This is a genomic window from Labedella phragmitis (genome assembly GCF_004078635.1).
Lineage (GTDB): Bacteria > Actinomycetota > Actinomycetes > Actinomycetales > Microbacteriaceae > Labedella > Labedella phragmitis.
In genome coordinates this window covers 626,322-712,352 of sequence record NZ_RZNB01000002.1, presented here as the reverse complement: position 1 = coordinate 712,352, position 86,031 = coordinate 626,322, and the positions used below count along the sequence as shown (strand labels likewise).

Sequence of the window (86,031 nt, the reverse complement as noted above, 5' to 3'; positions counted from 1 at the left end):
CCGTGGGTTCACGTCCCAGGGGGTGCACGGAACAGCCTCGGAGACTCTCGCCAGTCTTCGGGGCTTTTTCATTTCGTGGGTGGGTGGGTCGGGTCGGGATCGCGGTCCGTGGGTTCACGTCCCCGGTGCTCCGCCCTCAGACGAGGCGCCGGTCGCGTCAGCCGAAGGAGACGGTACCGTCGTCGGCGACGTGCCAACCCGGGTTGTGCGCGATCTCCCACAGCACGTCGTTCGGATCGGTCACGATCGCGTGGAAGATGCCGCCGAACGCCCCGGGCTCCGGAGCGACGACCTCCCGACCGCCGAGCGCGACGAAGCGCTGCGCGATCTCGACGACCTCCGCCTCGCTGCCGACGTTGTGGGCGAGGGTGACGCCGGAAGCGGGCATGGCGGCGTCCGCGCGCACGTCCTGGGCGAACTTCTCCGCGTCGAAGAGTCCCAGCACGAGCCCGGGAGCGACCTGGAAGAAGAGGATCTCGTCGGGCACATCGAGGAGCGCCTCCCAACCCAGCCCGTCGACGTAGAAGCGTCGAGCGGCGTCGAGATCCGGAGTCGACAGGGTCACGAAATGGACGTCTTGGCGCATCGGTGCTGATGATAGGGGCTCATCGTCGATAACGCGAGGCTCCCGCCGAATCCGGTTCCGTCCAGGTGCCGTGGGTAACGTCGCAGACACACCGGAACCAACGCAAAGGAGATCAGCATGCCCCAGGTCATCGAAACGATCGACGTCGACGTTCCCGTCTCCGTCGCCTACAACCAGTGGACCCTCTTCGAGGAGTTCCCGAAGTTCCTCGACGAGGTCGAGTCAATCAAGCAGGTCACCGAGACCCTCACGGTGTGGAAGGTCAAGGTCGGCGGCATCGAGCGCGAGTTCGAGGCGAACATCACCGAGCAGCACCCGGACGAGCGCGTCGCATGGAACAGCACGGGCGGCGAGGTCGACCACGCCGGCGTCGTCACCTTCCACAAGCTGGGCGACCGCGAGACGCGTGTCACGGTCCAGATCGACTGGGAGCCGACCGGCCTGCTCGAGAAGCTCGGCTCGACGCTCGGCGTGGAGAACCACGCCGTGAAGAAGGACCTGAAGAACTTCAAGGAGTTCATCGAGTCCCGCGGTGTGGAAGAAGGCGGCTGGCGCGGCGACGTCCAGGCCTGATCCCGTTTCTCGCCGACGGCCGTCCCACCTCGTGGGGCGGCCGTCGGTGCGTCCCGGCGCGCGTGTCGAGCGACTATCGTTGAGCGGATGATCTCCCGACGTGACGCCGCCATCCGGCTCGACATCCCGCTCGAGATGGCGACGAAGCACGGAATCCCCAAGCTCGTGTCCGACGACGAACTCGCCGCCATCGAGGCGCAGCCGCCCGCATGGCTCGTGCAGTCGCGGTCGAACCGGACGGGGAAACCCGTCTGGGTCGAGCTCACGTGCGCCGTGTGTCGCTTCACGGAGACGGACCGACCCAAGAAATGGTGGCCGGAGTGGACGGTCCTCGCCTGCGACGACCATGAGGCGTCCCAGGTGCCGGCGCCGCGGGACGGCCGGTCGCGCGAGGCCGTGTATGGGATCGGATCGCGCTTCATCGCCTACGTCGACTCGCAGTAGTTCAGCGCGGCGGGAGCCGTTCCAGGCTGACGGAGTCGACCCGGCCATCGTCGAGCACGACGCGCATGAACGTCGCGTACGGCTGCCGGCGTCGGTCGGTCGGCGACCCGGGATTGAGGAGTCTCAAGCCCGCGGTCGAGGTCGTGTTCCACGGGATATGGCTGTGCCCGAACACGAGGAGGTCGGTATCGGGGAATGCGACGTCCATGCGCTTCTCTCGGCCCGTCGCCGACCCCGTCTCATGCACGACGGCGAGGTCGACACCGTCGAGGCGAAGTCGCGCGATCTCGGGGAGCCGGGTACGCAGATCCGGGCCGTCGTTGTTGCCCGCGACGCCGACGAGTCGGCGGGCTCGCGACTCGAGGAGGTCGAGGGTCGCCACATCGACCCAGTCACCGGCGTGGATCACGACGTCCACGTCGTCGATCGCGCGGAGGACGGGGTCGGGTAAGACCTTCGCCCGCTTCGGGAGATGCGTGTCGGCGAGGAGGAGGACGCTCGTCGTCATGTTCTGCGGGAGCGTCAGGAGGCGTCGGCGGGGAGACCGAGAACGGCTCCCGCGCCGCGGCCGCGTGCGGGGGGCGAGACGATCGACGGGTCGATCGCGTCGGGATCGTGCCGTTGCGGATCCGCCCACACCGCGATCGTGCGATGCTCGTGCTGAGCCGCCTCGACGGCCGAGCGGCCGTGTGCTGACGGGTGCGACGCGAGTGTCTCCGTACCGACGATCGACCGGGTGATGGAGAGCGACAGCGAGCGGGCCGCGAGCTGCGAGAAGATCGCGTCGGTGTCGGCGGCGCTGCGAAGGACGAGCGAATACCGCCCGTCCGGGCCGAGGGCGTCGAGGACGCGCTTGTTGACGCGGGCGTACACCTCGTCGGGAGTGAGGGAATCGTGCTGCACCGGGGTCGGAGGATCGACCGGAACCTGTGCGCGTCGGCGGCGACCGAACATGGAGCGTCCCCCGTTCAGAGCTGAAGTGCGCTCATCATCTCGCGGGGGACGGTCCGTGCCCGGTGGACACGCCGAGTCGTCACTTAAGGCGGTCCTGGATCTTCTTGCGCTTCTTCTCCGCGGGGGTGTCGTTCGCCTCGTCGGCGACCGATCCGATCGCGAGCGCGAGAGTGGCGATCCACGAGATCCAGATGAAGACGAGGCGCCAGTCGCGCGGCCCCTTGCGGGTCGCCTGCAGCGTCTGGAAGCCGCCGAACACCGCGCCGATGATGGCCGAGTTCATGATGTATTTCCGCATGAGGGGTCCTTTCGCTCGCCGCCAACGCTAGTGGATCGCACTCGCGCCGATCGGGGTTTGCACGACGCGTTCGGTCACGGTAGGGGAGTGTTCAAGGCAGGGGCCGACCAGTGCTAGCACAGTCGTCCACCCCTTCGGGGCCGATACGGGCCGCTGATAGCCTGAGAGCCCGTCAGGGCGGAAGGACATCATCATCGCCAGCCACACCGAGACAGAGCACGACGACGACGCGGTGACTCTCGAAGCGGAGAGCTACGACTTCGTCGTCGTCGCCAACAGGCTTCCCGTCGACAGCGTCACGGAACCGGACGGCACGCAGGGCTGGAAGCTCTCGCCCGGCGGCCTCGTGACGGCGCTCGAGCCCGTCATGCGCTCGGCGGACGGAGCATGGATCGGTTGGCCGGGCGCTCCGGACACCCACATCGACCCGTTCGAGCACGACGGCATCACGATGGTTCCCGTCGCCCTCGACGAGACCGAGGTCGAGCGCTACTACGAAGGCTTCTCGAACGACACCCTCTGGCCGCTCTACCACGACGTGATCGCGCAGCCGAGCTATCACCGCGAGTGGTGGGACGCCTACGTCTCGGTCAACCGGCGGTTCGCCGAACGGGCAGCGGCCCTCGCGTCGCACGGGGGAGTCGTGTGGGTCCACGACTACCAGCTGCAGCTCGTCCCCGGCATGCTCCGTGAGTCGCGTCCCGACCTGACGATCGGCTTCTTCAACCACATCCCGTTCCCCGCCTACGGCCTCTACTCGCAGCTGCCGTGGCGTCGGCAGATCCTCGCGGGGCTGCTCGGTGCCGACGTGATCGGCTTCCAGCGCACGGCCGACGCCGGGAACTTCCAGCGCGCCGTGCGTCGTCTGTTCGGTTACGAGACGAAGGGGTCGTCGATCCGCGTGCCGCTCGAGGAGACGGGGGAGCGGCGACCCGAGAAGTCGCGGACCGTCGTCGCGCGGGCCTTCCCGATCTCGATCGACTCCGCGTCGTTCGCCGAGCTCGCCCAGGACCCCGACGTCATCGAGCGCGCGCGTCAGATCCGCGAGGACCTCGGCAACCCGAAGACCGTGCTGTTCGGCGTCGACAGGCTCGACTACACGAAGGGCATCCGACACCGGCTCAAGGCCTTCGCCGAGTTGCTCCAGGACGGGCGCCTGGACGCGGAGGAGACGACCCTCATCCAGGTCGCGAGCCCGTCGCGCGAGCGAGTCGCCGCCTACATGGAGTTGCGCGACGACATCGAGCTGACGGTCGGCCGCATCAACGGGGACTACGGCTCGATCGGCCGGGCCCCCGTCCACTACCTGCACCACGGCTACCCGCGCGAGGAAATGGTCGCGTTGTATCTCGCGGCCGACGTCATGCTCGTGACCGCTCTCAGAGACGGGATGAACCTCGTCGCGAAGGAGTACGTCGCCTCGCGCATCGACGGCGACGGCGTGCTCATCTTGAGCGAGTTCGCGGGAGCATCCGACGACCTGCGCCAGGCCCTCCTCATCAACCCCCACGACATCCAGGGGGTCAAGGAGGCCATCATGACGGCCGTCGACATGGACCCGCGCGAACGGAAGAGGCGCATGCGTGCGCTCCGCCGGCGTGTCCTTGAGAACGACGTCGCGAAGTGGTCGAAGACCTTCCTCGACGAGTTGCGGAGGGCGTCCCACGCCGATGCGGGGAAGGCGGCTGCCGTCGTCGAGACCGCCGCCGACGGCGACACCGACCGCGACGGCGACACCGACAGCGAGGACGCCGAATGACCCTCGAGCGGCCGCTCGACACGGCACTCTCCCGGCTCGCCGGGACGGGCGTCCTCCTCGTCGCCCTCGACTTCGACGGGAACGTCTCGCCGCACGTCGACGATCCGGCGGGTGCACGACCGCTGCCCGAGGCCGCTCGGGCCATCGAGCAGCTCGCGTCGCTCGCCCGCACGTCCGTCGCCCTCGTGTCGGGGCGCGCGATCGACTCGCTCGTCGAGGTGTCGGGGGTCGGTGACGACGTCCTCCTCTCCGGCTCGCATGGTGGCGAGTACCGCATGGAGGTCGGTGCTCCGCCCCTGTCCTTGAGCGATGAGGAGCTCGAGGTCGTCGCCCGGCTCGGCGACATCCTTCGTGAGGTCGCGGCGCAGCATCCGGGCACCGAGGTCGAGTCGAAGCCCGCCGGTCACGCGCTGCATCTTCGGAACGCCGACGCCGAGACGGCCATCGACGCCCAGCACGTCGTGCGGCGACGCGTCCTCAACGAGCTCTCGGGCATCACGGCGCGACCGGGCAAGGACGTCGAGGAATTCTCCGTGCTGGCGGCGACCAAGGGCGACGCGATCGCCCGACTGCGCGACCACGTCGGTGCCACCGGCGTGTTCTACTCCGGTGACGATCTGACGGACGAGGACGCCTTCCGCGTCCTGCTCGACGGGGACGTCGGGGTCAAGGTCGGCGCCGGCGACACGCTCGCTCCGTTCCGCGTCCCGTCTCCCGACGCGATCGCCGCTGTGCTGACCCGACTCGTCGAGCTGCGGGGAGCGGTCGTCGGCGGGGAGTGAGGCAGAGCCGGGCGTCGTCCGAGCGAGTGCCGACGCGTCCGCGGGGAATGGCCGAGCCGGCATCGCGCGCGTTCTAGACTCGACACATGCCAGAAATCGATGTGAAACCGCGGTCGCGCGCGGTCACCGACGGGATTGAAGCCACGACGAGCCGCGGGATGCTCCGCGCCGTCGGCATGGGTGACGAGGACTGGGACAAACCCCAGATCGGGATCGCGAGCTCGTGGAACGAGATCACCCCGTGCAACCTGTCGCTCGACCGTCTCGCCCAGGGCGCCAAGGAAGGCGTCCACTCCGGCGGCGGGTACCCGCTGCAGTTCGGCACCATCTCCGTCTCCGACGGCATCTCGATGGGCCACGAGGGGATGCACTTCTCCCTCGTCTCCCGTGAGGTCATCGCCGACTCCGTCGAGACCGTCGTCATGGCCGAGCGCCTCGACGGCACCGTGCTCCTCGCCGGATGCGACAAGTCGCTGCCCGGCATGCTGATGGCCGCCGCGCGTCTCGACCTCGCGTCCGTCTTCCTCTACGCGGGATCGATCGCTCCCGGCTGGGTCAAGCTCACCGACGGCACGGAGAAGGAAGTCACGATCATCGACTCCTTCGAGGCCGTCGGCGCGTGCAAGGCGGGCACGATGAGCGAAGAGGACCTCAAGCGGATCGAGTGCGCGATCGCTCCGGGCGAAGGCGCGTGCGGCGGCATGTACACCGCGAACACGATGGCTTCCGTCGCCGAGGCGCTCGGCATGAGCCTCCCCGGATCGGCATCGCCGCCCTCGGCCGACCGTCGTCGCGACTACTACGCGCACCGCTCTGGCGAGGCCGTCGTGAACATGCTCAAGAAGGGCATCACGGCGCGGCAGATCCTCACGCGGGAGGCGTTCGAGAACGCGATCGCCGTCGCCATGGCCTTCGGCGGGTCGACGAACGTCGTGCTGCACCTCCTCGCCATCGCGCGCGAGGCCGAGGTCGATCTCACCCTCGACGACTTCAACCGCATCGGCGACAAGGTGCCCCACATCGGTGATCTCAAGCCCTTCGGCAAGTACGTCATGAACGACGTCGACCGTCACGGCGGCGTCCCCGTCGTGATGAAGGCGCTGCTCGACGCCGGGCTGCTTCACGGCGACTGCCTCACGGTGACGGGCAAGACGGTCGCCGAGAACCTCGCCGACATCAATCCCGACCCGCTCGACGGCACGGTCCTCCGCACTCTCGACAACCCCATCCACGCGACTGGCGGGCTCACGATCCTCAAGGGGTCGTTCGCGCCGGAGGGCGCCGTCGTGAAGACGGCCGGTTTCGACGCGCAGGTGTTCGAGGGACCCGCTCGCGTCTTCGAACGTGAACGTGCCGCGATGGACGCGCTCACGGAGGGCAAGATCGCCGCGGGCGATGTCGTCATCATCCGATACGAGGGTCCGAAGGGCGGGCCCGGCATGCGCGAGATGCTCGCGATCACCGCCGCCATCAAGGGCGCGGGCCTCGGCAAAGATGTATTACTATTGACAGACGGACGATTCTCAGGCGGCACAACCGGCCTGTGCATCGGCCACATAGCACCCGAAGCGGTGGACGCTGGTCCCATCGCCTTCGTGCGCGATGGTGATCTGATACGGGTCGATATCGCTGCTCGCTCCCTCGACCTACTTGTCGACGACGCTGAGCTGGCTGCCCGCCGAGAAGGCTGGGCCCCTCTTCCTCCGCGCTATACCCGCGGCGTCCTCGCGAAGTACTCCAAGCTCGTGCACTCCGCCGCGGAAGGCGCGATCACGGGGTAGTCGTGCGTCGGCTGGTCTGCCGGAACACCCGATCTCAATCGTCAAGGAAACGTTCATGTCTTCCGATCCCATCCCCACTCCGCTGCCGCGGAGGCCGCATGCTGCCGGCGCGCAGCCCGAGGAGATCACGGGAGCCGCCGCCGTCGTGCGTACGCTCGAACTCCTCGGCGTCGACGACATCTTCGGACTCCCGGGCGGGGCGATTCTTCCCGTCTACGACCCCCTCATGGACTCCACCGAGGTTCGCCACATCCTCGTCCGTCACGAGCAGGGCGCCGGCCACGCCGCCGAGGGCTACGCGGCCTCGAGCGGTCGCCTCGGCGTCTGCATCGCGACGTCGGGCCCCGGTGCGACCAACCTCGTGACGGCGATCGCCGACGCGTACATGGATTCCGTACCGCTCCTCGCGATCACGGGCCAGGTGTTCTCGACCCTCATGGGCACGGACGCCTTCCAGGAGGCGGACATCGTCGGCATCACGATGCCGGTCACGAAGCACTCCTTCCTCGTGAAGGACGCGAAGGACATCCCGTCGACGATCGCCGCTGCAGCGCACATCGCGACGACCGGACGCCCCGGCCCCGTGCTCGTCGACATCACGAAGGACGCGCAGCAGGCGACGGCGCCCTTCATCTGGCCGCCCAAGATCGATCTCCCGGGCTACCGTCCCGTCACCAAGGCGCACGGCAAGCAGGTGCAGGCTGCCGCACAGTTGTTCGTCGAGGCCAAGAAGCCCGTGCTGTACGTCGGAGGCGGAGTCATCCGTGCGAAGGCATCGGACGAGCTGCTCGAACTCGCCGAGCGCACGGGCGCCCCCGTCGTCACGACGCTCATGGCGCGCGGCGCGTTCCCCGACTCGCACCGGCAGCAGCTCGGAATGCCGGGCATGCACGGCACGGTTCCCGCGGTGCTCGCGCTGCAGGAGTCCGACCTCATCGTGGCTCTCGGCGCGCGTTTCGACGATCGGGTCACGGGCAAGGCCGAACTCTTCGCCCCGAACGCCAAGGTCGTGCACGTGGACGTCGACCCCGCCGAGATCTCCAAGATCCGCCTCGCCGACGTCCCCATCGTGGGCGACGCGAAGGACGTCATCGTCGACCTCACGGCCGCGTACCTCTCGGCCGCTACGGAGACGACACCAGACATCGCCGACTGGTGGACCTACCTGAACGGCCTCCGCGAGGAGTTCCCGCTCGGATACGCCCCGACGACCGACGGGCTGCTCGCTCCGCAGTACGTCATCCAGCGCATCGGCGAGATCACGGGGCCGGAGGGCGTCTACGCCTCCGGTGTCGGCCAGCACCAGATGTGGGCGGCGCAGTTCATCAATTACGAGCGACCGAACTCGTGGCTCAACTCCGGTGGTGCCGGCACGATGGGTTACTCGGTCCCCGCGGCCATGGGCGCCAAGGTGGCCGAGCCCGATCGGGACGTATGGGCGATCGACGGCGACGGCTGCTTCCAGATGACGAACCAGGAACTCGCGACCTGCGCCATCAACAACATCCCGATCAAGGTCGCCGTCATCAACAACTCGTCGCTCGGCATGGTTCGTCAGTGGCAGACGCTCTTCTACGACGGCCGCTACTCGAACACCGACCTCAACACGGGACACGACACGATCCGGGTGCCGGACTTCGTGAAGCTCGCCGAGGCCTACGGCTGCCTCGGCATCCGCGTCACGAAGGAGGAGGAGGTCGACGCCGCGATCAAGCTCGCGCTCGAGACGAACGACCGCCCCGTCGTGATCGACTTCGTCGTGAGCGCCGACGCGATGGTGTGGCCGATGGTGCCGCAGGGCGTCAGCAACAGCTACGTCCAGTACGCGCGAGACCACAGCCCCGCGTTCGAGGAGGAGATCTGACATGTCGACCCACGTGCTGAGCCTCCTCGTCGAGGACAAACCGGGTCTGCTGACCCGCGTCGCCGGTCTTTTCGCCCGCCGCGGCTTCAACATCGAGTCGCTCGCCGTCGGTGTGAGTGAGATCGACGGACTCTCGCGCATCACCGTCGTCGTCGACGTCGACACCCTCCCGCTCGAGCAGGTCACGAAGCAGCTCAACAAGCTCGTGAACGTCATCAAGATCGTGGAGCTCGACCCCGCGCAGTCGGTCCAGCGCGAGCACCTGCTCATCAAGGTGCGCGTCGACAACACGACGCGCTCCCAGGTGCTCGAGGCCGTCAACCTCTTCAGGGCCCGCGTCGTCGACGTCTCGACCGACGCCCTCGTGATCGAGGTCACGGGCGACTCCGGAAAGACCACGGCCTTCCTGCGTGTCCTCGAGCCCTACGGCATCAAGGAGATCGCCCAGTCGGGCCTGCTCGCCATCGGACGCGGATCGAAGTCGATCTCCGAGCGCGTCTTCAAGAACTGATCGACGAACCTCAACAACAAGGAGAAACAAGCAGTGACTGAAATCGCTTACGACCGGGACGCCGACCTCTCGCTCATCCAGGGCAAGAAGGTGGCCGTCGTCGGCTACGGGTCGCAGGGTCACGCCCACGCGCTCAACCTCCGCGACTCCGGTGTCGAGGTCGTCATCGGGCTCAAGGACGGCTCGACGTCGATCCCGAAGGCTCAAGAGGCCGGCTTCGAGGTCAAGAACGTCGCCGACGCGTCCGCGTGGGCCGACGTCATCGTCATCCTCGCTCCCGACCAGTACCAGCGCACGATCTTCGCCGAGTCCATCAAGGACCAGCTCACCGACGGCAAGGCGATCGTCTTCGGCCACGGCTTCAACATCCGCTTCGGCTACATCGAGGCCCCCGAGGGCGTCGACGTGTTCATGGTGGCCCCGAAGGGACCGGGCCACACGGTGCGCCGCGAGTTCGAGGCCGGCCGTGGCGTCCCCGTCATCGTCGCCGTCGAGAAGGACGCGTCCGGCTCGGCGTGGGATCTCGCCTGGTCCTACGCGAAGGCGATCGGCGGCCTGCGTGCCGGTGGCATCAAGACGACCTTCACCGAGGAGACCGAGACGGACCTCTTCGGCGAGCAGGCGGTGCTGTGCGGCGGCGTCTCGCAGCTCGTCCAGTACGGCTTCGAGACCCTCACCGAAGCGGGCTACCAGCCGCAGATCGCCTACTTCGAGGTGCTTCACGAGCTCAAGCTCATCGTCGACCTCATGTGGGAGGGCGGCATCGCCAAGCAGCGCTGGAGCGTCTCCGACACCGCGGAGTACGGCGACTACGTCTCCGGTCCCCGCGTCATCGACCCGCACGTGAAGGAGAACATGCAGGCCGTTCTCGCCGACATCCAGTCGGGTGCGTTCGCGAAGCGCTTCATCGACGACCAGGACGCCGGAGCCCCCGAGTTCAAGGAGCTGCGCGCCAAGGCCGAGGCCCACCCGATCGAGGCGACGGGCAAGGAGCTCCGCGCCCTCTTCGCGTGGAAGCAGCAGGACGACGACTACACCGACGGCAGCGCAGCGCGCTGATCTCCGTCGACTGACGACGAAGGGCCGTCCGGGCGACCGGGCGGCCCTTCGTCGTCGCGGTACCCTGAGGGAATGATTTCGGACGACGACGAGGCCCTCTCGTGGGCCGGTGACGATTCCGATCCCACCGCGTCCTCCGCCCCCGTGACCAGTCGTCGGTCCCGCTCCGCGCGAGAGACAGGGAAGGACGACGAGGGGGAGTCGACCGATACCGGCGACGGCGTCGAGACGGTCCGGCAGACCGGTCCCGTCGCCCTCGTCGTCATGAGCCTGCTCGGCGGTCTCCTCGTCCTCTCCAGTATCGGCTGGGCACTCTCGATCGGCCCGCTGCAAGCGGCGTTCCGACCGATCGACCTGCTCGGGACCACGATGTTCTCGCTCGGACTCGTGTTCGCCGTCGCGTCTCCCTTCGTGTGGCTCGGCGCGAGCATCTGGCTCACGCGCTCCCGTCCCGCATGGCACCGCGTCGCGGCCCTCGCGATCGGGACCGTCCTGCTCGTGCCGTGGCCGTACCTCGTGGGGTTGCGGTGACGGCGCGCGAGGACGTCGAGACGCGTCGCCCCGTCGCACGCCCGGTCGCCCGGGCCGTCATCGTCGTCGTCTTCGGTCTCCTGCTCGCCTGGGACGCTTGGGAGGCCGTGGGGAACCTCCTCGGGGTGACGGGAACCGCCGTCGCCCTCGGGACGAGCGTCTCTCCGACGGGGTGGATCGTCCTGTGCTTCGGGGTCGCGCTTCCGATCGCGGGCTTCGTCGGCGTGCTCTGGTTCGGACGGCACGCTCGCCCCGCCACGCTCCTCATCGCGTTCGCGACGGTCACGACGGTGGTCGCGGCCCTCTCCCTCGACCTCCTCGCGATCTACGGGATCGGCACGCTCATCGTCTGAGTGCTGACGTCTGCGGACGGCTCGCCGGAGCCACGAGGCTCACGGGCGGACGGCCGCGGTTCTCAGGCTCGGACGGCCGCGAGCAGGCACAGCACGATGAGCACGATCTGAGCGATCAGGCGCGGCCAGAACGGCACCGTGATGCTGCCGAAGCGCTCCGGACGGGCGGCGGCGTAGGCGTTCGCGGGGAAGACCGCCACGAGGAAGACGGCCAGCAGGATCCCCGCGAGCGGCTGCGTCGCGGGCACGAGCAGGCCGAGGCCCCCGGCGATCTCGCAGACGCCCGTGAACGTGACGAGCCGACGAGCCGTCGTCCGGTCGGCCCCGCCCCATCGCGGCGGGATCATCGACGCCATCCCCGTCGCGATCCGGGGGACGAAATGCAGCACGCCCATCGCGACGAAGGCGACGGCGAGGACGGCGCGCAGCACCAGGGAGGCGACCTCGAAACTCATGGCGACTCACACTACGTCACACGGACGGGGTCGCCTGGAGCCCTGCACTAAGCTGGTCGCGTCCGCGCCCAGCTGTCCGTGGCGCACCGTGTCGACTCCCAGCGCCTCCCGAAGGAACCACTCTCGTGCCTCAACCGGTCGTCCTGATCGCAGAAGAACTCTCCCCCGCAACCGTCGACGCCCTCGGGCCCGACTTCGACGTCCGCTCCGTCGACGGGACCGATCGCCCCGCCCTGCTCGCCGCACTCGCCGACGCGAGCGCCGTGCTCGTCCGCTCGGCGACGAAGGTGGATGCCGAGGCCATCGCCGCTGCGCCGAACCTCAAGGTCGTCGCTCGTGCGGGTGTCGGCCTCGACAACGTCGACATCAAGGCCGCGACGGCGGCGGGCGTCATGGTCGTCAACGCGCCGACGTCGAACATCATCTCGGCCGCCGAACTCACCGTCGGTCACATCCTCTCCCTCGCCCGCCACATCCCGGCTGCGCACAACGCGCTCGCGCAGGGCAAGTGGAAGCGCTCCGCCTACACGGGCGTCGAGCTCTACGAGAAGACGGTCGGGATCATCGGACTCGGCCGCATCGGCGCCCTCATCACGGCGCGTCTGCAGGCCTTCGGCACGAACGTCGTCGCGTACGACCCCTACGTCACGAGCGCGCGGGCCCAGCAACTCGGCGTCCAGCTCCTCTCGCTCGACGAACTCCTCGCGCAGTCCGACTTCATCACGATCCACATGCCGAAGACCCCCGAGACCACGGGGATGATCGGCACGGAGCAGCTCGCGCTCATGAAGCCGAGCGCATTCATCGTCAACGTCGCGCGCGGCGGGCTCATCGACGAGGAGGCGCTGCACGACGCCCTCGTCGCGAAGTCGATCGCGGGAGCCGGGCTCGATGTCTTCGTGTCGGAGCCTCCGACGGATTCGCCGCTCCTCGCCCTCGACAACGTCATCGTCACGCCGCACCTCGGCGCCTCGACGGACGAAGCGCAGGAGAAGGCCGGCGTGTCGGTCGCGAAGTCGGTCCGCCTCGCCCTCGGCGGGGAACTCGTGCCCGATGCCGTGAACGTCGCAGGCGGTGTCATCGACCCGTACGTGCGTCCCGGGATCCCGCTCGTCGAGAAGCTCGGACAGGTCTTCTCCGGCCTCACACACTCTCCGCTCACGAGCGTCGACGTCGAGGTGCACGGCGACCTGAGCGACTACGACGTGAGCGTCTTCCGCCTCGCGGCTCTCAAGGGCATCTTCAGCAACGTCGTCAGCGAGACCGTGTCCTACGTGAACGCCCCGCTCCTCGCGGAGCAGCGCGGTATCGAGGTGCGCCTCATCGTCGACGCGACGAGCGAGGAGTACCGCAACGTCATCACACTGCGGGGCGCGCTGAGCGACGGCTCGCAGATCTCGGTCTCCGGCACGCTCACGGGCACGAAGCAGATCGAGAAGATCGTGGAGATCAACGGTTACGACGTCGAGGTGCCGATCGCCGAGCACCACATCGTCATGCTCTACCGCGACCGCCCGGGCATCGTGGCCGTCTACGGCCAGCGGTTCGGACGCGCCGACATCAACATCGCCGGCATGCAGATCGCCCGTCGCGAGGCCGGGGGAGAGGCGCTCAGCGTCCTCACGGTCGACTCCCGCGTGTCGGACGATCTGCTCGATGAGATCTCCCGCGAGATCGAAGCCCGCGTCCTCCGTTCGATCGACATCACCAACTAGTCCGGCTCACCCGTCGCGCTCCTCGAGCGCGGCGGGCAGCCGATCGAGGCAGTCGTTCCACCCCTGGCGCAGATCGGTTGCGGCCTGATCGGTCGGGATGCCGGAGTGGGTGACCTCGAGGAGCGTTGATCGCTCGCGCGCCCGTACCAAACGGATCTCGACACGTGATTCGTCGCTCTCGCCGTGCCAGCGCCACGAGAACACGAGGAGCTCGCGCGGCGACACGATGGAGAAGTCGCCGCCTACCGCCATCGAGGCGACGGACGATTCCACGCGCCACGTGCCGCCGACGCGCGCCTCGAGGTCGTAACGGGGCTCGAGGCGTCGGGGCCAGAACCAGTCGGAGAACGCGTCGAGGTCGGTGAACGCCTGCCACACGGAATCGACGGGGGCGTCCAGGCGACGCGTCAGGATGACGTCGGTCATGCGTCGAGCATGCCGGTGGCGGCTCCGGGAGGCAAGAGGTGCGTCAGGACGCGGCGGCCGGTCCGGGGGAGGCCGTGGGAGTGAGCCGCGCGAGCACGGCGAGGAGCTCGTCCATCGCGCCGTCGCGGCTGTCCGTCGTTCCGAACGCGCCGAGGAGTGTCGAGTTGTAGTAGAGGCCGTCGCTCACGAGCATGATGGCGCGCGCCACGGCCGGGTCGCCGACGTCGGCCGCTATCGCGGTCTCCCAGCGTGCTCGGACCGCGGCGAGAGTCGTTCGCGCCTTCTCGTGCGAGCCCTGTGCGAGTCGCGAAACCGCGATGAGCGCCTCGTCGAAGGGTGTGCCTTCCTCGACGGAGGTCCGGATGACGTAGTCGACGGTGCCCTCTGGCGCCGCACGCATGCGTTCGTCGTCCGCCGCGGCGAAGGCTTCCAGCCGCTCGATCAGTCCGTCCACGAGCGCATCCTTCGACGCGAAGTGATAGAGCAGCCCGCCCTTCGAGACGCCGGCGGCCGCAGCGACGGCATCGAGCGTCGCAGCGCGTTCGCCGCTCGCGATGAGGAGCCCCTGGAAGGCGTCGAGGATCCTGTCGCGTGCGGAATCGGGTCTCGGCATGCGGCCATCGTAGCCGCGCCGAGGTGGGGCGGGGCGCACTGTACCGACCGGACGGTATAGTGTTCCGGTGGCACAGGATGGAATGACGACGGACACGGCGACCGACGAGCGCACGAGGGTCGACGGCGCGCGCCGTCGCGCGGGCGCACGCGAGTGGATCGCGCTCGTGGTGCTCATGCTGCCCGTCCTCCTGGTGTCGGTCGACAACACGGTGCTGAATTTCGCGCTCCCCGCCATCTCCGAAGCGCTCCGCCCGAGCGGGGTGCAGCTGTTGTGGACGATCGACGTGTACCCGCTCGTGCTCGCGGGCCTGCTCGTCCCGATGGGCAGCCTCGGCGACCGGTACGGGCGGCGACGACTCCTCCTCATGGGTGCCATCGGCTTCGCGATCGTGTCGGCCGGGGCGGCGTTCGCGCCATCGGCCGAGCTGCTCATCGCCGCTCGCGCGCTGCTCGGCGTGTTCGGCGCGATGCTCATGCCGTCGACGCTCTCTCTCCTGCGCAGCATCTTCATCGACCGGGAGCAGCGTCGGCTCGCCATCGCGGTCTGGGCCTCGGGCTTCGCCGGCGGGAGCGCACTCGGACCGCTCGTCGGCGGCATCCTGCTCGAGCACTTCTGGTGGGGATCGGTCTTCCTGCTCGCCGTGCCGGTGCTCCTTCCGCTCGTCGTCCTGCTCCCGCTCCTCGTGCCCGAATCGCGCGACCCGGCGCCCGGCCGCGTCGACCCCGTGAGCATCGTCCTCTCGCTCACGACGACGCTCCCCATCGTCTACGCGATCAAGAGCGTCGCGAGTCACGGCTTCGGGATCGACACGGCCGTGGGGATCGTGATCGGCGTGGCGAGCGGGATCGCCTTCGTGCGCCGGCAGCGGCGGAGCGCGACCCCGATGCTCGACATGGCGCTTTTCGAGAGAGGGACGTTCAGCGGGGCCGTCGGCGTGAATCTCCTGAGCGTCACGGCCTATGTCGGCGGCCTCCTCTTCGTATCGCAGCACCTCCAGCTCGTCCTCGGCATGTCGCCGCTCGAGGCGGGACTCGTGCTCGTGCCCGGCCTCGTGGTCATGATCGCCTCTGGACTCGTCATCGTCCCGATCGCGAAGCGCGTCCGGCCGTCGATCGTCATCCCCGTCGGTCTCAGCGTCTCGGCGATCGCGTACGCCGTCGTCGCGATGTCCGGCGGGCGGCTGTCGGCCCTCGAGCTCGCGCTCATCTTCGTGGGGCTGGGTCTCGGGATCGGCGCCGCCGAGACGGTGTCGAACGAACTCATCATCGCGACGGCGCCGGCGGACAAGGCGGGAGCAGCTTCGGCCGTGTCGGAGACCGCCTACGAGCTCGGCGCGGTCCTCGGAACGACGGTCCTCGGGACGATCCTGACCGCGTCGTACCGGGCGAACGTCGTGCTCCCGGAGTCGCTTTCCGCCGCTCAACGAGCGGCGGCGGGGGAGACCCTCGGTGGTGCCGTCTCCGTGGCCGAGCAGGTGCCCGGGGACGTCGGGGAGACACTCCTCGACTCCGCCAGGGTCGCGTTCGACAGTGGCGTGGAGACGGCCGCCGGCATCGGAGCGGCGCTCATCATCGGTGCGATGGTCGTCGCGCGCTTCGCCCTCCGCAACGCGCGCTGACGAGTGGGTACGGTGCCGGGGTACCGACGGCGGTCGCAGTAGGCTGGGACGACCCGCATCGCCTACAGGAGTCCCATGTCGCGCACCGTCAAACTCGCCGTCATCCCCGGGGATGGAATCGGACCGGAGGTCGTCTCGGAAGCCGTCAAGGTGCTCGAGGCCGTCACAGCGGGCACGGACGTGTCGTTCGAGCGCACCACGTTCAGTCTGGGCGCCCAGCGGTACCTCGAAACGGGCGACGTGCTGACGGAGGAGGACCTCGAGGCGATCGCGTCGCACGATGCGATCCTGCTCGGCGCCGTGGGTGGTGCGCCAGGGGACCCCCGCCTCGCGGGAGCGAACATCGAGCGCGGGTTGCTGTTGAAGCTGCGTTTCAGCCTCGACCACTACGTGAACCTGCGGCCGACGCGCATCTACCCCGGCGTGCCGAGTCCTTTGGCCGACGCTGGCGATGTCGATTTCGTCGTCGTGCGCGAGGGCACCGAGGGCCCGTACGTCGGCAACGGCGGCAGCATCCGAACGGGTACTCCGCACGAGGTCGCCAACGAGGTGTCCGTCAACACGGCCTACGGCGTCGAACGTGTCGTGCGCTACGCATTCGCCGCCGCGCGGTCCCGTCACGGCCGGCTCACGCTCGTGCACAAGACGAACGTGCTGACGTTCGCCGGCTCGCTCTGGAAGCGGATCGTCGACGAGGTCGCGATAGAATTCCCCGATGTCACGGTCGACTACCTCCACGTCGACGCGGCGACGATCTTCTTCGTCACGAATCCTGGTAGATTCGACGTCCTGGTCACCGACAACCTGTTCGGTGACATCCTGACCGATTTGGCCGGCGCGATCAGCGGCGGCATCGGTCTGGCGGCCTCCGGCAACATCAACCCGGACGGCACGTCTCCGAGCATGTTCGAGCCGGTACACGGTTCCGCTCCGGACATCGCGGGCACCCAGAAGGCGGACCCCACAGCGGCGATCCTCTCGGTCGCCCTCCTCCTCGACCACCTCGGGCTCGCGGACGCCGCCGCGTCCGTCACTCGAGCCGTCACCGAGGACATCGCGACCCGCACGGGGACACCGCGCCGCACCGCGGAGATCGGCGACGCGATCGTCGCGGCGCTCTCCCTTCCCTCAGCTCATGCACCCAAGGACCTCTCATGACCATCACGACTCCCGCAGCCGACCGACTCACGTTCTCCCGCACCGACGCACCGTCGCCGCGCAGTGACGCCGAGCGCGCCGAGATCCTCGCGGACCCCGGCTTCGGCAAGCACTTCACCGACCACATGGTCGCGATCGACTGGACGATCGACGGCGGCTGGCACGACGCGCGCGTTCAGCCGTACGGTCCGCTCCTGCTCGACCCGGCGGCCTCCGTCCTGCACTATGCGCAGGAGATCTTCGAAGGCCTCAAGGCGTACCGTCACGCCGACGGATCGATCTGGACGTTCCGCCCGGAGAAGAACGCCGAGCGGCTTCAGCGCTCCGCCCGCCGTCTGGCGCTGCCCGAACTGCCGACGCCCGTGTTCCTCGACTCGATCCGCGAGATCATCGCTGCCGATGGAGCGTGGGTCCCGTCGGGTGAGGATCAGAGCCTGTACCTCCGCCCCTTCATGATCGCGAACGAGTCGTTCCTCGGTGTGCGAGCCGCCCAGCGCGTCGGGTACTACGTCATCGCGAGTCCGGCCGGCGCGTACTTCACGGGCGGAGTGAAGCCCGTCTCCATCTGGCTGTCTACGGAGTTCTCCCGCGCCGGAAAGGGTGGGACGGGAGCCGCGAAGACGGGCGGCAACTACGCCGCGTCGCTTCTTCCGCAGAACGAGGCGGCCGCGAACGGCTGCGCTCAGGTGTTGTTCCTCGATGCGGCGACCGGGACGCGCGTCGACGAGCTCGGCGGCATGAACGTGTTCCTCGTCTACCGCGACGGCCGCGTCGTGACGCCCGAGCTGTCCGGCACGATCCTCGAGGGGGTGACGCGCGAGAGCGTGATCCAGCTCGTGCGTGACCGCGGGCTCGAGGTGGAGGAGCGCGAGGTTTTCATCGACGAGTGGCGAGAAGGCGTCGCGTCCGGCGAGATCTCCGAGGTGTTCGCATGCGGAACGGCCGCCGTGATCACCCCGATCGGCGAGCTCAAGGGCGCAGGCTTCTCGGTCGGAGACCCCGGCGCGCCGGCCGGCGAACTCACGATGTCGATCCGCGGCGAGTTGACCGACATCCAGTACGGGCGGGTCGCCGACCGGCACGGATGGCTGACGCGCCTCGACGCCTAGGCTTGACGGCATGAAGATCGCACGATTCAGCTCAGCGGGAGCCATCCACTTCGGCGTCCTCGACGGCGAGGAGCTCGTCGTCCTGTCCGGAGACCCGATGTTCCAGGGGTTCGACACCACGGGGGAGCGTGTCCCGCTCGCGGAGGCGGCGCTGCTCGCGCCGTCGATCCCGCGATCGAAGGTCGTCGCCGTCGGCAAGAACTACGTCGACCACGTGACGGAGATGGGCGGAGACACGCCTCCGGCGGAGCCGCTGCTCTTCCTCAAGCCCAACACATCGGTGATCGGGCCGGGCGACCGGATCATCACGCCGCCGCAATCGTCGCAGGTCGAGTTCGAGGGCGAGCTCGCCGTCGTGATCGGGAGCATCGCGAAGAACGTCGCTCCCGAACGCGCCGCCGAAGTCGTCTTCGGCTACACGGTCGCGAACGACGTGACCGCTCGTGACCTCCAGCGCTCGGACGGCCAGTGGACGCGCGCCAAGGGCTTCGACACCTTCTGCCCGGTCGGACCGGTCGTCGAGACGGAATTCGACGCGTCGAGCGCGACGCTCACGACCACCGTCAACGGCGAGGTGAAGCAATCGGCGCCCCTCAGCGACATGGTGCACGGCGTCGCGGACATCGTCGCGTACGCGTCGTCGGTCTTCACGCTGCTTCCGGGCGACGTCATCCTCACCGGCACCCCGGCGGGCGTCGGGCCGATCGTCGCGGGAGACGTCGTCGAGGTGTCGATCTCGGGGATCGGGTCGCTCTCGAATCCCGTCGCCGCCGCACGGTCGTGAGAGCGGGAGACGGGTCCCGCGACGGGGCGCGTCTCCGCACGATCGCCGTGCTCGTCGCCGGGCAGGTGCTCGGCGGAGTGTCGGCGGGAGCGACGATCTCGCTCGGCGCTCTCCTCGCCTCCGATGTGACGGGCGACGAGGCGCTGTCTGGCCTCGCCTCCACGTTCCTCACCCTCGGTGCCGCGATCGCCGCTGTCCCCCTCTCACGGCTCGCCGTCCGATCCGGCCGCCGTATCGCCCTCGCCTCCGGCGTGCTCGTGAGCGCCATCGGGGCCGCCGCGACGATCGGCGCGGTCGCGGTGTCGTCGGCGGTGCTCCTGTTCGTGTCGTTCCTCCTCGTGGGCGTCGGTTCGGCCGTCGGGCTCCAGGCGCGCTTCGCGGCGACCGACCTCTCCGGTCCGTCGTCGCGCGCGCGCGACCTCGCCGTCGTCGTCTGGGCGACGACGATCGGTGCGGTACTCGGTCCGAACCTCGTCGGGCCCGGGGCGATCGTCGGCGGGGCATTCGGTCTTCCGGACCGCACGGGTCCGTTCCTCTTCAGCATCGCGAGCGGCTTGCTCGCCGCGATCGTGTACCTGGTCGGGCTCCGCCCCGATCCGCTCCTCGAGAGCCGTCGGCGGGGGACGTCCCGTGTCGTCGTCGGCGGTGCGGAGGAGAAGCCGTCGGCGAGTCGACGGCGGTTCGCGGTCTTCGCGGTCACGGCGAGCCACGCCGTCATGGTGGCCGTGATGGCGATGACTCCCGTGCAGCTCCACCACCACGGCAACGCCGACGCCGTCGTCGGCTTCACGCTGAGTCTCCACATCGCCGGGATGTACGCCTTGTCGCCCGTCTTCGGCTGGCTCGCGGACCGGTCGGGCAGGATCGTCGTCGTCCTCGGCGGTCAGGCGACTCTCGCCGCGGCGCTCGTCGTCGCCGCGCTGGGTGCCCATGACACGGCTGCGGTGAGCGTCGGCCTCGTGCTGCTCGGTCTCGGATGGAGCGCTTCGACCATCGCGGGTTCCGCCCTCGTGACCGAATCCACGGCGCGCGTCGACCGGCCGCGGACGCAGGGCCGCTCCGATCTGTTCATGAACCTCGGGGGAGCGGCGGCCGGAGCGCTGGCCGGGGTCGTCCTGTCGCAATTCGGCTATGCGGGGCTCGCGCTCACGGCACTCGCGGTCGTCGTCGCCGTCGTCGTCGCCGCCGCCCTCACCGCGCGGTCGGGGCGGCCCGAAGCGACGATCGCGTCCGCCCAGGGCTCGGTCGACCGTCCCTGATCGGGCGGAGCCGCGCCGGTAGGATGGAGCCGATGTCAGCCCTCACGCCTCCTCCCTTCTCCACCGCGACCGGCTCCGATGTTCGCGTCCGCTTCTGCCCGTCCCCCACGGGGACGCCTCACGTCGGACTCGTGCGCACGGCCCTCTTCAACTGGGCGTACGCCCGTCACACGGGCGGCACGTTCGTGTTCCGCATCGAGGACACCGACGCCGCGCGCGACAGCGAGGAGAGCTATCAGCAGATCCTCGAGGCGCTGCGGTGGCTCGGACTCGATTGGGACGAGGGCATCGACGTCGGCGGGCCCCACGGTCCCTACCGGCAGTCGCAGCGCTCCGAGGTCTACCGAGACGTCATCGATCGACTCGTCGCCGCCGGCCACGTGTACGAGAGCTTCTCCGACGCGGCCGAGATCGACGCGCGCAACGAGGCCGCCGGTCGGCCCAAGCAGCTCGGCTACGACAACTTCGATCGGGATCTCACCGACGAGCAGCGCGCCGCGTTCCGCGCGGAGGGTCGGGAGCCCGCCCTCCGCCTCCGTGTGCCGGACGCCGACCTCTCCTTCGACGACCTCGTCCGCGGTGAGATCACGTTCCCCGCCGGCTCCTTCACGGACTTCGTCGTCGTCCGTCCCAACGGTCAGCCGCTCTACACTCTCGTGAACCCGGTGGACGACGCCATCATGGGCATCACCCACGTCTTGCGCGGCGAGGACCTGCTGTCGTCGACCCCGCGTCAGATCGCGCTCTACCACGCCCTCGTCGACATCGGACTCACGGACGTCGTCCCGCGGTTCGGTCACCTCCCGTACGTCATGGGCGAGGGGAACAAGAAGCTCTCCAAGCGCGACCCCGAGTCGAACCTCTTCCACCACAAGGACCGCGGTTTCATCCCCGAGGGCCTCGTCAACTATCTCGCGCTCCTCGGGTGGGGCCTCGCCGCCGACCGCGACGTGTTCTCCCTCGACGAGATGGTCGCGGCCTTCGACGTCGTGAACGTGAACCCGAACCCGGCACGATTCGATCTCAAGAAGGCCGAGTCGATCAACGGCGACCACATCCGTCTGCTCGCACCGGAGGACTTCGCCGAGCGTACGATCCCGTACCTGACGGCGGCGGGCGTCTTCGACGGAGAACCCACCGAGGAGCAGCGCGCCGTGCTCGCTGCGGCGACGCCGCTCGTGCAGGAGCGCGTCGGGCTTCTCGGGGAGACCCCCGGCATGCTCGGGTTCCTCTTCACGACGGCCGATCGACTCGAGTACGCGGACGACGCCGTCGCGGGACTCCCCGTCAACGCCCCGGACGTGCTCGCGGCCGCGAGAGACGCGCTCGAGGGACTGTCCGAGGAGGAATGGGCGACGGAGCACATCCAGTCGTCACTCGCCGAACGGCTCGTCGAGGGCCTCGGGCTCAAGCCCCGTGTCGCATACGGCCCCGTCCGCGTGGCCGTGTCGGGCCGCCGCGTATCCCCGCCGCTCTTCGAGTCGCTCGAATTGCTCGGCCGGGCCGAATCGCTCGCCCGCATCGAGCGTTTGCAGGCTCGGGCGACGGCATGACCGAATGGGACGTGGTCGTCGTCGGCGGGGGGCCGGCCGGCCTCTCCGCTGCGCTCAACCTCGTGAGGGCACGGCTCCGTGTGCTCGTTCTCGACAGCAACCGGCCCCGGCACTCGGCGACGCTCGTGTCGCACGGCTTCCTGACGAGGGACGGCGTCTCGCCACTCGACCTGCGGGCACTCGGCCGGGAGGAGGTCGACGGCTACGAGGGCGCGGAGGTCGCCTTCGCCCTCGTCACGTCGGTCGAACGGACCGATGACGGGTTCCGTGTCCGCGCGACGGGCGTCCGCGGGGCTCCCGACCGCGACGTGACGACGGAGCGCATCCTCGTCACGTCGGGCCTCACGGAGACGCTTCCCGGCGTGCCAGCGCTCCGCGCCTACTACGGCACGAGCCTCCACAGCTGCCTCACGTGCGACGGCTATGACAAGAGCGGCCAGCCCCTCGCCGTGATCGGCGAGACCGACGACGTCGCGGACATCGCATGGCGGACGCTGCAATGGAGCGACGACGTCGTCGTCTTCACCAACGGGATCTCAGCCGTCTCCGGAGCGGACCGCGCAGAACTCGAGGGCGCAGGTGTGCGCGTCGTCGAGGAGAGGATCACGGCCCTCGAGGGTGACCGCTCCGGTCTCACGGGCGTGACCCTGGAGTCGGGTGAGACGATCCAGCGGTCTGGAGGGTTCGTCCGCCCGGTGTGGGCTGCAGCGCTCGGCTACCTCGCCGGCGTGGACGACGCCCTCGACCGAGACGAGCTCGGACTCATCCGCACGGACGAGCTCGGGCGCTCGAGCGTCGCCGGGCTCTACGCGGCGGGGGATGTCACGCCGCCGGGGCCTCAGCAGCTCGTGGTCGCCGCCGGTCACGCCGCCGTCGTCGTGGGAGGCATCCTCGCCGACATAACGGACGAGCGACGCCGGTCGGCGTCCGCCGCGACGAGGCCGTCCGAGAGCGAGATCGTCTGACATGTCGGACCGCGCCTTCTCCCGCAGACGGCCGCGGTGGCTCGTGTGGCTGCCGTCCATGGTCATCCTCGTCCTGATCGCCGCGGCCGGCGTGCTCGCATGGCAGGTGTCGAGCGGGTCGATCGGTCGCGCTGCACCGCCGGAGGTGTCGGAGGCCGTGACCACCGATGGCTTCTCCCGGTTCTCCGATGACGGCATCGCCTACATCCGGGACTCCCTCCAGGCGCGCATCGATCTCTCGGAGACCGAGCCCGACGCCGCCGAACTCGGTCTGCCGGCGGACGGCGACACCGTCGTGGAGAGCAACGACTTCTCCATGAGCGTCGGACTGTACGTGGGGGAGGAGTCGATCCGGATCCCGTCGGCCACGATCACGCTCACGACGGAGGACGGACGACTCGTGGCCCTCGACCTGGCCGTCTCGGCCCAGGGCTACCAGGAACAGAGCGCGCTCCTGGCCCAGGTCGCCGAGCGGTTCGGGATGGACCCGGCGTCCCTCGTCGACCTCGACGAGAACGTGGCGCAGGACGTCCGCGACGAAGCGGCGACGGAGTACGCGGTCGGCCCCGGCGCGGGATTCGGACGTCCGGCGACGGCGACCGTCGCCGTCCTCGGCGGCGACGGCACGGCCTTGAGCCTCCGCATCGACTTCTCGTCGTGAGAGCCCGTCCGCCGGTTTGGACGGAGCTCCCTCGGTGAGCTAGGGTTGGATGTCGGTCGGGGCTTCGGGTCCGAAACCGGTGGGGTATGGTGTAATTGGCAACACGGCTGATTCTGGTTCAGTTGTTCTTGGTTCGAGTCCAGGTACCCCAGCAACATCGCTCCTCCGATTCCAGGGAATCGGGGGAGTTCTTGCGTTGACGCGAAGTCCTCGGCGACGTGGTCGCGCTGGACCGCCAGCTGGCGGACTCAGATGCCGACCACGCCGCTCCGGAGTCGCCGACGAGCACGTCGGCGGCGAACGGCACGCCGGAGACCGCGAGGCTCACGGCCAGTGTCCCCGTCGTCACGACGACGAGCACGATCGCGACCTGAGCCGATACCGCCTCCGTCGCCGCGGCGTCGAGGACCGCGCCGGTGAAACCGATGCGTCCACGGAACGACTTCCGGAGGTGGACCGCCTCGAGGGCGGGGGATGGATTCGTGTTCATGTCTCCAGCGTCGCGGCGGACCGCCGTGCGCGCCCCGGCCGCGAGGACGGTCGACCCTGTCCTAAAGGACGGGACGGAGATTCCGACGATTTCTTCGGTGAATCGGTCTGAAAGGTGGAACGCCCGGGTACTGGGGGAAGGACGCGGGTCAGGCCGCGTCCCGACTTCTCCAGGAGAACATGATGGGAACGCTCAAGTACGGAACGGCGGACTACGAGATCGACGATCGGGTCCTCGCGCACTTGCGAGTCGTCATCGTTCAGAAGCTCCGTCGGCGGGAGAGCTTCCTGCTCTCGTGGGACCATCACGCCGTGAACGGCGGTGGCCGCACCTCGCTCTGGGTGACGGACGGCGTACTGCTCGCCTTCACGTTCTTCGGCAGCCGTCAGGCCAATCTCGACCGCGACTGGCTCGACCGCATGATGTCGGCGAGCCATTCGGTCATGGGGCTCAACCTCGAGGAGGTGCCCGAAGTGCCGCCGGGTGAGGACGCCGCGCCGCGATCATCGCGACGGAGTGGCTCGGGGCGCGGTCGTGCGGCATCATGAGGGACATGAGTGAACCCGGCGCGGAGTACTTCGCGAGACTCGCCTACGACCTGCAGGCGGAACCCGACACGGAGGCGACCGTCGACGTCGTCGTGGAGTACGCGCGCGATGCCGTCAAGTGCGACGGCGCGGGCGTGCATCTCCTCGAGGGAAAACGGATCCGGACCGCGGCGTCGACGGGCGAGCTCGTGCGTCAGGCCGACGACCTTCAGAACGAACTCGGCGAGGGGCCGTGCCTCTCCTCGATCGAGTCCCTCGGCAGCTACGTCGTCCCCGACTCCGCGAACGATCCGCGCTGGCCGGTCTACGGCCCGCGTCTCGCACGTCTCGGCTACCGATCGATGGTGAGCGTTCCGCTCGTGACGAAGGACAGCGTGATCGGGTCGCTCAACCTCTTCTCCGTCGCGCCGCATTCACTCGACGCCACCGATGAGGCCGTCGCACGCATCTTCGCCCGGCACGCGTCCATCGCTCTCGCGAACGCCCGCTCAGAGGACAACCTGGAGAAGGCCCTCGATGGTCGCAAGGCGATCGGGCAGGCTCAAGGCATCCTCATGGAGCGCTTCAGGATCGACGAGGGTCGAGCGTTCTCGCTCCTCCGACGCTACTCGCAGCACCACAACACGAAGCTCGTCGTCGTGGCGCAGGACGTCATCAGCGGTGGACTGTTCCCTGCGCTTCCCGATGCTGGTGAGGCCGATCGAGCTCCCGTCGAAGAGCTCGGAGCGAGCCGTCGAGCGAACGGGAGACGGCCTTCTGCGTCGAGCCCGTCCGACGAGCGATCTCGGCTTGCGTGAGGTCCTCGAAATACCGCAAGTAGACGACGAGTCTCGCGTCGTCCGGAAGCGTGCGGAGGGCCTGGACCAGGGGGATGCGTGAGTCCGCCTCGTCGAGTCGCCTGTCGAAGTCCCCGACCGTGCTCGACAGCGGAACCACGTCGTCGGCGGTGACGACGGCGGCGTCGAGCGAGAGCGGGGCGGCGAGCGATCCCGCCGAGGTGTCCCCGGTGCCGACGAATGCCCGGGGGATCCGCACGATGCGCGCGCTGTCGCGGAGGTAGTGGAGCAGTTCGCCGCGGATGTACGCCGCCGCGAAGGCCGCGAACGCCGATCCGGCTTGGCGGTCGAACCGCCTCGACGCCTTCACGAGGGCGAGATAGGCCACCTGTCGGAGGTCGAGGCGGTCGCTTCCGCGCCCCGACCAGCGTTCCGCGAGGGCCTCGGCGAGCGCGAGATGCGCGTGCACGAGATCGTTCGAGACGTCGGACCGTCCGGTGGTGCGCGTAAATGTCGCGGAAGCGCCGAGTGAGGACAGCGGCGCGCTCGGCGCCAGAGCTTCCGACGGCGCGGCGACCCAAGAGACCTGGGCGGAACGCACGGCGATGAGAGTGGGGGAATACACGGATGGCCTCGTCGTGGATCGAGAAGGCGATGGCGCACTGTTTGACCATCGGTGTGGACATCAGATTAGCACCGGTTGACACGGTGGGGACCGGTGTGGATCGTTGGCAGCGTGAACAGTTCATCCGAGCGCACCACAGGGGACGGCCCCGACGTCCGTCCGGACGGGCGGGACGAATCGGCCAACGAGCGCCTCGACCGGCACTGGAACGAGATCCTCCAGGAACTGCGCGTCGCTCAGACGGGAACGCAGATCCTGACCGGATTCCTGCTCGCCCTCGCCTTCCAGCCGACGTTCAAGGACCTCGACACGCTCCAGACGACGGTGTACCTCGTGCTCGTGTCTCTCGCAGCCCTCGCGACGGTCTCCGGGCTCGCACCCGTGAGCTCACATCGCATCCTGTTCGGCCGCCTCATGAAGGAGAAGGTCGTCGGCTACGGGGATGTCCTCCTCCGCGTGACGCTCGCGATGATCTCGTTGCTCCTGACCGGAGTGGTCTTCTTCCTCTTCGACGTCGTCGTGAGTCGTCGCGCGGCGATCGTCGCCGGCGCCGTCGTCGTGGCCGTCGTCGTGAGCCTCTGGCTCGTCGCGCCGATTGTCCTCCGGAGCCGATCGGACGGTGACGGGACGCGGACCTGACGGTCTGTCACGCCGTTGTCAATCCGGTGTGCGCGACGCTGTGCCCGACGCACACTGACGACCGGAGCCGTCCGACCACCCGTGGTGCGTCGGGTGGTCGGACGGTCTCCGTCCATCGACGCGGAGTCGTGCCGTTCAGTCGAACACGCCGCCGCGAGCGCGCTGTTGTGGTCTCACGTCGACGTCTTCACGACGCATCACTTCTCCGCGACGGTCGTACCAGGTGATCCGGCGCTCCGCTGCGGCTGTGCGGATGCACTCCTCGACGATCCGTCCATCCGAGGAGATGTCGTGGTTGCTCCAGCGTGCGGCTGCATTGTCGTTCATCATCGCCGGCCTCCTCATCGAGGGATCCAGGCTAAGCGCGCACCACGGAGCGGCCCACACCTTGACGAATGGGCGGCTCTGGGGCAGACGGGAGTCAGATCGACAGTGTGTCGCCGGGCTCCAGAGGGTGATAGGTGCCGCCGCCCTGCTCGGTGGCCCACGCGAGGCGCTGGTTGGACATGTCCTTCCCGGCCCGCGACAACACCATCTCGTGCGTCGGGAACGCATGACGCGGCTTCACGGCGAGGACGTAGTCGATCGACTCGGAGATCTTGAGCCAGGGCGCCCCTGCGGGAGCGGCGAGGACGTCGACCGCGACGCCGTCGGGGATCGTGTAGGCGTCTCCCGCGTAGTAGAGCTTCTCGTTGACGAGGACGCCGACGTTGTCGACGACCGGGATCGACTCGTGGATCACGGCGTGCTTCCGGCCGAAGAACCGCAACCGGAACGAACCGACCTCGGCCGAGTCACCGTGGGCGACGACCGTGACGGGGCCGTCCCCGATCGCCGCCGCGACCCCCGCCGGTGCGAATATCCGGACGTCGGGGCTCGCCTGGATGATGCGGTCGAGCTGCTCCCGCGTCCAATGGTCCGGGTGCTCGTGTGTGATGACGATGGCGTCGGCCCTCGTACCGTCGGTGATCGCCGTGGTGAAGGCACCCGGGTCGATGAAGAGACGACGACCGGCCTCCTCGAGGATGAGGGCGGCATGTTCGAGCTTCGTGAGTTCCATGGGTGCAAGCCAATACGCGCGGAGGGTCTTCGGCAAGGGGTACGCGCGACGATGACTGAAATCGCCTGTCTCGCCGTCGGCTTCGCGGCCCTCGCCGTCCTCGCGAGAGTCGATTTGGCGGACTCCACGGCGTGTGCAATACTCGAACTCGTTGTTTTCCGGCCCCATCGTTTAGCGGCCTAGGACACCGCCCTCTCACGGCGGCAGCGCGGGTTCAAATCCCGCTGGGGTCACGTAGCGGCAAGGATTCATCTCCTCGCCGTGGAGACATGAAGAACAGCACGAGAGAAGCCCTCTGGACTCATGCGTCCAGGGGGCTTCTCTCGTTTCCGGGAGGCCGCACCCTCCTGCGTACAGGGCCGCCACTCTGGGCGCAGGCGGCACCGGGGGAGTCGTTTCGTTGCGATCCGATTAAATAGCGCGATCGCGGGACGCCACAGGGAATCCGGGTGATCGATGTGTGTTAGGACTGGAACATCACAGCGGCGTCCGCCGCGGCTCAGCCGCGCGTTCACGCCATCCCCCACCAGGAAGGAATGACGGATCGATGACATCCGCATCCAGGCGTCGAGTGCGCCTCCTCACCATCACGGCCGGCGCCACGGGCGCCGCCCTCATCCTCGCGGGCTGCGCCGCCGGAGGATCTGACAACGGCGACTCGGGCGGCTCGAGCGCCATCACGGTCGGAACGACCGACAAGGTCACGGTCCTCGACCCGGCCGGCTCGTACGACAACGGCTCCTTCGCCGTCATGAACCAGGTCTTCCCGTTCCTCATGAACACCCCGTACGGAAGCCCCGACGTCGAGCCCGACATCGCCGAGTCCGCCGAGTTCACCGCGCCGACCCAGTACACGGTCACCCTCAAGGAGGGCCTGACCTTCGCGAACGGCAACGAACTCACCTCGTCCGACGTCAAGTTCACGTTCGACCGTCAGCTCGCCATCGCGGACGAGAACGGCCCGTCGTCGCTCCTCTACAACCTCGACAGCGTCGAGACCCCTGACGAACTCACCGCGGTCTTCAACCTCAAGAGCGAGAACGACCAGATCTTCCCGCAGATCCTGTCGAGCCCGGCCGGACCCATCGTCGACGAGGACGTCTTCTCGGCGACCGAGCTCACGAGCGACGACGAGATCGTCGAGGGCAAGGCCTTCGCCGGCCAGTACTCGATCGAGAGCTACGACTTCAACAACCTGATCTCGTTCACCGCGAACCCCGACTACCAGGGCGTGCTCGGTGCGGCCGAGAACGAGCAGGTCGTGCTGCAGTACTTCGCCGACTCCTCGAACCTCAAGCTCGCCATCCAGGAGGGCGAGATCGACGTCGCCCACCGCAGCCTCTCCGCGACAGACATCGCCGACCTCGAGGGCAACGACGACGTGAGCGTCGAGACGGGCCCCGGTGGCGAGATCCGCTACATCGTCTTCAACTTCGACACGCAGCCGTTCGGCGCGCAGACGCCGGAGGCCGACGAGGCCAAGGCCCTCGCCGTCCGCCAGGCCGTTGCCGACCTGATCGACCGCGACGCGCTCTCCGACGACACCTACAAGGGCACCTACACGCCCCTGTACTCCTTCGTCCCCGAGGGACTGACCGGAGCGATCGAGCCCCTCAAGGAGCTCTACGGCGACGGGGAGGGCGGACCCTCGACCGAGGCCGCGGAGAAGCGCCTCTCGGACGCCGGGATCGACGCTCCCGTCGAACTCAACCTGCAGTACTCGAACGACCACTACGGTCCGACGTCGGGTGACGAATACGCGGCCATCAAGTCGCAGCTCGAGGAGTCCGGTCTCTTCACGGTCAACCTGCAGACCACCGAGTGGGTCCAGTACTCGAAGGACCGCACGTCCGACGTGTACCCGCTCTACCAGCTCGGTTGGTTCCCGGACTACTCGGACGCAGACAACTACCTGACGCCGTTCTTCCTCACGGACAACTTCCTCGCCAACCACTACGACAACGCCGAGGTCAACGACAAGATCCTCGAGCAGGCGTCGATCGTCGATCCCGCTGAGCGCCAGGCCGCACTCGAGGAGATCCAGACGATGGTCGCGTCCGACCTCTCCACCATCCCGTACCTCCAGGGTGCTCAGGTCGCCGTCGTCGGCTCCGACGTCAGCGGCGTCACGCTCGACGCGTCGTTCAAGTTCCGTTTCGCGCCGATCACCAAGGGCTGACGCCCCTTCGGGCCGAACGACCCCCGCGTCGCGACGCTCAGAAGTGAACTAAAGTGCCGGGGTGACCTCCACAGGTCACCCCGGCATTTTCACCGCTCCCACCTCGGAGGTCCCCCTGAACGCCCCTGCCCGCACCGACGACCCGGCGACAGCGCCGGCGACGGCGGCCACTCCGCGGAAGGCACGACAGTCCGGCTCCAGTCTCTGGCGCTACATGCTCGTGCGATTCCTCCTCATCTTCCCGACGATCTTCATCCTCGTCACCCTCGTGTTCCTGCTCATGCGCACGACGGGCGACCCCATCACGGCGGCCCTCGGTGGCCGGCTCACAGCAGACCAGCTCGCTGAGCGCGTCGCGGCCGCCGGCTACGACCGGCCGCTCTTCGTGCAGTACGTCGAGTACATCGGCCAGATCTTCACGGGTGACTTCGGCACGACGCTCTCGGACAACCGACCCGTGCTCGAGGTCCTCGTCGTCTACGGTGCCGCGACCGCCGAGCTCGCCTTCTACGCACTCATCGTCGCGTTCATCGTCGGCATCCCGCTCGGAATGGTCGCGGCGTACTTCCGCGACAAGGCGCCGGACGCGATCCTGCGCATCCTCGCGATCCTGTTCTACGCGACGCCCGTCTTCTTCGCCGGTCTCCTCCTCAAGCTCGTCTTCGCGGTCACCCTCAAGTGGCTCCCCGTGTCGGGGCGTGCGTCGACGAGCACGGAACTGCAATTCGCACTCCTCGACGGTCGCTCCGGTCTTTACATCGTGGATGCGTTCCGGACGGGCGACCCCGAGGTCATCGGCGACGTGCTCTCGCACGCCGTGCTCCCGGGACTCGCTCTCGGCCTCCTCACCGCCGGGGTGTTCCTCCGCCTCGTCAGGGCGAACATGATCGGCACGCTCGGCACCGACTACGTCGACGCGGCACGTTCCCGCGGGGTGAGCGAATTCCGACTCGTCCGCACGCACGCGTACCGACCGGCGCTCATCCCGATCATCACGGTCATCGGACTCCAGGTCGCGATGCTCCTCGGCGGTGCCGTGCTCACGGAGACGACGTTCGAGTGGAAGGGGCTGGGGTTCCAGCTCTCCGAGTACCTGCAGGCGCGCGACTTCGTGGCGGTGCAGGGCATCGTCGTCCTCCTCGCGGTGATCGTCGCCGTCACCAACTTCATCGTCGACATCGTCGCGGCGCTCATCGACCCGAGGGTGAGGTACTGACATGACCACGACAGCAACGCGCGCCCCGCGCCGACGCCTCGTCGACCGTCTCCCCGTGCTGAAGCAGCTCCGTCAGAGCGTCGGCATCCAGCGCGGCATGCTCGTGACGGGACTCGTGCTCACGGCCGTCTTCGTGCTCTCCGCGTTCCTCGCGCCCCTCATCGCACCCTACGGCTTCAGCCAGATCCGCGACGAGAGCGGCACGTTCGGGACTCAGCAGGCCCCGAGCCCCCAGCACATCCTCGGTACGACGGTGAGCGGTTTCGACGTCTTCTCGCGAGTGGTGTGGGGAGCCCAGACGGCTCTCGGCGTCGTCGTGATCGCGGTCGCGCTCTCGATCGTGGCGGGCGTCCTGCTCGGTCTCGTCTCCGGATACTTCGGCGGATGGCTCGACCGGGTCCTCGTCGTCGTGTGCGACGCGATCTACGCCTTCCCCTCCCTCCTGCTCGCGATCGTCATGTCGATCGTGATCTCGGGCGGACAGTCGAGCCTCTGGGGCGGCATCTTCGCCGCGGCCATCTCGATCACGGTCGTGTTCATCCCGCAGTACTTCCGGGTGATCAGGGCCGAGACGGTCCGCATCAAGGCCGAGGCCTTCGTCGAGTCGGCTCGCGTCATCGGCGCGAGCAACCGCCGCATCATGTTCCGCCACGTCCTGCGGAACGCGACCCGCACTCTGCCGCTCATCTTCACGCTCAACGCTTCGGAGGCGATCCTGACGCTCGCGGGACTCGGGTTCCTCGGCTTCGGCATCGAGCCGACGGCCGCCGCCGAGTGGGGCTTCGACCTCAACAGGGCGATCGCCGACGTCTCGAGCGGTATCTGGTGGACGGCGGTGCCCCCCGGCCTCGCGATCGTCCTGACGGTCCTCGGAGTCACCCTCGTCGGCGAGAGCCTCAACGACCTGTCGGACCCGCGCCTGCGTGGCCGACGCGCCGTTGCGGCCGACGCCGGCGCCGTCGCCGAGACCTCCGTGGTACCCGGTGGCAGCATCGACCCCTCGATCATCGATGGAACGGACGGACGAGCATGACCGATGTACTGACGATCTCCGACCTCGACGTCTCCTTCTCGACCGACGCCGGAGCGGTCAAGGCCGTCGACGGCGTGACGCTCCGCGTCGGCGAGCGCGAGGTCCTCGCCATCGTGGGGGAGTCGGGGTCCGGGAAGACGGTCACGGCCAAGACCATCCTCGGCCTCCTCCCCGACACGGCGACGTCCTCGGGCGCGGTGGTCCTGCGCAGCAAGGACGGCGCGAGCGAGAACGACGTCATCTCGGTGTCCGGATCGACGCTGCGTCGGCTTCGCGGCTCCGATGTCTCGATGGTCTTCCAGGAGCCCTCGACGGCGCTCAACCCCGTCTTCACGGTGGGGTGGCAGATCGCCGAGGGGCTCAGAGCACACGACTCCCGGCTCGGCCGGAAGGCGGCGCGCGCCCAGGCGATCGACATCCTGCGCCGCGTCGGTATCCCGGAGCCCGAGTCCCGCGTGGACTACTACCCCCACCAGTTCTCCGGCGGACAGAAGCAGCGCGTCGTCATCGCCATGGCGCTCGTGCTCGACCCGGGGCTCATCGTGGCCGACGAGCCCACCACGGCGCTCGACGTGACCGTTCAGGCCGAGATCCTCGATCTCCTGCGGCGCTGCCGCGACGAGTTCGGGGCGTCGATCGTCCTCATCACGCACAACATGGGTGTCGTCGCCGACCTGGCGGACCGCGTCGCCGTCATGTACCAGGGTGAGCTCGTCGAGGAGGCGGACGTCAAGACGCTCTTCTCGGCGCCGACGGCCGAGTACACGAAGCGACTGCTCGCGGCCGTTCCGCGCATCGGGCAGAAGCTCGAGGCGGCGGAACGCCGTGCCCCCGTCGCCTCGGCGGCCGAGCCGATCGTCGTCGCGAGCGACTTGCGTATCCAGTACCCCGGCCGCTTCGGGCGCCCCGGATTCGTCGCGGTCGACGGCGTCGACCTCACGATCGGTGCCGGCGAGGTCGTCGGCCTGGTGGGGGAGTCGGGCTCCGGCAAGACGACGATCGGTCGCGCGATCGCGGGCCTCACGCCCGTGACGGGCGGCTCCCTCTCGGTGCTGGGCGTGGAGATGCGTGGCGTCAAGGAGCGCACGTTCGGCCCTGTCCGCAAGGACATCGGTTTCGTCTTCCAGGATCCGGCGTCGAGCTTCAATCCCCTCCTCACGATCGCCGAGGCGGTCTCCGAGCCGCTCGCGGTGCACCGCTCGGACCTCGACGAGACGGCGGCGCGCAAGCGCGTGGACGAGCTCCTCGAAGCCGTGCAGCTGCCTCGATCGTACGGCGATCGCTTCCCGCACGAACTCTCGGGCGGTCAGCGTCAGCGCGCGAGCCTCGCGCGCGCTCTCGCCCTCGAGCCGAAGCTCCTCATCGCCGACGAGCCCACGAGCGCGCTCGACGTGTCGGTGCAGGCGCGCGTCCTCGAGCTCTTCGCGGAGCTCCAGGCCGAGCTCGGGTTCGCCGCGCTGTTCATCAGTCACGATCTCGCCGTCGTCGACATCCTCTCCGACCGGATCGCGGTGCTCTACCGCGGTCGCCTGATCGAGGAGGGCACGGGCGACGAGGTGCTCGGCGCGCCGACGGACGACTATACGCGGCGGTTGCTCGCGTCGTTGCCCGTCCCGGACCCCGACGCCCAGCGCCGACGCCGCGAGGAACTCGCGCTCATCGTCGCTGCGGAGCGCGCGCAGTCCGTCTGACGCCGACCGGGTGCTCAGCGTTGCTGGGCACCCGGTCCCCTCGGCGACGGCGCGACGCCGCGTCGAGAAGCGTCGCCTCGCGTACGGCAAGCGGTCGTCGAGAGAATGCTCGACGGCTGTACACTTGACCAGCCGAAGGGGAGTATCCCTCAATCGCCACGGTCGTCAGTACGGGTCACGAAGACGAGATCCCGGTCGTGGCAGCGCGACTCGAGCGCGGGAGAGACTTTCGTGATTCCGCCGTACCCCGGCACCCTCGTTCACGAAAGGCACGCCGTGCACCCCGAGCTTCCCCTGGTCTTCGAAATCGGCTCCTACGTCGGTCTCGGGCTCATCCTGCTCTTCGACCTGCTCTACGTCGTCAAGCGCCCCCACATCCCCTCGTTCCGCGAATCGACGCTGTGGGTCGTCTTCTACGTCACGCTGGCCCTCGCGTTCGCGGGGCTCATGTGGGCGTTCACCGACGGTGAGTTCGCGGGGCAGTTCCTCGCCGGCTGGCTCACCGAGTACAGCCTGTCGATCGACAACCTGTTCGTGTTCGTCATCATCATGGCTCGCTTCTCGGTCCCCCGGAAGTACCAGCAGGAAGTGCTCATGGTGGGCATCGTCATCGCGCTCGTTCTCCGCGGCATCTTCATCCTCCTCGGCGCCCAGATCATCGCGAACTTCTCGTTCGTGTTCTACATCTTCGGCCTCTTCCTCCTCGTCACCGCCTACCGCCAGGCCTTCGCGAACAACGAGGACGCCGACGACGGCGAGACGCGCTTCACGCTCTTCCTCCGTCGGAAGCTCGGCGTACACGACGAGTTCGACGGCTCGAAGCTCCGCACGACGGTCAACGGCAAGCGCATGTTCACTCCCATGATCATCGTCTTCATCGCGATCGGAACGACCGACTTCATCTTCGCCATCGACTCGATCCCCGCGATCTTCGGCATCACGCAGAGCCCGTTCATCGTGTTCACGGCCAACGTCTTCGCGCTCATGGGTCTCCGCCAGCTCTACTTCCTCCTCGGCGGACTGCTCGACCGGCTGCGCTACCTCCACTACGGCATCGCGTTCATCCTCGCCTTCATCGGCGTGAAGCTCTTCCTCCACGCCATGCACGAGAACGAGCTCCCCTTCATCAACAACGGTGAGCACATCGAGTGGGCGCCCGAGATCAGCACGTGGATGTCGCTCGCCGTCATCGTCGTCGCGATGACCGTCGCGACCGTCGCGAGCCTCGTCCATTCCGCGCACGAGCGCCGCAACGGCGTCGCGACCGATGCGGGGGAGAAGGACCGCGTCGAGTCCGCCGTCGACGCGTCCGCGTCCGAGCAGACGCCGCCGGCGCCTGGCACGCGGGGCGAGGGCGACGTCCGCTGACGCGGTGCTATTCTGTGGGGATGCTGCTCGATCGGTCCCTCCTTCTTCGTCGCCGCGACGAGGCTTGACTACCTGGCCTCCCTCGTCGCGGAGGTTGCTATGGCCGGACCCGATCGAAGAAGGACCGAAACCATGAGTACATCCACCACGGGCGCTGCATTCGTGTCGGACACGGCGGAACGACCCGCCGTTCCGGCCGAGACTACGACGGGCCCGCTCACGCTCGCCGAGAAGATCTGGCGCGACCACCTCGTCGTCAAGGGCGAGGACGGTACCCCCGACCTCATCTACATCGACCTGCACCTCGTGCACGAGGTCACGAGCCCGCAAGCGTTCGACGGCCTGCGCCTCGCGGATCGGCCCGTGCGTCGCCTCGACCTCACGATCGCGACCGAGGACCACAACACGCCGACGCTCGCGATCGACAAGCCCATCGCCGACCTCACGAGTCGCACGCAGATCGAGACCCTGCGTCGCAACGCCGAGGAGTTCGGCGTGCGCCTGCATTCGCTCGGAGACGTCGAGCAGGGCATCGTCCACGTCGTCGGTCCGCAGCTCGGTCTCACGATGCCGGGGATCACGGTCGTGTGCGGCGATTCGCACACCTCGACGCACGGCGCATTCGGCGCGATGGCGTTCGGTATCGGGACGAGCGAGGTCGAGCACGTCCTCGCCACCCAGACGCTGCCGCTCAAGCCGTTCAAGACGATGGCGATCAACGTCGACGGGACCCTGAAGCCCGGCGTCACCGCGAAGGACATCATCCTCGCGGTCATCGCGAAGATCGGCACCGGCGGCGGCCAGGGCTACGTGCTCGAGTACCGCGGTTCGGCCATCCGTCAGCTCTCCATGGAGGGCAGGATGACCATCTGCAACATGTCGATCGAGGCGGGTGCGCGCGCCGGAATGGTGGCGCCGGACGAGACCACGTTCGCGTACCTCGAGGGCCGCCCCCACGCCCCGCGGGGCGAGGATTGGGACGAGGCGGTCGCGTACTGGCGCACGCTCCCCACCGACGATGGCGCGGTCTTCGACGCCGAGGTGTTCCTCGACGCCGACGAACTCGAGCCCTTCGTCACGTGGGGGACGAACCCCGGCCAGGGTGTGTCCCTCAGCCAGAACGTCCCGGACCCGGAGGCGATCGTCGACCTCAACGAGCGCGCCGCCGCGGAGCGTGCCCTCGAGTACATGGACCTCCAGGCGGGAACGCCGATGAAGGAGATCCCGGTCGACGCCGTCTTCATGGGGTCGTGCACAAACAGCCGGATCGAAGACCTCCGTGCCTTCGCCTCCATCATCCAGGGGCGCCGTAAGGCCGAGAACGTGCGCGTCATGGTCGTCCCCGGATCGGCTCGAGTGCGACTCGAGGCGGAAGCCGAGGGCCTCGACAAGGTCTTCCTCGACTTCGGCGCCGAGTGGCGTTTCGCGGGGTGCTCGATGTGCCTCGGCATGAACCCCGACCAGCTCGCCCCCGGTGAGCGCTGCGCCTCGACGAGCAACCGGAACTTCGAGGGTCGGCAGGGCAAGGGTGGCCGTACGCACCTCGTCTCGCCCCTCGTCGCTGCGGCGACGGCCGTCCGGGGAACGCTGTCGAGCCCGTCGGACCTGGAGGACTGAGCCATGGACAAGTTCGAGACCGTCACCGGAGTCGCGATGCCGCTCAAGCGGTCGAACGTCGACACCGATCAGATCATCCCCGCCGTCTATCTCAAGCGGGTCACGAAGACCGGCTTCGAGGATGCGCTCTTCGCCGGGTGGCGCCAGGATCCGGAATTCGTGCTCAACCAGCCGCAGTACGCGGGAGCGCAGATCCTCGTGGCCGGACCGGACTTCGGCACCGGATCGAGCCGCGAGCACGCCGTCTGGGCGCTGCGCGACTACGGTTTCAAGGTCGTCGTGAGCGCCCGTTTCGCCGACATCTTCCGCGGGAACAGCGGCAAGCAGGGGCTGCTGGCCGCCCAGGTCGAGGAGGCGGAGGTCGAGCGGATCTGGGCGATCATGGACGCCGAGCCCGGTATCGCGGCGACCGTCGACCTCGTCGCGCGCACCGTCGTCGTCGGTGACGAGAGCTTCGCGTTCCAGGTGGACGACTACACGCGGTGGCGCCTGCTCGAGGGGCTCGACGACATCGGCCTGACGCTGCGCGACGAAGAGGCGATCACGCGGTTCGAGCAGTCGCGGGCCGGGTGGCGTCCGAAGACGATCCCCGCTCGCAGCCTGTGAGATCCGAACGGCCGGCCCGGCCGCTGTGCGGACACGGGCCGGTCGTCTCGGGCTCCGCTGGAGTCCGTCGGATAATGGTCTCGTGCCTCTGAGTCCATCGAGCGGTCGACCGCGTCGCTCCAATCCTGAGAAGTCGAGACCGTCGTTCTTCTGGTTCCTCGCGGGCGTCGCGCTGCCGCTGAGTCGGATGATGATGGTGATCCGGATCGAGAACGGCGAGAAGCTGCCGCGGTTCGGCCCTGTCATCCTCGCCCCGAACCACTACTCGGAGATCGATCCCGTCGTCATCGGTCTGGCCGCATGGAAGCTCGGCCGGGCACCGCGGTTCCTCGCGAAGGCCTCGCTTTTCGACGTCGCGGGCCTCGGCTGGCTGTTGCGCTCGTCTGGCCAGATCCCGGTGGAGCGCGCCGGGTCGACCCGCGACAAGGACCCCATGGCGGCGGCGGCCCGGGTCGCCGAGCGCGAGCAGGTGCTCGTCGTGTATCCCGAAGGAACGCTCACGCGCGATCCCGCGATCTGGCCGATGCGAGGCAAGACGGGGGCCGTCCGACTGGCACTCCAGCACGGGATCCCGGTCGTGCCTGTCGCGCACTGGGGTACGCAGCAGGTCATGGCGCGCTACTCGAAGAAGATCTCCTTCTTCCCGCCGAAGAAGGTCCGGGTACGATTCGGTGACCCGGTCGACCTCTCCGCGTTCGAGGGCAAGCCGCTCGACGGCTCGACCCTCGCCGCAGCCACCGATGTCGTCATGACCGCCATCACCCGCGAGCTCGAGGAGCTCAGGGGTGAGAAGGCCCCAGAGACGCGGTGGGACCCGTCGAAGCGCGGGCAGAGTGAAACGGGTCGTTTTGAGTCGTAGACAACAGGCCAAGGTCGCCGTCCTCGGCACCGGCAGCTGGGGGACCACGTTCGGCAAGATCCTCGCCGACGGAGGCGCCTCGGTCACGATGTGGGCGCGTCGCGAGGAAGTCGCTCGCGAGATCTCCCGGTCGCACCGCAACAGCGACTACCTCCCGGGCATCACGCTCCCGCCGAACCTCTCGGCGACCTCCGATCTCCGTGCCGCGCTCTCGGGGGCCACGCAGGTCTTCGTGGCGGTCCCGAGCCAGACCCTGCGGGAGAACCTCCTCGCGATCCGCCCCCTCCTCGCTCCCGACGCCATCGTCGTCTCGCTCATGAAGGGCGTCGAGAAGGGCACTGGTCTCCGGATGAGCGAGGTCATCGTCGAGACCCTCGCGATCGATCCTGGTCTCGTCGCCGTAGCCTCCGGACCCAACCTCGCTCTCGAGATCGCGCGGGAGCAGCCGACGGCCGCGGTCGTCTCCTCGAGCCGGCTCGAGACGGCTCAAGCCGTCGCGACGCTCGCTCGGAACACGTACTTCCGCACCTTCGTGAACACCGATGTCATCGGGACCGAGTTCGGCGGAGTGCTCAAGAACCTCATCGCCGTGGCGATCGGTATCGTCGACGGCGTCGGATACGGTGAGAACACGAAGGCGTCGATCATCACGCGCGGGCTCGTCGAGATGACGGACTTCGCGGTGGCGCGAGGGGCGAAGGCCGAGACCCTCGCGGGGCTCGCGGGTCTCGGTGACCTCATCGCGACGTGCCAGTCACCGCTCTCCCGCAACAACACGGCAGGGCGACTACTCGGCCAGGGCTACAGCTTCGGTGCCGTCGTCAAGCAGATGCAGCAGACGGCGGAAGGGCTCGCGTCGGTTGCTCCCGTTCTCGAACTCGCGCGCGAGATCGGTGTCGAGATGCCCATCGTGCAACAGGTCAAGCAGGTCCTCGATGGCACGCTCGACCCGAAGGACATCGCGCCGCATTTGACCACCGACAGTGACGAGCCGCAAGGCGAGAGGACAGGGGATGACAGTGAAGCGACGAGTGGTGGTCCTCTTCGGCGGGCGTTCAAGCGAGCATTCGATCAGTTGCGCAACGGCCGGGGGAGTGCTGTCGGCGATCGATCGTGAGCTCTTCGAGGTCGTCCCCGTCGGGATTACCCGCGAGGGCGTGTTCGTGCTCGAGGACGACGATCCGACGAAGTTCGGTCTCGACCCCGAGCACCTGCCGGAGGTCCTCGACAACGGATCGCGCGTGCGGTGGCCGGAGGACTCGACGAGCCGCGAGCTCTCGGTGACCCACGCCGACGGCAGCATCGCCTCCCTCGGAGTCGTCGACGTCGTGTTCCCGATCCTGCACGGCCGGTACGGCGAGGACGGCACCGTCCAGGGGCTCTTCGAGCTCGTCGGCCTTCCCTACGTGGGTTCGGGTGTCCTCGCCTCCTCGGTCTCCATGGACAAGCACTTCACCAAGACCGTGCTGCAGCACGCGGGAATCGCCGTGGCCCCGTGGGCGACCGTGTCGGCGGCGGGCTTCCGCGCCGATCCCGAGGCGGCGCTGCGAAGCGCGGAGGAGCTCGGTTTCCCCGTCTTCGTGAAGCCGGCTCGCGCGGGCTCGAGCGTTGGCGTCTCGAAGGTCGAGGCACCGGAGGGTCTCGACGGTGCGATCCGTGACGCGCTCGAGCACGACGACCGCGTCCTCATCGAGTCGACCGTCATCGGTCGCGAGGTCGAGATCGCGGTGCTCGAGGGACGCGCCGGGGCACAACCGCGGACGTCGGTGGCGGGGGAGATCGTCGTCTCCGGACGGGGCTTCTACGACTTCGACGCCAAGTACCTCGACGCGCCGGGAATCGACCTCGTCTGCCCGGCATCGCTCACGGACGAGGAGCTCGCGGAGATGGGCCGCATCGCGCAGGAGGTCTTCACGGCCGTCGGCGCCGAGGGCCTCGCTCGCGTCGACTTCTTCCTCACCGAGGACGGCTTCGTCGTCAACGAGCTCAACACTCTTCCCGGTTTCACGCCCATCTCGATGTTCCCGAAGTGCTGGCTCGCGTCCGGACTGGCCTATCCGGACCTCATCACGGAGCTGCTCGAGATCGGCGCTGCACGCGGCGCACGCTGATGCCGTCGTCGGATGGGCGGACGGTCGTCGCCGACATCGGCGAGGCCGAGCTTCTGTCGCGCATCCTGCCGCTCCTCCCCGCTGCCGCTGCCGCGAGCATCGGTCCGGGCGACGACGCCGCGGTCGTCGGCACGACCGACGGCCGTTTCGTGGTGACGACCGATCTCATGGTGCACGGGCCGGACTTCCGCCTCGCGTGGTCGTCGCCGTGGGAGCTCGGCTGGAAGGCGGCCGCGACGAACCTGTCGGACGTCGCAGCGATGGGTGCCAGGCCGACGGCGCTCGTGATCGCGATCGCCGCTCCACCGTCTCTGCCCGTGAGCTCTCTCGAGCGGTTCGCGGAGGGGGTACGTGACGCGTGCGCCGAGCTGGCGCCCGGGTGCGGCGTGGTCGGAGGGGACCTTTCCGTATCGGAGACCTTCACGATCGCCGTCACGGCGTTCGGCGACCTCGGCGGTCGGGCTCCCGTCCTCCGATCGGGTGCGCGCCCCGGCGATGTCGTGGCGGTCTCGGGAGAACTCGGCCGCGCGGGAGCCGGTCTCCGGCTGCTCTTCACGGAAGCGGTCGACGATGCGGGAGTCCCCGATCCGGACAGGGCGGTCTCTCTTCGCGAGCGGTCGGGTGACGTCCTGTCGGCCCAATTCGCGCCGCGGCCGCCGATCGCCGACGGCGTCCTCGCGGCCGTCGCCGGTGCCACGGCGATGCTCGACCTCTCGGACGGCCTCGCGATCGATGCGGCGCGGCTCGCGACGGCGAGCGGTGTCGGCATCGATTTCGACGGCGCGTCTCTCGGACCCGACCGGGCGATGGCGCTCGGAGGGGGAGAGGACCACTCGCTGCTCGCGACCTTCCCTCCGACAACGTCGCTCCCCGGCGGCTTCCGCGCCATCGGTGTCGTCGTCCGAGAGCCGGTCGGCCTCGTCCTCGCGGACGGGCGGCCGGTGGAACGGAGCGGGTGGGACCCGTACGCGGGGTGGGACGGCGCCAGGGGCTGACGGGGACATCATCGTTGTCGGTCGCGTCCACGTCTGCGCGGTGGCCGGCGTCGTCACCTGCGCTGTCGTCTGCGTCGTCGTCCGGAGGATCAGACGGCGGGTCGCGCCGGGCCGCCGCCCGACGTAGCCGCGTCGTCGTCGCCCGTGTCGGCACCGGCGAACCACACGCGCGTCTCGCCGTAGTCGCGACTGCGCAACAACCGGATCCCGTCGGGCCACCGCGGCTCGGGCGAGCGGGAACTGCGCTCCACGACGAGGACGCCGTCGTCCGCGAGATTGCGGGCGATCGCGTCGAGGTCGTGCTCGAGGTCGTCCTCGCCGAGGTCGTACGGCGGGTCGACGAGCACGAGGTCGACGGGAGACGCGAGCGACGACAGGTAGGAGCGCACGGCGTGCGGCGCGACCGCGATGGTCGCTTCCCCGCCGATGGCGCGCTGCACGGCGGCGGCGTTCGCGCGACAGAGCGCAGCGGCCTTCGGGTTCCGCTCGACGAGGACGACGGACGACGCTCCGCGCGATGCGGCTTCCAGGCCGAGGGCACCGGAACCCGCGTAGAGGTCGAGGACGCGCGCTCCGGCGATCGCGTCCCACGAATCCAGGGAGGAGAAGATCGCCTCGCGGACGCGTTCGCTCGTCGGTCGCGTGCCCGATCGCGGCACCGAGAGTCGAACGGACCGAGCACGTCCCGCGATGATCCTCGTCACCCGTCGAGCGTAGCGGGCCCGCGGATGACGAGGAGCGGACGGCGGAGGAGTGTCGGGGGTCGCCCGTAGAATCGGGGCATGAACGCGCTCGGACTCGACGATCGGCTCGATCGTGTCCTCGGCGCCAAGACGGCGGGCGTCTTCGCCCGTGCGTTCGGGTTCCGCACCGTCGGAGACCTGCTCGCGCACTACCCGCGTCGGTACGCACGGCGAGGAGACCTGACCGTCCTCTCGGAACTACCGATGGACGAGAACGTCACGATCGTCGCCCAGGTGGTCCAGGTCAACGAGCGGTCGATGCGCGCGCGTCGCGGCTCCATCCTCGAGGTGCTCATCTCGGACGGGAACGGCGCGCTCACACTCACGTTCTTCAATCAGTCGTGGCGCGCGAACGAGCTCACTCCCGGTCGAGCCGGCGTGTTCGCGGGCAAGATCAGCTCGTACAAGGGTCACAACCAGCTCGCGCACCCGACGTACGAGCTCTTCGAACCCGACGCGCCGAGGGGGATCTCGCCGAAGGTCTGGGCGGAGACGCCCATCCCGATCTACCCCGCGACCTCGGCGGTGACGAGCTGGGTCATTCAGAAGTCGATCGCTCTCGTCCTCGACGGGCTCGGCGACCTCGAGGATCCGGTGCCCGCCGCCGTCGCGGAGGCCGAAGAACTCATCGGGCTCCGCGAGGCCCTCGAATGGATCCACCGTCCCATCGACGACGCGCACTGGCGACGGGCCCGCGACACCCTGCGTTTCCACGAGGCCTTCGTCCTGCAGGCCGGTCTGCTCGAGCGACGGTTATCCGAGCGCGCCGAGCACGCGACGGAGCGCTCGGCGGCCCCCGGCGGGCTCCTCGAACGGCTCGACGCATCGCTGCCGTTCTCACTCACGGACGACCAGCGTGCCGTCGGTGAGGAGATCGCGGTCGAGCTCGCCTCCGGGACGCCGATGAACCGACTGGTGCAGGGCGAGGTCGGCTCGGGCAAGACCCTCGTGGCCCTCCGGGCGATGCTCGCGGTCGCGGAGTCCGGCGGCCAATCGGCGTTGCTCGCGCCCACCGAGGTACTCGCGGCCCAGCACGTGCGGTCGATCGTCGCGGCACTCGGCCCCGACCTCTCGGCCGAACTCGCACCCGTGCTCCTCACGGGGCAGCTCTCCACGGCGGAGCGCCGCCGCGCACTCCTGCGGATCGTGAGCGGGCAGGCCCGCATCGTCGTCGGCACCCACGCGCTGCTGTCGAGCGGCGTCGAGTTCTACGACCTGGGGCTCGTCGTCGTGGACGAGCAGCACCGCTTCGGCGTAGAACAGCGCGAGGCCCTTCGGCGGAAGGGAACGGTGCCGCCGCACGTCCTCGTCCTCACGGCGACGCCGATCCCTCGCACCGTCGCGATGACGGTCTTCGGCGACCTCGACGTGAGCGCGTTGCGCCAGCTCCCCGCCGGTCGGCAGCCCATCGAGTCCTTCGTCGTGCCACTCGCCGAGAAGCCGTTGTGGATCCGACGCGCGTGGGAACGCCTGTCGGAGGAGCTCGAGGCCGGTCGGCAGGCCTTCGTGGTCTGCCCCGCGATCGAGCCGGGCGAGCAACCGGCCGCGGAGGACGGCGTCGAGACGGCATCGGGCGACGGTGACGACGAGAGCGAGACGGCGCAGAGGCCGCCGATCGCGACGGTCAGCGAGGTGCTCGCCGAGCTTCGAACTCATCCCGCCCTCGCAGGCCGGGTGATCGAACCGCTCCACGGTCGCATGACGTCGGAGGAGAAGGACACGGTCATGCGGGGCTTCGCCGCGGGAGAGATCGACGTGCTCGTGGCCACGACGGTCATCGAGGTCGGGGTCGACGTCCCGGGAGCATCCATGATGGTCGTGCTCGACGCCGACCGCTTCGGGGTGTCCCAGCTCCATCAGCTTCGCGGCCGGGTGGGACGTGGAGGCCTCCCGGGGCTGTGTCTCCTCGTGACGCACGCGCAGGAGCAGACGCTCGCGCGCGATCGGGTCGAGGCCGTCGCCGCGACCCTCGACGGGTTCGAACTCGCCCAGGTGGATCTCGAGCTCCGCCGGGAAGGCGACGTCCTCGGCAGCGCCCAGTCGGGCGGCCGGTCCTCGCTCAAGTTGCTGCGCGTCGTCTCCGACTCCGACGTGATCGAACGCGCTCGCGACGCCGCCCTCGACCTGCTGAGAGGCGACCCGCGACTCGAGGGTCACCCCGCGCTGCGATCGGCACTCGATCGCCGGCTCGACGACGACACGCGAGCAGCCCTGGCGAAGAACTGAGAGAGTGTCGTCGACCCGACCGCTCGCGTTGGCCCGCCGGATAAGCTGGCCCCATGGTTGACAGGATCGCCGTCATTCCCGGGTCCTTCGACCCGGTGACCCTCGGACACCTCGACGTGATCGAGCGTGCTGCAGGACTCTGGGACGAACTGCACGTCGTCGTCGTCCACAATCCCGACAAGGAGGCGATGCTCCCCATCGCCCAACGGGTCGCGCTGCTCGAACAGTCGATCGCCGACGCGGGCTTCGACGGGAACATCGTCGTCGCGTCGTGGAGCATGGGACTGCTCGTCGACTACTGCACGGACGTGGGCGCGCAGGTCCTCGTCAAGGGCATCCGGTCGCAGGTCGACGTCGCGTACGAGACCCCGATGGCGATCGTGAACCGCAATCTCGCCGGCGTCGAGACCGTGTTCCTCCTGCCGGACCCTGCGCACGGTCACGTGTCGAGCTCACTCGTGCGCCAGGTCGCCGCACTCGGCGGCGACGTCTCGCCGTACGTGCCCGCCGCCGTCGCGGAGCGGATCCAACGCTCATGACCGAGACGAGCACGCAGGCGCCGCAGCCCCAGGCCGACGGCGCTCGTTCGCTCTCCTTCGCCGAGGTCCACGATCTCGCCGCTCGTATCATCCGGAACGTCGAGAGTGTCATCTCGGGGAAGCCCGACGCCGTCCGGATGGCACTGACGGTCGTCCTCGCCGGGGGCCACCTCCTCCTCGAAGACGTTCCGGGCGTCGGCAAGACGATGCTCGCTCGCGCACTCGGGACGACGGTCGGCAGCCGCGTCAACCGCATCCAGTTCACGCCGGACCTGCTCCCGTCCGACGTCACCGGGGTGTCCGTCTACGACCAGGTCGAGCGCCGCTTCCAGTTCTCGCCGGGGCCGATCTTCGCCAACATCGTCATCGGCGACGAGATCAACAGGGCGTCGCCGAAGACCCAGTCGGCCCTCCTCGAGAGCATGGAGGAGCGTCAGGTCACCGTCGACGGCACGACCTACCCGCTCTCCACGCCGTTCACGGTCGTCGCGACGCAGAATCCCATCGAGATGGAGGGCACATACGCCCTTCCCGAGGCCCAGCGCGACCGTTTCATGGTGCGCATCTCCATGGGCTATCCGTCCGCCGCCGCCGAGGTCTCGATGCTGACGCGTCGCGAGTCCGCCAACCCGCTCGACACCCTCGGCGCCGTCGTCTCGAACGACGAGCTCGTCGCCATGATGGACACGGTCGCCTCGGTGTACGTGTCGCCCGCGGTCACGCACTATGCCGTCGAGATCGCGCGGGCCACCCGGGTGCATCCGGACCTCCGACTCGGCGCGAGCCCGCGATCGACGCTGCAGCTCGTGCGCGCCGCCCGTGCCCTCGCCGTCATCGACGGTTATGAGTTCGTGCTCCCGGATCACGTGGACAGGCTCGTCGTGCCCGTCTTCGGGCACCGTCTCGTGGCCACGAGCCGCGCTCTCGGTCACACCGGTGATTCTGCCGCGCTCATGTCCGGTCTCCTCGAGGAGATCGTCGCCGCGACCCCCGTCCCCGCGATCGCCCCATCCCCGCGCTGACCATGCTCCGGCATCCCCTGCTCGCTCGATCGCGGTGGTTCCGCCTCACTCGGAGGGGGTGGGGGGTGCTCGTCGTCGCCGTCCTCGTCGCCGCGGCGGCCGTCGTGACGGATCGACGGGAGGGCTTCGTCGTCGCCGTGTTCCTCGTGACCCTGCTCGTCGTCGCGGCAGTGTCCGTGCAGGTCCGCCGCGCGCGGCTCTCGGTCGCGCGGCGGACCCCGTCTGATCTTCTGGCCGTGGGCGAGCGGACCGATGTGGTCCTCGACGTCCGCACGGAGTCGTGGGACCCGTCGATCACGCGATGGCGCGATCGCGTCCCGGCGAGTTTCGGCGAACCGCCGGAGGGCCTCGCGGACGAACTCGCGGAGGCGAGCGTCGCCGGCGTCGTACGCGCGACCTATTCGATCCGTCCGGAGCGGCGCGGGGAATTCCCTCTCGGGCCTCTCGTCGTGACGCGGGAGGATCCCTTCGGTCTCGTGGAGGCCGAGCGCTCCTCCGACGCCCGGAACGCGGTCATCGTCACTCCGAGCGTCTTCCCCCTCGTCCGCTCGGACCTCGTGCAGGCGAGCGGAGAGGGAGCCCGTCACGAGCACCGCATGTCCAACCATCCGCGCGTCGATGAGCTCATCGCGCGCGAGTACCGGTCCGGAGACCCGATGCGCCGCATCCATTGGCGCGCGACGGCGCGTCGTGGAGAGCTCATGGTGCGCCAGGAGGAGCAGGAAATCGACCCGGCGGTCGTCCTCCTGTTCGACACCGCGACGGCGTCGGACGGCTCCCGCACGGCGTCCGACGCCGTCTTCGAGCACCTGGTCGACCTCGCCGCGTCGATCTCGACGCACGTGCTCGCCGGCGGGTTCCGGTTGACGCTCGTCGAATCGGTACCGCGCGGTACGGCGCTGAGCGAACGTTTCGAACCGGCTCAAGCCGCGGACGTCCTCCGACGACTCGCACTCGTCACGCCGACGCGGCCATCGACGGACGCCCCGGACGTGGCCGTCGTCAGTCGGGAGGTGCTCGACCGGGTCGGAGCGCCGGTGCCCTTCGTTGTCCTGCTCGCGGAGATCGGCGTCGCGACGGCCCGTCGCCTGGCTCCCCTCGTGCGACTCGCCGATCCCGCGATCGCCTTCGTCCCCCCGGGCGACGGATCCGTCGAGGGTGCGGGGCTGCTGCGGGCAGCCGGCTGGATCGTCGGCGTGGCCGACCCGAGGCAGGCCGTACCCGACATCTGGAACGCCACGGTGCTCGTCGATCGTGGCGAGGCGGGGGTGCGCTGAGTGAGCGCCGACAGTCGGGGTACGGCACGTGACGACGACGTCGACGGCGTCCCTCCGGGCGCCCGATGGGGCACGTCTCTCGCGCTCTCGATGCTGCTGCTCGTGTCGCTCCTCCCGCTCGCTTCCGTCATCCAGGGGGCGGATTGGTGGGTAACGGCCGTCGTCGCCATCGCGAGCGTCGTCGTCCCTGCGGGTGTCGTCCGTTCGCTCGGCGGGGCCGCGTGGGTCGGCTCGGTCGTCGGTGCCGCCGCGTGGGTCGTGGTGCTCGTCGTCCTCTTCGTCCCGCAATCCGCGATCCTCGGCATCGTGCCGACGCCGGACACGATCGCGGCTGTCCAGGACCTCGCCGTCGCGGCCGGTCAGTCCATCTACGTGCAGAGCGTCCCGGTCGACCCCATCACGCCGCTGCTCTTCCTCCTCGCCGTCGGGATCGGGGCCGTCACGGTCCTCGTCGACGTCATCGGTGTGACGTTGCGCTCGCCCGCGATCACGGGCGTCTTCGCCCTCGGTCTTCTCGTGCCGCCGTCCATCTTCACGGGGTCGCTCGACCTCGTGGCCTACCTGGCGGCGGGGGCCGCCTACCTGTTCGTCCTCCGATCGAACCGAAGGATGCCGCTGTCGGTCGGCGCACGCGCCTTCGTCCGGACGGGCGCGCTGGTGATCGGGGCCGCCGTTGTCGCCGTCACGATCGCCGCGGGGACGCTCGTCCCCGGTTTCTCCACCCGGAGCGTCGTCCAGCCCGACGGTCCGTCGTCGTTCGGCTCGGGCGTGAGCGCTCTCGCCGACCTGGGCCGCGATCTGCAGCGCCCCGGCAACACGCCGCACTTCTCCTACCGGACGACGTCGACGTCCTCCCAGTACCTCCGGATGCTCACTCTCGATCGGTTCGAGGGGACGCAGTGGACGTCGAGCGGTGAGCATCCCGTCGTCGAGCAGTCCGACGGTGAGAGGCTCGCCGTCCCGGGACTCACGAGCGGTGTCACGGTCGAAGAGGCGACGGTCGACGTCGAGATCACCGGGCTCGTGGGCGAACTCCTGCCCGTCCCGTTCCCCGCCGTCGCCGTGTCGGGTCTGCGCGGCCAGTGGGAATGGGACACCGACGGGCTGACGGTGTCGAGCCGGTCGTCGTCCGTCGAGGGCCAGGAGTATTCGGTCACGTCCCTCGTGATCGAGCCGACAGCCGATCAGTTGCGGGACGCTCCCGAGGACGTGCCCGGGGGAGTGGCGCCCTACCTCGAGCTGCCCGACGAGATCCCGGATGGGATCCGTGACGTCTTCGAGGCGGTCACGGCCGACACCGACACGCGGTACGACGCCGCCTACGCGATTCAGCAGTACTTGCGCACAGACTTCGCGTACTCGGTCGCGACACCCGTGAACGACGGCTACGACGGCGACGGCTTCGAGGCGATCGCGCAGTTCCTCGAGGCCGAGAGCGGCTACTGCGTCCACTTCGCCTCGGCGATGGCGATCCTCTCTCGGATGGCCGGTATTCCCGCTCGTGTCTCGCTCGGCTATCTTCCCGGTGATCGCGTCGGATCGGACGACGATGGTTTCCTCGCGTATCGGGTGGGGAGCGATGACCTGCACTCCTGGCCCGAGTTGTACTTCGCCGGCGTCGGCTGGGTGCCTTTCGAGCCCACCCCCGGCCGCGGAACGGTCCCGTCCTACGCCTTCGAGCCATCGACGACTCCCGACACCGGCGACGTCCCCGACCCGACCGTCAGTCGGGCCCCGACCGCCACGCCGAGCCCGACGGCATCGGAGGATCCGGCCGCCGCCCGGTCGGCCGCGCGCGGGGAGGAGACGGGACGGCAGACGGCGGCCGTCGGGAGCGTTCTCCTGCTCCTCGTCGTCCTCAGCCTCCTGACGCCCGCGGCCATGCGCGTGCTCCGGCGTCGGCGACGATGGTCACGTATCGAGGGACCCTCCGGTGCCGAGGACGCGTGGGACGAGATCGTCGACTCGGCGACGGATCTCGGGTTCGTCGTGAGCGAGGGGGACTCGGAACGCGACCTCGCGGGCCGCCTCCGCGATACGGGTCGTCTCGACGGGGGAGCGTCGGCCGCGCTCGATCGGGTGCTCGATTCTCGTGAGCGGAGCCGGTACTCCGACGGTGCGAGCGGTCCCGGCTTCACGCTCCGGACGGATGTCGAGGTCGTGGTCGCGTCGCTCGCGGCATCGGTGCCGACCTCGCGCCGCGTGCGCGGAGCGCTCGTCCCGGCGTCCGTCCTCTCACGGCGGAGTGCCGGTCCCGTTCGCCCTGCGCGCACGTCCTAGCGGACCTCGCTCGAGACCCCCACGGTAGAATCGAGGGGTGACTGGACTGCAGAGGACTCCGTACACCGTCGGAGTCAGAGATCTCATCAACCGCCCGGGAGAGATGCGCGAGCACTCCTACGACTTCGACGTCCCCGCGCGCCTCGGCGAGGGTCTCCTGGCCGTGAAGGAGGGCGCACCGATGCACGCCGAGGTGCGTCTCGAGTCCGTCCACGAGGGTATCCTCGTGACCGCGGAGGTCGAGACGACTGCGGACGGGGAGTGCGGGCGATGCCTCCGTGACATCTCTCAGCCTGTCGAAGTCGAGATTCAAGAGCTTTTCGCGTACGCTGGTTCGGAAGCGTCTGAGTACGAGGTTCGCTACGATCACGTCGATCTTGAATCTCCCGTCAGAGATGCAGTGGTGTTGTCACTGCCGTTTCAGCCGGTGTGCACTCCGGATTGCCCCGGTCTCGACCCCGAGACCGGAGAGCGCCTGGAGAGACGACCGGAACCGGAATCCCGTGAAGCATCCGATCCTCGGTGGGCTGCGCTCGCGGGTTTCGCCCCCAGGCCAGGCACCGGAACCTCGGATGCTGCAGACAAAGAAGAAGGTTGAATCATGGCTGTTCCCAAGCGGAAGCAATCCCGAGCGAACACGCACGCCCGTCGTTCGCAGTGGAAGGCTGAGGTCCCCACGCTCGTGAAGACGGTCGAGAACGGCAAGGTCACCTACAGCCTCCCCCACCGTGCCAAGGTCGTCGAGGACTCCGCGGGCACCCCGCTCTTCCTCGAGTACAAGGGCCGCAAGGTCGCCGACGTCTGATTCCGGTCTCCAGCCGATCAGTACTTCCGTCATGAGCCACGATGAGCGCGCTTCGCTCGTCGTGGCTCTTGGCGTGCCCGTGAGTGCCGAGCTTCTCGAGCTCGCGCTGACCCACCGCTCGTTCGCGTACGAGAACGGCGGAGTGCCTCACAACGAGCGCCTCGAATTCCTCGGCGACTCGGTGCTCGGGCTCGCGGTCACCGAGAAGCTCTTCCGAGAGAATCCCGATCTGCCGGAGGGATCGCTCGCGAAGATGCGCGCGAGCGTCGTGTCGACGGTTGCGCTGGCGGTCGTCGCTCGCGGTATCGAGCTCGGGCGTTACCTGCGGCTGGGCCGCGGCGAGGAGCTCACGGGCGGCCGCGACAAGTCGTCGATCCTCGCGGACACCATGGAGGCCATCTTCGGGGCCGTCTTCCTCGACTCGGGTCCCGAGGTCGCGAAGGACCTCGTCCTGCGTCTGCTCACACCGCTCATCGGCGAGATCGATCGCTTCGGAGCCACCATGGATCCGAAGACGAGCCTGCAGGAGGCGGCTGCGGCGCTCGGCGGTCCCGCCCCGCACTACGTGATCTCGAGTTCCGGCCCCGACCATGCGCGAACCTTCGTCGCCCGGGTCTCCGTCGGCGACCTCGTCTCTGCGGAGGGCACAGGGTCCAGCAAGAAGCACGCCGAGATGGCGGCGGCCCTCGCGGCGTGGAACGAACTCGATGCCCGAACTCCCTGAGGTCGAGGTCGTCAGGGCCGGGCTCGCTCCCGCCGTGACCGGCGCGACCGTCACGGGAATCGACGTCCTCGACCGCCGGTCGTTGCGGAGACACACCGACGGTCGGTTCGAGGACGAGCTAACAGGACGGACGATCCTCTCCGCGGTGCGCCGGGGAAAGTTCCTGTGGTTCCCGCTCGACGACGGCCGGGCTCTCGTCGCGCACTTGGGGATGAGCGGCCAGATGCTGTTGCGTCGCCCCGGTGATGTCGACCGCTTCACGCGCGTCGCCGTCGGCATCGAACATCCCGAGCACGGCGAGTTGCTCGTGAATTTCGCGGACCAGCGCATCTTCGGCGGGCTCGCGATCGATCCCCTCGTCACGACGGTCGACGCCCGGCCGGGCGGCTTCGCCGGTGACGCAGTGGCCGACCCCCTCGTGCCCGACCGTGTCTCGCACATCGCGCGCGACGCACTGGACCCGCATCTCGACGCCGAGGCGCTCGACCGGCGGGTCCGGTCGAGCCGGAGTGGGATCAAGCGGATCCTCCTCGACCAGACCGCGATCTCGGGCATCGGCAACATCTATGCCGACGAGTCGCTGTGGGCGGCCATGATCGCACCGGAGCAGCCGGGGGACTCGCTCTCGAGCGCGCAGCTGACGCTGCTCCTCGAGGAGGTGCGGGCCGTCCTCAGCCGCGCTCTCGCGGGAGGCGGGACGAGTTTCGACGCGCAGTACGTCAACGTGAACGGTCAGGCCGGTTATTTCGCCCACAGCCTGAACGCGTACGGCCGTCAGGGCGAGCCCTGCCGCCGGTGCGGCGCCCCGATCGTCCGCGTCGCCTTCGCCAATCGCTCGTCGCACTACTGCGCGGTATGCCAACCACTCCGGTGACGGCACCGGACGGCGCGCTCGGTCTCAGAGGTCCTTCCGCCATGCGCCCTCCGCGCCGACGGCGTGGAAACCGAGGGCCTCGTTCACGTCGAGCATTGGCCGGTTCTCCTCGGCGTTGAACGTCGTCACGGCCCGCGAGGCGGGAGAGACGTCGTGCAGGAACACCAGGTTCGCGGCCTTCACGAGCATGCCGAGGCGGTGCCCCCGGTGCTCGGAGAGCACGAGTGTGGAGTCCTGCACGACGGCGCGCTCAGGGTCGCTCGGAACGAGGAGTTCGCTGAAGGCGACGATGCGTCCGTCGGCGGTGTCGCGGGCGACGGCCGTGAGCGCCGTGCGGCCGCCCTCCTCACGGTCCGTCGCGGTTCTGAGGACGCGGTCGGCATCCCAGTCCTGTTCGTCCAGCTCGAGCCCCGCAGCGGGGGCATCAGTCGACATCCGCCGCTGCAGGAGAGCGAGGTCCTCCCACCACTCCTGCGGGGGAATACCGGCTGCGGTCTCGACGACGTATCCGGCCGCGTGCGCCGCGGCGGCGTCGAGGACGTCCCTGATCGTCGGGAGCACGTCGTCGACGTCGAGCATGGACATCCGCGCGACCTGTTCGAGACGGTAGCCGCGGCCGAGCGCGAAACGGACCTCCGGCGAATCGGCGGGCACCGCGCCGAATCCGGTCGGCGGTGCGAGCTCGGGGCCGCCGCGAAGCGGGCCGTGGGTCACGAACGATTCGAGGATCGACCGTCCGGCGGCCGTCGCCCACGATTCGATCGCCTCGAGCATGGCCGTCCCGATGCCCGCTTCGCGGTAGTCGGGGAGGACCTCGACGGAGACGAAAGCCGTCGTCGACCCCTCTTCCGTCGGGAGTTCGAGCACGCCGCGGCCCACGATGACTCCGTCGACCCGGGCGATGAGCAGACGTTTCGGTTCGTCGACCGTGTTCCTCCACAGGGGGAGGAGCTCTTCGGCCGTGGGGGCGAAATCGTCGGAGCCCATGGCGGCAGACTCGATCGTGTTGCGCACCCCGACCATCTCGCGGAAGGCAGCGCCTCCGGCGCCGTCCAGCGTCTCGGGGATCGCCAGTTCCTCGAGCGTCACTCGCTCCGTCATCTCGTCATCCTCCCGCTGCCGGAGGTCGACAGCCCGCCAGGATACGACGGGCTGGTGGCCCGCGTCGAGAGCGGGGAGGACGAGGGCGGGCGGCCGACCGCGTGGGAGCGGGGCGGCCGCGCCGCGTTCCGCTACCGTAGAGCCGAACGATCGCCCGACCCGATCGGCCGAAGGGACCCGTCCGTGTACTTGAAGAGCCTCACTCTCAAGGGCTTCAAGTCGTTCGCGTCCCCGACGACCTTCGCGTTCGAGCAAGGTGTCACGTGTGTCGTTGGGCCGAACGGTTCCGGCAAGTCGAACGTCGTCGACGCTCTCGCCTGGGTCATGGGGGAGCAAGGAGCCAAGACCCTCCGCGGCGGCAAGATGGAGGACGTCATCTTCGCGGGCACGTCGACGCGCGGACCGCTCGGCCGCGCCGAGGTGACCCTGACGATCGACAATTCCGACGGCGCCCTTCCCATCGAGTACACCGAGGTGACGATCAGCCGTACGCTCTTCCGCAACGGCGGCAGTGAGTATGCGATCAACGGCGAGAGCTGTCGACTCCTCGACGTCCAGGAACTGCTGTCCGACTCCGGCCTCGGCCGCGAGATGCACGTCATCGTCGGTCAGGGCCAGTTGGACGCCGTCCTGCACGCAAGCCCCGAGGAGCGAAGGGGCTTCATCGAGGAAGCCGCCGGCATCCTCAAGCACCGGCGTCGCAAAGAGAAGACCGTACGCAAGCTCGATGCCATGCAGACGAACCTCACCCGGTTGAGCGACCTCGCCGGGGAGATCCGGCGCCAGCTCAAGCCGCTCGGACGTCAGGCCGAAGTCGCGCGGGAGGCTCAGACCATCGCCGCCGTCGTCCGGGATGCGCGAGCACGCCTCCTCGCCGATGACGTCGTCGCCTTGCGGAGAGAGCTCGACGACTTCTCCCGCAGCGAGTCGGAGCGTCACACCGAGCGCATCGTGCTTCAGGAGCAGCTGGAGCAGAAGGGTCTTCGCATCGCGCGCATCGAGCGCGAGCAGCAGGGCGACGCCGTAGACGGTGCGAGGCGGACGAGCTTCGCACTCGAGTCGGTGCAGGAGCGGGCGCGCAGTCTCTACACGCTCGCCACGCAGAAGCTCGCGCTGCTCGGAGCCGAGGCGGAACCGAGTGAGCTCACCGACGGAGTGAGCGCCGAGACCATCGCCGAGGCGGCCGCTCTCGTCCGCGAACTGCAGTCGACCCTCGCCGACGCCGAGGCCGGCTTCGAGCGCGCCCGTGCCGTGACCGCAGCTGCTCGGGAGCGACTCGACGCCATCGACGTCGAGATCGCCGCGCAGAGCGCACTCGTCTCGCGACACGACCTCGAGATCTCGAAACTGACGGGCCAGGCCGAAGCGGCGGCGAGCCGCCTCGCCGCCGTCCGCGGCGAGCGGTTGCGCCAGCAGAACGCCATCGACCAGGCGGAGGCCCGCCGCGACGAAGCCGCCATGGTGTTCTCGCGCATCGAGGACGAATCGCCGTTGCGAGACCTGGGCGACAGCGGGCTCGACGAGGCCTACGAGATCGCCCAGGGCGAGGTCTTCGAGGCCGAGTCGTTCATCGAGGGTCTCCGTGAGCGCTTGCACGGACACGAGCGTGAGCGTGATGCGCTGACCGCGCAGGTCCGTGCGCTCACTCGTGCCCTCGACGTCAAGGACGGCGCGTCGGATCTCATCCGCTCCTCGCTTCCGGGCATCCGCGGCATCGTGGGCGATTCGGTGCAGGTCTCGGCGGGTTTCGAGGCCGCTGTCGCCGCCGCCCTCGGTTCGACCGCCGACTCGGTCCTCGCGGAGGATCTCGACGCGGCCATCGCCGCCGTTGGGCGAGCCACGAGCGACGACCTCGGTCGAGTCGAGGTCGTGATCGCGGATTCCCGCGCTCCGCGCCCCGAGTGGCCGTCGGTGCAGGGCGTCACGGCGGCCACGAGCGTCGTGTCGGCGCCCGACGGCGTGATGGGTCTGCTCGCGTTCGTCGCGATCGCTGACGACCTCGAAGCCGCTCGCGAGGCGGCTCCCGTCCTGCGGGGTGCGGATCTCGGTGGGCCCGTCACGCTCGTGACCCGCGGGGGAGAGGTGCTCACCGACCACCTCCTGCGCGGCGGATCCGGCGGGGAGCAGGGTCGCATCGAGCTCGTCGCGGAACGCGATTCCGCGGCCGAGCGTCTCACCGAGGTGGAGCGTCTCATCGACGACGAACGCTTCGAGCTCGCCGAGCAGCGCGCAGCGGTCGCTGCGGCGAAGGAACGCTCCCAGCTCGCCCTCTCGGCGCTCCGCGAGTACGACGCGCAGCTCGCCGCCGAGACCGAGAAGGTCAATCGAGCACGTGTGCAGGCCGAGGCCTCCGCCGCAGAGTTCGACAGGCTCGTCGTGGCGTTCGACCAGTCCGCCGGTCAACTCGCTGCTGCCGAGGCGGCGGCCGACAAGGCGAAGGCTGAGCTCGAGACCGCCCGCTCGCGCCCTCGACCGATCCTCGACGTCTCGGCTCGCGACTCGCTCGCCGCGGAGATGGAGCAGGCGCGCGAACGCGAGGTCGAGGCGCGACTCGCGGTCGAGACCGCTCGGGAACGCATCCGCGCCGAGCAGGAGCGCGTCGTCGCGCTCGAACGGCGACGCGAGGCGGAGCGGCAGGCGGCGGAACAGGCAGCTCGGCGCGCGGTCATCCGCCGTCGTCAGATGGAGACGGCCCAGCGCGTCGTCGACGCTCTCCCCGCTGTCCTCGCGTCGCTCGACCGGTCCGTCTCGGAGTCCCGCGTCGTGCTCGCGACGGCCGAGGCGGAACGCTCGAGCCAGAACGAGGAGCTCGGCCGGCTGCGTCGTGAGGAGCAAGCGCTCCGGGAGCGACTGCAAGCGATCACCGAGAGCGTGCACGGGCTCGAACTGCAGATTTACGAGAAGAAGCTGCACTTGTCCGGACTCCTCGAACGATCGGGTTCCGAGCTCGGCCTCGTCGAGGACGTCCTCATCGCCGAGTACGGCCCCGACGTGCCGATCCCGGACGCCGACGCCGAGCCGGGTGAGGGGGGAGGACGACCGACCGTCGCATTCGATCGAGCCGAACAGCAGCGCCGCTTCGAGCGTGCCGAACGCAAACTGGCTCAGCTCGGCCGCGTGAACCCGCTCGCCCTCGAGGAGTTCGCGGCGCTCGAGCAGCGCCACACCTTCCTCACGGAGCAGCTCTCCGACCTCGCGAAGACGCGATCGGACCTCGTGACGATCATCGAGGAGCTCGACGAGAAGATGCAGGTCATCTTCGAGTCGGCGTTCGAGGACACGCGTGCAGCCTTCACAGAGGTCTTCCCCGTGCTCTTCCCCGGCGGAACGGGCAGCATCCGGCTGACCGATCCCGACAACCTCCTCACGACGGGTATCGAGGTGAGCGTGAAGCCCGCCGGCAAGAAGATCGAGCGGCTCTCCCTGTTGTCGGGCGGCGAGCGTTCACTCGCGGCCGTGGCGCTCCTCATAGCGATCTTCAAGGCGCGGCCGAGCCCGTTCTACATCATGGACGAGGTCGAGGCCGCTCTCGACGATGCGAACCTCGGCCGACTTCTCGCGATCTTCGAGGATCTGCGGCAGTCGAGCCAGCTCATCGTCATCACCCACCAGAAGCGCACGATGGAGATCGCGGACGCTCTCTACGGTGTCTCGATGCGCCAGGACGGGGTCTCGGCCGTCGTCGGTCAGCGGGTCGTGGAGGAACGCGCATCCTGATCCGCCCGGCGATCGGGCGGTGCCCTCGCCGGTAGGCTGGGGGGATGGCAGAACGCACTCCGTGGTCCCTGAGCGGGGCCTTGCGCGGCATGTTCCAACGACCCACGATCACCGAGGACACGTGGGACGACCTCGAGACGGCTCTCGTCGGAGCCGACTTCGGCCCCGACGTCACCGAGGCCGTGATCGACGAGCTGCGCGCCAACGTCGAGCGGTACCGCACGACGGATCCGCGCGACCTCCAGCGCATGCTCCGCGAGACGATCGAGGAGCGCCTGTCGAAGTACGACACGACACTCCGACTCACGGAGCGACCGGCCGTCGTCCTCGTCGTCGGCGTCAACGGCGTCGGGAAGACGACGACGATCGGCAAGTTCGCCCGTTTCCTCGGGACCTACGGCCGCTCGGTCGTCGTCGGGGCGGCCGACACGTTCCGCGCCGCGGCGGTCGACCAGCTCGCGACCTGGGCAGAGCGCGGGGGAGCGCAGATCGTCCGGCCGCAGCAGCAGGGTCAGGATCCGGCGTCCGTCGCCTTCCAGACGGTCGAGTTCGCGAAGCGCACGGGCACCGAGATCGTCATCATCGACACCGCGGGCAGGCTTCACACGAAGGGCGGGCTCATGGACGAGTTGACGAAGATCCGCCGCGTCGTCGAGAAGCAGGCGCCGGTGTCCGAGGTCCTGCTCGTCCTCGACGCCACGACGGGGCAGAACGGTCTCGCTCAGGCGCAGGCCTTCATCGAGCACGCCGGGGTCACCGGCCTCGTCGTGACGAAGCTCGACGGTTCGGCGAAGGGCGGCTTCGTCCTCGCGGTCCAGGAGCAGACGGGCATCCCGATCAAGCTCGTGGGCCAGGGCGAGGGGATCGGCGATCTCACCGGATTCACGCCGCACGTCTTCGCACAGAAGCTGGTGGGCTGACATGGCGATCGAACACGACTTCTTCGGCGTCGTCGAGGCGTCGGGCGACGGCAGCGCGTACTGGTCCGAGAACGTGGAGCTCGGCGACCGCTCGGTCGACGTCTCCCTTCTGGCTGACGACGCGGAGGAGCTCCGCGAGGACGACCTCGACCTCGTCCAGGCCATGATCGTCACGCTCGAAGGCATCGACCGCCAGACCCGCGAGTCGATGGTCGTCGAGTTGGGCGATCGGTCCTCCGTCACGGTCGCCTACGTCGATGCCCTCGTGGAGGAACTCGGGGAGTCGATCCACGACATCCTCGCCGTCTCGTCCGGCGACCTGCCGATCGACATCCTCCGTTCGCTGCTCGTCACGCGCATCGAATTCCGGCCGCTCTCGCGGGGAGACGACGACGTCTTCGCGGTCTTCGAATACACCCTCGGCGAGGACCTGAGCGACGACTACCTCGTCGCCTCGCTGAATCGCAGCGGTGAAATGGTCGACACGGAGATCCAGGGCGACGGGAACGGTTAAACTGGAGGTCTCATGGCTACCTTTGGAAATCTCTCCGACCGCCTCGCGGATACATTCAAGAACCTCCGCAAGAAGGGCTCGCTCTCGGCGTCCGACGTCGACGGCACGGTCCGCGAGATCCGGAGGGCGCTCCTCGAGGCCGACGTCGCCTTCGAGGTCGTCAAGGACTTCACCTCGCGCGTGCGGGAGCGGGCGCTCGGCGATGAGGTCAACAAGGCGCTCAACCCGGCGCAGCAGGTCGTGCAGATCGTCAACGAGGAACTCGTCGGCATCCTCGGCGGGCAGCAGCGTCGGCTCGAGTTCGCGAAGACGCCGCCGACGGTCATCATGCTCGCCGGTCTCCAGGGTGCGGGTAAGACGACGCTCGCCGGCAAGCTCGCGAAGTGGCTCGCGAAGGACGGTCACACGCCACTCCTCGTCGCTGCCGACCTCCAGCGCCCGAACGCCGTCACGCAGCTCTCGGTGGTCGCGGAGCAGGCCGGCGTCGCCGTCTTCGCTCCTGAGCCGGGCAACGGTGTCGGCAACCCGGTCAAGGTCGCGAAGGACGGCGTCGCGTATGCGCGCTCGCGCCAGTACGACACCGTCATCGTCGACACCGCCGGTCGGCTGGGCGTGGATGCCGAGCTCATGAAGCAGGCCGCGAACATCCGGAAGGCCGTCGATCCCGACGAGGTCCTCTTCGTCATCGACGCGATGATCGGCCAGGACGCGGTCAACACGGCGAAGGCCTTCCAGGACGGAGTGGACTTCACGGGCGTCGTGCTGTCGAAGCTCGACGGCGACGCCCGCGGTGGTGCCGCCCTCTCGGTCGCCTCCGTCACGGGTCGTCCCATCATCTTCGCCTCCACGGGGGAGGGCCTCGACGACTTCGAGCCCTTCCATCCGGACCGCATGGCGTCGCGCATCCTCGACCTCGGCGACATCCTCACGCTCATCGAGCAGGCGCAGCAGGCCTTCGACGAGGAGGAGGCGCGCAAGGTCGCGGAGAAGTTCGCGACCGACTCGTTCACGCTCGAGGACTTCCTCAAGCAGATGCAGCAGCTGCGCAACATGGGCTCGATCAAGAAGATGATCGGCATGCTGCCGGGCGCCGGCGCGATGCGCGAACAGCTCGACTCGTTCGACGAGCGGGAGATCGTCCGCACCGAGGCGATCATCCAGTCGATGACCCCGGCCGAGCGCCGCAACGCCAAACTCCTCAACGGCTCGCGGCGACTCCGCATCGCTCGAGGCGCCGGCACGACTGTGACCGAGGTCAATCAGCTCGTGCAGCGGTTCGAACAGGCCGCCAAGATGATGAAGACCGTCGCTCGCGGTGGCGTTCCTCAGATGCCGGGCATGGGACCGATCCCCGGCGCTCACGGCGGTGCCTCGCGCAAGCAAGCGGCCAAGTCGAAGAAGAAGAGCGGGTCGCGCTCGGGCAACCCGGCGAAGCGTGCAGCCGAGAACTCCGGCGCCGCGACGTCGGGCGCCGCGGTGCCTGCGGGCTCGGGATTCGGACTCGGCCTCGGAGGAGGGGCGGCACGCTCGGTCGACGCGCCCTCCGAGGACGAACTCGCCGCGCTGCAGAAGTTCCTCGGTCGAGGCTGAGACTGCCGAGGTTGTCGAGTCGCTCCCTCGGGCGACTCTCCAGTCGTCAGCCGGCGGCGATGCCGTGTCGCAGCTCGTGGGCGAGTGATCGAACCACGGCCGTCAGGTCGCCGTTGTTCGCCTCGGCGACGCGCAGTTGACGCTGGTAGCTCGCGCCGTTGTCGAGGATGTCGCCGATCGAGGCGAGTTCCGCCGAACAGCCGAGGCGTTCCGCCGTCGGCTCGAGCCTGACCATGAGGCGGCGGAGATCGTCGGTGACGAGCGACTCCGCGCCGTCGGCTCCCACGATGAGCTCCGCGTCGAGCCCGTAGCGCGCCGCGCGCCACTTGTTCTCGCGGACGTACCAGGGTGCGAGCGTCGTGGGACTCCCCCCGCGATCGATCGCGCTCGAGAGGTGTTCCGTCAGACAGTGGATGAGAGCGGCGACAGCACCGAATTCCGTCGTGGTCGAGGCACTGTCGCACGCCCGGAACTCGAGAGTGCCCCAGCGCGGTGCCGGACGGATGTCCCAGCGCACCTCGGTCACGTCCTCGACGACGCCCGTGCGCGTCATGTCGGAGACGTACCGTTCGAACGCCTCCCAGTCCTCCAGCTGGTAGGGGAGCCCCGCCGTCGGGAGCTGTTGGAACATGAGCGCACGGTTCGACGGGTAACCGGTGTCGACGCCCGCCCAGAACGGGCTCGATGACGAGAGCGCCTGGACATGAGGAGACCAGGTGAGAAGACCGTCGAGCAACGGGATGACCTTGGCACGGTCCTCCACACCCACGTGCGTGTGTACGCCCCAGATCATCATGTTCCGCCCCCACCACTGGGTGCGGTCGATGAGCTTGTGATAGCGAGCCTTGTCCGTGACCGGCTGGTCGAACCACTGACCGAATGGATGCGAGCCGCTCGCGATGAGTTCGACTCCGAGCGGATCGATGATCTCGCGCACCTCCGCGATCTGATCCTCGAGGTCACGGATCGCCGACGGCACGTCGTGATGCACTCCGCTCACGAGTTCGACCGTGTTGAGAAGGAGCTCGCCCGTGATCTTCGGATGCTCCGATCCGTCGGGGCCCTTGAGCTCCTCGAGCACCTCGTGCGCGATCGAGCGCAGTTCTCCGCTCTGCGCGTCCACGAGGGCGAGTTCCCACTCGAGACCGATCGTCGAGCGTTCTGACGGCGAGAAGTCGATCTGCACGTCGTGCCCCTTCCGTTCCGTGGGCTGGCGTCCTCGCCATCCTTCCACGCACCCCGGGAGCGTGCGGCCTGATCGCACGGGTGTGACGTCGTGCGTCGCCCCGTGCTGCGGAGATTAGGAGGAGCGCGCGGCTCATGACAGAATAGAGAGTTGGATGCGTCGCGCCCGACCCTCTATCAGGTCCGACTGCGTCCCCTCGAGCTCATGCCGAGTGTGCCCCCACGCTCACGGCGGCAGTTCATTCGACAAAACCCATACACATCAGGAGCATTGTGTCCGTCAAGATCCGTCTCAAGCGCCTCGGCAAGATCCGCGCGCCCTACTACCGCATCGTCGTCGCCGACTCGCGCACCAAGCGTGACGGCCGCGTCATCGAGGAGATCGGCAAGTACCACCCCACCGAGGAGCCCTCGCTCATCGAGGTCGACTCCGAGCGCGCGCAGTACTGGCTCTCCGTCGGCGCCCAGCCGACCGAGCAGGTCGCCGCGATCCTCAAGCTCACGGGCGACTGGGGCAAGCACAAGGGTGACAAGGACGCCGTCTCGACCGTGAAGACGCGCGAGGCCAAGGTCGCGTTCGTCGCCGACGAGAAGAAGAAGCCCGTTCTCAAGCCGAAGTCCGAGCCGAAGGCCCCTCCGGTCGAGGCTCCCGCAGAGGCTGAGGCGTCCGACGCCGGCGCCGCTGACGCAGACAAGGCCTGACGTTGCTCGGACCCGCGCTCGAACACCTCGTGAAGGGGATCGTCGATAACCCCGACGACGTCCGCGTGGTCGAACAGAACACCGCTCGCGGCGAGGTCCTCGAGGTTCATGTGAACCCCGAGGACCTCGGTCGCGTGATCGGTCGTTCCGGTCGCACGGCGAAGGCACTTCGCACCCTCATCACCGCCCTCGCCGACGGCCGACGCGTGCGCGTCGACGTCGTCGACACCGACGCCTGACGTGGCGGCGTCGAACAGGAAGACCGAACTGCGCGTCGGTCGGCTCACGAAGGCGCACGGCCTCAAGGGCGCCCTGAAGGTCGAACTCTATACCGACGATCCCGCATCGCGATTCGTGCCGGGAGCCGTCTTCACCCTGCAGGTCCCCGAGGACTCCCCGTGGGCGGGGAAGACGGTGGAGCTCGCGGAGCTGCGCTGGTACAACCAGCAGCCCGTGGCCTTCTTCGTCGGTATCGAGGACCGCACAGCCGCCGAGACCCTCGTCAAGGCGATCCTCTGGGTCTCCCTCGATCCCGATGCGCTTCCGGAGGAGGAGAACGCCTGGTACGACCACCAGCTCGTCGGTCTCCGCGTCGTCCGTGACGGGCAGGACGTGGGTCGCGTTGCTCGCGTCGACCACTTCCCGGCTCAGGATCTCCTCATCGTCTCGACGGCCAGCGGCGAGGTCATGGTTCCATTCGTCTCGGCGATCGTGCCGTCGGTCGACGTCGTCGCGGGAGTCGTGACCATCACCCCGCCGGAGGGCTTGTTCGAGCTCGGCGACGACGCACGAACCGATACGGACTCGCCGGCCGATGACGTGCCTGCGGAGGAGACCGCGCCGGACGAGGTCGTGGCGGACGTCGGCGCCTCGGAGGTCTCTGCGGAGAGCGACGGCGTCGCTGCCCGAGAGCCCCACGACGAGGCCTGAGGTCCGCCGTGCGATTCGACGTCGTCACGATCTTCCCCGAGTTCTTCGACACCCTCGACATCTCGCTCCTCGGCCGAGCCCGCCGGGGCGGAACGGTCTCGTGGGCGATCCACGACCTCCGGGATCACACGCACGACCGCCATCGCACGGTCGACGACACGCCGTACGGGGGCGGCGCGGGGATGGTCATGCGGCCGGAGCCCTGGGGCGAAGCGCTCGACGCGATCCTCGACGATCCCGTGGACGATCCGCTCGTCATCTTCCCCTCGCCCGCCGGTGAGGTGTTCACTCAAGCGATGGCGCGCGAACTGAGTGCGGAGTCGCATCTCGTTTTCGGCTGCGGACGGTACGAAGGCATCGATCAGCGCGTCGTCGACCACACCGCTGCGCGTGCCCGCACTCGGCTCGTGAGCATCGGTGACTACGTCCTCAACGGGGGAGAGGTGGCCGTCGTCGCGATGCTCGAGGCGATCGTGCGGCTCGTCCCCGGGGTCGTCGGCAACCCCGAGAGCCTCGTCGAGGAATCGCACGAAGCGGGACTCCTCGAGTACCCGTCGTATACGAAGCCGCAGGAATGGCGGGGGCTCCCGGTACCCGAGGTGCTCTTGAGCGGCAACCACCGTGCGATCGCGGAGTGGCGTCACCGCGCGAGTCTCGAACGCACGAAGCGCGTACGCCCCGACCTGCTGCCGCCGGACGAGACGCCCCACGCCTGACCGGATCGTCCGGACGGATCAGTCGCGAGCCGTGAGGATGATGGGCCCGTCGTCGGTGATCGCGATCGTGTGCTCCATGTGGGCGCCGCGTGAGCCATCGGCACTGCGCAGGGTCCAGCCGTCCTTGTCCGTCACGATCTCGTCCGTCGACTGCAGGAACCACGGCTCGATCGCGATGACGAGACCCGGACGCAGCGGGTAGCCGCGGCCGGCGCGGCCGTCGTTCGGGACGTGAGGATCGCCGTGCATGGTGCGGCCGACACCATGGCCCCCGAAATCGGTGTTGATGGAATAGCCGGCCGCCGTCGCGACGGCGGCGATCGCCGCGGAGATGTCGCCGACCTTGGACCCGGCCCTCGCCGCCGCGACCCCGGCGTCGAGTGCCTGCGTCGCGACGTCGATGAGTCGGACGTCCTCTGGGCGCTTGCGCCCGACGATCACGCTCACCGCGGAGTCGGCGACCCAGCCGTCTACCGCCGCGGCGAAGTCGAGGCTCACGAGGTCGCCGTCGCGCAAGCGGTAGTTGTAGGGGAGTCCGTGGAGCACGGCGTCGTTGACCGACGTGCAGAGCACCTTGCCGAAGGGCATCGCCCCGAACGACGGGTGGTAGTCGATGTAGCTCGACACGGCACCGCGTTCGCGGATCATCTCGTGAGCGAGGGCATCGAGTTCGAGCAGGTTCACCCCGACGGCGGCTTCCGACGCCACACGGGTGAGGACGTCGGCGACGAAGCGACCGGCGGGCCGCATCTCCTCGATTTCGGCCGGTGTGCGCAGTTCGATCATGGTTCCTCCCTGTCCATTCTCGCAGGCCTGAGCGGGTCGACGGCGCACAGCCCTCGCCCTGAGAACTCCCAGCGGCCGATCGTAGGATCGACGCATGCTGTTGCGCCGCGCGTTCTACTACTGGCAGTTCATCGCCGCGCTCGTGCTGCCGATCTGGCTGTTCGTCGGGTGGAGCTTCTCGAGCGGCAGCGGGTGGTCCTTCGTGGGGTTGCTCGTCCTCGCGCCCGTTCTGTTCGTGTTCATGCTCGTTGTGAGCGTCGTCGTCTACATGCGGTCGAGCGTGCGCCGGAACAATGCCATCTCGTGGTGGGACGTCGCGTTCATCGGAGCCTGGCACGCCACGATCGTCGCGTTCGGCTTCTTCACGGAGGCGAGTTCGGCCATCGCCGTCCTCGGCGTCCTGCTCGCGCTCGGATCGTTCTGGGCCGCCGTCTGGCAGCTCGTGACCGAGACCCGGGCGCAAGCGAAGGCCGCGTTCCGTGAGTTCGAGCAGATGGCGGCGCGACCCGACGCCTCCCGACGTCCTCCTGTCGTCGATGGTGGCGTGTATGTCGTCACCGAAGCGAGCGACGAGCGCAACCGCTGACCCTTTTGCGGTCGGGCGTGTCGGCGTGCCACAATAGACGATTGTGCCGCGCACGGGTTCTGCCCCTGGGGAATCCGCGTTCTGATGCGGCGCACCTCATCGTTGACAACCGAACGCGCGATCGACCAGAGGCGGTCGCAGAGAGTGAATCATCATGCACATCCTCGACTCCGTCGATGCAGCATCCCTGAAGTCGGACATCCCCGACTTCCGCGCCGGCGACACCGTCAAGGTGCACGTGAACATCATCGAGGGCAACCGCTCCCGAATCCAGGTCTTCCAGGGCGTCGTCATCGGCCGCTCGGGCGAAGGCGTTCGCGAGACCTTCACGGTCCGCAAGGTCAGCTTCCAGGTCGGTGTCGAGCGTACGTTCCCCGTGCACTCCCCGAACATCGACCACATCGAGGTCGTCACCCGCGGTGACGTGCGTCGCGCGAAGCTGTACTACCTGCGCGACCTGCGCGGTAAGAAGGCGAAGATCAAGGAGAAGCGCGACGCCTGATCGCGTCCACCGACGCCTCGCGCGTCATCTCCACGGAGCTCCCCCCGGTTATGCTGGTGGGGAGCTCCGGGCGGTTAAATGACAGACAACACTCTCTCGGTGGACGACGCGTCCACCCGGCCGAGACGTACCCAGAACCGCAAGCGCGGCGCGTTGTACTTTCTGCGCGATCTGCTCGTGATCTTCGTCGTCGCGCTGCTCGTCTCCTTCCTGGTGAAGACGTTCCTGATCCGTTCGTTCTACATCCCGTCGGGGTCGATGCAGAACACGCTGCAGATCGACGACCGCATCATCGTGAATCAGCTCGTGCCCGAGGTGGTCCCGCTGTCACGGGGTGACGTCATCGTGTTCCGCGATCCGGGCGGCTGGCTCGACGGCGCGCCGAAGCCCGAGCAGCCGGTGATCGTCGAGGCGATCGACTGGACGCTCAGCCTCGTGGGGCTCACGTCGCCCGACAGCGATGAGCATCTCATCAAGCGGGTCATCGGCCTCCCAGGGGACCACGTCGTCTGCTGCAACTCGCTCGGGCAGCTGAGCGTGAACGGCGTGCCCCTCGATGAGCCGTACGTCGTCAAGCCGGACCCGTCCTCGCCCGTCTCCGCCGACGATTTCGATGTCGTGGTGCCCGAGGACTCGCTCTGGGTGATGGGCGACAACCGCTACAACTCGAAGGACTCCCGCTACAACACGGAGACCCCGGGAGGCGGCTACGTGCCCGTTGACGACGTCGTGGGCCGCGCGTTCGTCGTGAGCTGGCCGTTCGCGCACTGGTCCTGGCTCGACGCCTACCCGACCGTCTTCGACGCCGTCCCCTCCCCGGCAGAGGAACGATGACGATCGTCCTGCCACACCTCGATGTCGAGCGCGAACTGCTCGCCGCCGGGTCGCACGTCATCATCGGGATCGACGAGGTGGGTCGCGGGGCGATCGCCGGTCCCGTCGCGGTCGGCGTCGCGGCCATCGACGTGTCCTGCAGCACGCTCCCCGACGGTGTGCGCGACTCGAAGCTCTTGAGTGAGAAGCGCCGCGAGCAACTCGAACCGATCGTCATCGAGTGGGCGGTGGCCACTGCCGTCGGTTTCGCCGAGGCTCACGAGATCGATGAACTCGGGATCATGAGGTGCCTCGGTCTCGCAGGCAAGCGCGCTCTCACGTCGCTTCACGAGAAGGGCGTCGATGTCCGATCGAGCACTCTCCTGCTCGACGGCAACCATGATTATCTGAGCGCGTCATTGGCGACCCCGCTCCACGTCGTCACGCGCGTGAAGGCCGACCGCGACTGCGGTTCCGTGGCGGCGGCCTCGGTCGTCGCGAAGGTCGCGCGTGACCGCGTCATGATCGCCCGTCACGCCGAGCACCCCGACTACGGGTGGGCGGGCAACAAGGGCTATGGCAGCTCCGCTCATCTCGAGGCGATCGGTACGGCCGGCGCGACCGTGCATCACCGTCGTACCTGGCTGCACGCGACCGCTTAGGATGGGATCGATGGACGACGAAGAGATCGAAGACTACGACAGGGAAGTCGAACTCGCGCTGTACCGCGAGTACCGGGACATCGTCGGGCAGTTCGCCTACGTGATCGAGACGGAGCGCCGCTTCTACCTCGCGAACGAGGTGGAGTTCGTGCGACGCGACACCGAGCACGACTTCTACTTCGAGATCACCATGCGCGACGTCTGGGTCTGGGACGTCTACCGATCCGACCGTTTCGTGAAGTCGGTGCGAGTCCTCACGTTTAAGGACGTCAACATCGAAGAGCTGTCGAGCCGCGACTTCGAACTGCCGAAGGAACTCGCGCTCGACGAATAGCGCGACCGTCGTCCACAAGCGGCGATGAGCCACGCGATCCCCGATCGGGCGGAAGGCACGGCCACCGCCGTCGACCGCCGCGCATGCTCGTGTGCGGAGGTCGCACATGGCAACGAAGGACGAACTGGGTAGGCGCGGGGAAGACCTCGCCGTCGGATTCCTCGAGCGAGCGGGATACGAGATCCTCGACCGCAATTGGCGGAGCCCGACGGGTGAGATCGACATCGTCGCTCGCGGCACGGGCGTCATCGCGATCGTCGAGGTGAAGACGCGCTCCGGCGTGGGCTCAGGTCATCCGTTCGAGGCGATCACCTATTCGAAACTGCGTCGACTGCGTTCGCTCGCCGCCGAGTGGTGTGCTGCAGCAGAACGCCCGAGTCGCGTGGTCCGCATCGACGTCGTCGGGGTCGTGGCCCCGCCCGGGGCGCCGGCCGTCATCGAGCACCTCACGGGCGTGCTCTGATGGCGGTCGCGCGGACATGGGCCGTGAGCCTCCTCGGACTGGAGGGCGCCCTCGTCGAGGTCGAGACGGACGTCTCCTCCGGCCTGCCACGGTTCATCATCATCGGCCTCGCGGACCGTGCCATCTCCGAAGCGGAAGGGCGGGTGCGGCAAGCCATCACGAACTCGGACTGCCTCATTCCGCCGCACCGCATCACGGTGAACCTGTCTCCGGCCGGACTGCCGAAGAACGGCACAGCATTCGATCTCGCGATCGCGCTCTCGTGCCTCGCGGCGATCGGCGACGTCGAGGCCGCGTCGATCGCCCGTGTCGTCCACGCGGGTGAGTTGGGTCTCGACGGGAGGCTCCGTCCCACTCCGGGGATACTCCCGATCGTGAGAGCGGCGCGGCGAGCGGGGCGCGAGACCATCATGGTGCCGTCGGCCAACGCGGCGGAGGCGTCCCTGGTCCCCGGTATCCGTGTGGTCGCAGTCGACTCCCTTCGCGCCGCGGCCATCTGGCACGGGGCGGAGCTCGAGATGGCAGACCCGGTCGTCGAGACTCCGGACCCACCGGCCCTCGGAACGTCTCCGCCGCTCGAACTCGCCGACGTGCTCGGGCAGGACGACGCCGTCGAAGCGCTCGTCACGGCTGCGGCGGGCGGCCATCACCTCTTCCTGCTGGGTCCGCCAGGCTCGGGCAAGACGATGCTCGCGGAGCGATTGCCCGGGATCCTTCCACCCCTCTCGACGGAGGCGGCGCTCGATGTGTCGTCCGTGCGGTCCCTCGGCGGGCAGCGGGTCGGCGATTCCCTCGACACCGTGCCTCCGTTCGAGAGCCCGCACCATACGGCTACGGCCGCCGCCGTCGTGGGCGGTGGGAGCGGAGTCATCCGTCCGGGCGCCGTGGCCCGAGCGAGTCACGGCGTCCTGTTCCTCGACGAGGCCCCGGAATTCGCCCGCGTCGTGCTCGACTGTCTCCGTCAGCCCCTCGAGACGGGCTGGATCACGATTCATCGGGCGAACGCGGTCGCTCGTTTCCCCGCCCGGGTGCAACTCATCCTGGCGGCGAACCCCTGCCCGTGCGGGCAGTACGGCGCGCCGGAGTCGTCGTGTCAGTGCGCGCCCTCCGCGATCCGGCGGTACTTCTCCCGCATCTCGGGCCCTCTGCTCGACCGGATCGACCTGCAAGTGACGGTCCGCCGCGTGTCGAGCGCAGCGAACCGGATCGCGGGGGAGCGAACGGTGTCGACCTCGGAGGCCGCCCGTTCGCGAGTCCTCGAGGCGCGGTCCCGCGCCGAGCGTCGTCTCCGCGAGACACCGTGGGCGGTGAATGCGGAGGTGCCCGGTGCCTTCCTCCGATCGTCTCCCATCGCACTCGATCCGCAGGCCGTACGCCCACTCGATCGCGGTCTCGAGCGAGGAGCGCTCACCATGCGCGGCTACGACCGCGTTCTCAGGGTCGCGTGGACGCTCGCCGACCTCCGGGGTACCGCCTCGCCCGATCACGACGACGTCTGCCGCGCGCTGTTCCTGCGCAAGGGGATCGCCGCATGAGGCTGCTCGGTTTGTCGGAGGCGCAGATGGTCGATCGTGCTCGTCGGGTGTCGGACGCCGAGACGGTACCGGATCTCGTGTCGGTCTTCGCTCGCGGTGCGTGGACCACCGTGGCGGAACCGGGCGACGGTGCCGCAGGGGGAGTAGTGGCTGCACTCGGTCCGGCCGTTGCGCTGCGGGCCATCACCGAGAGGTGGTCGGCCGAGCGGGTCAGGGCACGGTGCGAGTCGAGGAATATCGCGGAGGTCGCCGAGGCTGTCGCGGCGGCATGGTCGTCCGGAGCGACCCGGTGGCGTTCCCGCCTCGATGGGGCGAACGTCGCTGCTGCTTTCGATCTCGCGTCCAGGACGGGAGTACGGCTCGTCGTGCCGGGCGGCGCGCGATGGCCCGAGCGTGTCGTCGACCTCGGAGTGCACGCACCCGTAGCGCTCTGGATGCGCTCGCGAGTGGATGAGCAGGACGCTGCCTTCGGGCGATCGATCGCGCTCGTCGGTGCACGGGCGGCGACGGGCTACGGGGAGCACGTCACGCTCGACGCCGCGAGCGGGCTCGTCGACCGAGGATTCACGATCATCTCCGGCGCCGCCTACGGCATCGACGGCATGGCCCACCGAGCGGCTCTCGCCGGTCGTGGCCGCACGATCGCCTTCCTGGCCGGAGGACTCGACCGGCCGTACCCGAGCGGACACGCCTCGCTCATCGACCGGATCGCGACGACCGGGGCGGTGTACTCGGAGGTGCCGTGCGGTGCCGCGCCCACGAAGTGGCGATTCCTCCAGCGCAATCGATTGATCGCCGCGTCGTCGGCGGCAACGGTCGTGCTCGAGGCCGGTCGCCGGAGCGGATCCCTCAATACCGCCGGTCATGCTGCATCGCTCGGGCGCCCCCTCGGCGCCGTCCCCGGTCCCGTGACCTCCGCCGCGTCCGCCGGTTGCCACCGGTTGCTTCGCGAATACGACGCGACGTGCGTCACGACGGCGGCCGAGATGGCGGAACTCGTCGAACCGGTTTCAGCGTCGGAGGCGGAATCCGCTGGAGGAAGCGCCTCGACAGGTGATGCGGCACGGTCCGTCCTAGCGGTTCTCAACCGTCGTTCGGCGACGACCGTCGGTCAGATCGCCGACCGGACGGGGCTCACATCGAGCGAAGTGCAGTCGACCCTCGGGCTGCTCGACCTGGAGGGGGCGGTCGTCGAGACCGCGTCGGGGTGGAGCAGGCCGTGACGTCGGATCGGGCGGCCGCGGGTCACTCGCCGTCGCCGCGGTCGCCGTCCTCCTGCCCGTCGCCCGCGAAGGATCGGTCCTCGTCCACCACACGACGGGCGGCTCTCGCCTCGGCCTCGGCGCGCTTCCAATCCAGTTCGCGTGCGCGGATGTCAGCGGTTCGAGCGTCCACCGCATCGTCAGCGTCATCCAAGCGACGTTCGAGGCCGCGCAGAACGTCTCGCTGCCGCGCCGCCTCGGCGGCGAGCTCGTCGCGGCGACTCGCGAGGGCGTCTCGTTCCCGCTCACGTCGTTCGCGGTCGGCTCGTGCCGCTTCCGCACGCGACTCGGCGGCGCGGAGGTCGCGTTCGTGGCGTCGCCTCTCCGCGGGCGACGGCCCGTCGGGAGTCGCACGACGCTCGCGCGCGACCGAGCGCTGCGAGGTCCGGGTCGTCGTCGATCGTGCTGCGCGCAATTGTCTCGACGCTGTCGAGCCGTCGTCGGACCCGTCGGGGTCGGACCCGTCGTCGTCGGCGTCGGCGGTGGTGAGCTCGTCCGGGGGCAGCTCGACGATGGCCGTCAGATCGCCGCGGGACATGCCACCCGGCTCGGGTGCGCGGATCAGGCGCCCGGTCGACATCGCCGTGGCCACGAGCCTGTCCGCGAGAGCGGCGCTCAGGGCCTCGGACAACTCGTCAGCGGCCGCCGCGCTCAGCGGCCGTCCGGCGGCCTCGGCGAGGGAGCGAGCCTCGTCTACGAGGTCGCCGATTAGCGAATGCCGCAGGCCTGCGAACTTCTTGAGAGCGTCCCGGTCACCGGCGGTCGTCGCAGCCGAGATGTCCTCGCGGAGTCGATCGAGGTCACGGGCCACGTCGTCGGAGGAGCGGAACAACAGATTGCTCGCCCAGGCAGCCGCCGACGGCTTCCGGAGCGCTGCGACGGCGGCACCGAGTTCGCGCTCGCCCGACTTCTTCGCGGCCGAGGCCCGTGCATTGCGGACCGATGTGAAGTCGTCGAGGGGCACGGTGTACAACTCGTCGGCGGCGGCCGTGAGTCCATCCGGTTGCACCATGAGTCGATTCCAGCACAGCCCGCGGTGGTTGGGCAGCTCAGGCGGCCAGCGGTTCTCCGCGAGGCTGCGGCGGGCACCGGGCACCGGGCTCCGGTGAGGGACGTTTTCGAGCGAGCCAGGGGCGCCGAGATCGTGACGAGGGGCGTGCCGGGCCGCCCGCGACCACGATCGGGGGCATGCTGGAAGCATGCACCTCGAGGCCGCTGTCGGACAGTTCCTCGAGCACCTCCGCGTCGACCGCCACTTCTCCGCCGAGACCGTCAGGGCGTACCGATCCGATCTCACGACGTTCGCGGTGTGGGCGGCGCGCCGGAGCGTGACGACCGTCGACGACGTGGACCTCGCGCTCCTCCGGGACTGGTTGTGGTCGTCGGCGAACGATGGTCTCGCGACACGCACGATCGCGCGCCGCTCGGCCGCGATCAAGAGCTTCTGCCGCTGGCTCGCCTCGTCTGGGCTCACGGAGCACGACGTCGCCGGCCGCCTCCGATCGCCCAAGAGCGGATCCCATCTCCCCGCCGTGGTTCAGAGGGGACAGATCGACGAGCTCCTCGGGGCGCTCGCTGAGGAGGCGGCAGACGGCGACCCGATCGCGCGTCGTGACAGCGCCGTCGTCGAACTGCTCTACGCGTCCGGCATGCGTGTCTCGGAACTGTGCGGCCTCGACCTCGACGACATCGACCTCGATCGACTCACCGCGCGCGTGCTCGGCAAGGGCTCCAAGGAACGAGTCGTGCCATTCGGTGTGCCCGCCCGCGACGCGATCGTCGACTACGTGACGGCGGCCCGCCCGGGCCTCCTCGCTCGGTCCTCCCGTGGGAAGCCCGGCGGAGGCGTCGAAACGGCCGTGTTCCTGGGCGCCCGGGGGAGTCGGCTCGGGACGCGGACGGCGTATGCGATCGTCGATCGGGTCCTGTCGCGGGTCGACGGAATCACGGCGAAAGGGCCCCACAGTCTGCGCCACTCGGCGGCGACCCATCTCCTCGACGGCGGCGCCGACCTCCGGAGCGTGCAGGAGTTGCTCGGTCACGCGAGTCTCGGGACGACGCAGATCTACACGCACGTCTCGACCGAGCGACTCACCGAGAGCTATCGTCGGGCGCATCCTCGCGCCTGACCGTGGTTCCGGACGCCCGTGGAATCGCTCCGACGGCGGCTCGCGCGGTGCAGCGCCGCCCGGCTCGCGCCCTTCGCTCACCCGTCGAGCGGGAGGAGGACGGACCGCCGGGGAGGGCGGAAGAACGGGGCCGGATCGACGTATGCGCCCTCGAACCGAACGCCGAGGTGCACACACCCCGATCGGCAATGCATCGCATGCCCGGGGCCGAGCGTGCCGAGCACGTGTCCGGCGCTGACGGGAGCGCCCGAGCGGACATTCGGCACGATGGGATCGTAGCTCGACACGAGACCTCCTCCGTGATCGACCGTGATCACGGAGCGTCCGGCGACGGGCCCGGAGAAGATCACCGTCCCGTTCGCAGAGGCCGTGATCGTCTCACCGACGGCAGCAGCGATGTCGATACCGCGATGCCCGGCGCCGAATCGGTGCTCGGGGGCGTCGAACGCGTCGACGATGTGGCGTCGACCTGCCGTCGGCCAGCTCCAGTCCGCTCGTGCCGCGGCGACCGCGGTGGACGCGCGGTCCGTCACCGGCGAGGCGGCGGAAGACGTCGAGCGGCCCCCCGCGGCCGCGGTGGGGGCGGCGGCGCCGAACGAGATCACGAGCGCCAGAGCTGCGGCGCGGAGGCGTGGTCGGCGAAGGAGCGACGGTCCTCGGTGAGTGGGCCGGTGGCACGGGCGAGGGGCGGTCGGCGTCCGACGTCGGGGGAGCGGGTGCATCGTTCGAGGGAACACCGCCGAGGCTGCGGCCGCGGAGGCGACGCTCGGCCCGGGGACGCGGGGCGCCGACACCCGGTTGTGGACGGCGGTGGTGTATCCTGACGGGAGCACCTCGCTCCGCGGGGTGACTACGCGTGCCCACTCGCGGCAGGACATCCACCGGTCCACTCTCTCGCGTTCCCTCGCGAATTCAGGAGTGGCGGACGTGCGCCAGGGCACCAGGAGATCCGATCGACCGATCGGAGCGAACCGAATGGCGCTCGCGCGCCGGAAAAGGAGAACGGCTCATGGCCGTCGTCACCATTCGCCAGCTGCTCGACAGCGGCGTGCACTTCGGGCACCAGACCCGCCGCTGGAACCCGAAGATGAAGCGATTCATCTTCACCGAGCGTTCCGGCATCTACATCATCGACCTGCAGCAGTCGCTCGCCTTCATCGACAAGGCGTACGACTTCGTCAAGGAGACGGTCGCCCACGGCGGCACCATCCTCTTCGTCGGAACGAAGAAGCAGGCTCAGGAGTCCATCGCCGAGCAGGCGACGCGCGTCGGCCAGCCCTACGTCAACCAGCGCTGGCTCGGTGGCCTCCTCACCAACTTCCAGACGGTCTCCAAGCGACTCGCTCGCATGAAGGAGCTCGAGGAGCTCGACTTCGAGGACGGCTCGAAGTCCGGCTTCACCAAGAAGGAACTCCTCATCAAGAAGCGCGAGTTGGACAAGCTCCACAAGTCGCTCGGTGGAATCCGTAACCTCACGAAGACGCCCTCGGCGCTGTGGGTCGTGGACACCAAGAAGGAGCACCTCGCGATCGACGAGGCCAAGAAGCTCGGCATCCCCGTCATCGGCATCCTCGACACGAACTGCGACCCCGACGAGGTCCAGTACCCGATCCCGGGTAACGATGACGCCATCCGCTCGGTGAGCCTCCTCACCCGCATCGTCGCCGACGCCGCAGCCGAGGGCCTCATCCAGCGCCACCAGAAGCCCGAGGAGGGCTCTGAGCCCGCCGAGCCGATGGCCGAGTGGGAGCAGGAGCTTCTCCAGGCAGGCCAGGCCGACGCCGCTGCAGCAGCCGAGCTCCCGACCGAGGAGAACGACGCTGACGCCGCCGTCGCCGCCAAGAACGCGGAGATCGGCGACGACGCTCCCGTCGAGGACCCCAAGGCTCCGGAGACCGACGCCGAGACCGAAGCGCGACTTGAAGCAGAGGCGACCGAGGACGAGAAGGTCCCCGCCGCTGACGCCGACAACAACTGACGACCAGAGGAGTAACCGCCGCATGGCAAACTTCAACATCGCCGACCTGAAAGCGCTGCGCGAGCAGCTCGGAACGGGCATGAGCGACACCAAGAACGCACTCGTCGAGGCCGACGGCGACGTCGAGAAGGCGACCGAGATCCTTCGTCTCAAGGGTGCGAAGGGCAACGCGAAGCGTGCCGACCGCTCCACGAGCGAGGGCCTCGTCGCCTCCGTCCAGAGCGACGCCGGCGTCACGATCATCGAACTCGCGTGCGAGACCGACTTCGTCGCGAAGAACGAGAAGTTCATCGCCCTGTCCGAGAAGGTCGTCGCGGCGGTCTCGGCCGCCGGCGCCAGGACCCTCGAGGAGGCCCTCGCGGCCCCCGTCGACGGCGGCACCGTCGCTCAGGCGATCGACGACCAGGCCGCCGTCATCGGCGAGAAGGTCGAACTCCGCCGCGTCGCGCTCGTGACGGGCGACCAGTTCGCCGTCTACCTGCACCGCACGTCGAAGGACCTTCCCCCGCAGATCGGTGTCGTCGTCGCCTACACCGGCTCCGACGCCGAGACCGCTCGCGGTGTCGCCCAGCACATCGCCATGTTCGCGCCGCAGTACCTCACGCGCGGCGACGTCCCCACGGACGCCGTCGACAAGGAGCGCGACATCGTCACGGAGATCTCCCGCGGCGAGGGCAAGCCGGAGGCGGCGCTGCCGAAGATCGTCGAGGGGCGACTGACGGCCTTCTTCAAGCAGGTCGCTCTCCTCGAGCAGGACTACGCTCGCGACAACAAGCAGCAGGTCGGCAAGATCCTCGAGGCCACGGGCCTGACGGTCACCGACTTCGTGCGGTTCAAGGTCGGCGCGTAACCGATGTATGAAGAGTCCGGATCGCTCATGGCGATCCGGACTCTTTCATGTGTACGGCGGGCATCGCCGACCACTAGTTTTATGCAAGACCCTCGGGAAGGAACGGGCACCTCATGACAGCACCGGAAAAACGACGCGTACTCCTGAAGCTCTCGGGGGAGGCCTTCGGCGCCGGGGCCCTCGGGGTCAATCCCGATGTTGTGAGCCAACTGGCACGTGAGATCGCCGCGGCGGCTCGCCACGTCGAGGTCGCCATCGTCGTCGGTGGTGGGAACTTCTTCCGCGGGGCGGAGTTGTCCCAGCGTGGGATGGACCGTGGCAGGGCCGACTACATGGGCATGCTCGGCACAGTCATGAACGCGCTCGCGCTGCAGGACTTCCTCGAGCAGGCCGGCGCCGAGACACGTGTCCAGTCGGCGATCGCGATGACGCAGGTCGCGGAGCCCTACATCCCGCGCCGTGCCGAGCGGCACCTCGAGAAGGGCCGCGTCGTGATCTTCGGCGCTGGCGCCGGGCTTCCCTACTTCTCGACGGACACCGTCGCGGCGCAGCGAGCGCTCGAGATCGGTGCGTCGAGTGTCCTGCTCGCGAAGAACGGCGTCGACGGGGTCTACTCCGCCGATCCGCGCAAGGACCCGGACGCGACGAAGATCGACCACATCTCCTATCAGGAGGCGCTCCAGCGCGGCCTCAAGGTCGTCGACTCGACGGCCTTCAGCCTGTGCATGGACAACGGCATGCCGATGCGCGTGTTCGGGATGGAGCCCGAGGGCAACGTGACGGCGGCCATCGAGGGCAAGGAAATCGGGACCCTCGTCAGCAACTAGACTTTGATCAGCAGTTCCAACGTGAGGAGTAGCGAGTGATCGCCGAAGTTTTGGCCGATGCATCGAGCCGGATGGACAAGGCCGTCGAGGTCGCGAAGGACGATTTCGCGACGGTGCGCACGGGAAGGGCCAACCCGCAGCTCTTCCAGAAGGTGCTCGTCGACTATTACGGCACGCCGACGCCGCTCGGGCAGCTCGCGTCCCTGCAGAACCAGGAGGCGCGGACCCTCATCGTGACGCCGTACGACAAGAGCGCCCTCCGCGACATCGAGCAGGCGATCCGCGACATGCCGAACCTCGGAGCGAACCCGACGAACGACGGCAACCTCGTGCGGGTGAGTCTGCCCGAGCTCACCCAGGAGCGCCGCAAGGAGTTCGTGAAGCTCGTGCGCACGAAGGGCGAGGACGCGAAGGTGTCCGTCCGCAACATTCGCCGCAAGGCGAAGGACGAGCTCGACGCCCTCAAGAGCGAGGTCGGCGACGACGACGTCGCGCGCGGTGAGAAGGAACTCGAGAGCATCACGAAGGCGCGCATCGACGCGATCGATGAGGCTCTCAAGCGTAAAGAAGCCGAGCTGCTCGAGGTCTGAGCCATGAGGAGCTCCACGACAGGGTGGTCCGTCGCATGACCAGTCCGAACGCGGACGGCGATCCGCCGCCGCATCGCCGAGCGAATGACGCGCGACCCGACCTGCACGCTCAGCTCAACGCGAAGCGTGCCGAGATCGAGGAGCGCGTCCGATCGACGCGCGCCGATCTCGAAGGTCGGGTGACGGACGTCCGCACGCAGTTCGACCAGGCGAACGAACGTGTCGAGGCCCGCGTGGGACGCAACCTCCTCATGGCGACGGCCATCGGGGTCGCGCTCGTCGTCACGCTCGTGGTCAGCCTCTTCTTCCTCAAGGAGCTGTTCGTGCTGTTCGGCGCGGCGGTCGTGGTCTTCACCTCGCTCGAACTCGCCACGGCGCTTCAGCACGCGGACCGGCGAACCGACAGGTGGCCGGCCGCCGGCGCCGGACTCGTCTTCGTCGCCGCCGCGTACTTCACCGACGGACCCACACGGTGGGCCGTGATGATCGCGGCGGTGACGTTCGTCGTCGTGTGGCGACTCATCGCGCAGATGGCGGCTGCCGACGGGCGGGCGCCCCTCGAGGTCGTCCTCGACATCGCTGCCGCAGTCTTCACGCAGGCGTACATCGCGGGCCTCGGCAGCTTCGCCGTGATCCTCGTCGCTCGCGACGGCGGCGAGCTCTGGGTGTTCGCGTTCATCGCCCTCGTGATCGTCGTGGACGTCGGAGCGTATGCCTCCGGCCTGTCGCTCGGCCGCCACGCGATGGCTCCCCGGGTCAGCCCGAACAAGACGTGGGAGGGCTTCGCGGGAGCGGTCCTCCTGAGCCAGGTCGCCGGTGTGCTCTTCGCCCTCTACCTCCTCGAGCAGCCGTGGTGGGTCGGCATGATCTTCGGCGCGGTCATCGTGCTCTCCGCGACGATCGGGGATCTGTCCGAGTCGATGATCAAGCGCGACATCGGCATCAAGGACATGAGTTCATGGCTGCCGGGGCACGGTGGCTTCCTGGATCGTCTCGACTCCATCTTGCCGTCGGCCCCCGTCGCCTACCTCCTGTTCGTGATCTTCGCATGACCGCCACGAGAGTCCCCAACACGCGGAGCCCGCGCCCGGGAGAGAATGGAACCGTGTCGACCTCCCCGTTTCCCATCGTCCGTCGAGGTCGCGGCTACGCGCCCGCCGACGTGGACGCCTTCCTCCGCGACGCGCGGACGGCGTACGACCTCGATCCGTCCGCCGACCCGATCCTCAGCGCCGACGACATCCGCCGGGTCTCGTTCCCTCTCGTGAGGAAGGGATACTCCACGTCTTACGTCGATGCCGCCCTGGAGCGTCTCGAGGACGCGTTCGCCTTGCGCGAGCGCGAACGCTCGCTCGACACGATGGGCCGGCGACGTTGGCTGGCCGAGACACGCGAGACCGCGCAGGTGCTGCTCAACCGCTTGTCACGGCCCGCCGGCGAGAAGTTCTCGCGCTCCGGCCGCTTCACACAGGGGTATCGGATCACGGACGTCGACACCCTCGCCGTGCGCCTCGTCGCCTATTTCGAGACGGGCGCGGCCATCGATGTGGAGACGGTCAGGACGGCGATCTTCCGGCCGCAGCGGGGCGGTTATTCGGAGGAACAGGTCGACCGCGTCCTCGACGCGGTGGTCGACGTGATGCTCGCTGTTCGCTGACTCACGAGCGGGGTTCGTGACATTTTCGTGATCTGAGCTAAAATCGTTGAATCGTGGGTAAGCATCTCGCACTTTCAACGTCTCCCGTCCCGGCCAGCATTCGGCAGCGGGACGCTCGTCGTACGGAAACGGACGCTCGGCCGCAGCGATCGCGGTCCGGGAAGAGCCTGCCGGTCGCGCTCCTCGGGTTCCTCGCCGCTTTCGGAGTGATCGCGGTCAACATCGTCGATCCCTACTCCGGTGCGACAGCGTCGCCCTATTTCGAGATCGTGCCGCGTTACGAACGCTCCGACGTGCAGACCCTAACTCTCGCGGGGGACTACGACACCACCTTCACGCGCGACGTCTACGGCGCGGAGGCCGCTCCGCCGCCTCCGCCGCCCCCGCCCCCTCCCGTGGAGGAGGAGGACGAGGACGAGGACTCTTCCGATTCGGGTGGGTCGGGCTTCTCTGCCCCGAAGGCTGCGGTTCCGGACCCCGGTACTGCTCAGGCGATCGCGTACGACATGGTCGCGGCACGTGGTTGGGGCGAGGACCAGTACTCGTGCCTCGTCTCGCTCTGGAACAAGGAGTCGGGCTGGCGTGTCAACGCCGAGAACACGAGTTCCGGCGCGTACGGCATTCCGCAAGCACTCCCGGGCAGCAAGATGGCATCCGCGGGCTCGGACTGGGCGACCAATCCCGCCACGCAGATCTCGTGGGGCCTCGGTTACATCAGCGGCCGCTACGGAACGCCGTGCGGGGCGTGGGGACACTCGCAGTCGGTCGGCTGGTACTGACGAGAGGCCGTCGACCCGTGGGTGCCGCGAGCGATCTCCGATAGCATCGGCTCATCGTGGGTAGACATGCAGTGGTCGTGCGCGCATCGGCGCGGTCGTCGTCGCACCGGCCGTCGAGTCGACGCGCTCGTCGGCACGGCGGTTGCTCGGTGCCCTCGCCTTCGTCGCCCCCGCAGTCCTACCCGGGGAACAAGATGGCGTCGGTCGGCGCTGACCGGAAGACGAACCCGGCGACCCACATCACCTGGGGCTTGGATTACATCAGCGCTCGGTACGGATCGCCGTGCGGTGCGTGGAGCCACTCCGAGGCCGTCGGCTCCTACTGACGACAGCCGATCGCTCCACGAGCGTCGGGGACGGGAAACGAAGCACCATGCCACGCAGCAATCGACCGCGGCGCGGGGGACGCGACAACGATCGCGGCGAATCCGACCTGTCCGCGCTGCTCAACGGATGGAAGCGCACGGAGGTCCGTCGTGGGGTCACATGGTGGGTGCAGCCCGTCTCATCGAGCCAGTCGCAGAAGGAGTATGTCTGCCCGGGCTGCGGTCGGAGGGTGGACGCCGGGACGGCCCACGTCGTCGCGTGGCGCGCCGATGGTCCGCTCGGGGACGCCGCCGATCTCGCCGCACGTCGGCATTGGCACTCGCACTGCTGGCGGATCGGATGACCGGCAGGGCACGGAGAGAAGAGGAATGACCATGGAGATCCGCGGAGCAGTCGAGCTTCCCGCCCGGCGCGAGGACGTCGAACTCGAGACGGCCGACGGCCTCACCCTCGTCGGCGAGCTGGCGTCGCCGCTCGAGACCCCGGCGGTCGCCACCCTCGTGACCCTGCATCCGCTCCCGACGGCGGGTGGCTTCATGGACTCGCACATCCTGCGGAAGGCCGCGGCGCGCCTCCCCGCCCTCGCGGGGCTCAACGTCCTGCGTTTCAACACGCGCGGCACCACCTCTGATCGTGGCACGAGCGATGGCGCCTTCGGCGAGGGGATCACGGAGGAAGCGGACGTCGCCGCAGCGATGCGATTCGTGACGGAACGCGGCCTCGCACGGCCGTGGCTGCTCGGCTGGTCGTTCGGGACGGAGCTCGCCTTGAAGTACGGGCGCGCTCATCCCGTCGACGGCGCCATCCTGCTCTCGCCGCCGTTGCACCGCACGAGCGACGAGGAGGTCGCGGCGTGGGAGGGCGATCGCCGCCGGCTCGTGGTCCTCGTGCCGGAGTTCGACGACTACCTGCGGCCCTCGGAGGCGACGAAGCGGTTCGCGTCCGTGCCGTCGGCCACGCTGATCCCCGTGGAGGAGGGCAAGCACCTCTGGGTGGGGGAGAAGCTCACGCGCCGCGTGCTCTCCGAGATCGTCGCCGTCGTCAATCCCGCAGCCCTCCCGCTTCCGACCAGCTGGTCCGACGGGGGCTGAACCCGTCGGACCGCCTCGAGCGGGACGTCGCTCAGAGTTCGTTCTGACGCGGGATCACGACCTGCTTGATGATGAGCAGGACGGCGGCGGCCGTGGGGATCGCGATGAGCGCGCCCAGGATGCCGAGGAGGGAGCCGCCCGCGAGCGCAGCGATCACGACGACCGCGCCCGGGACGGCGACGGCGCGCTTCATGATGTTCGGGCTCAGCACGTACGCCTCGATCTGCATGTAGACGAGGTAGTAGATCGCCGCGACGAACGCGGTGAGGGGCGATCCGAGCCCCGGGATGAGGCACACGAGCGAGATGATGATGGAGCCCGTCAGGGTCCCGACGAGCGGGATGAGGGAGAAGAAGAAGCCGAGGCACGCGAGCACCGGGGGGAACGGGGCGTCGATGATCGACAGGGCGATGTAGCTGAGGATGCCGCTGCATGCCGCGATGGTCACCTGCCCCGTCACGTAGCGACCCACCGAGTCCGTGATCTGCTCCGCGAGGTCGGCGAACCGCGCACGCTTGGTCGCCGGGACGAGCTGGTACAGGCCTCGCTTCGTCGCCGGCAGCGACGCCGTGAAGTAGATGGTCAGGATGAGAACGATGAGCGCTCCGAAGAATCCCGAGCCGATCGCGAAGACCACCTGGATCGCGCCGCTGCCGATGTTCGTGATGTTCTCGGTGATGAACGATCCGGCCTCGGTGATGATGAGGTCGACGTTGAGGAACGGGAACTGGTCGCGCAGGTTCTCGATGAACTCGTTCGAGCTGACCTGACGCTGGAGGAGCGGTACGAGACGGGCGAGCTCCCCGATCTGGTCGACGATGATCGGGACGACCATCCACACGAGTCCGCCGAACAGGGCGAGGAGAACGACGACGACGATGACGAGTGCGGCCCAGCGGGGGAGCCCGCGGCGCTCGAGCCACGTCACGATCGGGTCGAGACCGAGGGCGAGGAAGAGGGCCGCCCCGATGTACACGAGGATCGTCTGGAGCGTGACGATGGAGAAGAGGATCAGGAGTCCGAGCCCGACGCCGAGGGTGCCCACCAGTCCGACGCGGAACGCGTTCTGGATCCTCATCCGACCTCCTCGTAGCTCGACTCGACAATCCTAGGGGCGACGGCCGCCGCGACCGGGAATGGCCGTGGGGAGGGCGTCGGAGCCGGCGCTCAGTCTTTTTCCGATATTCTGGAGCGTCCCGTGTCCGTTGCCGCGCCGTGTCCATCCCCCTCGACGTGCCGTTCCGGCCGTCAATCGGCAACGTAGAAGGAGTGTTCGTGCGTTTCGTTCTCGCCATCGCCGCATTCGTGGTCGCCGCGGCGATGATCGTCCTGGGCATCGCCCAGCGAACGGTCTTCCTCCCGCCGTCCACCGTCGCCGCAGAGGGGACCGTCGACGGCGGGCTCCCGTACACGCTCGTGAGCGGCGCGGTCCTGAACTCGCGAGACGGCTCCCAGACGGTGACCGTGACGGGTTCCGACCAGGTCTTCGTCGCCTACGGTCGCACGAGCGACGTCATGGCCTGGCTCGGCGACAGCGAATACGCCGAACTCTCCGTCGACGAGGAGACCGGCGCGCTCACGACCACTCTCCGCGGAGGCGAGAACCCGGACGACCCGTCCGAGACACCGTCGGCGGCTCCTACGGACTCCGCGACTCCGACGGATCCTGCGGCCCCGACGGACTCGGCCGAGCCGGCCGCTCCCGACGAGGAAGGCGACGAGGAGTCGGACGCCGCCGAGGAGCCTCCTGCCGAGCAGGCTGAGGCGGAATCGGTCCGCAACCCGCAGGGCTCCGACCTGTGGTTGAGCGAGTACGTCGAGGAGCAGGCGGTCATCGCGCCGATCAGCGTGCCGGAGGACGTGAGCGTGCTCATCGCCTCGAACGGCGACGACGCCGCCCCGAGCAGCGTCCGGCTCTCATGGCCGGTGAGCAACGCCACTCCGTGGGCCGGGCCGCTCATCGCGGGAGGGATCCTCCTGCTCGTCGTCGGCCTCGTCCTGTACCTCCTCGGGCTCAACCACCTCCGCAAGTCGCGCGGTCCCCGACGCAAGGGCATCACGGCGGGCCCCGGTCTCGAGCAGACGGCGAAGCCGCCGCGTCGTCGCCGACGGGCGCGTCGTTCGCGCACGAGCATGCGGGCAGCGGTACCGGTGCTCCTCGTGTCCGGGCTGCTGCTGAGCGGTTGTTCGGCGAGTTACTGGCCGGATCTCTCGTCCGCAAGCGAGACCCCCGAGCCTACCGACAGTGCCGCCGTCGTCCCGGAGACGACGGACGACGCCGCGGCGCCCGCGGTGACCGTCCCGCAACTCGAGCGCATCATCTCCCGGATCTCGGCCGTCGCCACGGAAGCCGATGCCGACCGGAACAGTGAGCTCGCCGCGACGCGCTTCTCCGGGGCCGCTCTCCAGGAGAGGCAGTCGAACTACTCGATCCGCGGCAAGGTCGCCGATTACGACGTCCCCTACGCCATTCCGTCGTCCCCGTTGCTGCTGTCGCTTCCGCAAGCGACCGACGTCTGGCCGCGTACCGTCTTCACGGTCGTCGGCGATCAGGAGGACACCGCGACGCCACTCATCGCGCTCATGCTCCGCCAGGAGACGCCGCGGTCGAACTACATGGTCGACTACGCCGTCTCGCTCGAGCCCAATGCGACGATCCCGGAATCGGCTCCGGCCTCCGTGGGTGCCGCGTTCATCCCGCCGGACTCCCCGCTCATGCTCGTCGCGCCGAACAACATCGCGGCGTCCTACTCCGACCTCATCGCGAAGGGCGCCGAGAGCGAGTCCGCGCCGTTGTTCACGGAGAGCGACCCGTTCCGCGAGTTCATCGCGAGCGACCGGACGGCGCGGGACGAAGCCCTCGAGGAGACCGCGACGCTCGAGTTCGCCTCGGCGCCGGGCGAGACGGAGCCGCTCGGTCTCGCAACGATCTCGTCGGGAGCCATCGTCGCCGTGAGCATCCAGGAGACCGAGACCGCGAAGCCCGTCGAGACCGGGGCCGTCGTCAAACCGACGGGAGCCATCGCCGCCCTCGTCGGCCTCGAGGAGACGGCGAAGGGCACCACTGCCACCTACGCCGACCAACTGCTCTTCTACGTTCCGCCCGCCGACTCGACCGACAGGGTCGTGCTGCTCGGCTTCAGTCAGGCCCTCATCTCTGCGAAGGAATTGCCATGAGCATCCCCATGAATCCCGGCGCCAACCTCCGCGGCGCCGTCGACCTCTCGGGTCTCGCGTCGCGGCCCCAGCAGGCGGCGCCGGGGGCCGCCGCCGGACCGAATGCGGGTGAGGCCGTACGCGTCCCCTCCCTCGTCCTCGGAGGGACCGACGAGAACTTCGGGCAGTTCATCGAACTCTCCACGCGGGTGCCCGTCGTCGTCGAGCTCTACTCGGACCGCTCGGAGGCGAGCACCGCGCTCGCTCCCGTTCTCGAGAGACTCGTGACGCAGCAGGCGGGCGCACTCCTGCTCGTGCGGGTGGACGCCGATGCCAACCCGCAGCTCGTGCAGGGCCTGCAGGCGACGACCGCTCCGACGGTCGTCGTCCTGATCGGCGGACAGCCGATGCCGCTCTTCCAGGGCGCGGTGCCGGAGGCCCAGTTGTCGCAGGTCCTCGGTCGCGTCGTCGAGGCGGCTGCCCAGAGCGGCGTCTCGGGCCGTGTCGTCGTCGAGGGCGGTGCGGCCGAGCCGACGCCCGAACCCGAGCTCCCGCCGCTGCACCAGGAAGCGTACGATGCGATCGCACGCCGCGATTACGCGACCGCCATCGCGGCGTACCAGAAGCAGATACTCCAGGCGCCGAACGACCGCGAGGCCGTCGCGGGCCTCGCCCAGGTGAGCCTGCTGCACCGGCTCGACGGCAAGACGCTCGACGCGATCCGAGCGGCGGCAGCAGCCGGGCCCGAGGACGTCGACGCGCAGCTCGACGTGGCAGACCTCGATCTGTCCGGGGGCCACGTCGCCGACGCGTTCGACCGTCTCCTCGCGCTCTTCCCCGTGCTCGACTCCGACGGACGCGACCGCGTGCGCGAGCGCCTGCTGGACTATTTCGAGATCGTCGGCGTCGGCGACCCCCTCGTCACGTCCGCGCGGGCTCGGCTCGCCGGGCTGCTGTACTAGGGTCCGCCGACACCTCGCCGCGGCGAACGACGAAGCGCCCCGTCTCCATGACGGGGCGCTTCGTCGTGCCGGCGGTCGATGTGTCAGCGGCGGCGCTTCAGCCAGAGCCCCGCGAGTGGCGGCAGCGTGATGTCCGCGGAGGCCGGCCGGCCGGCCCATGGCTCGTCCTTCACCGTGACGCTCCCGAGGTTCCCGATGCCGGAGCCGCCGAACTCGGCGGCGTCCGAGTTGAGGATCTCGTCCCAGACGCCCGATTGCGGGAAGCCCGCGCGGTACGGGCCGACGGTCGTGCCCGAGAAGTTCATGAACACGGCGATCTCGTCTCCGTTGCCGTCCCGGCGGAGGAACGAGATGATGTTGCGCGTCGAATCGCCGCCGTCGAGCCACTCGAACCCCGAGGAGTCGTTGTCGTGCTCCCAGAGAGCCGAGTTCTCGCGATAGACCCGGTTGAGTTGTGTGACGAGCGAGTGGAGCCCGCGGTGCGCCGGCTGGTCGAGGATCCACCAGTCGAGGTCTCGCGCCTCCGACCATTCGGACAACTGACCGAACTCCTGGCCCATGAAGAGCAACTGCTTGCCGGGATGCGCCCACATGAAGGTGAGGAAGGCGCGCATGTTGGCGAGCTTCTGCCAGTGATCGCCGGGCATCTTGCCGATGAGCGAGCCCTTGCCGTGCACCACCTCGTCATGGCTGATCGGCAGCAGGAAGTTCTCGCTGAACGCATAGAGGAACGAGAAGGTGATCTCGCCGTGGTGGTACGAGCGCCACATCGGGTCGTTGGCGATGTACTGGAGGGAGTCGTGCATCCAGCCCATGTTCCACTTGAGACCGAAGCCGAGTCCGCCGCCGCTCGTCGGCGCTGTCACACCGCCCCAGTTCGTCGATTCCTCGGCGATCATGATGACGCCGGGGTTGCGACGGTAGGCCGTGGCATTGGCTTCCTGCAGCAGGCTGATCGCCTCGAGGTTCTCGTTGCCACCATGGATGTTCGGCAGCCACTCGCCCGGTTGGCGGCTGTAATCGAGGTAGAGCATCGAGGCGACGGCGTCGACGCGGAGACCGTCGACGTGGAATTCCTCGAGCCAGTAGAGCGCGTTCGCGACGAGGAAGTTCCGCACCTGCGGGTTTCCGAAGTCGAAGATGAGCGTTCCCCAGTCCTTGTGCTCGCCTCGGCGCGGGTCGGGGTGCTCGTAGAGGGCCTCGCCGTCGAAGCGCGCGAGCGCCCACGCGTCGGTCGCGAAGTGACCGGG

General features: G+C 68.7%; 88 protein-coding genes, 2 tRNA genes and 2 pseudogenes (1 of these 92 cut by a window edge). 73 read left to right on the top strand and 19 right to left on the bottom strand.

The window, feature by feature from the left end:
• Nucleotides 1–157: 157 nt before the first annotated feature.
• Nucleotides 158–586 (bottom strand): VOC family protein, encoded by a 429-nt coding sequence (locus ELQ90_RS08120; protein WP_128494734.1) that lies wholly within the window; start codon nucleotides 584–586, stop codon nucleotides 158–160.
• Nucleotides 587–703: 117 nt separating this feature from the next.
• Here ELQ90_RS08120 and ELQ90_RS08115 point away from each other — a divergent pair, with 117 nt between their 5' ends.
• Together ELQ90_RS08115 and ELQ90_RS08110 are read left to right on the top strand one after the other, a co-directional pair.
• Nucleotides 704–1,159: an SRPBCC family protein gene (locus ELQ90_RS08115; RefSeq protein WP_128494733.1), complete on the top strand. Its 456-nt coding sequence runs from the start codon at nucleotides 704–706 to the stop codon at nucleotides 1,157–1,159.
• A gap of 87 nt (nucleotides 1,160–1,246) precedes the next feature.
• Entirely contained in the window at nucleotides 1,247–1,603 is a 357-nt protein-coding gene (locus ELQ90_RS08110) for a hypothetical protein (protein WP_128494732.1), read from the top strand.
• Nucleotide 1,604: 1 nt separating this feature from the next.
• Here the strand turns inward: ELQ90_RS08110 and ELQ90_RS08105 are convergent, their stop codons facing one another.
• From ELQ90_RS08105 to ELQ90_RS08095, 3 genes are all read right to left on the bottom strand, one after another.
• On the bottom strand, nucleotides 1,605–2,111 hold the full coding sequence (locus ELQ90_RS08105) for a metallophosphoesterase family protein (RefSeq protein WP_128494731.1): 507 nt from the start codon (nucleotides 2,109–2,111) through the stop codon (nucleotides 1,605–1,607).
• 14 nt (nucleotides 2,112–2,125) lie between these two features.
• Nucleotides 2,126–2,506, bottom strand: a complete 381-nt coding sequence (locus ELQ90_RS08100) for a hypothetical protein (protein WP_128494730.1) — start codon at nucleotides 2,504–2,506, stop codon at nucleotides 2,126–2,128.
• Between the two features lie 130 nt (nucleotides 2,507–2,636).
• Complete coding sequence (locus ELQ90_RS08095) at nucleotides 2,637–2,855, bottom strand: hypothetical protein (protein ID WP_128494729.1); 219 nt, start codon at nucleotides 2,853–2,855, stop codon at nucleotides 2,637–2,639.
• A gap of 232 nt (nucleotides 2,856–3,087) precedes the next feature.
• Between ELQ90_RS08095 and otsA the strand changes: the two genes are divergently transcribed.
• From otsA to ELQ90_RS08055, 8 genes are all read left to right on the top strand, one after another.
• A complete protein-coding gene (gene otsA / locus ELQ90_RS08090) occupies nucleotides 3,088–4,614 on the top strand; it encodes an alpha,alpha-trehalose-phosphate synthase (UDP-forming) (protein ID WP_128494728.1) in 1,527 nt (508 codons plus the stop codon).
• Nucleotides 4,611–5,396 (top strand): trehalose-phosphatase, encoded by a 786-nt coding sequence (otsB, locus tag ELQ90_RS08085; RefSeq protein WP_128494727.1) that lies wholly within the window; start codon nucleotides 4,611–4,613, stop codon nucleotides 5,394–5,396. The genes otsA and otsB overlap by 4 nt, the downstream gene beginning before the upstream one ends.
• 86 nt (nucleotides 5,397–5,482) lie before the next feature.
• On the top strand, nucleotides 5,483–7,177 hold the full coding sequence (gene ilvD / locus ELQ90_RS08080; protein ID WP_128494726.1) for a dihydroxy-acid dehydratase: 1,695 nt from the start codon (nucleotides 5,483–5,485) through the stop codon (nucleotides 7,175–7,177).
• 55 nt (nucleotides 7,178–7,232) lie between these two features.
• On the top strand, nucleotides 7,233–9,041 hold the full coding sequence (locus tag ELQ90_RS08075; RefSeq protein WP_128494725.1) for an acetolactate synthase large subunit: 1,809 nt from the start codon (nucleotides 7,233–7,235) through the stop codon (nucleotides 9,039–9,041).
• A 1-nt stretch (nucleotide 9,042) separates the two neighbouring features.
• Nucleotides 9,043–9,552 (top strand): acetolactate synthase small subunit, encoded by a 510-nt coding sequence (gene ilvN, locus ELQ90_RS08070; RefSeq protein WP_128494724.1) that lies wholly within the window; start codon nucleotides 9,043–9,045, stop codon nucleotides 9,550–9,552.
• 33 nt (nucleotides 9,553–9,585) lie between these two features.
• Nucleotides 9,586–10,611, top strand: coding sequence for a ketol-acid reductoisomerase (gene ilvC / locus ELQ90_RS08065; protein WP_128494723.1), 1,026 nt, complete (start codon nucleotides 9,586–9,588; stop codon nucleotides 10,609–10,611).
• Nucleotides 10,612–10,683: 72 nt separating this feature from the next.
• Nucleotides 10,684–11,142 (top strand): hypothetical protein, encoded by a 459-nt coding sequence (locus ELQ90_RS08060; protein WP_128494722.1) that lies wholly within the window; start codon nucleotides 10,684–10,686, stop codon nucleotides 11,140–11,142.
• A complete protein-coding gene (locus ELQ90_RS08055) occupies nucleotides 11,139–11,495 on the top strand; it encodes a hypothetical protein (protein ID WP_128494721.1) in 357 nt (118 codons plus the stop codon). Before ELQ90_RS08060 ends, ELQ90_RS08055 begins: the two co-directional genes overlap by 4 nt.
• A 62-nt stretch (nucleotides 11,496–11,557) precedes the next feature.
• Here ELQ90_RS08055 and ELQ90_RS08050 read toward each other — a convergent pair whose 3' ends face one another.
• Nucleotides 11,558–11,950, bottom strand: a complete 393-nt coding sequence (locus tag ELQ90_RS08050) for a DoxX family protein (protein ID WP_128494720.1) — start codon at nucleotides 11,948–11,950, stop codon at nucleotides 11,558–11,560.
• 125 nt (nucleotides 11,951–12,075) lie between these two features.
• On the opposite strand from ELQ90_RS08050, the gene serA reads away from it, so the two are divergent.
• On the top strand, nucleotides 12,076–13,665 hold the full coding sequence (serA, locus tag ELQ90_RS08045) for a phosphoglycerate dehydrogenase (protein ID WP_128494719.1): 1,590 nt from the start codon (nucleotides 12,076–12,078) through the stop codon (nucleotides 13,663–13,665).
• Nucleotides 13,666–13,671: 6 nt separating this feature from the next.
• Here serA and ELQ90_RS08040 read toward each other — a convergent pair whose 3' ends face one another.
• Nucleotides 13,672–14,091 carry an SRPBCC family protein gene (locus ELQ90_RS08040; protein WP_128494718.1) on the bottom strand — a complete coding sequence of 140 codons (420 nt, stop codon included), beginning with the start codon at nucleotides 14,089–14,091 and terminating at the stop codon, nucleotides 13,672–13,674.
• A gap of 43 nt (nucleotides 14,092–14,134) precedes the next feature.
• A complete protein-coding gene (locus ELQ90_RS08035; RefSeq protein ID WP_128494717.1) occupies nucleotides 14,135–14,704 on the bottom strand; it encodes a TetR/AcrR family transcriptional regulator in 570 nt (189 codons plus the stop codon).
• An 82-nt stretch (nucleotides 14,705–14,786) separates the two neighbouring features.
• On the opposite strand from ELQ90_RS08035, the gene ELQ90_RS08030 reads away from it, so the two are divergent.
• The 9 genes from ELQ90_RS08030 to ELQ90_RS07990 all read left to right on the top strand — a co-directional run bounded on the left by ELQ90_RS08030 (nucleotide 14,787) and on the right by ELQ90_RS07990 (nucleotide 23,966).
• Nucleotides 14,787–16,325 (top strand): MFS transporter, encoded by a 1,539-nt coding sequence (locus tag ELQ90_RS08030; protein WP_128494796.1) that lies wholly within the window; start codon nucleotides 14,787–14,789, stop codon nucleotides 16,323–16,325.
• Between the two features lie 75 nt (nucleotides 16,326–16,400).
• Nucleotides 16,401–17,483 (top strand): 3-isopropylmalate dehydrogenase, encoded by a 1,083-nt coding sequence (locus tag ELQ90_RS08025; RefSeq protein WP_128494716.1) that lies wholly within the window; start codon nucleotides 16,401–16,403, stop codon nucleotides 17,481–17,483.
• Nucleotides 17,480–18,592 (top strand): branched-chain amino acid aminotransferase, encoded by a 1,113-nt coding sequence (locus tag ELQ90_RS08020; RefSeq protein WP_128494715.1) that lies wholly within the window; start codon nucleotides 17,480–17,482, stop codon nucleotides 18,590–18,592. Before ELQ90_RS08025 ends, ELQ90_RS08020 begins: the two co-directional genes overlap by 4 nt.
• Before the next feature lie 10 nt (nucleotides 18,593–18,602).
• Nucleotides 18,603–19,376: a fumarylacetoacetate hydrolase family protein gene (locus ELQ90_RS08015; RefSeq protein WP_128494714.1), complete on the top strand. Its 774-nt coding sequence runs from the start codon at nucleotides 18,603–18,605 to the stop codon at nucleotides 19,374–19,376.
• The gene (locus ELQ90_RS08010) at nucleotides 19,373–20,635 is read left to right on the top strand and encodes an MFS transporter (protein WP_128494713.1); all 1,263 of its coding nucleotides are present in this window, start codon (nucleotides 19,373–19,375) and stop codon (nucleotides 20,633–20,635) included. The genes ELQ90_RS08015 and ELQ90_RS08010 overlap by 4 nt, the downstream gene beginning before the upstream one ends.
• Before the next feature lie 32 nt (nucleotides 20,636–20,667).
• Nucleotides 20,668–22,188 carry a glutamate--tRNA ligase gene (gltX, locus tag ELQ90_RS08005; protein WP_128494712.1) on the top strand — a complete coding sequence of 507 codons (1,521 nt, stop codon included), beginning with the start codon at nucleotides 20,668–20,670 and terminating at the stop codon, nucleotides 22,186–22,188.
• Complete coding sequence (locus tag ELQ90_RS08000) at nucleotides 22,185–23,153, top strand: NAD(P)/FAD-dependent oxidoreductase (RefSeq protein ID WP_128494711.1); 969 nt, start codon at nucleotides 22,185–22,187, stop codon at nucleotides 23,151–23,153. Before gltX ends, ELQ90_RS08000 begins: the two co-directional genes overlap by 4 nt.
• A 1-nt stretch (nucleotide 23,154) precedes the next feature.
• Nucleotides 23,155–23,814, top strand: coding sequence for a hypothetical protein (locus ELQ90_RS07995; protein WP_128494710.1), 660 nt, complete (start codon nucleotides 23,155–23,157; stop codon nucleotides 23,812–23,814).
• A gap of 80 nt (nucleotides 23,815–23,894) precedes the next feature.
• A tRNA-Gln gene (locus tag ELQ90_RS07990) sits at nucleotides 23,895–23,966 on the top strand.
• On the opposite strand, the gene ELQ90_RS07985 is transcribed toward ELQ90_RS07990, so the two are convergent.
• The gene (locus tag ELQ90_RS07985) at nucleotides 23,933–24,304 is read right to left on the bottom strand and encodes a hypothetical protein (protein ID WP_128494709.1); all 372 of its coding nucleotides are present in this window, start codon (nucleotides 24,302–24,304) and stop codon (nucleotides 23,933–23,935) included. The genes ELQ90_RS07990 and ELQ90_RS07985 overlap by 34 nt on opposite strands.
• 182 nt (nucleotides 24,305–24,486) lie before the next feature.
• Between ELQ90_RS07985 and ELQ90_RS07980 the strand changes: the two genes are divergently transcribed.
• A complete protein-coding gene (locus ELQ90_RS07980; RefSeq protein WP_208020589.1) occupies nucleotides 24,487–24,852 on the top strand; it encodes a DUF7882 family protein in 366 nt (121 codons plus the stop codon).
• A pseudogene (locus tag ELQ90_RS07975) lies at nucleotides 24,849–25,496 on the top strand (ANTAR domain-containing protein); the annotation flags it as partial. The gene ELQ90_RS07980 and the pseudogene ELQ90_RS07975, both read left to right, overlap by 4 nt.
• Nucleotides 25,497–25,506: 10 nt before the next feature.
• Here ELQ90_RS07975 and ELQ90_RS16940 read toward each other — a convergent pair.
• On the bottom strand, nucleotides 25,507–26,253 hold the full coding sequence (locus ELQ90_RS16940; RefSeq protein WP_128494707.1) for a sigma-70 family RNA polymerase sigma factor: 747 nt from the start codon (nucleotides 26,251–26,253) through the stop codon (nucleotides 25,507–25,509).
• 111 nt (nucleotides 26,254–26,364) lie between these two features.
• Here ELQ90_RS16940 and ELQ90_RS07965 point away from each other — a divergent pair, with 111 nt between their 5' ends.
• Complete coding sequence (locus ELQ90_RS07965) at nucleotides 26,365–26,892, top strand: DUF6328 family protein (protein WP_128494706.1); 528 nt, start codon at nucleotides 26,365–26,367, stop codon at nucleotides 26,890–26,892.
• Nucleotides 26,893–27,027: 135 nt separating this feature from the next.
• On the opposite strand, the gene ELQ90_RS07960 is transcribed toward ELQ90_RS07965, so the two are convergent.
• Together ELQ90_RS07960 and ELQ90_RS07955 are read right to left on the bottom strand one after the other, a co-directional pair.
• Nucleotides 27,028–27,222, bottom strand: coding sequence for a hypothetical protein (locus tag ELQ90_RS07960; protein ID WP_128494705.1), 195 nt, complete (start codon nucleotides 27,220–27,222; stop codon nucleotides 27,028–27,030).
• A 91-nt stretch (nucleotides 27,223–27,313) separates the two neighbouring features.
• The gene (locus ELQ90_RS07955; RefSeq protein WP_128494704.1) at nucleotides 27,314–27,952 is read right to left on the bottom strand and encodes an MBL fold metallo-hydrolase; all 639 of its coding nucleotides are present in this window, start codon (nucleotides 27,950–27,952) and stop codon (nucleotides 27,314–27,316) included.
• 160 nt (nucleotides 27,953–28,112) lie between these two features.
• Between ELQ90_RS07955 and ELQ90_RS07950 the strand changes: the two genes are divergently transcribed.
• The 12 genes from ELQ90_RS07950 to thiL all read left to right on the top strand — a co-directional run bounded on the left by ELQ90_RS07950 (nucleotide 28,113) and on the right by thiL (nucleotide 41,627).
• A tRNA-Glu gene (locus tag ELQ90_RS07950) sits at nucleotides 28,113–28,185 on the top strand.
• 314 nt (nucleotides 28,186–28,499) lie between these two features.
• Complete coding sequence (locus ELQ90_RS07945; RefSeq protein ID WP_128494703.1) at nucleotides 28,500–30,131, top strand: ABC transporter substrate-binding protein; 1,632 nt, start codon at nucleotides 28,500–28,502, stop codon at nucleotides 30,129–30,131.
• 214 nt (nucleotides 30,132–30,345) lie between these two features.
• On the top strand, nucleotides 30,346–31,347 hold the full coding sequence (locus ELQ90_RS07940; RefSeq protein ID WP_128494795.1) for an ABC transporter permease: 1,002 nt from the start codon (nucleotides 30,346–30,348) through the stop codon (nucleotides 31,345–31,347).
• A 1-nt stretch (nucleotide 31,348) separates the two neighbouring features.
• Nucleotides 31,349–32,380, top strand: coding sequence for an ABC transporter permease (locus ELQ90_RS07935; RefSeq protein ID WP_128494702.1), 1,032 nt, complete (start codon nucleotides 31,349–31,351; stop codon nucleotides 32,378–32,380).
• Nucleotides 32,377–34,071 (top strand): dipeptide ABC transporter ATP-binding protein, encoded by a 1,695-nt coding sequence (locus ELQ90_RS07930; protein ID WP_128494701.1) that lies wholly within the window; start codon nucleotides 32,377–32,379, stop codon nucleotides 34,069–34,071. The genes ELQ90_RS07935 and ELQ90_RS07930 overlap by 4 nt, the downstream gene beginning before the upstream one ends.
• Before the next feature lie 276 nt (nucleotides 34,072–34,347).
• Nucleotides 34,348–35,439 (top strand): TerC family protein, encoded by a 1,092-nt coding sequence (locus ELQ90_RS07925; protein WP_243696061.1) that lies wholly within the window; start codon nucleotides 34,348–34,350, stop codon nucleotides 35,437–35,439.
• A gap of 132 nt (nucleotides 35,440–35,571) precedes the next feature.
• The gene (leuC, locus tag ELQ90_RS07920; protein ID WP_243696060.1) at nucleotides 35,572–37,056 is read left to right on the top strand and encodes a 3-isopropylmalate dehydratase large subunit; all 1,485 of its coding nucleotides are present in this window, start codon (nucleotides 35,572–35,574) and stop codon (nucleotides 37,054–37,056) included.
• Nucleotides 37,057–37,059: 3 nt separating this feature from the next.
• Nucleotides 37,060–37,662, top strand: coding sequence for a 3-isopropylmalate dehydratase small subunit (leuD, locus tag ELQ90_RS07915; protein WP_128494699.1), 603 nt, complete (start codon nucleotides 37,060–37,062; stop codon nucleotides 37,660–37,662).
• 82 nt (nucleotides 37,663–37,744) lie between these two features.
• Nucleotides 37,745–38,521: a lysophospholipid acyltransferase family protein gene (locus tag ELQ90_RS07910; protein WP_279432126.1), complete on the top strand. Its 777-nt coding sequence runs from the start codon at nucleotides 37,745–37,747 to the stop codon at nucleotides 38,519–38,521.
• Nucleotides 38,511–39,638 carry an NAD(P)H-dependent glycerol-3-phosphate dehydrogenase gene (locus ELQ90_RS07905; protein WP_128494698.1) on the top strand — a complete coding sequence of 376 codons (1,128 nt, stop codon included), beginning with the start codon at nucleotides 38,511–38,513 and terminating at the stop codon, nucleotides 39,636–39,638. Before ELQ90_RS07910 ends, ELQ90_RS07905 begins: the two co-directional genes overlap by 11 nt.
• A complete protein-coding gene (locus ELQ90_RS07900) occupies nucleotides 39,535–40,632 on the top strand; it encodes a D-alanine--D-alanine ligase family protein (RefSeq protein WP_128494697.1) in 1,098 nt (365 codons plus the stop codon). Before ELQ90_RS07905 ends, ELQ90_RS07900 begins: the two co-directional genes overlap by 104 nt.
• Nucleotides 40,632–41,627 carry a thiamine-phosphate kinase gene (gene thiL, locus ELQ90_RS07895; RefSeq protein ID WP_128494696.1) on the top strand — a complete coding sequence of 332 codons (996 nt, stop codon included), beginning with the start codon at nucleotides 40,632–40,634 and terminating at the stop codon, nucleotides 41,625–41,627. Before ELQ90_RS07900 ends, thiL begins: the two co-directional genes overlap by 1 nt.
• An 89-nt stretch (nucleotides 41,628–41,716) precedes the next feature.
• Here the strand turns inward: thiL and rsmD are convergent, their stop codons facing one another.
• A complete protein-coding gene (gene rsmD / locus ELQ90_RS07890) occupies nucleotides 41,717–42,331 on the bottom strand; it encodes a 16S rRNA (guanine(966)-N(2))-methyltransferase RsmD (RefSeq protein ID WP_128494695.1) in 615 nt (204 codons plus the stop codon).
• A 78-nt stretch (nucleotides 42,332–42,409) separates the two neighbouring features.
• Here rsmD and ELQ90_RS07885 point away from each other — a divergent pair, with 78 nt between their 5' ends.
• The 9 genes from ELQ90_RS07885 to mutM all read left to right on the top strand — a co-directional run bounded on the left by ELQ90_RS07885 (nucleotide 42,410) and on the right by mutM (nucleotide 52,117).
• Nucleotides 42,410–44,596 carry an ATP-dependent DNA helicase RecG gene (locus ELQ90_RS07885; RefSeq protein WP_128494694.1) on the top strand — a complete coding sequence of 729 codons (2,187 nt, stop codon included), beginning with the start codon at nucleotides 42,410–42,412 and terminating at the stop codon, nucleotides 44,594–44,596.
• A 53-nt stretch (nucleotides 44,597–44,649) separates the two neighbouring features.
• Entirely contained in the window at nucleotides 44,650–45,135 is a 486-nt protein-coding gene (gene coaD, locus ELQ90_RS07880) for a pantetheine-phosphate adenylyltransferase (RefSeq protein WP_128494693.1), read from the top strand.
• Nucleotides 45,132–46,157 (top strand): AAA family ATPase, encoded by a 1,026-nt coding sequence (locus tag ELQ90_RS07875; protein ID WP_128494692.1) that lies wholly within the window; start codon nucleotides 45,132–45,134, stop codon nucleotides 46,155–46,157. Before coaD ends, ELQ90_RS07875 begins: the two co-directional genes overlap by 4 nt.
• Before the next feature lie 65 nt (nucleotides 46,158–46,222).
• A complete protein-coding gene (locus ELQ90_RS07870; protein ID WP_166408900.1) occupies nucleotides 46,223–47,434 on the top strand; it encodes a DUF58 domain-containing protein in 1,212 nt (403 codons plus the stop codon).
• Nucleotides 47,435–49,714, top strand: a complete 2,280-nt coding sequence (locus ELQ90_RS07865; protein WP_128494690.1) for a transglutaminase TgpA family protein — start codon at nucleotides 47,435–47,437, stop codon at nucleotides 49,712–49,714. It abuts the gene before it with no gap.
• 37 nt (nucleotides 49,715–49,751) lie between these two features.
• Nucleotides 49,752–50,312, top strand: a complete 561-nt coding sequence (locus ELQ90_RS07860; protein ID WP_424980802.1) for a YceD family protein — start codon at nucleotides 49,752–49,754, stop codon at nucleotides 50,310–50,312.
• A 3-nt stretch (nucleotides 50,313–50,315) separates the two neighbouring features.
• The gene (rpmF, locus tag ELQ90_RS07855; protein ID WP_106564619.1) at nucleotides 50,316–50,519 is read left to right on the top strand and encodes a 50S ribosomal protein L32; all 204 of its coding nucleotides are present in this window, start codon (nucleotides 50,316–50,318) and stop codon (nucleotides 50,517–50,519) included.
• Nucleotides 50,520–50,550: 31 nt separating this feature from the next.
• On the top strand, nucleotides 50,551–51,243 hold the full coding sequence (gene rnc / locus ELQ90_RS07850; RefSeq protein ID WP_128494689.1) for a ribonuclease III: 693 nt from the start codon (nucleotides 50,551–50,553) through the stop codon (nucleotides 51,241–51,243).
• The gene (gene mutM / locus ELQ90_RS07845) at nucleotides 51,227–52,117 is read left to right on the top strand and encodes a bifunctional DNA-formamidopyrimidine glycosylase/DNA-(apurinic or apyrimidinic site) lyase (protein WP_128494688.1); all 891 of its coding nucleotides are present in this window, start codon (nucleotides 51,227–51,229) and stop codon (nucleotides 52,115–52,117) included. Before rnc ends, mutM begins: the two co-directional genes overlap by 17 nt.
• 24 nt (nucleotides 52,118–52,141) lie before the next feature.
• Here the strand turns inward: mutM and ELQ90_RS07840 are convergent, their stop codons facing one another.
• Entirely contained in the window at nucleotides 52,142–53,218 is a 1,077-nt protein-coding gene (locus tag ELQ90_RS07840; protein ID WP_128494687.1) for a GNAT family N-acetyltransferase, read from the bottom strand.
• Between the two features lie 183 nt (nucleotides 53,219–53,401).
• On the opposite strand from ELQ90_RS07840, the gene smc reads away from it, so the two are divergent.
• The 4 genes from smc to ffh are packed head-to-tail and all read left to right on the top strand — an operon-like array spanning nucleotide 53,402 to nucleotide 59,959.
• Nucleotides 53,402–56,935: a chromosome segregation protein SMC gene (gene smc / locus ELQ90_RS07835; RefSeq protein ID WP_128494686.1), complete on the top strand. Its 3,534-nt coding sequence runs from the start codon at nucleotides 53,402–53,404 to the stop codon at nucleotides 56,933–56,935.
• A gap of 44 nt (nucleotides 56,936–56,979) precedes the next feature.
• Nucleotides 56,980–57,855, top strand: coding sequence for a signal recognition particle-docking protein FtsY (gene ftsY / locus ELQ90_RS07830; RefSeq protein WP_128494685.1), 876 nt, complete (start codon nucleotides 56,980–56,982; stop codon nucleotides 57,853–57,855).
• A gap of 1 nt (nucleotide 57,856) precedes the next feature.
• Nucleotides 57,857–58,369 carry a DUF2004 domain-containing protein gene (locus tag ELQ90_RS07825; protein WP_128494684.1) on the top strand — a complete coding sequence of 171 codons (513 nt, stop codon included), beginning with the start codon at nucleotides 57,857–57,859 and terminating at the stop codon, nucleotides 58,367–58,369.
• A gap of 12 nt (nucleotides 58,370–58,381) precedes the next feature.
• Nucleotides 58,382–59,959, top strand: coding sequence for a signal recognition particle protein (gene ffh, locus ELQ90_RS07820; protein ID WP_128494683.1), 1,578 nt, complete (start codon nucleotides 58,382–58,384; stop codon nucleotides 59,957–59,959).
• Between the two features lie 46 nt (nucleotides 59,960–60,005).
• Here ffh and ELQ90_RS07815 read toward each other — a convergent pair whose 3' ends face one another.
• Nucleotides 60,006–61,145 carry a glutamate--cysteine ligase gene (locus ELQ90_RS07815; protein ID WP_128494682.1) on the bottom strand — a complete coding sequence of 380 codons (1,140 nt, stop codon included), beginning with the start codon at nucleotides 61,143–61,145 and terminating at the stop codon, nucleotides 60,006–60,008.
• A 272-nt stretch (nucleotides 61,146–61,417) separates the two neighbouring features.
• Between ELQ90_RS07815 and rpsP the strand changes: the two genes are divergently transcribed.
• The 4 genes from rpsP to trmD are packed head-to-tail and all read left to right on the top strand — an operon-like array spanning nucleotide 61,418 to nucleotide 63,492.
• Nucleotides 61,418–61,846 (top strand): 30S ribosomal protein S16, encoded by a 429-nt coding sequence (gene rpsP, locus ELQ90_RS07810; RefSeq protein WP_128494681.1) that lies wholly within the window; start codon nucleotides 61,418–61,420, stop codon nucleotides 61,844–61,846.
• 2 nt (nucleotides 61,847–61,848) lie between these two features.
• A complete protein-coding gene (locus ELQ90_RS07805) occupies nucleotides 61,849–62,085 on the top strand; it encodes an RNA-binding protein (RefSeq protein ID WP_106564607.1) in 237 nt (78 codons plus the stop codon).
• A 1-nt stretch (nucleotide 62,086) separates the two neighbouring features.
• Nucleotides 62,087–62,776, top strand: coding sequence for a ribosome maturation factor RimM (gene rimM / locus ELQ90_RS07800; RefSeq protein ID WP_208020588.1), 690 nt, complete (start codon nucleotides 62,087–62,089; stop codon nucleotides 62,774–62,776).
• Between the two features lie 8 nt (nucleotides 62,777–62,784).
• The gene (trmD, locus tag ELQ90_RS07795; protein ID WP_128494680.1) at nucleotides 62,785–63,492 is read left to right on the top strand and encodes a tRNA (guanosine(37)-N1)-methyltransferase TrmD; all 708 of its coding nucleotides are present in this window, start codon (nucleotides 62,785–62,787) and stop codon (nucleotides 63,490–63,492) included.
• 18 nt (nucleotides 63,493–63,510) lie between these two features.
• Here the strand turns inward: trmD and map are convergent, their stop codons facing one another.
• Nucleotides 63,511–64,278, bottom strand: coding sequence for a type I methionyl aminopeptidase (gene map, locus ELQ90_RS07790; protein WP_128494679.1), 768 nt, complete (start codon nucleotides 64,276–64,278; stop codon nucleotides 63,511–63,513).
• A gap of 94 nt (nucleotides 64,279–64,372) precedes the next feature.
• On the opposite strand from map, the gene ELQ90_RS07785 reads away from it, so the two are divergent.
• The 8 genes from ELQ90_RS07785 to dprA all read left to right on the top strand — a co-directional run bounded on the left by ELQ90_RS07785 (nucleotide 64,373) and on the right by dprA (nucleotide 70,396).
• Complete coding sequence (locus tag ELQ90_RS07785; RefSeq protein WP_128494678.1) at nucleotides 64,373–64,864, top strand: hypothetical protein; 492 nt, start codon at nucleotides 64,373–64,375, stop codon at nucleotides 64,862–64,864.
• A gap of 154 nt (nucleotides 64,865–65,018) precedes the next feature.
• Nucleotides 65,019–65,366 carry a 50S ribosomal protein L19 gene (gene rplS, locus ELQ90_RS07780; protein ID WP_128494677.1) on the top strand — a complete coding sequence of 116 codons (348 nt, stop codon included), beginning with the start codon at nucleotides 65,019–65,021 and terminating at the stop codon, nucleotides 65,364–65,366.
• A gap of 78 nt (nucleotides 65,367–65,444) precedes the next feature.
• Nucleotides 65,445–66,200, top strand: a complete 756-nt coding sequence (lepB, locus tag ELQ90_RS07775; RefSeq protein ID WP_128494676.1) for a signal peptidase I — start codon at nucleotides 65,445–65,447, stop codon at nucleotides 66,198–66,200.
• Nucleotides 66,197–66,841, top strand: coding sequence for a ribonuclease HII (locus ELQ90_RS07770; RefSeq protein WP_128494675.1), 645 nt, complete (start codon nucleotides 66,197–66,199; stop codon nucleotides 66,839–66,841). Before lepB ends, ELQ90_RS07770 begins: the two co-directional genes overlap by 4 nt.
• Nucleotides 66,842–66,851: 10 nt before the next feature.
• Nucleotides 66,852–67,175 carry a DUF2469 domain-containing protein gene (locus tag ELQ90_RS07765; RefSeq protein ID WP_128494674.1) on the top strand — a complete coding sequence of 108 codons (324 nt, stop codon included), beginning with the start codon at nucleotides 66,852–66,854 and terminating at the stop codon, nucleotides 67,173–67,175.
• Between the two features lie 106 nt (nucleotides 67,176–67,281).
• Entirely contained in the window at nucleotides 67,282–67,638 is a 357-nt protein-coding gene (locus tag ELQ90_RS07760) for a YraN family protein (RefSeq protein ID WP_128494673.1), read from the top strand.
• Complete coding sequence (locus ELQ90_RS07755) at nucleotides 67,638–69,173, top strand: YifB family Mg chelatase-like AAA ATPase (RefSeq protein WP_128494672.1); 1,536 nt, start codon at nucleotides 67,638–67,640, stop codon at nucleotides 69,171–69,173. Before ELQ90_RS07760 ends, ELQ90_RS07755 begins: the two co-directional genes overlap by 1 nt.
• The gene (gene dprA, locus ELQ90_RS07750) at nucleotides 69,170–70,396 is read left to right on the top strand and encodes a DNA-processing protein DprA (RefSeq protein ID WP_128494671.1); all 1,227 of its coding nucleotides are present in this window, start codon (nucleotides 69,170–69,172) and stop codon (nucleotides 70,394–70,396) included. Before ELQ90_RS07755 ends, dprA begins: the two co-directional genes overlap by 4 nt.
• Before the next feature lie 22 nt (nucleotides 70,397–70,418).
• Here dprA and ELQ90_RS07745 read toward each other — a convergent pair whose 3' ends face one another.
• Nucleotides 70,419–71,447, bottom strand: a complete 1,029-nt coding sequence (locus ELQ90_RS07745) for a coiled-coil domain-containing protein (RefSeq protein WP_128494670.1) — start codon at nucleotides 71,445–71,447, stop codon at nucleotides 70,419–70,421.
• A 187-nt stretch (nucleotides 71,448–71,634) separates the two neighbouring features.
• Here ELQ90_RS07745 and ELQ90_RS07740 point away from each other — a divergent pair, with 187 nt between their 5' ends.
• A complete protein-coding gene (locus ELQ90_RS07740) occupies nucleotides 71,635–72,564 on the top strand; it encodes a tyrosine recombinase XerC (protein WP_128494669.1) in 930 nt (309 codons plus the stop codon).
• Nucleotides 72,565–72,641: 77 nt separating this feature from the next.
• On the opposite strand, the gene ELQ90_RS07735 is transcribed toward ELQ90_RS07740, so the two are convergent.
• Nucleotides 72,642–73,169 (bottom strand): murein hydrolase activator EnvC family protein, encoded by a 528-nt coding sequence (locus ELQ90_RS07735; protein ID WP_166408896.1) that lies wholly within the window; start codon nucleotides 73,167–73,169, stop codon nucleotides 72,642–72,644.
• 404 nt (nucleotides 73,170–73,573) lie between these two features.
• Between ELQ90_RS07735 and rpsB the strand changes: the two genes are divergently transcribed.
• From rpsB to ELQ90_RS07685, 10 genes and pseudogenes are all read left to right on the top strand, one after another.
• Nucleotides 73,574–74,542, top strand: a complete 969-nt coding sequence (gene rpsB, locus ELQ90_RS07730; RefSeq protein WP_128494667.1) for a 30S ribosomal protein S2 — start codon at nucleotides 73,574–73,576, stop codon at nucleotides 74,540–74,542.
• A 22-nt stretch (nucleotides 74,543–74,564) separates the two neighbouring features.
• The gene (gene tsf, locus ELQ90_RS07725) at nucleotides 74,565–75,392 is read left to right on the top strand and encodes a translation elongation factor Ts (RefSeq protein ID WP_128494666.1); all 828 of its coding nucleotides are present in this window, start codon (nucleotides 74,565–74,567) and stop codon (nucleotides 75,390–75,392) included.
• 113 nt (nucleotides 75,393–75,505) lie between these two features.
• Nucleotides 75,506–76,219, top strand: a complete 714-nt coding sequence (gene pyrH / locus ELQ90_RS07720; RefSeq protein WP_128494665.1) for a UMP kinase — start codon at nucleotides 75,506–75,508, stop codon at nucleotides 76,217–76,219.
• A gap of 35 nt (nucleotides 76,220–76,254) precedes the next feature.
• Nucleotides 76,255–76,809 carry a ribosome recycling factor gene (gene frr, locus ELQ90_RS07715; protein ID WP_128494664.1) on the top strand — a complete coding sequence of 185 codons (555 nt, stop codon included), beginning with the start codon at nucleotides 76,255–76,257 and terminating at the stop codon, nucleotides 76,807–76,809.
• A 35-nt stretch (nucleotides 76,810–76,844) separates the two neighbouring features.
• A complete protein-coding gene (locus ELQ90_RS07710; RefSeq protein WP_128494663.1) occupies nucleotides 76,845–77,861 on the top strand; it encodes a phosphatidate cytidylyltransferase in 1,017 nt (338 codons plus the stop codon).
• A gap of 53 nt (nucleotides 77,862–77,914) precedes the next feature.
• The gene (locus ELQ90_RS07705; RefSeq protein ID WP_243696059.1) at nucleotides 77,915–78,466 is read left to right on the top strand and encodes a DivIVA domain-containing protein; all 552 of its coding nucleotides are present in this window, start codon (nucleotides 77,915–77,917) and stop codon (nucleotides 78,464–78,466) included.
• Nucleotides 78,467–78,933: 467 nt separating this feature from the next.
• Nucleotides 78,934–79,245 (top strand): annotated as a pseudogene (locus ELQ90_RS17240) (aggregation-promoting factor C-terminal-like domain-containing protein); the annotation flags it as partial.
• A gap of 56 nt (nucleotides 79,246–79,301) precedes the next feature.
• On the top strand, nucleotides 79,302–79,571 hold the full coding sequence (locus ELQ90_RS17235) for an aggregation-promoting factor C-terminal-like domain-containing protein (RefSeq protein WP_481808281.1): 270 nt from the start codon (nucleotides 79,302–79,304) through the stop codon (nucleotides 79,569–79,571).
• Nucleotides 79,572–79,618: 47 nt separating this feature from the next.
• Nucleotides 79,619–79,915: a hypothetical protein gene (locus ELQ90_RS07690; protein ID WP_128494661.1), complete on the top strand. Its 297-nt coding sequence runs from the start codon at nucleotides 79,619–79,621 to the stop codon at nucleotides 79,913–79,915.
• A 31-nt stretch (nucleotides 79,916–79,946) separates the two neighbouring features.
• Complete coding sequence (locus ELQ90_RS07685; RefSeq protein ID WP_128494660.1) at nucleotides 79,947–80,663, top strand: alpha/beta hydrolase; 717 nt, start codon at nucleotides 79,947–79,949, stop codon at nucleotides 80,661–80,663.
• A 31-nt stretch (nucleotides 80,664–80,694) separates the two neighbouring features.
• Here ELQ90_RS07685 and ELQ90_RS07680 read toward each other — a convergent pair whose 3' ends face one another.
• The gene (locus tag ELQ90_RS07680) at nucleotides 80,695–81,741 is read right to left on the bottom strand and encodes an AI-2E family transporter (RefSeq protein WP_128494659.1); all 1,047 of its coding nucleotides are present in this window, start codon (nucleotides 81,739–81,741) and stop codon (nucleotides 80,695–80,697) included.
• A gap of 197 nt (nucleotides 81,742–81,938) precedes the next feature.
• On the opposite strand from ELQ90_RS07680, the gene ELQ90_RS07675 reads away from it, so the two are divergent.
• Together ELQ90_RS07675 and ELQ90_RS07670 are read left to right on the top strand one after the other, a co-directional pair.
• Nucleotides 81,939–83,840 carry a DUF8094 domain-containing protein gene (locus ELQ90_RS07675; RefSeq protein ID WP_128494658.1) on the top strand — a complete coding sequence of 634 codons (1,902 nt, stop codon included), beginning with the start codon at nucleotides 81,939–81,941 and terminating at the stop codon, nucleotides 83,838–83,840.
• A complete protein-coding gene (locus ELQ90_RS07670; RefSeq protein ID WP_128494657.1) occupies nucleotides 83,837–84,781 on the top strand; it encodes a tetratricopeptide repeat protein in 945 nt (314 codons plus the stop codon). Before ELQ90_RS07675 ends, ELQ90_RS07670 begins: the two co-directional genes overlap by 4 nt.
• A gap of 83 nt (nucleotides 84,782–84,864) precedes the next feature.
• Here the strand turns inward: ELQ90_RS07670 and glgB are convergent, their stop codons facing one another.
• Nucleotides 84,865–86,031, bottom strand: the 3' portion of a protein-coding gene (gene glgB / locus ELQ90_RS07665) for a 1,4-alpha-glucan branching protein GlgB (protein WP_424980805.1). It continues 1,017 nt past the right edge of the window; the window shows 1,167 of its 2,184 coding nt (coding positions 1,018–2,184); its start codon lies beyond the right edge, outside the window; its stop codon occupies nucleotides 84,865–84,867.

Coding starts and splice junctions, on each gene's coding strand:
- ELQ90_RS08120 (WP_128494734.1), bottom strand. CDS start 586: ATGCGCCAAGACGTCCATTTCGTGACCCTGTCGACTCCGGATCTCGAC.
- ELQ90_RS08115 (WP_128494733.1), top strand. CDS start 704: ATGCCCCAGGTCATCGAAACGATCGACGTCGACGTTCCCGTCTCCGTC.
- ELQ90_RS08110 (WP_128494732.1), top strand. CDS start 1,247: ATGATCTCCCGACGTGACGCCGCCATCCGGCTCGACATCCCGCTCGAG.
- ELQ90_RS08105 (WP_128494731.1), bottom strand. CDS start 2,111: ATGACGACGAGCGTCCTCCTCCTCGCCGACACGCATCTCCCGAAGCGG.
- ELQ90_RS08095 (WP_128494729.1), bottom strand. CDS start 2,855: ATGCGGAAATACATCATGAACTCGGCCATCATCGGCGCGGTGTTCGGC.
- otsB (WP_128494727.1), top strand. CDS start 4,611: ATGACCCTCGAGCGGCCGCTCGACACGGCACTCTCCCGGCTCGCCGGG.
- ilvD (WP_128494726.1), top strand. CDS start 5,483: ATGCCAGAAATCGATGTGAAACCGCGGTCGCGCGCGGTCACCGACGGG.
- ELQ90_RS08075 (WP_128494725.1), top strand. CDS start 7,233: ATGTCTTCCGATCCCATCCCCACTCCGCTGCCGCGGAGGCCGCATGCT.
- ilvN (WP_128494724.1), top strand. CDS start 9,043: ATGTCGACCCACGTGCTGAGCCTCCTCGTCGAGGACAAACCGGGTCTG.
- ELQ90_RS08060 (WP_128494722.1), top strand. CDS start 10,684: ATGATTTCGGACGACGACGAGGCCCTCTCGTGGGCCGGTGACGATTCC.
- ELQ90_RS08050 (WP_128494720.1), bottom strand. CDS start 11,950: ATGAGTTTCGAGGTCGCCTCCCTGGTGCTGCGCGCCGTCCTCGCCGTC.
- ELQ90_RS08040 (WP_128494718.1), bottom strand. CDS start 14,091: ATGACCGACGTCATCCTGACGCGTCGCCTGGACGCCCCCGTCGATTCC.
- ELQ90_RS08035 (WP_128494717.1), bottom strand. CDS start 14,704: ATGCCGAGACCCGATTCCGCACGCGACAGGATCCTCGACGCCTTCCAG.
- ELQ90_RS08030 (WP_128494796.1), top strand. CDS start 14,787: ATGACGACGGACACGGCGACCGACGAGCGCACGAGGGTCGACGGCGCG.
- ELQ90_RS08025 (WP_128494716.1), top strand. CDS start 16,401: ATGTCGCGCACCGTCAAACTCGCCGTCATCCCCGGGGATGGAATCGGA.
- ELQ90_RS08020 (WP_128494715.1), top strand. CDS start 17,480: ATGACCATCACGACTCCCGCAGCCGACCGACTCACGTTCTCCCGCACC.
- ELQ90_RS08015 (WP_128494714.1), top strand. CDS start 18,603: ATGAAGATCGCACGATTCAGCTCAGCGGGAGCCATCCACTTCGGCGTC.
- gltX (WP_128494712.1), top strand. CDS start 20,668: ATGTCAGCCCTCACGCCTCCTCCCTTCTCCACCGCGACCGGCTCCGAT.
- ELQ90_RS08000 (WP_128494711.1), top strand. CDS start 22,185: ATGACCGAATGGGACGTGGTCGTCGTCGGCGGGGGGCCGGCCGGCCTC.
- ELQ90_RS07995 (WP_128494710.1), top strand. CDS start 23,155: ATGTCGGACCGCGCCTTCTCCCGCAGACGGCCGCGGTGGCTCGTGTGG.
- ELQ90_RS07985 (WP_128494709.1), bottom strand. CDS start 24,304: ATGAACACGAATCCATCCCCCGCCCTCGAGGCGGTCCACCTCCGGAAG.
- ELQ90_RS07980 (WP_208020589.1), top strand. CDS start 24,487: ATGGGAACGCTCAAGTACGGAACGGCGGACTACGAGATCGACGATCGG.
- ELQ90_RS07960 (WP_128494705.1), bottom strand. CDS start 27,222: ATGATGAACGACAATGCAGCCGCACGCTGGAGCAACCACGACATCTCC.
- ELQ90_RS07955 (WP_128494704.1), bottom strand. CDS start 27,952: ATGGAACTCACGAAGCTCGAACATGCCGCCCTCATCCTCGAGGAGGCC.
- ELQ90_RS07945 (WP_128494703.1), top strand. CDS start 28,500: ATGACATCCGCATCCAGGCGTCGAGTGCGCCTCCTCACCATCACGGCC.
- ELQ90_RS07940 (WP_128494795.1), top strand. CDS start 30,346: ATGCTCGTGCGATTCCTCCTCATCTTCCCGACGATCTTCATCCTCGTC.
- ELQ90_RS07935 (WP_128494702.1), top strand. CDS start 31,349: ATGACCACGACAGCAACGCGCGCCCCGCGCCGACGCCTCGTCGACCGT.
- ELQ90_RS07930 (WP_128494701.1), top strand. CDS start 32,377: ATGACCGATGTACTGACGATCTCCGACCTCGACGTCTCCTTCTCGACC.
- leuC (WP_243696060.1), top strand. CDS start 35,572: ATGAGTACATCCACCACGGGCGCTGCATTCGTGTCGGACACGGCGGAA.
- leuD (WP_128494699.1), top strand. CDS start 37,060: ATGGACAAGTTCGAGACCGTCACCGGAGTCGCGATGCCGCTCAAGCGG.
- ELQ90_RS07900 (WP_128494697.1), top strand. CDS start 39,535: ATGACAGTGAAGCGACGAGTGGTGGTCCTCTTCGGCGGGCGTTCAAGC.
- thiL (WP_128494696.1), top strand. CDS start 40,632: ATGCCGTCGTCGGATGGGCGGACGGTCGTCGCCGACATCGGCGAGGCC.
- ELQ90_RS07885 (WP_128494694.1), top strand. CDS start 42,410: ATGAACGCGCTCGGACTCGACGATCGGCTCGATCGTGTCCTCGGCGCC.
- coaD (WP_128494693.1), top strand. CDS start 44,650: ATGGTTGACAGGATCGCCGTCATTCCCGGGTCCTTCGACCCGGTGACC.
- ELQ90_RS07875 (WP_128494692.1), top strand. CDS start 45,132: ATGACCGAGACGAGCACGCAGGCGCCGCAGCCCCAGGCCGACGGCGCT.
- rpmF (WP_106564619.1), top strand. CDS start 50,316: ATGGCTGTTCCCAAGCGGAAGCAATCCCGAGCGAACACGCACGCCCGT.
- rnc (WP_128494689.1), top strand. CDS start 50,551: ATGAGCCACGATGAGCGCGCTTCGCTCGTCGTGGCTCTTGGCGTGCCC.
- mutM (WP_128494688.1), top strand. CDS start 51,227: ATGCCCGAACTCCCTGAGGTCGAGGTCGTCAGGGCCGGGCTCGCTCCC.
- ELQ90_RS07840 (WP_128494687.1), bottom strand. CDS start 53,218: ATGACGGAGCGAGTGACGCTCGAGGAACTGGCGATCCCCGAGACGCTG.
- ftsY (WP_128494685.1), top strand. CDS start 56,980: ATGGCAGAACGCACTCCGTGGTCCCTGAGCGGGGCCTTGCGCGGCATG.
- ELQ90_RS07825 (WP_128494684.1), top strand. CDS start 57,857: ATGGCGATCGAACACGACTTCTTCGGCGTCGTCGAGGCGTCGGGCGAC.
- ffh (WP_128494683.1), top strand. CDS start 58,382: ATGGCTACCTTTGGAAATCTCTCCGACCGCCTCGCGGATACATTCAAG.
- map (WP_128494679.1), bottom strand. CDS start 64,278: ATGATCGAACTGCGCACACCGGCCGAAATCGAGGAGATGCGGCCCGCC.
- ELQ90_RS07785 (WP_128494678.1), top strand. CDS start 64,373: ATGCTGTTGCGCCGCGCGTTCTACTACTGGCAGTTCATCGCCGCGCTC.
- rplS (WP_128494677.1), top strand. CDS start 65,019: ATGCACATCCTCGACTCCGTCGATGCAGCATCCCTGAAGTCGGACATC.
- lepB (WP_128494676.1), top strand. CDS start 65,445: ATGACAGACAACACTCTCTCGGTGGACGACGCGTCCACCCGGCCGAGA.
- ELQ90_RS07770 (WP_128494675.1), top strand. CDS start 66,197: ATGACGATCGTCCTGCCACACCTCGATGTCGAGCGCGAACTGCTCGCC.
- ELQ90_RS07765 (WP_128494674.1), top strand. CDS start 66,852: ATGGACGACGAAGAGATCGAAGACTACGACAGGGAAGTCGAACTCGCG.
- ELQ90_RS07760 (WP_128494673.1), top strand. CDS start 67,282: ATGGCAACGAAGGACGAACTGGGTAGGCGCGGGGAAGACCTCGCCGTC.
- ELQ90_RS07755 (WP_128494672.1), top strand. CDS start 67,638: ATGGCGGTCGCGCGGACATGGGCCGTGAGCCTCCTCGGACTGGAGGGC.
- dprA (WP_128494671.1), top strand. CDS start 69,170: ATGAGGCTGCTCGGTTTGTCGGAGGCGCAGATGGTCGATCGTGCTCGT.
- ELQ90_RS07745 (WP_128494670.1), bottom strand. CDS start 71,447: ATGGTGCAACCGGATGGACTCACGGCCGCCGCCGACGAGTTGTACACC.
- ELQ90_RS07740 (WP_128494669.1), top strand. CDS start 71,635: ATGCACCTCGAGGCCGCTGTCGGACAGTTCCTCGAGCACCTCCGCGTC.
- rpsB (WP_128494667.1), top strand. CDS start 73,574: ATGGCCGTCGTCACCATTCGCCAGCTGCTCGACAGCGGCGTGCACTTC.
- tsf (WP_128494666.1), top strand. CDS start 74,565: ATGGCAAACTTCAACATCGCCGACCTGAAAGCGCTGCGCGAGCAGCTC.
- pyrH (WP_128494665.1), top strand. CDS start 75,506: ATGACAGCACCGGAAAAACGACGCGTACTCCTGAAGCTCTCGGGGGAG.
- ELQ90_RS07710 (WP_128494663.1), top strand. CDS start 76,845: ATGACCAGTCCGAACGCGGACGGCGATCCGCCGCCGCATCGCCGAGCG.
- ELQ90_RS07690 (WP_128494661.1), top strand. CDS start 79,619: ATGCCACGCAGCAATCGACCGCGGCGCGGGGGACGCGACAACGATCGC.
- ELQ90_RS07685 (WP_128494660.1), top strand. CDS start 79,947: ATGGAGATCCGCGGAGCAGTCGAGCTTCCCGCCCGGCGCGAGGACGTC.
- ELQ90_RS07680 (WP_128494659.1), bottom strand. CDS start 81,741: ATGAGGATCCAGAACGCGTTCCGCGTCGGACTGGTGGGCACCCTCGGC.
- ELQ90_RS07670 (WP_128494657.1), top strand. CDS start 83,837: ATGAGCATCCCCATGAATCCCGGCGCCAACCTCCGCGGCGCCGTCGAC.